Below are 114117 nucleotides of genomic sequence, written 5' to 3' on the forward strand. Positions count from 1 at the left end.
ACGGCGGGCCAGAATCCCCCGATGGCAGCCACCGCCACGGCCACGGCAAGATGCAGGAGCATGATGATGGCGAAGTTCCGGTATCCCGCCAGCGTCACCAGGACCTCCACGACGGGTGGCAAAAGCACCGCCAGGGCCATGCCGATGACGAAGCGGCTCCGTCCAATTCCCTGGAGCGCCGAGCGTGCGGTCCCGGGCCCGGCGGGGCCCGACCGGACGGTGGCTGCTTTTGCGGTGCCTGATCCAGCGGTGCCTGATCCAGCATCGCCTGGTCGGGCGGATCCAACTGCTGCCATGGCTCCATCTTGGCACGGGGAGTTCTCCTCCGTTTTTCGTTACCGGCACGTCCTGCCAGGCACTAGGCTGACTTCAGGATTTACGCGCCATGTTTTGCGGTGGGGGGTTTTGCCGTACAGCCTTGGCGCACGCGTGGCCGGTCACAGATTCAACATGGACAACCGAGGGGGACCCATGGACCCGCAGGACCCGATCCAGGATCCTTCGAAAGATCCGCAGAAGGATCCAAAGAAGGATCCGGACGACGCCCGTTCCCGGGAACAAGGCCAGGACAGCGGACCGGCGGGGCCCGCTGACCGCGGGGCGTCCAGGCCCGGCTGGATGACCGCGCCGGAGGACTTCACCCCGCAGCCGCACGATCCCGCGACGGGACAGGTGCCGCCTTGGCAGGTCCCGAAACCGGAGCTCCGGGACACCGGTGCAGGACCGGTTCCCACGCCCGGTCCCGGAACCGTGCCGGGCCCCATCATCGACCCCTTCGAACGTGAACGCGAGCGTGAGGCAGCGGCACGGAAGAAGCGCTCACAACGCCGTACCGTCGTCGTCGGCCTCGGTGTGACTGCCCTGCTGGCAGGGACCATCACTGCCATCGTGGCCAGCAATGAAGCGGAGGCCGATTACGCGCAGGTCTGCTTCAATGACGAAACCGGCGAGCGCGTCGAAGACACCCGGTGCGACAACAGCAGCAGCGCCGGGCGGAGCTCGGGAATCTACGCCTGGTACTTCTACTCCCGCGGTTCCAACGTCCCGGCCGTCGGGCAGAACCGCTCGCAGTACCCCAGCTTCACCAAGACCGTGCCGCAGGGAGCCAAGACGTCCACCGGCTACAGCACCAAGGGCGGCACGGTCAGCAGGGGCGGCTTCGGCAGCAGCTCCAAGGGCGGAAGCACGGGAGGCTAGGAGTGAAGAGACTGCAGGCGACCCCCAGGCCCGGCTGGAAGCAGAAGATCGAGGAACAGGGGCTGGTCTTTTCCACCACCACCATGCCGGACGGCAAAAAGATTGAGTACTGGAACGAATCCGCGTACTACGAATTCACCATGGACGAGGTGGAAGCCCTCGAAAAGACCGCAGAGGACATGCACCTGATGTGCCTCGAGGCAGCCGAATACTTGGCCACCGGTGCGATGGGCAGCATCGGAATCGGTCCGCAGGCGCTGGAACTTGCCGCGGAATCGCTGCAGGCCAGGGACATGGACATCTACGGACGCTTCGACTTCATTTATGACGGCCGGGGCGGCCCGGCCAAGATGCTCGAGTACAACGCGGACACGCCCACCGGACTGATCGAGGCGTCCGTGGCGCAGTGGTTCTGGCTGCAGGACGTGTTCCCGGAGAAGGACCAGTGGAACGGGATCCATGAAGCCCTGATCCGGCAGTGGAAGAAGCTTCAGTACCGCACCGGCATGAGCACCCTGCACATTGCCCATTCGGAAGCGGAGCAGTCCGGCGAGGACTGGATGACCGCCGCGTACATGCGGGACGTGGCAGGCCAGGGCGGCTGGACAACCATCGGGATCAACATGTCGGACATCGGCTGGGACCCCAACCTGCACCGCTTCGTGGACCTGGACAATTTCATGATCAGCACCATCTTCAAGCTGTATCCGTGGGAACTGATGATGAAGGAACCCTTCGGCCAGCGCCTGCTGCAGCGTGCCCACAATCCGCGCTGGGTGGAGCCGGCCTGGAAGATGCTGCTGTCCAACAAGGCACTTCTTGCGGCCCTGTGGCACCTTTACCCGGACCACCCGAACCTCCTGCCGGCGTACCTCAACGACCCCGGACCGCTGAAGGAATGGGTGGCCAAGCCCCTGCACGGCCGCGAAGGGGACAACATCAAGATCCACGCGGCCGGCATCAACATGGAGCAGCCGGGCGGCTACGGGCGCGAAGGCTGGTGCTATCAGCAGTTCCATCTGCTGCCCGACTTCGACGGGAACCACCCCGTCCTGGGCCTGTGGGTGGTGGACGGCGAGTCCGTGGGCTGCGGCATCCGCGAATCCGACGGCCCCATCACCGATTACTTCTGCCGGTTCGTCCCCAACACCATTGACGCTCCGGCACCTCTTTCAGCCCAGGCTTCGGCCTCCTCCAGCAAAGCAGGTATCGCACTATGAGCACAGGGACGTCGACGACGGGAGCGGAAGTTCCGTCGAAGGGACTGCGGGCCGGCATCCTGGACCTGGGCGACTCCGTCATGCTGGGGCTGGCTTCCACCGCACCCGTTTATTCGCTGGCGGCCACGCTTGGCCTGATAGTCGCAGTCAACGGCAATTACACGCCGCTGATCCTTCTCCTGGGTTTTGTGCCGGTGCTCTTCATCGCCTACGCCTTCCGGGAACTGAACAGCGTCATGCCGGACTGCGGCACCACCTTCATCTGGGCCCGCCGCACGTTTGGCCCGTGGGCAGGGTGGCTGGGCGGCTGGGGTGTTGCCCTGGCCGGCACCGTGGTGCTCGCCAACCTGGCGCAGGTGGCCGGGCAATACCTGTGGCTGCTGATCGGCGACGGTTCGCTGGCGGAAAACGACCTGGTGGTGACGGCCACCGGGGTGTTGTTCATCGTCTTCATGACCCTGGTGAACTACCGCGGCATCCGGCTGGGCGAACACGTCCAGCGGGTCCTGACCTACGTGCAGTATGTCTCGCTGGGCATTTTCGCGCTGGCGATCATATTCCGGATAGCGGGCGGGGCACCCGAGGGCCAGGCGTTCGATCTGGCGTGGTTCAACCCCGCAGGTGCCTTCGCCGATCCCGGGGCAGTGGTGCACGGGGCACTACTCGCTCTGTTCATTTACTGGGGCTGGGACACCTGCCTGGCCGTCAACGAGGAAACCGAGAACCCCGCCAAGACCCCGGGCCGCGGCGCCGTCATCTCCGCGTTCGTGCTCGTGGCCATCTACGTCTCGGTGGCCCTGCTGGTGATGATGTATGCCACCGTGGGCACGGACGGCATCGGCCTGGGCAACGAAGCCAACCAGGATGATGTGTTCCTGGCGATGAAGGACGTGGTGCTGGGTCCATGGGGGTGGCTGATCGTGGTGGCCGTGCTGGCGTCGGTGCTGTCCTCCACCCAGACCACGATCCTCCCCACCGCGCGCGGTACGCTGTCCATGGGTGTGCACGGCGCACTGCCCGCCAGGTTCGGCGAAGTCCACCCGCGTAATCAGACGCCCGGGTTCTCCACCCAGATCATGGGGGCCGCCTCCGTCGTGTATTACGTGGCCATGAGCTTCCTCAGCCAGAACCTGCTGTCCGACTCCATCAGCGCCATCAGCCTGTTCATTGCGTTCTACTATGCGCTGACCGGCTTCGCGTGCGTCTGGTTCTTCCGCGCCACCCTGCGTGAGTCCGCCCGCAACCTGTGGTTCCGCGGCCTCCTGCCGCTGCTCGGCGCGCTGATGCTGACGGCTGCGTTCTTCATCTCTGCGGTGCAGATGTGGGACCCGGCCTACGGGGACACCGAGATTTTCGGTGTGGGAGGTGCCTTTGTCAGCGGCGTGGTGCTGCTGGCGCTTGGTGTGGTGCTGGCCGTTGTGTGCCGTTTCGCCCCGGCGACGCGGGAGTACTTCCTGTCAGCCCGGGCGGTGCCGAGCAACCGGTAGGGGCAGCCCGTAGGATGCTCCAATGAGCAACGCTGCTGACATTCCCGCCGTGTCCGACCCCTCCGATGTCCTGGCCCTGGACGCCCTGCTGACTCCCGGGGAGCTGGCGGTCCGGGAGCGGATCCGCGACTTCACCGAGCAGCGGATCAAACCGGGCATTGCCCGCTGGTACGAGGACGCCACTTTTCCGTTGGACCTCGCCCCGGAGCTCGGCGAACTGGGTGTCCTCGGCATGCATCTGGACGGTTACCGCTGCCCGGGACGCTCCGCCGTGGAGTACGGCCTGGCCGCGATGGAGCTGGAGGCCGGTGACTCAGGGATCCGCACCTTCGTGTCCGTGCAGGGGTCCCTGGCCATGACCGCGATCCACAGGTGGGGTTCCGAAGACCAGAAGCAGGAGTGGCTGCCCCGGATGGCTGCCGGTGAGGTGATCGGCTGCTTCGCCCTGACCGAGCCCGACGCAGGGTCGGATCCGTCCGCCATGACCACGGTCGCCCGCCGGGATGGTTCCGGGGATGACGCAGGATGGGTGCTTGACGGCGCCAAGCGCTGGATCGGGCTCGCGTCCGTCGCCGGAGTAATGGTGGTGTGGGCAATGACGGACGACGGCGTGCGCGGCTTCCTGGTGCCGGCCGGAACTGCCGGGGTCACTGCGACGCCGATCACCCGGAAGCTCTCCATGCGCGCCTCGATCCAGTGCGACATCGCGTTCGACGGCGTACAGCTGGGACCCGAGGCCCTGCTGCCCGGCGCCCTGGGCCTCCGCGGTCCGTTCACCTGCCTCAACGAGGCGCGGTACGGGATCGCCTGGGGTGCCATGGGTGCCGCCCGCGATTCGTATGAGGCCGCCCTGAAGTATTCCCAGGACCGGCTCCAGTTCGGCAGGCCGCTGGCCGGGTACCAGCTCACGCAGGAGAAGCTGGTGAACATGCTGCTGGAGATCCAGAAAGGCACTATGCTGGCGCTCCACCTGGGCCGACTCAAGGACGCAGGCACCCTGCGGCCGGAGCAGATCTCCTTCGGCAAGCTGAACAACGTCCGCGAAGCGCTGGCCATTGCCCGCGAGGCCCGGTCCATCCTGGGCGGCAACGGGATCACGCTGGACTACTCCCCGCTGCGGCACGCCGCGAACCTCGAATCGGTGCGCACCTACGAGGGCACCGACGAGGTCCACACCCTCATCCTCGGCCAGCACATCACCGGGATCGGCGCCTTCCGCTGACCCCGGCACGCCTGCGTCAAGGGAACTACGCCGAGAAGCCGCCATCGGCCTTGATCAGCTGCCCGGAGACCCAGCGGCCCTCCGGCGATAGCAGGAAAGCCACGGTTCCCGCCACATCCGCCGGGGTTCCAAGCCGGCCGCCGGGCTGGCGGCGGGTGAGGTCCTCGCGCAGCTGCTCGTCCATCCACCCCGTGTCCACCGGCCCGGGGTTCAACACATTGGCCGTGATTCCGGCCGGTCCCAGCTCCCTCGCCGCGGCAATGACTGTCCGGTCCAGCGCCCCCTTGGACGCACCGTAGGGCAGGTTGAACGCAGTGTGGTCACTGGTCAGCGCGACGATCGCGCCGCCGCCGGGCCCTGCCTGCCGCGCAAAGGCCGCGATCAGCTGCCAGCTCGCCCGGGTGTTCACTGCAAAGTGGCGTTCCCAGCTCGCCAGCGTGGTGTCCAGGACGCCGGAGTCCACGGATTCCGCGTGGCTGAGCACCAGCCCCTGCAACGTCCCGGCCCGCTCCGCCGCGTCGGCCATGAGCCGGTCCACGGCCAGCGGATCCTCCAGGTCCGCCGGCAGGGCGATGACGCGTGCGCCGGTCGCCGCCAGCTCGGCCGCCAGGCGCCCGACGTCGTCCGGCTGGACTCCCCAGGGCATCCGCGAATCGTATTCCTGCCAGTACGTCAGCACGAGGTCCCAGCCGTCCGCGGCCAGGCGCCGGGCGATGCCGGCACCGATGCCGGCGAGGCGGCCCGCCCCGGTGACCAATGCTGTCCGGCTCATGCGGGAGCCTCAGCCAGCGAGCCCCGGCGGAGCACCACCAGCCAGCACGCCAGGACGGCTACGGCGCAGAACACACCCGCGCTGGAGGCCATCAGCCAGGGCTCCGGCACCTGAAAGTCCAGGTTCTCCGCTCCCAACGCCTTGCCGATGGTTTTCGGGGAAAAGAAGAACACCATGATCGATGCTCCCAGCACCCCGCCCAGGAGCCAGCGGGTGGCACGGTGGCGGTGCGGCGTTTCGCGAAGCGTCCAGGCGAAGGCCGGCAGGACCGCCGCCATCCAGACCCAGTGGTGGGACCAGGAAACTGGGCTGATGAGCAGCATGGTGAGGGCCGTCGCCGAAATGGCCACCACGCGGGCGCCCTGGTCGCTGGCGGCTTTGATGACCGCGGCGCCCATGCAAACCACCAGCAGGCTCAGCAGGAGCCACGGGACGGTGACGGCGGCTTCAGGAACGCCGAAGTGCAGCAGGGCGCCTTTGATGGAGAGGTTGTCCACATAGCCCGCCCCGCCGATCCTTGACGTGTCCGGCAGGATCTCCAGCCAGAACCGGAGCGTTTCCGCGGGCCGGACCAGCCAGCCCAGCAGCACGGTGAAAGCGAACCCCGCGGACATGTTGGCGAGTCCGCGCCAGTCCTTGCGCACCAGGAAGTACAGCCCGAAGACCAGAGGCGTGAGCTTGATGCCGGCGGCCACGCCCACCAGGAATCCGCGCCCGGGAAGGCCCCGGGTCCAGCGGTGGTTCCTGGCCAGGAGGTCGGCTGCCATGAGCCCCATCAGCAGGATGTTGATCTGGCCGAACGCCAGCGTCTCGCGCCACGGGCCCAGGTTGATGACGGCCAGCAGCAGGATCACTGCGCCCCAGCGGTTCCGCATCGCTTTGAACCCGGCGCCTCCGAAGACGCCGCGCCAGTCTTGCTTACCGCTCCAGTACCGCACTCCGCGCACGGCGACCCAGGCCGCAACCGCGGCACCTGCAGCATTGAAGAGCATCAGGGCCGACTCCTCCGGCAACCTGGCCAGCAGGCTGAACAGCATCGCGGCGAACGGCGGGTACGTGAACGGCAACTCCGGACCTCCTGCCCAGCCCACCGTCTTGCTGTAAAGGTTCGACGGCGCTGCACCGGCTTCGTTGAGGATCTTGCCGCCGTGCCAATAGACGCTGAAGTCCAGGCCCTGCTCACCCCAGGCGTCGAGCCGGGAGGACATAAAGACGGCGGCGGCGAGCAACGCGAACAACGTCACCAGCTCGCCGGGAATAGCCAGCGCCAGCCGGCTCCGGTACCAGGGCGCAGCGGACCCCGCGGATGGCCGTGCCGCCTTGCCGGTGCCAGCCCGGTTTTCGGCGTCGAGTTTCTTTTCGGCGTCGAGCAGTGCCATCCCGTTTCCCCAAACTTTTTTCGTGCAGAGCGGCGCCACTGCAGGCGCGGTGCGCGCTATCGCGATGTTGTGCCGGCGGCCCGCGCCGGATCGGGCGCGTCGTTCTCACATCCTACTGACCCCGACGCCGTGTCCCGTGCTGCGGGGCTCCGGCGTGGCATCGCGGCTCCGACGTGGCATCACCGGCTCGGGCGTGGCAGGCGGGCGGGGAACCAGCCCGGCCGTGCACTCAGCCTTCCGCGGCCTTGGCCTCCACCAGTACGGGTTCGCGCGCGCCGGCGTCCTTGCGGATGGTGGCGCTGATCACGGCGGCAATGGTGCACATGGCGGCTGCCCCGAACCAGGCATAGGTGTACTGGCCGGTGGCGTCACGGATGGCCCCGGCGGTCAGGGCTGCGGCGGCTGCACCGAGCTGGTGGGCGGCGAACACCCAGCCGAACACCACGCTGCCGTCGGCACCGAACACCTGGCGGCAGATGGCGGCGGTAGGCGGAACGGTGGCCACCCAGTCCAGTCCGTAGATCACCACGAACACGATCATGCTGGGCTGGACCGTGGCGCTCAGCAGGAGCGGCAGCACCAGGAGCCCGATGCCGCGGAACTGGTAGTACACCGCCAGGAGGATCCGCGGGTTGAAGCGGTCCGTGAGCCAGCCGGACGCGATGGTGCCTACGATGTCGAAGATCCCGACGACGGCGAGCAGGCCCGCCGCGGTGGTTTCGGGCATTCCGTGGTCGTGCGCGGACGGGATGAAGTGGGTGCCGATGAGTCCGTTGGTGGTGGCACCGCAGATCGCGAAGCCCGCCACCAGCGCCCAGAAAGTCCGGACTTTGCTGGCCCGCTTGAGCACCTGGAGGGCCCGGACGGCGGCGTTCCCGCCTAGCGCTGCTGACGGGGCCGTCGACGGCGCAGCTGACGGAGAAGGTGAAGGGGCGGTCCCGGGGGCCGGTTCGGCCGGGGCATCGGCGCCGTAGGCCAGCACGCCGGCGTCGGCGGGCGAGTTCTTGAGGAATTTGAGCACCATCGGCACCACGGCCAGCGCGCCGGCGGCGATAAGGAGGGATGCTTGCCGCCAGCCGGGATCCTGGGCAAGCATGGCGATGAAGGGCAGGAAGACCAGCTGTCCGGCGGCACTCCCGGCCGTCAGGATGCCGATCACCAGGCCGCGGCTCTTGGTGAACCAGGTGTTGGCGATGGTGGCGGCGAACACCAGTGCCATGGATCCTGTGCCCAGTCCGATCAGTAAACCCCAGGTCAGCAGGATCTGCCACGACTGGTTCACCAGGACGGTCAGGGCACTGCCGGCGCCGATCAGGACCAGCGCCACGGACGTCACGGCGCGGATGCCGAACCGTTCCATCAGGGCTGCAGCGAACGGTGCGGTGAGGCCGAAGAGCACCAGGTTGATGCTGACGGCCGCGGACAGCACGGTGGTGGACCAGCCGAATTCGTCCTGCAGCGGCACCATCAGCACGCCCGGCGCCGCTCGGAAACCGGCGGCTCCCACCAGGGCCAGGAACGCGACGGCGGCGACGATCCATGCCGGATGGATCCGTTTCCTGCGTACGGGAGGCAGGGTGGTCTGGGGAACGCTCATGCTGCGGGTCCGTTCTGTGAAGCGGAGTTCTGGGATGCGGAGTTATGCGGGGCGGCAGTGGCCAGCCGGACGGGCTCCGGCGTGCGAGTAAGGCTGTGCCAGCTGGTGTTGTCCGCGGTGAGCCGCTCACCGCAGGCCGTGCAGGAGTCCGCGGACGACGTCCGCTGCCCGCAGGTGGAGTGGATCACGAACATGTGCGCCTGTTCGGACGGGGCGGGGAGGTGCTTTTCGGCCCAGATCACGACGGCGTTGAGCACCGGCAGCGCATCCTCGCCTTTGCCGGTGAGCACGTACTCCTGGCGGGTGCGTCCGCCGTCGTCGTACGGTTTCCGCTCCAGAAGCCCGGCATCCACGAGGCCTGCCAGGCGTTTGGTGAGCACGGAGTCGGCAACCATCAGGCGATTCTTCATGGCATCGAAGCGGCCGTTGCCGAAGAACACCTCACGGAGCACCAGCATGCTCCAGGGGTCGCCGAGGATGTCCAGGCCGCGGGCCATGGCGCAGGTGCGTTGGGACCAGTCGGAGCGGAGTGCCATGCAGGAAACCGTAGCTGACTTTCTTGAAGAAAGCCACACTCCCGGGAAAGCTGCCGGCCGCGTTTAGCGGAGGGTGGCCCTCGAGGGGCGGTATGCCAAAGCCCAGTACACCAGCATCGCGATCCCGCAGACAACGCCCAGGCTGGACACTGTGAGTTGCCACTGGGTCTGCGGGTCCTTGCCCCATTCGTTGGCGCCGGCCATCATCGCCAGGTACTTCGGCGTGAGGTAGAACGCCACCACCGAGGCGGCCACAATGACCCAGCCGGCCAGCCGCATCTTCCCGTCCCGCGAGGGAACCCGGTGCAGCGCAAAGGCCATGGACGGCAGGGCCACGGCCATCCACACCCAGTGGTGGGACCAGGAGACCGGGCTGATCAGCAGCATCAGCACGGCGGTGGCGGACACTGCCACGAAGTTTTCGTCCGCGTCCACGGCCCATTTGATGACCAGCGCGGCCACGGCCGCCACGGCCAGCGAGAGGACCAGCCACAAAATGCTGGTGAGTCCGGAATCGGGCAGCCCCGCATGGAGCAGCAGGCCCTTGACGGACAGGTTGTCCACGTAGCCGGGACCGCCGATCCTGCTGGTGTCCGGAAGGATTTTGGTCCAGAACGTTTGCGAGGCGTGCGGCAGCAGGGCCCAGGACAGTGCAATGGAGCCGAAGAAGCCGGCCGCCATCCAGCCGAGCGCTTTGAAGTCCCGGCGCACCAGGAAGTACAGGCCAAACGCCAGCGGGGTGAGCTTGATCCCCGCCGCCAGGCCGATCAGCAGGCCCGCAGGCCACCGGAGCTCCCCCGCCCGCGACTTCCCGTAAAGGGCGAAGTCCGCAAGGATCAGGCCCATCAGGATGATGTTGATCTGGCCGAAGTCGAACGTGTCGCGCCAGGGACCCAGCAGCAGGATCGCCGCCGTTCCTGCAAGCGCCACGGCCCGGAACCGCCAGTCGGCGAAGGCATCCTTCCAGCGGCGCAGCCCGAAGTAGTGCCGCGCCAGCCACGCCGACACGACGGCGGCGCCCGCCAGCGCCGTCGTGATGAAGATGAGGCTGCTCGCGCCGATGCTGAGGGTCGCCAGCAGGGCAAACAGCAGCGCGGCGAACGGCGGGTACGTGAACGGCAGGCCGTCCCGCGGCGCATACAGCTCGTTGACGCCGGTCTCGCCGGTCTGGAGGACGCGGGTGCCGCCGTAGTAATACACCTCGAAGTCGTTCATCAGCGGGATGTACGACGAGTAGAGGACCACAAGGGCGACGACGACGGCGGCAGCACCGGCCGCCGTCGCGAACCGGCCCCGCGTGCTGGGCGAGATGTCCTGAAGCGAGATGGCCACCGGCTGCTAGCTGCCCGTCCCGATGAAGGTGAAGGCATGCTCGAGGTCGGCGATCAGGTCCTCAACGTCCTCGATGCCGCAGGAGAGCCGGATGAGGTTGACGGGAACGGCCAGCTCGGTTCCCTTGACGGAGGCGTGCGTCATCTCCGACGGGTAGTTCATCAGCGATTCGATGCCGCCGAGGGATTCGGCCAGGGTGAACACCGAGGTGTTTTCCGCGACGGTGCGGGCAGCGGCTTCGCCGCCCTTGAACTGCACCGAGATCATGCCGCCGAACTTCTTCATCTGCTTTTTCGCAAGGTCGTGGCCCGGGTGCGACGGAAGGCCCGGGTAGAGCACGGCTTCCACCTCGGGGCGTTCCAGCAGCCATTCGGCCACCGCCTGGGCGTTGTCGCTGTGCCGGTCCATCCGGACGCCGAGGGTCTTGAGGCCGCGGGTGGTGAGGAAGGCGTCCATCGGGCCGGACACGGCGCCGACGGCGAACTGGACGAAGCCGATCTTCTCCGCGAGCTCCGGGTCATTGACCACAAGCGCACCGCCGACGACGTCGGAGTGGCCGCCGATGTACTTGGTGGTTGAATGCACCACAATGTCGGCGCCAAGGGCCAGCGGCGTCTGCAGGTAAGGCGACGCGAAAGTGTTGTCGACGACCAGGAGGGCGCCGGCGTCGTGCGCCACCTTCGCGAGGGCCTCGATGTCGGTGATCTTCATCAGCGGGTTGGACGGAGTTTCCACCCAGACGAGGCGGGTCCTGCCGCCCTCGGGTCCGCCTGCGGCCACCGCCGCCGTGACGGCGTCCAGGTCCGCCATGTCCACGGGGGTGTTGCCGATGCCCCAGTCCCCCAGGACCCGGCTGATCAGCCGGTACGTGCCGCCGTAGGCGTCGTTGCCCAGCACGATGTGGTCCCCCGGCCGCGTGAGCGCGCGGATGAGGGAATCCTCCGCGGCCAGGCCGGAGCTGAAGGAGTAGGCGTGGGAGCCGCCTTCGAGCGCAGCCAGCTGTTCCTGCAGGGCGTCGCGGGTGGGGTTTCCGCCGCGACCGTATTCATAGCCGTCGCGCAGCCCGCCGATCCCGTCCTGCGCATAGGTGGAGCTGAAGTGTAGCGGCGGCACCACGGCACCGGTGCGCGGCTCGAAGGCCTGGCCGGAGTGGACGGCGCGGGTGTTGAAACCTTGGTTTTCAGAGACAGACATGAAGTTCCTTTCGGCTGCCGGTCGGGCTGGCAAACAGGACTAGTGGCTGAGGTAGGCGAGGAGATCGTGGCGGGTGAGGATGCCCACCGGGGCGCCGACGAAGGTGACCATGACCGTGTCCACGTCGGAGAGCAGTTCGCGGGCCGCGGAGATCGTCTCCAGCGAACCGATCACGGGAAGCCGCTCCCCCATGTGTTCGGAAATCTTGTCCGTCAGCTTCGCCTCGCCGCGGAACAGCTTCGAGGTGAGGCTCCGTTCGTCCACCGCGCCCAGCACCTCGCCCATGACCACCGGCGGCTCCTGGGACAGCACCGGGATGTGGGAGACGCCGAATTCGTTCATGATGTTGATGACGTCGCGGACGGTTTCGTTCGGGTGGATGTGCACCAGCTCCGGAAGTTCACCGGTCTTCGACTTCAGCACCTCGCCGACCGAGGACTCTTCGCCGCCGGACAGGAAGCCGTAGGACCGCATCCACTGGTCGTTGAAGATCTTGGCGAGGTAGCCGCGGCCTGAATCGGGCAGGATCACCACCACCACGGCCTCTTCAGGGAGGTCCCTGGCAACCTGCAGGGCAGCCACCACGGCCATGCCGGAGGATCCGCCCACCAGGAGGCCCTCCTCGCGGGCGAGCCTGCGCGTCATCTCGAACGATTCGGCATCGCTGACGGCGATGACCTCGTCCGGGACGGCTTTGTCGTAGTTCGCGGGCCACATGTCCTCGCCGACGCCCTCGACGAAGTAGGGCCGGCCGGTGCCGCCTGAGTACACGGAGCCTTCCGGGTCGGCGCCGATGATCCGGACGCGGCCGCCGTCGGCCTCGGGACGGCCGGCGGACACTTCCTTCAGGTAGCGGCCGGTTCCCGTGATGGTGCCGCCGGTGCCGGCACCAATAACGCAGTGCGTGACCCGGCGGTCCGTGTCGTTCCAGATCTCGGGACCGGTGGACTCATAGTGGCTGCCTGGAGCCGCCGGGTTGGAGAACTGGTCAGGCTTGAAGGCGCCGGGGATTTCGGTGACCAGGCGGTCCGAAACGCCGTAGTAGCTTTGCGGGCTGTCCGGGGCGACGGACGTGGGGGTCACCACCACTTCGGCGCCGTATGCCTGCAGGACGGCACGCTTGTCCTCGCCCACCTTGTCCGGCACCACAAAAATGCACCGGTAGCCCTTCTGCTGGGCCACGAGGGCCAGTCCGACGCCGGTGTTCCCCGAGGTGGGTTCAACGATGGTTCCGCCGGGGAGCAGCTTGCCGTCCCGCTCCGCTTCCTCGATCATCTTCGCCGCGATGCGGTCCTTGATGGACCCGCCCGGGTTCAGGTATTCCACCTTGGCCAGGACCGTGGCTTTGATGCCGTCGGTTACGTGGTTGAGTTTGACGAGGGGCGTGTTGCCGATGAGGTCCAGGACGGACTGGGCGTACTTCATAGGTACAAAGTTACCGTCTCGGGCCTGCCCGCCCCGCTTCGGCACTGCTTCTTAGGCGCCGATTTCTTAGGCGCCGATGTCGTTGGCCGCCGTACCGGCACCCGTCTGAGCGCCGCCTTCCGGTGCCGCGTTCTGCCACAGGCCCAGGACGTTGCCCTCGGTGTCCCTGAAATAGGCGTAGTAGCCCATGCCCGGAATGGCGTCCTTGGGCTTCACCACTGATCCGCCCAGTGATTCGATCTGCGCGAGCGCGGCGTCGATGTCCTCGACGTCCACGGTGATGATGGGTGTCTTCAAGTCCCCTTCCCTGGCGAACATCCCGCCGTTGATGGCGCCGGGGGTTTTTGGCATGCCCGTCTTTTCGTCGGTCGGCGTTGTTGTCACCACGTTGTAGTCCATATCGGGCATTGCATTGATGGTCCAGTCGAAGGCCGACTGGTAGAACGTGGTGGCCCGGCCCTGATCGTCCGCCGGGATTTCGAAATGCACTATTCCAGCCATTGACTGCTCCTGACATCGTGGGGTTGATGGCGCGGAGTCCCCCGCCATACCGCGGATTTTAGTCCCGGGCACGCCTGCTTGGGCAGTGCCGTTGGCCCCTTTGCGGCCAGCCGTTTCAGGCCGTGTCAGCCCGGCGTGGGACGATGGATTAGTGACCATCGCCGACGTCCCCGCCGGCCTGGCTGCCGCGGCGGACGCGTCCCTGCGGTGGCATCCGGGCGGGCCCTACAACCTCCTGCAGACTGTCGGCACGCTCATGCGCGGCGCCGGGGATCCGACGTTTGCCGCCGCTCCGGGCGGCGTGTGGATGTCCTTTACGACGGCGGCCGGCCCCGCCACGCTGTGCCTCACCCTTTCCGAGGACCCGCGCGAACCGGCTGTCGACGTCCAGGCCTGGGGGCCGGGAGCCGAGGCCGCCGTCGCTGCCGCGCCGCGGCTGCTGGGCAGCGACGACGACTGGTCGGCGTTTGACTGCCCGGAATTCCATGCGACCCTCCCCCGGATTGTGGTGGAAGCCCGACGCCGGAACCTCGCCTTACGGCTCCCGGCCACCGGCCGGATGGTTGATTCGCTCGTGCCCACCGTGCTTGAACAGAAGGTCACCGTGATCGAAGCGCGGCGCGGCTACCGCTACCTGATGTACCGCTTCGGCACGCCGGCCCCCGCCGCCGGAACGGCCGCACCGGCCGGGCTGCTGGTCCAGCCCACCCCTGAGCAGTGGCTGCGCATCCCGTCCTGGGAGTGGCACAAGGCGGGCGTCGGGCCGCAGCGATCGGCGACGGTAATGCGCGCGCTGCGTTCCGCCGTCGCGCTTGAACGGCTGGCGGGTGTGACGGCCGCGGAAGCATCTGCGAAGATGCAGACCATTCCCGGCATCGGCATCTGGACCACCGCCGAAGTCGTCCAGCGCACGCACGGCTGCCCGGACTCCATCGCCGTGGGTGACTACCACCTTGCGGCGTACGTGGGGGCGGCCCTCACCGGCCGGCGGACGGATGACGCCGGGATGCTGCGGCTGCTTGCCCCGTGGCCCGGCCACCGGCAGCGGGTGGTGCGGATGATCGGCCTCAGCGGCTTCCGCAAACCCACCTTCGGCCCGCGCATGACCATCCAGGACCACCGCCGGCACTAGGTCCATAACTGGAGTGACTCGAGCGCGAACGGACAGTTTGGGGCCCTCGTGGCTAGAGGCCCAGGCGCGCCACCGCTTCCTCGCGCATCTCCACCTTGCGGACTTTCCCGGAGACGGTCATCGGGAAGCTTTCGCGGACCTCCACGTACCGCGGAATTTTGTAGTGCGCCAGCTTTTCCCGGCAGAAATCGGCGACGGCGGCCTGGTCCAGCGGCTCAGCGCCGGGTTTGAGGATGATGCAGGCCATCAGCTCCTCGCCGTACCTGGCATCCGGAACGCCGATCACCTGCACGTCCTGGATGGACGGGTGGGTGTACAGGAATTCCTCAATCTCGCGGGGATAGATATTTTCGCCGCCACGGATCACCATGTCCTTGATCCGGCCTTCGATCACCACGTAGCCGTCGTCGTCCATCAGGGCCAGGTCGCCGGTGTGCATCCAGCCCTCCGCGTCGATCGCCTCGGCAATCTTGTCCGGCTGGCCCCAGTACCCCTTCATCACGGCATAGCCGCGGGTGCACAGCTCGCCGATTTCCCCGCGCTCCAAAACCGTCCCGGTGACCGGATCCACCACCTGGCTCTCCAGCTGCGGCATGGTCCGGCCCACGGTCTCGGTGCGCTGTTTGATGGTGTCGCCGGTGCGGGTCATGGTGGACACCGGGGAGGTCTCCGTCATGCCGTAGCAGATGGCCACGTCCTTCATGTTCATCTCCGAAATGACCCGGTTCATCACCTCGATGGGACACAGTGAGCCGGCCATCACGCCTGTGCGCAGCGTGGAAATGTCATACGAGGCGAAGTCCGGCAGCGCCAGCTCGGCGATGAACATCGTGGGCACCCCGTACAGCGACGTGCCGCCGAAATCCTGCACCGCTTCCAAGGCCGCCGCGGGCGTGAATGACCGGCCGGGGATGATGGTGGCGGCGCCGTGGCTGAGCGCGTTCAGGTTCCCGATGACCATCCCGAAGCAGTGGTAGAACGGCACCGGAATCACCACCCGGTCGTGCTCCGTGTAGCGAAGCAGCTCCCCGATGGAGTAGCCGTTGTTAAGGATGTTGCGGTGCGTGAGCGTGGCGCCTTTGGGGAAACCCGTGGTGCCCGAGGTGTACTGCAGGTTGATGGGATCGTTCGGGTCCAGCCCCGCGAGGCGGGCTTTCAGGGCGGAATGCCCGACGTCGTCGGCGCGCTTCAGCAGCTCGGCGTACGTGAGCTCCGCGTCGGATTCAGGGACGCCGGCTTCCAGGAGCGGTTGCCCGCCGTCGGGCAGGAAGACCAGCTCCTGCAGTTCGGGACATTCGGCGAGCGCCTGCCGGGCCATCCCGGTGTAGTCGCTGCTCCGGTCCGAGGGTGCGGTGACCAGCATGCGCATACCGTTTTGCCTGACGACAAACTCCAGTTCGTGGCTCCGGTAGGCCGGGTTCACGTTCACCAGGATGGCGCCGATCTTGGCGGTGGCGTACTGCAGGATGGTCCACTCCGCGCAGTTGGGGCTCCAGATGCCCACCCTCTCCCCCGCCGCGACGCCGAGGGCGAGCAGCGCGCGGGCCAGCCTGTCGACGTCGTCGTTCAGTTTTGTGTAGCTCCAGCGGCGGGCGTCCGCGCCGGGAACCGGGGCCGCCTCGATGAGGGCGTCGTGAAAGGGAAAGCTGGCCACCATCCGCTCGAAGTTCTGTCCGATGGTCTCTTCAAGCAGCGGAACGTCAGTGTCCCCGGCTGTGTAAGCGCGCATGCTGGCACGCTACCAACAGAGCCCGCCTTAAAGAAGCGCAAAACTTGGAAGCCCTATACATATGCGGGCCGCCCATCCCGGGCCGGTATTGTGAAACGCATGATTGCACCCATTGACCTGAAGGCCACGTTCATCCCCAACGACGGCGAGTTCTTTCGCGTGAAGCTCGCCCTCGAGATTGCGATCGACGAGGTGGTCAACGAACCCGGCTGCATCCGCTACGAACTGACGGAGGCCAGCGAGGAGAAGCTGGTGCTGACCGAGCGCTGGGCTTCCGAAGCGGATCTCGACAAGCACTCCAAGGGCACGGCCGTCCAGGACCTCAACGAATCTCTGAGCGCCCTGCTGGCCGAACCTGTCCAGCTCGAACGGCTGTAGTCCCGCCTCGTTTCCGGATAAAACAACGCGGGCCCCTTCCCCGGCGAACCAGGTTCGCTGGGGAAGGGGCCCTTCCGCTTAAGGCGTTGGACGGCCGGCGGACCTTTAGGCTTCCGGAATCTGGGTGCCATCCTGCTTGCCGGCTGCTGAAGCCGCTTCGGCCTTTGAACGGGCCACGTGGGCGTGCACTTCCTCCATGTCCAGTGCCTTGACGGCGTCAACCACCTGCTCCAGCTGCTGGGCGTTCAGCGCACCGGGCTGGGAAAAGACCAGCACCTTCTCACGGAAGGCCATCAGCGTGGGGATGGACGTGATGCCGGCTTCGGCGGCCAGCTGCTGTTCGGCTTCAGTGTCGACCTTGGTGAAGACGACGTCCGGGTGCTTTTCCGAAACAGCGGAGTACGTGGGTCCAAACTGCTTGCAGGGACCACACCATTCGGCCCAGAAATCAACGAGGACGATGTCGTTGTTCTCGACGGTTGATGCGAACTGTTCACCTGTAATGTCTACGGTTGCCATCCTTCAACGGTACGCGAGCGGCTCCGTGATGTCCCGGCGTTTCGCTGTTGGCTCAGAATCAACTGATCTTGATCATCGAGGCGACGCTGGGCACGCCATTGCCGTCAACGGCGAACAGCAGGTAGCTGCCCGGCACCAGCACTCCTCGATCCGCTGGCAACGTCAGTGACGCCGTGCTGCCCGACGTCGCGGTTGGCGTCAGCGGGATTCGCCGCTGATCCATGTTGACAGTGTGGGTGACTGTGGACATCCGCATCAGGGAGAACTTCGTGACCGGCGCTCCGGTGGTCACCGCAATGGTGCTGCCGGCCGTGGCGGTGGCCGGTGCGGTCACAATCGTTGGGCGGGTTCGCTCACTGCCGTCGGCATTGAGCAGGTACGGCGGAGTGAAGATCTCGCCGTCGAGATGGTTCGTCGTGCATGTGCCGCAGAGCCCCCCGCCGCCGACGAAGACCCTTCCATCGGGGAGCAGCAGGGCGACGCTGTGATATGTCCGGGGAACGGCCATCGGGGCCAGTGCTGTCCATTCTCCCGTTGCCGGGTTCCAGATTTCCGGCGACATCCTGGCGTTGGTATCGGTGAACGGAACGGGCGTGGCCTGACCGCCGACGACGAGCACCTGGCCGTCAGGCAGCGCGACTCCGGTGGCGAATGCCCGGGAGAAGGCCATGTCGGCAGTACGGGCCACGTCGACCCCGTCGTTAATGTCGATGGTGTACGCTCCCGGCGTGGCTGGGGTTTTCTCGTAGGCGGTCGAACCGCCTACGGTAAGAATCTTTCCGACGTCGTACATCACGGCGTCGCCGTTCATCGCGTCCGGGCTATCTGACCTGGGTCCGGCCGGGGTGATGCTGCCCGCTCCAGCCGTGGAGATCCAGTTCATCTGGCGGCTCGGCCCGGCGTGGAACACCATGCCACCGGGGGCAGCAAACAACCACGCGTGATTGTCGGAACGGTACTCACCCGCGGGATCGTCGGTCAAGATGTTATTGACCAGCACATTGGGCAGCGTCCGCCAGCCGGCGGCCGCGGACCACACCTCGCCGTTCTTGCCGCCGATACCGCCCGACCACGACCCACCGAGGGTAAACACCTCACCGGTGGAGGTGGTCACGTTGGTCTGGTAGCCGCGCGGAATCTTCATATCCGGACCGGGGGTCCAAGCATTCGTCTCAGGGTTGTAGAGCGTGGTTTTCGAGCTGTTGCTGCCGCCGCTGATCAGGATCTTCCCGTCCGCCAGCAGCGAGGTTCCGGGGCAGAACATGTCATGACCGGTATTCGCCACTTGGGCCTGACTCACCACGCCTGTGGAGAGATCCAGGATGGACGTCTGCGTGTAGCCGGTGCCGCCGGCGAAAGCTGTGGGGGCATAAGCGGACCAGGTCAACAGCCGGTTGCCAGGCAATAGCGCCGCCGCGGCCGGAACTATCGGAAAGTTGATTGTCGGACCCCAGGACCCCAGTTTCCCGTCCGCCGGCACCTGCGTCCCACCCGTTGCCAGGCCGAGCAAATTGATCTCCGCGGCGCTGCTCCAGTCCCCGCGATTGCCCGCCTCGGTGGTTGCGGTCAGCCGGACGTACCGGGCGCTAATCCCGGTGAAGGTCACTGTCTTCTCGGCGATGGTGTCCGGCCAGGTGCCGCTTGTGACAACGCTCCAGGTGGTTCCGTTGGAGCTGGCTTCGACCGAGTAGGCGCCGACCCGCCCGTTCACGTGGTCCCAACGCGGGAGATAGCGGAACCCCGAGATGCTTTGAATGGCCTTGGTGTCGATAGTGATGGTATGCGGCAGCGGAACGGCGGGCGCGGTCCACTTGCTGTGCCAGATGGTGCCCGGGTTCCCGTCGAGCACATTGCTGGCCCGGCCATTCCCGCCGGAGGTCTCCTCATCGCTGGCCGAAGCCGTCCAGCCGGCACGGGTCAGCACTTGGATGGTAAGCGGTGGAGGCGTGGTTTGCTCGGCGAGAAGATTGATCTCGGCAGCGCTACTCCAAGGCCCGCGATTGCCCGCCTCGGTGGCTGCGGTCAGCCGAACGTACCGGGCACTAACCCCGGTGAAGTTCACCGTCTTCTCCGCACTGGTGTCCGGCCAGATGCCGCTGGCGACCACGCTCCAGGTCGTGCCGTTGGAGCTGACTTCGATAGAGTAGGCGCCGACCCGCCCGTTCACGTGGTCCGAACGCGGGAGATAGCGGAACCCCGAGATGCTTTGACTCGCTTTGGTGTCGATGGTGATCGTGTGCGGCAGCGGAACGGCAGGTGCGGTCCACTTGCTGTGCCAGATAGTGCCCGCGTTCCCATCGAGCACATTGCTGGCCCGGCCGTTCCCGCCGGAGGTCTCCTCATCGCTGGCCGAAGCCGTCCAGCCGATCCGTGGCAGCACTTGGGTCGTAGTCGATGGGGGCGTGGTTTGCTCGGCGAGAAGGTTGATTTCAGCGGCGCTGCTCCAAGGCCCGCGATTGCCCGCCTCGGTGAGTGCGGTCAGCCGGACATAGCGCGCCGGCACCGCCGCGAACGTCACACTTTTCTCGTCACCGCTGTCCGCCCAGGTGCCGCGGGCCACCGGGTTGCCCCAGGTGGTGCCGTCAGTGCTCACCAGAATCTCGAAGCTCCCGACCCGCCCATTCACATGGTCCGAACGCGGGAGATAGCGGAACCCCGAGATACTTTGAGTCGCCTTGGTATCGATGGTGATCGTGTGCGGCAGCGGAACGGCGGGCGCGGTCCACTTGCTGTGCCAGATAGTGCCCGCGTTTCCGTCGAGCACATTGCTGACCCGGCCGTTCCCGCCGGAAGTCTCCTCATCGCTGGCCGAAGCCGTCCAGCCGAGTCGTGGCAATGGAGCCGGCGCCGCCGCCATCGCGGCAGCCGGCAGTACCGAGATGTGCCGGTGCTGTCCGTGCGCGCTTGAGGGGTGGTGCCGCGTCACTGTCACGTACCCCGTGATGAGAAGTAATCCGACCAAAACTACGGACATGTGGCGAATCTTTTGCGGTTTCGATTGGGACATCAGACACCTAACGTCGTCAATGACGCAATCAGCCATGAAGTAGTTGTTTGCCCTAGGACGAGCCTATGAATCGGCAGTATCTGCCACACGAGTAGGCCCTACGCGAATCTGCTGGCAACCCAGTTGCGTACCTTGGAGCTTTACTCGATAAGTCAGTTGTTCAGGGCCGGGGACTACTTGCCTAGGTCGGCAAGACACGTCGTTGACAAGCCGCTGTAGCTGGCAGGGCGGTGGCCTCAGTGCCAGACGTGCGGCGCGGGCCGGCGGGCTCCAGGCAGGGCGGTGGTCTCGCGCCACTCGTGGATCCATTCCGCCAGCTCCAGCTCAGCTGGCGGCTGGCCGAATTCAGCGAAGATCTCCTCCTGGCTGACCGGTTTCCCCTTGCTGACCAGACGCGTGGCGATGTGCGCGCGGGCGTAAATTTCGCCCTTCACGACCATGCGCTGCTCGAAGTAAATGGCCTTCGTATCCAGCCCGACGATCCGGGTTTCGATGGTGTATTGCTGCCAAAGCAGCAGGGACTTCCGAAACGCGATGGTCTCCCCGGAGGCCACCGGCGACCATCCCAGCCTGCGCATCCTTCTCCAGGTTCCGCTCCGCGCCATAAGGTCGAATCGGCCCAGGTCCATCAGGGAGAAGTACATTCCGTTGTTGACGTGCATGGCAATGTCGATGTCCGTGGGCAGCACTCGCAGCGGCAGGGAGGACGTGTCCCAGATACTCAGGGGCGGCTTGCGGGATGAAGTGAACAGGAGCAGAAGGGTTCGCAGAAGCAGATGCACAGTTGCCATGTTACCCGTCGGTAACATGGAGTGCCAGGAGGCTGCGCCCTCAGGATTTCCGCATGACGCAGCAACGCTACAGGGACATCGCCGAGTGGCCACTGATGGGGACGGCGCTCGTGTTCCTGGCAGCCTACGCCTGGCAGGTGATTGGCAATATCGAAGGGCGCCATGCCGGGCTCCTCGAAGGCGTCATGTGGGTTACTTGGGCCGTCTTCGCACCCGACTACGCCGCCAACCTGTGCCTCGCGGCCAACAGGAGGCGCTGGTTCGTCCTAAACCTGCACGAGCTCCTGATCGTCGCCCTCCCGTTTTTCCGGCCACTGCGGTTGCTCCGGCTTGTCACGCTGCTCTCCGTGCTGCAGCGTACCGTGGGCGAGACACTACGCGGGCGGGTAGTCACCTATGTCGGCGGCTCCGCGGTGCTGCTGGTCTTCGTCGGAGCACTGGCTGTCCTCGCCGTCGAACAAAATGCTCCCGACGCCAAAATCTCTACTTTCGGCGATGCAGCATGGTGGGCCATCACCACAATCGCTACGGTGGGCTACGGCGACCTTTTTCCCGTCACCCCGATAGGCCGTCTCGTTGCCGCGGCCCTCATGATGAGCGGCATCGCAGTGCTGGGTGTCGTCACAGCTTCCATCGCCTCCTGGCTGGTGCAGGGAGTGGAAGAAAACACGGAAGCGGCCGTCGACGCAGCTGAAGTCCCAGTCCGGGCGGAAATCCGAGAATTATTGGCGGAAGTCGCTGCACTGCGGCACGAGCTGGCGGAACTGCGTCGCCAGCGCGAGCCCTAGAACTTCCGGCAGCCGGCCGGATTCAATAGGCCAGTCATCCGGAATTAGCCTGGGGATGGCCGTCTTCCCGTTCATGAATGAATGAACATTTTCGTTGGTTTATTTGAAGAGCGTTTTAAGCGGCCAAATAATTATTCAGGATTACGAACTGCACGTGACCTGGCGGCAATCGCCCCCTGCAGACAAGGCGCCCAAGACTGTACACGCGCCTGACTGGGTAGCCTCCTGCGAAAAATGGAGTGTTCCCGCCGCGAAACAAATACTCCATTAGGTACGCGCCCCTAATGCTTGGGTGTTGCGCTTGCCGATTCGAGTATTACCCACTCGTGCGGTGGATATCCCCCATTCATAGACTCGATATTCCTAGGGCAAGCAGTATTCCGGAATTTTCACATTGCCACCGTCGTGGCCATGGGTCTTCTACCGTTCGGGCTTCCGCAACTCCTGATTTCGGCAGCTCTCTTCCTGCGCCCGGGCTACGGGCCGCACTCAAATGCGGTTCCGAGCCGGCGCACCACCGCCCTGGGGCTGCTCCCGTTTCACTCAAGGGCATTGACTCTCGGGGGGAACCGATGGATCAAAATGAGCTTAAAGACGGCGACAGCACTCCTGTCCCAACAACTACAAAAGTCCGCGGCACAAACGCCAGGCTGAGGACCATGCTGGCCGCCGGAGCCGTGGTGACGGCAGTTGCCGTGACAGCGGTGGCATTCACAGCCGCAGCCCAGACGTCACCAACCAGTGAGGCGCAGGCCGTCACGGCGCCGGCTGAAGCTGAGCAGCAACCCTCAGATCCGCCTGCGACAGGGCCGGCAACCGCTGGTGGCAGCACACCGGAGGCTGCAGTTGCCGCGGCTGCGGAGCCCGCTCCACCGGCGGCGCCGGCTGCCGAGCCGGCGCCTGCTGCGCATGCTCCTGCCCCCGAGCCCGCTCCTACTCCTGCGTCGGCTCCGTCCAATGAATACACGGTGGTGGCCGGGGATACAGTGGGCTCCATCGCTGCCCGCTTCGGCGTCGACGTGAACGTCATGCTGGCGGCCAACGGGCTGGGCGCGTACTCACCGATCGTACCGGGGCAGGTCTTGAAACTGACTGGCCCTGCCGTCGCAGCCCCGGTCGCGGTCCCCGCCGCCCCCGCCCCCGCACCGGCCGAGGCCCCGGCACCGGCACCTGCGCCCGCAGTACGGACCATCTACGTCGCTGGCGCCGGCGGCCAGGCAATGGTGGACGCCTGCATCGGCCCCATCCATTTCACCCCCACTGATGCTTATGCCGTGTTCATCACCGAGCACGACTTCTGCGGCGGGTGGGCAAGGTTCTCGGGAATCGGCGTCGGCGAAACTGTCAGCATTCCCGGCTATGGTACCTACACCGTAAGCGGACGGGGGCAGGTGCCAAACCCTGGCACCACCAACAATGTCTCGGCGGTTTTTGGCGGCTTCCCACGGATTATTCTGCAGACCTGCATCCCGGGAACCAACCAGATGCTGGTCATTGGCCTCAACTAACCCTTACGGAGCTTGTCCGCGGTTTCCAACCAGGAAGGTTGGAGCCGCGGACAAGGCCAGACGGGTGTGCGAGCACCGAAGTTACCGGGCTACACCTATACCCGGTTTCGCTCGGAAATGTGCTCCACCAGTTCGCCCACACGCTCCTCGGAGTAGTTGCGTGCAATGTCACCCTGGCTGATGATGCCCACCAACTTGTGGTCGGCGATGACCGGGAGCCGCCGGATCTGGTACCTCTCCATCATTTCGATGGCAGCATCAACATTCGCATCGGCGTCAATCCAGTGCGGCCGGCCCATTGCGAGTTCGCGGGCCATCATCTCTCGTGGATCACGGCCGGCTGCCACGCACTTGAGCACGATGTCACGGTCGGTGATCATGCCCTTCAACTTGCCGTCGTCCCCGCAGATCGGCAACGATCCGCAGTCCAGATCCAGCATCATCCGGGCAGCATCGGCAAGGGACTCGTTCTCGCGAATACACCGTGCATCCGTTGTCATGAATTCACGTACAGCACTCATTAGTCCTCCTTCATCGACTGGTTCATCGACGCAGGCATCGGGGCACATACGCCGATGCTGTCAGCCTACGCGCAGCCCGCACCGGCCTCAAGACGCAAAAAAGTCTCCGGAACCTGTTGGTTCCGGAGACTTTTCCTTGGGTGGCAGATGAGGGATTCGAACCCCCGTAGGCGTTGCCAGCTGATTTACAGTCAGCCCCCTTTGGCCGCTCGGGTAATCTGCCGAACTTCAAAAGAAGATCACTCGCGGCTTCTGTAGTCGGAACGGCTGTTTCCAGTTCGTTTCGCTTCCAGCAACCGCGGGCAAGACAACTTTACAGAACTTCTGCCGAAGAATCGAATCGAGGCGTGCAAGGCCCCAAATACCCCGGAAATCCGGGAGAAATCAGGCTTCACCAAGAATGCGTCCGGCCAGTTTCGCCTCGAACTTCGCGGCCTGCTCCTCGGTGATCTGGTTCAGCTGCACCGCCCGCATCAGGTCCGAGTGAACTCCGTCCAGACGGGAAGAAGCGTCAGCCACCGGGCTGAGGATGACCGAGGCGGCGACTGCGGCGGCGGCCACTGAGGTTGCCGCAGTGGCGAACGTGGCGGCTGCGGCTGCAGTCGAGCGGGTGACGTAGCGGACGGCTTTCTGGTGCATGTGCTTTCCTTCCGGGGCAACTCTTCCAACAGGTCCAACTCTGGAGGCCAACACTTCGTTCCCGCCATGTTTCCGCTTGGAGGGAACTGTGAATCCCACCGATGCTGCCGGGACGGGAGCCTTCACTTGCACGCCATCCGTACTAGGCTGGAATGCAGACAGACCGCCCTTCGCAGGGGTATCCAGGCAATCAGCAGGAGGAAAGTTATGGCAGGCGAATCCACATTCGACGTCGTCAGCAAGGTAGACAAGCAGGAAGTTGCCAACGCGCTGAACCAGGCGCAGAAGGAACTGACCCAGCGCTATGACTTCAAGGGCGTTGGCGCGGAAGTCGATTTCAGCGGCGAGAAGATCCTGATGAAGGCGAACTCGGAAGAGCGCGTGCTGGCCGTCCTGGACGTGCTGCAGTCCAAGCTCATCCGCCGGGGGATCTCGCTGAAGTCGCTGGACACCGGCGAGCCCTACGCCTCCGGCAAGGAATTCCGTCTGGAGGCCACCATCAAGGAGGGCATCGCCCAGGACCTTGCCAAGAAGATCAACAAGCTGATCCGCGACGAGGCGCCCAAGTCCGTCAAATCCCAGATCCAGGGCGATGAACTCCGCGTCACCTCCAAGTCCCGCGACGACCTTCAGGCCACCATGGCCCTCTTGAAGGACTTCGACGAAGCAGACCTGCAGTTCGTCAACTTCCGCAGCTAGCCTGCCCCGCAGCCCCATAGGACAGCGCAATGGGCTGAGGACAGCGAAACGGGCTGAGGACACCGGAATTCCGGCGTCCTCAGCCCGTTTCTGTGTCCTCACCTCAAAACGGGTACGACGGCGGCGCTCAGCTGGGCGGGCCGCCCGCCATGAGTTCCAGGCGGGCGATGCGGTCCTGCATGGGCGGGTGCGTGGAGAACATCTTGCTGAGCCCGCCGCCGCGGAACGGGTTGGCGATCATCAGGTGCGAGGCATTGACGAGCTTCTGGTCCTGCGGGAGCGGCACCATCTGCACGCCCTGATGGATCTTGCGCAGGGCTGAGGCGAGCGCCAGCGGATCGCCGGTGAGCTCGGAACCGTCCTCGTCGGCGTCGTACTCCCTGGTCCTGGAGATGGCGGACTGAATCACCATCGCGGCCATAGGGGCCAGCAACGCCATGGCGATCATCGCCAGCGGGTTGGAATTCCGCCGGTCCCCGCCGCCGAAGAACAGCAGCATCTGCCCCACCGAGGTGATCACACCGGCCACCGCCGCCGCCACGGACGACGTCAGGATGTCCCGGTTATAGACGTGCATGAGCTCATGGCCCAGCACGCCGCGCAGTTCGCGGACCGACAGGAGCTGCAGGATGCCTTCGGTGCAGCAGACGGCGGCGTTCTGCGGGTTCCTGCCGGTCGCAAACGCATTTGGCGCGGGCGTCGGCGAGACGTAGATCCGCGGCATGGGCTGGTTGGCACGGACCGAGAGCTCCCGGACGATCTGATAGAGCTGGGGAGCCTGCTGCTCAGTGACGGGGTAGGCCTGCATGGACCGGAGCGCCAGTTTGTCGCTGTTCCAGTACCCGTACGCCGTGGTGCCCACGCCCACCAGGGCCATCATCCAGATGGGTGTGGCACTCCGCGTGCTGCTGCCGATCACTGCGCCCAGGCCCAGCAGCACCGCCCAAAGTACCCCGAACAGGGCCGCGGTCTTCAGTCCGTTGTGGTGATTGTGCACTGTTCCTCCTCGCGAAGTTACTGCTCCGGTTCCGCTGCTACGGAACGGGATTCCGCGCGTCGTACTTAAGGAACCCCGACTGCCAGCGTGCCGCCGCCCAGGCCACGGCGATGCACAACAGGCCACCCAGCAGCAAAACCCAACCTTCACTCAAAAGTTTAGTGCCGCCGCCGGCGAGCACGTCGCCTATCCGCGGACCGCCCGCAACCACCACAATGAACACACCCTGGAGCCGGCCGCGAAGGTGGTCCGGGGTGGCGGCCTGAAGGATGGTGGTGCGGAACACCGCACTTACCGAGTCGGAAATACCGGCCAGGGCACAGCAGAGCGCCGCCGGGAGCAGCCACAGCGTCACACCGTCCGCCCCCGAGCGCCCGGCCAGCACCACTACCAGTCCAAATCCTGCGAAGGACGCCCCCCAGCCCATGACGGACCACACCACGGCGACTCCCTGCCGGCGGATCCCGCCCAGCGGCCCGGAGAACAGCCCGGCCAGGAACGCCCCTACTGCGACCGATGCCAGGAGAATGCCCACGGTGGCTTCGCCGCCGCCGATCATCACCGCACCGATCGCAGGCATCAGGGCCCGGGGCTGCGCGAAAATCATCGCCACCAAATCGATGATGAACGTCATGCGCAGGTTCGGACGCGTCCCCAAGAAGCGGAAGCCCCCCACCACCGACCGCAGCCCCGCGCGGTGCGCTTCCTTTCCGGGCGGCATGGGCGGCAGCTTCAGCAGGGCCCAGAACGCGAAGACAAAGCTCACGACGTCGAGCGTGTAGGTCCAGCCGAAGCCCACCCACGCAACCAGGACTCCGGCAAGGAGCGGACCGGCGGTCATGGACAGCCCGAAGCTGATCATGCTGAGGGCATTCGCGGCCGGGAGCAGTTCCGTGCGGACCAGCATGGGAATGATGGCGCTGCGGGCTGGCTGGTTGATGGCCTGAGCCCCGGACTGCACGGCCACCAGAATGTAAAGCAGCCAGACATTTCCGACTCCGAGCCACGCCTGCAGCGCCAGAACCGCCGTGGTCAGCCACAGCACACTGGTCGCCAGGAGCGCCACCTTGCGGCGGCCATGGGCGTCGGCAATGGAACCGCCCAGCAGGCCTCCCAGCACCAGGGGCACCAGCGCGAAAATGCTGAGCAGCCCCACGTACAGGCTGTCCTGCGTCAGCCGGTACACCTCCAGGCTGACGGCCACCAGTGTCAGCTGGCCGCCCAGGTTGGAGACGGCCGACCCCAGCCAAAGGCGGCGGAAGGCAGGGCTTTCGCGCAGCGGAGTGATGTCGGCCAGAAGTTTTCCCACCGGGCAACTCTAGCCGCGGGGGCCGAGGGAACCTGGCCATTTGCCCGCCGGCCCGCTGAGGCAGGCCTTTACCTTGATAGTCTCGGCGGGGAACACGACCGGGGGAAGGGGTTCGCATGCAGTTGTCCAGACGGCTGCTTTTCGGCTCGTCAGTATGGGAAGTCAGCCGGCCCCGCACTCCGCTGACGTCCGGCCACCTGCTGATCCGCCTCAGCGATCCGGCAACCGCACTCGACCACCGTTCGGCTGCGGCTTGGCTGCTGTGTCACAACGCCGCCCGCACGGCGCTGGCGGACGTCCTGGGAGCGGCCACCTGCACCCTGCTGTTTGCGCACCGCTGGCATGCGCTCGGTGCCGCGATCGGCGAACCCGCAGCGGAATCCTCCACCCCCACCTTCCACCTGTTCGGCCGCTGGGACGGGGAACCGGTCACCCCGTCGGAGCAGCTTTCCCTGCCGGCGCAGCGCCGTAAGCCGGTGCCGGACCAGGACCTGGACAAGTACGACGCCGGGCTGCGCACCGCGCTGCTGAAGGCCGCCACTGCCGCTGCGGGCAGTACGGCGGCAGGAAGCGGCAGCGGGGCGCCGCTTCCCGCCATCCGGTCGTGGACGCCGCCGGACGCTGCGGGTCCGCACCATACGGTCCTGGCACCGGAGCGGACCATCAGCTCAGTGGCGGACGTTACCCCGCCGGAGCTCCTTGCCCTGGCCGCGGCGCTGGAAGCTTTGGCGTTGCAACAGGCCGTGACCGGCTTCAGCTGCGTTGTTCCCGACACTGCACTGATGGGCCGGTTTGAACTGCACGCTCTGGGGCGCTCCGCAGGCGAAGCAGTCAACCCGCTCGAAAAGATCCTGCGGTCTCCGGAAATTAGCCAACCCTTATTGTGATTTAGTCATAATAAGTGCTTCAATGGGGCTATGACAGTTCACGAGGCCGGCCAGGATGCATGGGCAGCTGCCCTGCGCGCCCACGGCCGGCGGGTGACAAAGCAGCGGCTGGCGGTTCTCACCGCCGTCGAACGCCACCCGCATTCGCCGGCGGAAAGCATCCTTGCTGCCGCCCGCGAGGAACTCCCCGAACTGACCGCCCAGTCCGTCTACGTAGTCCTCGGCGACCTTACCGACCTGCACATGCTGCGCCGGTTCGAGCCGCCCCACTCCCCCGCCCTGTACGAGACGCGCGTGGGCGACAACCACCACCACGCCATCTGCATCAGCTGCGGGCGGGTGGAGGATGTGGACTGCGCCGTTGGCCATGCCCCCTGCCTCACCCCGCACTGGAACGACGACGCCAAGCCGATGACCATCCAGATCGCCGACGTCATGTACCAGGGCATCTGCCAGGACTGCCAGCGGACCCAAAAGCTACCCGAACGAAACTAAGCAAGAAACCCCACTAAAAGGAGAAAGATGACCCTGAACATCTCTGCGCCCGCTGTGTCTACCACGCAGTCCGGTGCTCCCGTCACTTCCGATGCACACTCGAAGGCTGTCGGCGCTGACGGCGCCATCATCCTGACCGACCACTACCTGGTCGAAAAGCTGGCCCAGTTCAACCGCGAGCGGGTGCCGGAGCGCGTGGTGCACGCCAAGGGCGGCGGCGCGTTCGGTACCTTCACCACCACCGAGGACATCTCCAAGTACACCAAGGCAGCGTTCCTGCAGCCCGGTGTGGAGACCGAGATGCTGATCCGCTTCTCCTCGGTCGCCGGCGAAAACGGCTCCCCGGACACCTGGCGGGACCCGCGCGGTTTCGCCGTGAAGTTCTACACCTCCGAGGGCAACTACGACCTCGTGGGCAACAACACCCCGGTGTTCTTCATCCGCGACGGCATCAAGTTCCCGGACTTCATCCACTCCCAGAAGCGCCTCCCCGGAACGCACCTGCGCGACGCGGACATGCAGTGGGACTTCTGGACGCTGTCCCCCGAGTCCGCCCACCAGGTCACCTGGCTCATGGGTGACCGCGGCCTGCCGGCCTCCTGGCGTGAAATGCAGGGCTACGGCTCGCACACCTACCAGTGGATCAACGCCGAAGGCGAACGGTTCTGGGTCAAGTACCACTTCAAGTCCAACCAGGGCGTCAAGACCATCACCGGCGACGAAGCCGAAGCACTGGCCGGTGCGGACGCGGACTTCTACATCCGCGACCTGTCCGAGAACATCGCCGCCGGCAACTTCCCGTCCTGGGACCTGCACGTCCAGGTCATGCCCTACGAGGACGCCAAGACCTACCGGTTCAACCCGTTCGACCTGACCAAGGTCTGGCCGCACGCGGACTATCCGCTGATCAAGGTCGGCACCATGGAACTGAACAAGAACCCGGAGAACTACTTCGCGCAGATCGAACAGGCCACCTTCGCGCCGTCGAACTTCGTGCCGGGCATCGCCGCGTCCCCGGACAAGATGCTCCAGGCCCGCATCTTCTCCTACGCCGACGCACACCGCTACCGCGTTGGCACCAACCACGCCCAGATCCCGGTGAACCAGCCCAAGAACCTGGTCAACAACTACAGCCAGGACGGCGCCGGACGCTACCTGTACAACGCACCCTCCGTTCCGGTCTACGCACCCAACTCCGTCGGCGGCCCGGCTGCAGTCGAGCCGCAGAACCCGGCCGGCGGCTGGGAGAACGACGGCGAACTGACCCTCGCCGCGCACTCCCTCCACTCCGAGGACAGCGACTTCGGCCAGGCCGGCACCCTGTACCGCGAGGTCTACGACGAGGCCGCCAAGGCACGCCTGCTCGAAACCATCACCGGTGCAGTGGGCGGTGTGAAGAGCCCGGGCATCAAGGAACGCGCCATCCAGTACTGGACCAACGTCGACGCCGGACTCGGCGCCAAGCTCCGCGCGAACCTCGGCGCAGGCCAGGGCGAGTCCGCTGCTGAAGCAGCAAACAAGCTCTAAAGCCCTCCCAAACGGAGAGGCGCCCCGGCGCCACTGGCTGTCTCCACGAAACACCCCGCTGCGGACCATCCGCGGCGGGGTGTTTCTGTTTCCACATACGGGGAGCCGACCACTGGCCGTGCTGCAGGGGCGGCCTTAGGCTCCGTACATGGATACATTCGTGGGCATCCCCGCCGCTGCCTTCGGCTTCTACGCCGAGCTTGAGCAGAACAACAACCGCGAGTGGTGGCTGGAACATAAGCCCCGCTATGAGACGCTCGTCCGGGAACCGCTGACGGCCCTGCTGGCCCGGCTTGAGCCGCGGTTTGGCCCGGCGAAGATTTTCCGGCCCAACCGGGACGTCCGCTTCTCGGAGGACAAGTCCCCCTACAAAACGGCCCAGGGGGCAGTGGCGTCCTTCCAGGAGGGCGTGGGGTACTACGTGCAGCTGAGCGCAGAAGGCCTGCTGGTGGGTGCCGGCTGCCATTCCATCTCGCCCGCCCAGCTTGCCCGGTACCGGAACTCGGTTGATGCAGCCGGCACCGGCGAGTCCCTGGAACAGATCATCCGAAGAGTCGCGGACGCCGGCTTCACGGTGGAAGGGGAACGGCTCAAGACCGTTCCGCGGGGCTTTCCGCGCGAGCACCCCAGGGCGGAGCTGCTCAAATACAAGTCCCTGTCAGCGGGCCGGGAGCTGGGTGAACCCGAGTGGCTGTCGACGCCTGCTGCCGCTGATGAGGTTGGCAGGCTGTGGGAACAGCTGCGTCCGCTCGTCGAATGGGTGGGCCGCCATGCCGCACCCTGAAGGGCGCGCTGCGAGGCACCGCCCACTAAGGGGCCCCGCCCCCTGAGGGGTCAGACGTGCTGGCCCTCGGTGGCCAGGCGGTGCTCCAGGTTGGAAAAGAACACGGCCACCATCAGTTCGAAGGCCCGGGTGGCTTCCTCGGGCTGGTTCATCACCACAAAATCGAACTGGAGCCCGTAAAAGGTGGAGGTGAACAGCCGCGCGTCTGTTTCGGCGAACTCCGGCCGGATGCCCTGCACCACCAGCCAGTCCCGGGCCTTTTCGTGGAGCATGCGGAAGTTGTCCTGGGCTGTACCGCGCGGCGAGGCGGCCACGACGTCCTGCGCCGTCGCCTCGAACTCGAGCCGGGCCAGGTGCCGGTTCCGCTGGGCCATGGTCCATTGCCACGACTCCATCAGGAAGGACCGCCAGGCGTCCCGGTCGATGTCGCGCACATCCGTGGTGCGCATGCTGTCCAGCCGCGACTCGATGGAAGCGATGATTTCGTTGACCAGTTGTTCCCGGTTGCCGAAGTTGTAGACCAGCACGTAGGAGCTGATGCCCAGGCCGTCCGCCAGGCTCCGGAACGTTAGCTCAGCCAGGGTCTTGTCCATCAGGTAGTCCTGGATGGCGGACAACAATTCGAGCTTTCGCTCCGGTTTAACTGCTCTGGCCATGACTCCATCTTATGGAGTCATGGCCAGAGAGCAGTTTCAGGAGGAGGGGCCCGCCGGACCCGCACGCGCGTCAGCTGCGGCTGAGCGCGTCCTCGTCCTCGTCCTCAGGAGCGGCATCCGCCCCGGCATCCGCCCCGGCATTCGTGGCCCCGTTGACGGCGGCCTTTGCCTGGGCGAACTTCTCATTCAGCCGCGAGTGGCGCTGGCCGTAGGAGAAGTAGATGGCCACGCCGATGACCAGCCAGATGGCGAAGAAGATCCAGGTCTCCACAGCAAGGTTGGTCATCAGGTACAGGCACAGCAGGGCCGATACCACCGGGAGCACCTTGCCGAACGGCACCCGGAAGGCCGGCCTCAGGTCGGGGCGCTTCTTCCGCAGGACCAGGATGCCCAGGCTCACCATCACAAAGGCGGACAGCGTGCCGATGTTGATCATTTCCTCCAGCAGGTCCACGTTGGTCAGGCCGGCCACGAGGGCCACTGCCGCACCGCAGATCACCTGCAGCCGGACCGGCGTTCCGCGGGTGCTGGTCTTGGACAGTGCACGCGGCAGCAGGCCGTCGCGGCTCATGGCCAGAACCACCCGGGACAGGCCCATAAGCAGCACCATGATCACCGTCGTGAGGCCCACCAGTGAGCCGAAGGCAATGACCTTGGCGGCGTCGGTGTTGCCCACGGCTTCGAAAGCGGTGGTGAGGGTGGGGTTCTTCGCCTCGGCCAGCTGCGTGTAGGAGACCATGCCGGTCAGGGCGAGGGACACCAGGATGTAGAGCACGGTGACGATTGCCAGGCCGCCGAAGATGCCGCGCGGCAAGGTCTTCTGGGGGTTCTTGACCTCTTCAGCGGAGGTGGCAACGACGTCGAAACCGATAAAGGCGAAGAAGACGAGTGCCGCCCCGGCAAAGATGCCCAGCGTGCCGTACTGCGCCGGAACGGCTCCGGTCAGGAAGCCGAAGAAGGACTGCTTGAGAACGTCGGCGCCGCCGGCGGAGGCAGTCGGCTCGGAGGCGGGCACGAAGGGGGCGTAGTTTTCGAACTTCACGTAGGTGAAGCCGACCACGATGACGAACAGGACCACGCCGATCTTGATGAGCGTGAAGATGTTGCCGACCCGCGCGGACAGCTTTGTCCCCAGCACCAGGAGCACGGTGAACACGGCCACGATCAGGAAGGCGCCCCAGTAGAGGTCGATCCCGCCGAGGGAGAGGGCGGGCGGAATGTCCACGCCCATCAGTGCGAAGACCTTGCTGAGGTAGATGCCCCAGTACTTGGCGATTACGGCGGCGGCGGTGAACAGCTCAAGGATGAGGTTCCAGCCGATGATCCAGGCCAGCAGCTCACCCATGGTGGCGTAGGTGAAGACGTAGGCGGAACCTGCCACCGGGATGGCCGTGGCAAATTCGGCGTAACACATGATGGCCAGGGCGCACGTTACTGCGGCGATGGCGAAGGAAACCGTCACGGCGGGGCCGGCGAAGTTCGCGGCGGCCTTGGCTCCGACGGAGAAGATGCCGGCGCCGACAGCAACGGCGACACCCATGATCATCAGGTCCCACGTGCTCAGGGAACGCTTCAGCTTGCGTCCGGGTTCATCGGCGTCAGCGATGGACTGCTCAATGGATTTCGTCCGGAAAAGGTTCATTGGAAAGTCCACAATCTCGATAACTTGTTGGAAACAGACTTATCAAGCGTAGTGTCCATCCAGTGGACGGCCATATTTATCCCGAATAGTGAGACGAAGAAGCGCGAACGTACAGTTGGGGCCGCTCGCATGAGGGCCCCAACTGTTCGTTCGCGCTCGTAGTGCGGAGCCGCTCAGGCCGGCCAGTCCATCAGCGTGGACCGGATGAGGAACCGCTTGCCTTCCGGCGCCTCAACCGAGAATCCGCTCCCGCGCCCCTGGACCACGTCCACCGTCAGGTGGGTGTGGCTCCAGTAATTGAACTGCTCCCGGGACATCCAGAACTCGAGCGGCTGGCCGGCGTCGCCAGCGTCACCGGGCGCGCCGCCGTCGTCGTCGATAGACAGATCGAACCGCCCCAGGAGGACGTCCGCCTCCGCGGTGACGAAGTCCCCCGCGGGGTAGCACATCGGCGACGAACCGTCGCAGCAGCCGCCGGACTGGTGGAACATCAGGGGCCCGTGCTGGCCCCAGAGCTTCCGCAGCAGCGAAACCGCTTCGGCGGTGAGCGCCACCCGGGAGAAGTCCTCCCCGGGCAGCGTCACGGCGGCATCCAGCCTGGCGTCGGGCATCAGAACCTCAGCACCACACGGCCGTCGATCTTGGCGTGCTTCATCTCGTCGAAGACCGCGTTCACCTCGGAAAGCTCCCGGGTGGACACCGTGGGGTGGATCTTGCCCTGGGCGTAGAAGTCGAGGGCTTCCTCCAGGTCCTGCCGGGTTCCCACAATTGAGCCGCGGACGGTCAGACCCTTGAGCACAATCTCGAAGATCGGTGCCGGGAAGTCGCCGGGCGGCAGGCCGTTGAACACAATCGTGCCGCCCCGGCGGGCCATTCCGATCGCCTGACCGAAAGCTGACGGGTGCACTGCCGTGACCAGGACTCCATGGCAACCTCCTGTTTCGCGCTGGATGACTTCCGCCGGGTCCTCATGGAGGGCGTTGACGGTGAGTTCCGCGCCGTGTTTCTTGGCAAGGGCGAGCTTGTCGTCCGCGATGTCAACGGCCGCGACCCGCAGGCCCATGGCCACGGCGTACTGGACGGCGATGTGCCCCAGGCCGCCGATGCCGGAGATTGTGACCCACTGGCCGGGCTGGGCCTCGGTCATCTTCAGTCCCTTGTAGACGGTGACGCCGGCGCAGAGCACCGGGGCAACCTCCACGGGGTCCGAGCCGGCCGGGATCCTCGCAGCGAAGCGGCTGTCGACGAGCATGTACTGCCCGAAGGAGCCGTCCACGCTGTAGCCGGCATTTTTCTGGGCCTCGCAGAGCGTTTCCCAGCCGGTGCGGCAGAACTGGCAGTCGCCGCAGGCGGACCAGAGCCAGGCGTTTCCTACCAGGTCGCCGACAGCGAGGTCCGTGACCCCCTCGCCAAGGGCCACCACTTCGCCCACGCCTTCGTGGCCAGGGACGAAGGGCGGCGAGGGCTTCACCGGCCAGTCCCCTTCCGCGGCGTGAAGGTCGGTATGGCAGACCCCGGTGGTGATGACCTTGACCAGCGCTTGTCCGCGCTCCGGGGTGGGAACGGGGATGTCCTGGATCTGAACTTCTTTTCCGAATTCGGTTACTACGGCTGCTTGCATTGTCGTCGTCATTGGCGAAATCCTTGCGTCGTTAGGCGGGTGTTGAGTGGAGCGGTGAGGTTTTGCTGTCTTCCTGAGGGGTGGCCAGGCGTGGTGCGGGCGGGAACGGATGCGTGCAATCCGTCCCCGCCCGGGTTCAGAGCGGCTTAGAAGAAGCCGAGCTTGTTTTCGTTGTAGCTGACCAGGAGGTTTTTGGTCTGCTGGTAGTGGTCCAGCATCATGGCGTGGTTTTCACGTCCGATGCCAGAGGACTTGTAGCCGCCGAACGCGGCACCCGCCGGGTAGGCGTGGTAGTTGTTGACCCACACGCGGCCGGCCTGGATCTCGCGGCCTGCCCGGTAGGCAACGTTGCCGTTGCGGGACCAGACTCCGGCGCCGAGGCCGTACAGGGTGTCGTTGGCGATCCCCATGGCGTCGTTGTAGTCGCTGAACTTTGCCACCGAAACCACGGGGCCGAAGATCTCTTCCTGGAAGATGCGCATCTTGTTGTGGCCCTCGAACACGGTGGGCTGGACGTAATAGCCGCCGGCCAGCTCGCCTTCGAGCTGCGCGCGGCCGCCGCCGGTGAGGACCTTGGCGCCTTCCTGCTTTCCGATGTCGATGTAGGAAAGGATCTTTTCGAGCTGGTCGTTGGAGGCCTGCGCACCGATCTGGGTGTCGGTGTCCAGCGGGTTGCCCTGGATGATCTTCTCCACCCGGGCCACGGCGTCCGCCATAAAGGATTCGTAGATCTCTTCCTGGACCAGGGCCCGGGACGGGCACGTGCAGACTTCGCCCTGGTTGAAGGCGAAGAGCGTGAAGCCCTCCTGCGCCTTGTCGTAGAACGCGTCGTTGGCCGCGGCGACGTCATTGAAGAAGATGTTGGGGCTCTTGCCGCCCAGTTCCAGGGTGACCGGGATCAGGTTCTGGCTGGCGTACTGGCTGATCAGGCGGCCGGTGGTGGTTTCACCGGTGAACGCGATCTTGCGGATGCGCGGGCTGGAGGCCAGCGGCTTTCCGGCTTCGACGCCGAAACCGTTGACCACGTTGACCACACCGGCGGGCAGGATATCGCTGATGAGCTCCATCAGGACCAGGATGGACGACGGCGTCTGCTCGGCCGGCTTGAGCACCACGGCGTTGCCGGCGGCCAGGGCCGGGGCGAGCTTCCACACGGCCATCAGGATCGGGAAGTTCCACGGAATGATCTGGCCCACGACGCCGAGGGGCTCGTGGTAGTGGTAGGCGGTGGTGTCGTCGTCGAGCTGCGAAAGCCGGCCCTCCTGGGCGCGGACGGCGGAGGCGAAGTAGCGGAAGTGGTCGGCGGCCAGCGGGATGTCAGCGTTGAGGGTTTCGCGGACCGGCTTGCCGTTGTCCCAGGACTCGGCAACGGCGAGCATTTCGACGTTCTCGTCGATGCGGTCGGCGATCTTGTTCAGGATGGCGGCGCGCTCGGCAACGGAGGTCTTGCCCCAGGAGGGGGCGACCTTGTGGGCGGCGTCCAGTGCCAGTTCGATGTCCTCGGCCGTGCCGCGGGCCACCTCGCAGAACGCCTTGCCCGTGACCGGGGTGATGTTCTCGAAGTACTGGCCCTTCACGGGGGCCACCCATTCGCCGCCGATCCAGTTCTCGTAGCGGTCCTGGAATGTAACCTTCGAACCCTCGGTACCGGGCTGTGCGTAGACAGTCATTGCTAGCTCCTTTGCTGTGCAAGATGGCTGGCCGCCTGTGCTGGCGGCCGCCGTTGCATTCAGCGTAGGAGCGGGGAGGTTGCAGCCAGGTTGCAACAGCGTGACACCGGTCACGATTGGTCACGGGCGTGTCAGGCGCTAGCGCCGTTCGGGCTTAGGCGCTGAGCTCCGTTTCCAGCCGCTCCAGATCGGCAACGACGGCGGCCCGCTTGGGCGAGCGCGGCGGCAGGAGCTTCAGCGCGGCAGTGCGGACGCCGACGTCGTTCTTTGCTTCCGGCAGTTCCGCGTACTTCAGCAGCGCTTCCGCGCTGCCGTCGGTAAGCAGTGCTTCGCGCAGCAGCGAGGAGACGCGGTCCCTGAGGTCCACGATGCCCGGCGCTTCCGAGCGGGGCAGCACGGCGCCGCGGTAGATTTCCAGGGCGATGCGGTGCGCGCCACGCTGCAGGCAGTTGAGCACCTGACTGGAATCGGGCATGAGGTCCATGGGCAGCCGGTAGGGGCGCGAGCCGGGGACGGCGTCGGGGCTGAGCTGCTGCAGGACCTTGCGCAGGCGCACCATCTCCGGGCGGAGCGTCATGGAGGTGCCGTCGCCCGGGTACAGCAGGGTGCAGAGCTCCTCGGCGCTGAGCCCGTCCGGGTGGATGCTGAGCAGGGCCAGGATTTCACTGTGCCGGGCCGAGAGCGCCACGGTGCGGCCCTCGATGCTGAGCAGGGCCTGGTCCCGGCCCAGCAGCTGAAGGCTGTTGCGGTACAGGCTGCCTTCCGCAGCGGAACCGGCGCCGTCAGCTCTGCGGGCAGCCAAAGCCGGGGTCCGCCGTCGTGCGGGTGCTGCCTGCCGGACGGCCGCCAGCTGGAGCCGCTCAACCCGCAACTGGGCCTGGGCCGCGGCAACCGTCGCCTCCACGAGCGAGAGCGTGTGGGGTGCGACGGCGGACTCGGTGCCGGTAATGTCCACAACGCCGAGCAGGGCGCCGGAATCCGGATCGTGGAACGGGACGGCCGTGCAGCTCCACGGGTGGACCGAGCGCTTGTAGTGTTCCGCGCCGGAAATCTGGATGCTGCGGCCCACGGCGAGCGCCGTGCCGGGCGCGCTGGTGCCGACGCTGGCCTCGGACCAGTCGGCGCCGGCAACGAACATCATCCCTTCGGCCCGGCGTTGCATCACGGCGTCGCCCTCCACCCACAGGAGCCGGCCCACCTCGTCGCCAACGGCAACCAGCAGGCCGCTATCGTGGCTGGGCAGGACCAGGAGCTTGTGGATCACCGGCATGATGGTGGCCAGCGGGTGCTGCCGGCGGTATTCCTCCAGCTCTTCCCGGTCCAGGGCAAGGGGCGCCTCGGGGTTGTCAGGGTTGGCGCGGAGCTGGGCCGAACGCTGCCAGGATTCCTCGACGAGGCTCCGCAGTCCGGGCACGTGCCCGGTGTTCGAGCCAAGCAGCTCGTGGCCGGCAAGGGCCTGCCGCTGCAGCAGTTTTGCGGCGTCGCTGCTGTCAGCCCTGCCCGGGACAGCCGGATGCATCGTATTGCTCATTGAACTCCCCTGCCGGCACAGCATTGTGCGGGCGCGACGGCGTGCGGTGGCGTGGTCCGGCCAGTCTAGTGGCCACCCTCCCCCGCCCGCCAGAGGAGTTTTTGTCCACCTAATGGCCTTTCGAGGGCGCATAAGTCGCGATAAGTGGACAAAAACTCGAATCGGCGGGAGGTGTGTCCGGGTTGAGTGTTCGGCGTTAGTAAGCGGTTGCGGTTGCGTGTCCGGGGTTAGTCGCCGGCGTTGCGGGAGATAAGGATCATTTCCTCGCGCGGCACAACCTTGACGCGTTCACGCACGACGCCGGTGTCCGCCCGAGCTTCGGTCCACGCCTTTCCAAGGGCTGCTTCGTGCGTGTCCAGCCTGTTCCAGCCCTCCCAAGTGGTGTACTCGACGCCGCGCTCTTCCAGCAGGGCGATGATGGCATGCGGGTCCGGGTTCTGCGCCGGCGGCAGCGTCAGGCGGTCCTCGAGCAGGCAGCCAATGGTCTCCAGGGCGTCGCCCTTCGTGTGCCCGATGAGACCCACGGGGCCGCGTTTGATCCAGCCGGTGGCGTAGATCCCGGGAACCGGCTTGCCCTCCGCATCCAGGACCCGGCCGCCCTCGTTGGGGATCACTCCGGCCCTGGCGTCGTATTCGAGCTCATCCAGCGGCGAGCCGTGGTACCCGATGGCCCGGTAGACGGCCTGGACGGGGTAGTCGATGTACTCGCCGGTGCCTTTAACGTGACCGGTGCCGTCCAGCTGCATCCGCTCAAACTTGATGCCCGCCACCTTGCCGGTGCCCGCATTGTTGCCGGCGCCGTCGTAAATCTCCACGGGGCTGTGCAGGAAATGCAGGTGGAGCCGGCGGGAGGACGGCTCTTCGGCTTCGGCGTGCTCTTCCACCAGCCAGTTGGTCATGGTGTTCACCATGGTCTTGGTCTGGTTGTTGCTCCGGATGGCTTCATCGGAGGCTTCGTCGAACTCAAAATCCTCCGGGTAGAGCACGATGTCCACGTCCCTGGCGTGGCTCAGCTCGCGCAGCTCCAGCGGAGTGAACTTCACCTGGGCCGGGCCGCGGCGACCGAAGACGTGCACGTCGGTGACCGGGGACTTTTTCAGCCCCTGGTAGACGTTCCCCGGGATTTCCGTGGACAGCAGCTCGTCCGCGTGCTTCACCAGCATGCGGGCCACATCCAGTGCCACGTTGCCGTTGCCGATCACCGCGATTTCCTTGGCATCCAGCGGCCATTCACGCGGCACGTCAGGGTGGCCGTCGTACCAGGACACAAAGTCGGCACCGCCGAACGATCCTTCGAGTTCAACGCCGGGGATGTTGAGGTCCGCATCCTTGACGGCGCCGGTGGAAAAGATCACGGCGTCATAGAACGCACGGAAATCGTGGAGTTTCAGGTCGCGGCCGTACGTGACATTCCCAAGGAAGCGGATGTCGCCGCGGTCCAGGACCTTGTGGAGGGCATTCACGATGCCCTTGATGCGGGGGTGGTCCGGTGCCACGCCGTAGCGGATCAGGCCGTACGGGGCAGGGTAGGCCTCGAACAGGTCAATGCTGACTTCGAAGTCGCCGCCTTTGACCTCATTGGATTTGGTCAGGATGTCCGCGGCATAGACGCCGGCCGGTCCGGCGCCGACAATCGCGACACGGAGGGGACGCTTGGGGGTGGTTTCGGCCGAGTTGGACACGGGAGCCCTTCTGAAACTGAGAGACTGCGCCAGGCAGTTAGCGCACAATGCCTCATTCTAAATGGTCAGACTGCTTTGCCCCTGGAGCCGTTCATGGAAACGAGGTCGCCTTCCCGGTACAGGAGCGCGCGCAGTTCCGACTCGGCCGAGTCCGTCCTCCGCGGGTCGATGGTCTCCCCCGCGGCAAAGTGGTCCAGCAGCCGCGGGTCCACATAGCTTTTCCGGGCGATCGACGGCGTGTTCCCCAGCGCCGCCGCGGCGTCCTGCATGGCCAGGCTGATCGCCCTCTTTCTGGCTGCAGCGGTCTTCTGCGGTCCCGTCAGGGCAAGGCTGACGGCGGCGGCAACGGTTCCCCGCAGGGTGCGGAAGTCCTTGGCGGTGAAGTCACCCCCGGTACGTTCCTTCACATACTCGTTGATCTCGGCGCTGGTCACCGGATGCCAGCTGCGCCCGTTCCTGTAGGCAAGGAGCCGGGCGTTGGGGCCGCGGCGCTTGAGGGTGCGGACCAGAGCGGCGAGCTCGGGGTTTTTGATCTCAGATTCCCAGGTCTTCCCGCTCTTGGCCGGAAAACTCAGCAGCAGGCGATCCTGCTTCACTTTCACGTGGGCGCAGAGCAGGGTGGCCAGGCCGTGGCTGCCGTTCTCGTTCGTGTATCGCTCGGACCCAACCCGCAGCGAACCGCTGTCCAGCATCCTGAACGCGCCGGCGAGGACGCGTTCGCGGGTTATCCCGTCGCTGCGGAGGTCCCGCGTGACCAGTCTTCGGGCAGTCGGCAGGGATTCGGCGAGCTGGAGGGCGCGGTCAAACTTGAGCCGGTCCTTCTTTTCGCGCCAGGCCGGGTGGTAGATGTACTGCCGGCGGCCCACGGCGTCGAGTCCTGTTGCCTGGATGTGCCCGTTTTCGTAGGGGGCGATCCACACATCTGTCCAGGCGGGCGGAACGCCGATGCTTTCCAGCCTTTCCCGGACCGGACCCCGGGGCAGCGTGGATCCGTCCAGGTCCCGGTACGTAAAGCCGGCGCCCGCCGCCAGACGCCGGTAGCCCCTCCCCGAGGCGTTGCTGTGGCGGAGCCTCATGGCCCGGCCGACTTAGGTTGCACGTTCATATAGTAAGCCTACTGACTAATGCAAGGCCCTGTCCGGTGACGGCCCGCAACTGGGTACCGTTGCTGGCGGAATACGCCCGGCGGGGGTGGTGTTATTGATCTTGTGCCTACACCCGACGGAACCGCCCCCGCTGCCCTGACCACTCCGGGCAGCACCCCTGCAACTACCGGACATTCAGGTGCTCAGCCGCCCCGCCCCGGCGTCGTACTTAAGGCAGTGGACAAGGACACGACGGCGGGCGTCATCTTCGGAATCGGTGCCTACGGCCTGTGGGGGCTGCTGCCCCTGTACTTCTTCGCCCTGCAGCCCGCCGGTGCGGTCGAAATCGTGGCCAACCGGGTGGTGTGGTCGCTCATTTTCTGCACGCTGCTGATCACGGTCACCCGCTCCTGGCGCGTCCTTGCGGCAGCATTCCGGGACCGGACCGTCCTCGGCACCCTCTCCATCGCAGCGGCGCTGATCGCCGTGAACTGGCTGACGTACACCTACGGAGTGACCACCGGCCAGGCCGTCGAGGCGTCCCTGGGCTACTTCATCAACCCGCTCGTCTCGGTGCTGCTGGGCGTATTCGTGCTGAAGGAGACGCTGCGGCCGCTGCAGTGGGCCGCCGTCGGAATTGGATTCGTCGCGGTGGTGGTGCTGACGATCTCCTACGGAAAGCTGCCGTGGATCGCGCTGACACTCGCGGTGAGCTTCGGGCTGTACGGCTTTGTGAAGAAGCGGATCGGTCCCAAGGCCGACGCCATCACCAGCCTCACGATGGAAACCGTGGTGCTGGCTCCCCTTGCCGCCGCCACTATGATCTTCCTCGCTGTCAGCGGGGCAGCCACCCTGGGGACCGAGGGCTCTGGGCACTTCTGGCTCTTGGTCGCGTCTGGTGTGATCACGGCCGTGCCCCTGCTGTTCTTCGGCGCATCGGCCCGGCGCCTGCCCATGACGACGATCGGCCTGCTGCAGTACTTCGCCCCGGTGCTCCAGTTCATCGTGGCCCTAGTGGTGTTCCGGGAAACCATGACCCTGGACCGCTGGATCGGCTTCGGCGTGGTCTGGCTGGCACTGCTGGTGCTGACCGTGGACATGGTGGCGGCCGCGCGCCGGAGTGCAGTGGCCAGGAAGCGCCTCGCCGCCCACCCCCTAAGCGCGGCCAAGCAAGCGCGAACGGACACTTAAGCCCCGCCGCCCCGCGCCCCGCGCCCGCGCGCCGAGCGCTCTGTACCGGCAGTCCCACCGCCGCGGAAGGCTTAGGGGCTGTCCGTGCGCTCGTAGTCGCGCGGGATGACCACCATCGGAACGGGCAGCGCGCGGAGCACTTTGTTGGCTGTGGTGCCGATGAACAGCTTGTTCTTCTCAGCCAGGCGCGAGGATCCCACGATCAGGATCTCGCTGTCGTCCCATTCGAGGTCGTCAATGCACTCCTCGATCGTGCGGCCGTGAGCCACCTCCACGGACGCGTTGTGGCCGTCGGGAAGCCGGTGCGACGCTTCGGTGAGCACGGTGTTTGCATGGATGTGCGCGGCGTTGACCACTTCCCCGCTGTCCCCTTCGGCGTCGAGCTCCACAAGGGAGACCATGCGGAGCGGCACGTCGCGGCGCTCGGCAGCGCCGATGGCGACGTCGATCGCGGCGTTTGCGCCCGCACGCTGACCGACCGCGAGGGTCAGCCGGGTGATGGCCTCGGTCCCCCGGTAACCGCGGGGAGCCAGCGCCACCGGGGCCGGCGAGGCGTGCAGAAGCGCGTTGGCAACGCTGCCGATCGTGTGCCGCTTGAATAATCCGCTGCTGGCCGCGCCCACCACGATGAGTCCGGCCTCGTATTCGACGGCGGCATCGATCAGACCCGCCGCCAACGAATCGGCATGGCGCACGTGGAACTCGACGGGGACGTCCTCCGGGACCAGGCCCAGCCCCTCGCGCTGCGCGTTCACCACCGCCCGCTCCGCGGCGATGTCATGGCCGGTGGCCACCTCCTGCGCAGCGTGCAGCCCCTTGTCCACCACAAAGACGAGGTCCAGCCGGGCGCCCTGTGCACGTGCCAAGGCGGACGCTAGCGCAACGGCATCCGCGCCGCGTTCGTTTGGTGTGTAGCCGACTACGTATCGCATGGGTAAACCCCTTGGGTCTGGGGCAGAATCCAGCCTGGCTCGGGGTTCCCGGGCGACGTCGGCCGGTCTGCGTTCCTGCAGTGGTACTGCAGACTCTACCGGAGCGAACGACGGCGGGCCGGGCACCTTAAGGTACCCGGACCGCCGTCGATCTCCACCCCCGCGCGAACGGGCAGATAATGCCCCGACGCGCGGCGTTTGGGGGCCTTATCTGCCCGTTCGCGCTCGAGGGTTCGCGTTCTGGTGCCGCCTGGAGCTACGCGTGGGCCTTGATGGCCGCGGCGAGGACCTCGAGGCCGTCCAGCAGCAGCTCATCGCCGATAACCAGCGGCGGCAGCAGGCGGATGACGTTGCCGTAAGTGCCGCAGGTGAGGATGATGACACCCTCCTTGAGGCAGGCGGCGGCCACGGCCTTGGTCAGCTCCGGGTTCGGTTCCTTGAACCCCGCCTGCACCAGTTCGATGGCCAGCATGGCGCCGCGGCCGCGGATATCGCCGATCACGGAAACGTCAGCTGCGAGCTCGCGGAGCCGGCCTGTGGCCAGTTCCTCGATGTGCTTGGCGCGGGCGTTGAGGTCGTACTCCTCCATGGAGCCGATCGACGCGAGAGCGGCCGCGCACGCCACCGGGTTGCCGCCGTACGTTCCGCCCAGGCCGCCCGGGTGGACGGCGTCGAGCAGGTCGGCGCGGCCGGTGATCGCCGAGAGCGGCATGCCGCCGGCGATTCCCTTGGCCATGGTGATGATGTCCGGGACAACGCCCTCGTGGTTCACGGCGAACCATTCGCCCGTGCGGCAGAAGCCGGACTGGACCTCGTCGGCGATGAAGACGATGCCCTTGTCCTTCGCCCAGGCGGCGAGTGCCGGCAGGAAGCCGTCGGCCGGGACGATGAAGCCGCCCTCGCCCTGAATCGGCTCGATGATGATCGCGGCCACGGACTCGCCGCCGATCTGCTTTTCGATCATGGTGATGGCGCGCTTGGCGGCCTCGGCACCGGTGATCGAGGGGTTCTCCTCGCGGTACGGGTAGCTCATGGGCATGCGGTAGACCTCGGGCGCGAAGGGGCCGAAGTTGGTTTTGTACGGCATGGCCTTGGCGGTCAGCGCCATGGTCAGGTTGGTGCGGCCGTGGTACGCGTGGTCAAAGGCGACGACGGCGTCACGGCCGGTGGCCAGGCGGGCCACCTTCACGGCGTTTTCCACAGCTTCGGCGCCGGAGTTGAACAGCACCGTGCGCTTTTCGTGGTCGCCAGGGGTGAGGCGGTTCAGCTGCTCGGCGACGGCCACATAGCCCTCGTACGGGGTGACCATAAAGCAGGTGTGGGTGAAGTGCTCCACCGCTTCCTTCACGGCGCCGACGACGGCGGGATCGGACGCGCCGACGCTGGTCACCGCGATGCCCGAGCCGAGGTCGATGAAGGAGTTGCCGTCGACGTCGTGGATGATGCCGCCGTCAGCGTCGGCAACATAAACGGGGACGCCCGAGGCGACGCCTGCGGCCACAACGGCCTTGCGGCGTTCGGCCAGTGCCAGGGACTTGGGGCCCGGGAAGTCCGCCTGGATGTTGCGCTTCTGCTCAAGGCGGTAGGTGATGTCATGGGCGGTTGCTGTCATGGGAATGCCTTTCGGAAAGCCGGGGAAGAGTTGGGGTTTGCAGCTGAGTCATGCATCCAGCGCGCTCATCACGTGCTTGATCCGCGTGTAGTCCTCAACGCCGTACATGGAGAGGTCCTTGCCGTAGCCGGACTGCTTGAAGCCGCCGTGCGGCATTTCGGCGGTGAGCAGGATGTGGGTGTTGATCCACACTGCGCCAAAGTCCAGGTCGCGGCTGACCCGCATGGCCGTGCCGTGGTCGCTGGTCCAGATGCTGGAGGCAAGGGCGTATTCGACGTCGTTCGCGAGGTCGACCGCTTCGGCTTCGGTGCTGAACTTCTGGACGGTGATGACCGGCCCGAAGGTTTCCTGCTGCACCACGTCATCCGTCTGCTTGGCGCCGGTGATGATGGTGGGTTCGAAGAAGAAGCCCTTCTCCCCCGCGCGGTGGCCGCCGGTGACAATCCTGCAGTTCTCCGGCAGGTGCTCCACCACGGACGTCACCGCTTTGAAGTGGTTGGCGTTGTTGAGCGGGCCGAAGTAGTTGTCTTCGTCGTTCTGCGATCCGGTGTGCAGGGTCTTGGTGTGCTCCACCATGGCTGCCACGACGTCGTCGTGAACGGAGTCCTCCACCAGCACCCGGGTGATGGCCGTGCAGTCCTGGCCTGCGTTGAAGAAGGCGAACTCGGCGATGGCCGCGGCGCTCTTCTTGATGTCGGCGTCCTTGAACACGATAGCCGGGGCCTTGCCGCCGAGCTCCAGGTGGGCGCGCTTGAGGCCCTTGGCGGCGCCGGAGGCGACAGCGATGCCGGCCCGGACGGACCCGGTGATGGAGACGAGGCCGGGGACCTTGTGGTCCACCATCATGGCACCGGTTTCGCCGGTGCCGAGGACGACGTTGAGGACGCCGGCCGGGAAGATGTCCTTGGCCAGTTTGGCCAGTACCAGGGTGGATTCCGGGGTGGTGTCCGAAGGCTTGAGCACCACGGTGTTGCCTGCCGCGAGCGCCGGGCCGATCTTCCAGATGGCCATCAGGAACGGGTAGTTCCACGGGGCGACCTGGGCCACGACGCCGATGGGTTCGCGGCGCACGTAGGAAGTGTGGCCTTCGAAGTACTCGCCGGCGGACTTGCCTTCGAGGATGCGGGCGGCGCCGGCGAAGAAGCGGAGCTGGTCGGCGCCGGCGGCGACTTCCTCGGAGGCAATGAGGCTGCGGACCTGGCCGGTGTTGCGGTGCTGGGCTTCCACGAGCTCGTCGCTGTTGGCTTCGACGGCGTCGGCAAGCTTGAGGAGCATGAGCTGGCGCTGGCCCGGGGTGACGTGCTTCCAGGTCCGGAACGCCTCGCTGGCGGCGGTCATGGCGGCGTCGACGTCGGCCTGCACGGAGATGGGGGACTTCGCCACCACCTCACCGTTGGTGGGGTTCACGATGTCCAGCAGTCCGGTCCCGGCTGGCGTGACGAATTCGCCGTTGATGAAGTTCTGCAAGGTTTGGACCACGGTGTACAACCTCTTTCATGCTGGGTTCTTCAGCCGGTTCTGCAACGGGCTGTGTCTTGCGATTGCTCACGAGCCTATGCCAGGGCCGATACGGAGGGAATAGCCACCTGCACACCATCTCCGGAACCCTTTAGTGCGGTTGACCAGCGCCCGGTTATCCTGAGTTCATGGCAATCTCCCTCGCCGCCCTGCTGGGCGTCCATTCGCTCAAGCTCGTCAAATCCGGCCTGGCGGAGACCACCTGGCACCAGGACATCCAGTGGGTTGCCGTCACGGAGCAGGAGGACCCGCAGCGCTTCCTTAACGGCGGTGAACTGGTGCTCACCACTGGCATGCGGCTGAAGTCCGCGGCGGACCAGCGCCGCTTCGTGCGTCAGGTCCAGCGGGCGGGCGCGGTGGGGATCGGTTTCGGGATCGGATTGACGCACGACGCCGTTCCGCCGGCGCTGATTGCCGAGGCCAACCGCTGGGGCCTGCCTGTGGTGGAGGTCCCCTATGAAACTCCGTTCATCGCGATCACCAAGCTCGTCGCGGATGCCCAGTCGGCGGACCACTATTCCAAGCTGGAACGGCTCATCGCCGGCCACCAGATCCTGGCCCGCGCCCTCCTGACCGGCGGCGGCCTCGCCGAGCTCCTCAAGAACCTGGGTTCCATGCTGCGGACGGACATCGTCCTGACCCAGTTCACCGCCCAGCTGTACAACAGCGTGCCCGGCAATCCGGCACCGACGGCGGACACCTGGGCGTCCTACCCAATCCCCACCGGACGCAGGGATGCGTGCACGCTCTGGGTCCGGCAGCCCTTCGAGGATTCCGGCATCGTGGGCTACGCCCAGAACCTGATCAGCGTGGAACTGAACAACATGGTGAAGCAGCGGCAGGCGCAGCGGGCGCTGTCCGGCCAGGTCCTGGAGGACGTGATCCACGGGACCCTCGACGCCAGCGAGGCATCCCGCCGCCTCGCCGGCATCGGCGTCAACAGCACCCGCAAAAGCGTGGTCCTCCTCGCCGAGTCCGCGGCGCACCCCAAACAGTTGGCTAGTTCATCGGTGCCGCGGCCGCTGGAGCACGGAGTGACCGCCGTCGTCGGCAAGGACCTGATCATCGTTGTCCAGGACGACGGCAGCGGTGCCAGCGTGCTCGCAAAGAGCCTCAGCGACCATCTGGCCGAGGCCGGCATCCACGCCACGATCGGCATCGGCGGCGCGTACACGAAACCAAATGGGCTGCGGTGGAGCTACTTCGAGGCCCGGGATGCCGCAAGCCACGGCCTGCCGGTCAACGAGCCCGAGCGCCTCAGCCTGACGTCGCTCCTTTTGGCGAGTGAGGACGTCCCGCTCGCGGACATGGCGAATGAGTCCCTCAACCCGCTCCGGAACTTCGACGCCCTGCACGGGGCCGAGCTGATGACCACGCTGGAAAGCTACCTGAACAACAACGGGTCGGTCGCCGCCGTCGCCGAAGCCCTGACGCTGCACCGCAACACGGTGCGTTACCGGCTGGCCCAGATCACCGAGCTGACCGGCTACGACCCCTCCCAGACCCAGGACCGGGTCCAGCTTTGGCTGGCGCTTGCCGTGCAGCGGCTCTCCCAGCGGCAGCAGGGCTAGCAGCGGCACAGAGATGTTGCCCACATCTTTACAAACATCAAACGTCTAACGTCTAATGTTTAAGCATGGCAACCACGACGACGGCACTTCCCGGAACTGACACCTCACCTACCGCACGGGTCAGCGCTGCCCGGCCGCGCGCCGTCGTCGTCCTCGGAATCCTTGCCGTTGTGCTGATCGGCCTCAACCTTCGCGCCGGCATCACGGGGGCGTCCGCCCTCCTGCATGACCTCCAGGAAGTGCTGGGCTACGGGCCGTTCATCGCCGCCGTGATCCCTTCCATTCCCACCCTGTGTTTTGCTGTCGCCGGCGCGGCTACTTCCTGGCTGACCCGGCGGGTGGGCGTGGAGAAGGCCATCCTGCTGGCCCTGGCAATGCTGGCCTTCGGACTCCTGCTGCGCGGCATCCCGTCCACCGGCATGCTGCTGGCAGGAACCGTCGTGGGCATGTCCGGGCTGGCCGTCTGCAACGTGGCCATGCCGTCCTTCATCCGTGAGCACTATGCCCACCGCACCTCCCTGATGACCGCCCTGTACACGGTGACCATGACCACCGGCGCCACGGTCACTGCGGTGATCATCGTGCCCGTCGCCCAGGCCCTGGGTTCGGAGTCGGCGGGGATGGGCTCCATCGGCCTGTTGTCCGTGGCCGCTTTCCTGGGGTTCCTGCCGGTAGCGCTGCATGCGCACCGGAATGCCTCCCCCGGCAGAGGCACGCACATCTCCCCGTGGCCGCTGCTGCGGACCCGCCAGGGCCTGCTGCTCACCGCCATCTTCACCCTCCAGGCACTCCTCGCGTACGCCGTGCTGAGCTGGTTCCCGTACATGCTCACCACCAACGGCCTTACCCCGGCGGACAGCGGCCTGATGTATGGGCTGATGCAGCTGGTCTCCGTTCCTGCCGGCATGGTGCTGATCGCCATCGGATCCCGCCCCAGGATGCTCCGCCCGGCGTTCTACCTGGCCAGCGTCACCATGGTCCTGGGCGTGGCCGCGCTGATGCTGCTGCCCGCAGCGCTCGCTTCCGTCCCGGCGGTGCTGCTGGGATTCGGCCTGGGCATCTTCCCGCTGGTGATGGTGATGATCAGCCGCAGCGGACGCACGACGGCGGAAACCACCGCCATGTCCACGCTCGCACAGTCGGTGGGTTACCTGCTCGCCACCGCGGGACCCTTTGGCATGGGGCTGCTGCACAGCGCCACGGGGGGCTGGACGGTACCGTTGATCCTGCTGCTGGCCATCGCCCTGGCCCAGATTGTGGTGGCCCACCTCCTCACCGGCAAGAAGCTGGCTGCCGCCGCCAGCACTGAACCATCCACGAAGACCTCGGCAAGGACCCGGCCATGACCCTCACTGCTTCGCACCGGCCGGTTCTGGCCGACGAGATCACCGGCAAGCTCCGCGGGATGATCCACTCCGGCGAATGGCAGCTGCAGGAAAAGATCCCCGCCGAGCCCGAGCTGATGGCCCGGCTGGGCGTCTCCCGGGGCACCCTGCGGGAGGCCATCAAGGCACTGGCCCACAGCGGCATGCTGGAGGTCCGCCGCGGCGACGGCACCTACGTGCGGGCCACGAGCGAGATCTCGGGCGCGGCGCAGCGCATGTACAAGGACCACACCCAGGAGCACATCCTCGAGGTCCGCGTCGCCCTGGACACGCAGGCGGCCCGGCTGGCCGCCCGGAACGCCACGGCAGAGCAGGTGGCCGCCATGAGGGAGCTGCTGGTGCTGCGCGACGACGGCTGGAACTCCGAGGACTACGCCGCCTGGGCACGCGCCGACTGGGAATTCCACGTTCTGGTGGCGCTGGCAACGGGCAATCCCCTGCTGCACGAGCTGTACGTCAGCTTTGGCGGCGTTTTCCACGCCGACCTGCTCCGGCAGCACCGCCGAAGCGGCTTCAACGGACTCCCGGACGAAGGCCACGGCCAGCTGGTGGATGCCATCGAGTCGCACGACGAAGCCGCGGCCGTGGAGAGCGTCAACCGAAACCTGAACTCCTGCGCGGAGTGGCTCGGGGTTTAGCCGCCCCCGGCCCCCCGGCCTGAACCCCCGCCCCCGCCGCTGCGAGTTTTTGTCCATATCGAGGGACTTAAACGTCGTTTAAGTCCCTCGATATGGACAAAAACTCCAAGGGGCCGGCGAAAACTCAACGGCGCGGAGGGATCTGCCGCGTTCATGGGGTTTCGCCAGGCCACAATCCATCAGTAGGCTTACTATCTGACTGAGGTAGTTATGCCTGCAGCGTGCACCGGTGCGCAGACACCCGCCGACGATGAGGAGTTCCCATGGCGCGATCAACACGCTTGACCGAACAGGAGTTGGACACCGGGCCAGTCCGGCGGGCAACAGTGGAGGAAACGCCCCGGGAAGGGCACACTCCGGGGACCGTAAAGCAACCAAAGGAACCCAGGCCGCCAAGCGCACTATGGGCCGACAAACTGGGCAGAGTGGGCATCCGCGCTGCCCAGATCCTGCTGATCCTCACGGTGGCCGTAGTGTCCGTATACGCCCTGATGCAGATCAAGCTCCTGGTCATTCCGATCTTGATAGCCCTGATCCTTGCCGCGGCCATCGGCCCCTTCGTCAACATGCTCCGGCGGCGCGGCCTCCCGGGCGGAGTCGCTACCGGGCTGGCGTTTGCGGCACTGATGCTGTTGCTGGCCGGCGTTTCCACCGTGATCTACTTCTCGGTCCGCAACCAGTGGGGCGAGCTGGTCCAGCAGGCCTCTTCCGGATTGGATGAGCTGGAGAAGTTCCTGCTGACCGGCCCCATCCCCCTTGAGCAGGAACAGCTCGACCAGGCGCGGGAGGGAATCGTCCAGTTCGCCACCAGCAGCCAGGTCCGCTCGGGCGCCATCACCGGGCTCTCGGTGGTCACGGAGTTCATCGCGGGAGCCAGCCTCATGGTGGTCATCCTGTTTTTCTTCCTCAAGGACGGCGCCAAGATCTGGAACTTCTTCCTCCGTCCCTTCACGGGCCAGCGCGAGGCGAAGCTCCGCCGGGTGGGCCGGCGCACCCTTGCGGTGCTGGGCGGCTACGTCCGGGGCACCGCCATCGTTGCCCTGGTCGACACTGTGGCCATCGGAGCGGCACTGCTGATCATGCAGGTTCCGCTGGCCTTCCCGCTGGCCATCATCGTCTTTATCACCGCCTTCATCCCGCTGGTGGGCGCCACCGTGGCCGGCATCCTGGCCGCCCTGGTCGCCCTCGTGGCCAATGGACCGGTGGTTGCTTTGATCGTGGTGGCAGTGGTCATCGCCGTCAACCAGCTGGAGGGCGACCTCCTGCAGCCGATTGTCATGGGCAAGTCGCTGCAGCTCCATGCCCTCGTGATCCTGATGGCACTGACCGCCGGCACCATCCTTGCCGGCATCATCGGCGCAGTGCTGTCCGTTCCGCTGGCCGCCGTGGCGTGGGCCATCATCCAGGTGTGGACGGCGGAGGATCCCAACCTGGAGGACATGAACCCCGACCTGCCGCTGCCCAACACCGAGCCCGTCTGACCACCCTCCGACGTCCCCGCCGCTCCCCTTCCCCGTCGCACCCTTGGAGTTTTTGTCCACTTATGGCGACCTTAGGGGCGTTTTGGTCCCTTTATCTGGACAGAAACTCCGTGGGAGGGAGTTGGCGTAACGCACGACGACGGCCGGCACCCGGGTGCCGGCCGTCGTCGTGCGTTTCCTGCTTTAACAGCCGCCGGGGCGCCTGCCCTTGGGTACTAGGAGCTGCGGAGACCCGCGAAGACGTTCTTGGGCCGCTGCATCTCGCCGTGCTTGGCTCCAAGGATGATCACAGCCGCGGCAAACGCCGGGATGGCCCACTGCAGCATCTTGAGCTGCTGCTGCGCCGCCTTCAGCTCGTCGGAGGCCTCCGGCCGCGGCTCGGTGGCGCCTTCGGCACCCTCGCCGGCAAGCTTTTCAACCTTCTTGCCGAGGATGCCGGAGTACAGGGTCACGGCCGCACCCAGCACGGTCACCGCCGTCTTGACCACCGTGTCCCGCGCAACGCCGTCCTGCTTGGCGATGCGGCCCTTGTTTTCCCATGCAATCGCGAGGTCCGCCACCAGGTGTGAAGCAAACGCTGCGGTCTGGAACGGCGCCCATTTCATCCAGCCGGCACTGGAGAGCCGGGTCCTTTCGGAGGGGTCCTTGGCTTCCGCTGCTGCACCGTTCAGGCCGATGGCACCCATCAGGGATCCACCAAACCACGCCGCTGCCGTCAGGTCGTGGACTGACCGGGCAATAAGATTTCCTGCCATGATGTGCATTCCTAACGTTGAAGTGGTCGAGATGCCGCTCCCGCGGATTTGCCGGGCGCTGGGTCACTGTCCGGCAATATCGCGGTCCGCCCATGGTAAGCACACTTACTAATGTTACGAAAGCCCGTCTTGCAAGCGGTGACCGCGTAATATCGTCGGCATGGGAACCACAGGGACTTTGTTTGGCTGGGCCTTCGGTGACCCCGCCCGCGCCCATGAAAGCAGTTATCTCGACGGCCTTGAGCGGGCGGCCCTTGGAAATGCCCGCGACACGGCGGAAGCGAAGGGGGTGGCCGTGGTGCCAGGTTCTGAAGTCTTCACGGTCCTGAGCGCCGACGAGACCCTCGTGGAGCTGGACAACGCACCCGGAAAACTCGTGGTCCGATGCACCGTGCACGTCGAAGGACCGCACGCGGAAAGACTGCGTGCCGAAGGACCAATGAACGGCTAGCCGATGTCGGACGGAGGATCCACCATCAGCGACGCCGCGGACGCCGTCGAGGAGGCGTCCAATGCCAAGGCCCTGGACGTCCTGGCACGGTCGGGCTTTGCCGTCATGGCCCTGCTCCACATTGTTGTCGGGGCCATCTCAATCGCCGTTGCCTTTGGCCAGCCCGGGCAGGCGGAAGCCACCGGCGCGATTGAACAACTCGCCGCAAACCCGTGGGGCCCCGCCGTGATGTGGGCCTGCGTGGCGGCATGCACCGGACTGGCATTGTGGCAGGCAAGCGAGGCCACCCTGCGCGCCCGCCACCTTCCGCGCAAGGAGCGGGTGGGCAAGCTCATCTCGTCCGGTTTCCTGGCGATCGCCTACGGCAGCGTGGGGCTCAGCTTTGCCGGCTTCGGCGTGGGGCTGCGCGGGGATTCGGGCGACAGCACGCGGGACTTCAGCAGTTCGCTGATGGCCTCCCCGGCAGGCCTGTGGGTGCTGGTGGTCCTGGGCCTGACCATCATGGGCATCGGCGTCTACTTCGTGGCCAAGGGAATCCGGCGGGGCTTCAAGGAGGAACTCTTCCACTTCGACGGCACCCGGCGCGGCAGGCTCATCGATACCCTGGGCGTCACCGGCCATACCGCCAAGGGCGTCGCCCTGAACCTCGCCGGACTGCTCTTCGTCATCGCCGCCGCCAAGCACCGCCCCGAGGAATCCACCGGACTGGACGGCAGCCTCAAAGCACTCCGCGACCACCCGTTCGGCCCGTACCTGCTCGTCGCCATCGGGGCCGGGTTCATCGCCTACGGGAGCTTTGCCCTGATCCGCGCCCGGTTCGGACGGATGTAGTTCCACCTGTTGACAGAATAGGAAGGAAGCCATGACGGACCACGAACCAAGGAACGCCGCCGCCGAAGCCGCGGTGGCCGTTGAAACCGCAGGCATCACCGAAACGGCAGGCCGAGCGTTTGCGGCGATGTTCCGGGCCCTCAAACTGGCGCGGCCTGACCGCCCGATCCATCCGGAAGGCGTAGGCCTTGAAGGTGAACTCACCAGGACCGGGGAGCACGGCCGGCCCAGCGGGATTGACTGGCTCGACGCTCCCGGCGTCGACCCGGTTAAGGCCAGGTTCTCCCGCTCCGTGGGACTGCCGCAGACGCTTCCGGACATCCTGGGGCTCGCCCTCCGCATCACAACGTCCGACGGCGGCACGGCCGGCGCCGCGTCCGGCGAGGGCACGTCCGACGGCGGCACAGCGGACGTGCTGTTTGCCTCCACCGGCTGGAAGGTTCCGGGCAGATTCCTGCTGATGCCCAAGCTCGACGTCGCCGGCGCTGCGCTGACAACCCTCATGCCCTACCGCGGCCGCAAGGGTCCCGTGCTGCTGGGGCTGCGGACCGTGAGCCTGCCGTCGGGGTCGCTGGGTTCGGGGGAATGGGTCCTCGGACTTTATTGGGCCAGTCCGGCGGGACCTTGGCGGCAATGCGGGGAGCTGCGCCTGAGCGCCGCGCCGGAACCCTCGGACATTCGCATGCGTTTCAATCCGCTGGAAAATCAGCCTCCCGGCGCCCGGACCTACGCGTGGACCCGGCGCCTCCGGGAGCGCTCCTACCGGGCGGCGCAGCGGCCGGCTCCCGCCGCCGTCGTACGCTCAACCGCAGCCAACCAAGCCCGCTCAGCCACCACAGGAAGGGATTCCATGTCCACCGTTTCCAAGACTTTCCTCACCCCGCCCGCCGACGTCTGGAAGGTGATTGCGGACGGCTGGCTCTACTCCGGCTGGGTCGTGGGCGCGTCCAGAATCAGGGACGTGGATGCGCTGTGGCCCGCTACCGACGCCGTGCTTCACCACTCGGTGGGAGCGTGGCCGCTGCTGATCAACGACAAGACCCTGGTGACGGCGTCGGACCCGGGGAAGTCCATCGAGCTGATCGCCCGGGGCTGGCCGCTGGGAGAGGCCAAAGTGGTGATCACCCTGGAGCCCGACGGGGCCGGCTGCAAGGTGACCATCGCCGAGGACGCCATCAAAGGCCCGGGCGTGATGATCCCCAAGTTCATCCGGGACCCGCTGATCTCCGTCCGGAACAAGGAAACCCTGAACCGCCTGGAGCTGATGGCCTCGGGCGGCGCGGGCCAGTGACGCCGCCGGCTTAGCGAACCAACAAACGGGCCAACCAACAAACGCGCGAACCGGCAGGTAATGACGTCAAACCCGAAGTTTGAGGTCATTAGCTGCCGGTTCGCGCGCCAGGAAAGCGCCAGGAAACGAAGACGCTAGACGCTGGCGGCCACGCCGTCACGGGAGATGGACACCATGTCCTCGCGCGGCACAACCTTGACCCGCTCACGGGTAACCTGAACGCCGTGCGAGCCGGTCTCGGTGGCCTTCTCGCCGAGGCCGCGCTCGTGTGCGTCCAGTGCCAGCCAGCCTTCCCAGCTGGTGTACTGCACGCCGCGGTTCTCCAGGAGTTCGACGACGGCATCCGGCGCCGGCGACGCGGCCAGCGGCAGGTTTTCGCGGTCTTCGAGCAGGTAGGTCACGGTTTCGAGGGCGTCGCCCTTGGTGTGGCCGATGAGGCCCACCGGGCCACGCTTGATCCAGCCGGTGGCGTAGATGCCCGGCACATGGGTGCCGGAGGCGTCCAGGACGCGGCCGCCGTCGTTCGGTACAACACCCTTCTTGTGGTCGAACTCGACCTCGGGCAGGGCGGAGCCGAAGTAGCCGATGGCGCGGTAGACGGCCTGGACAGGGTAGTCCACGAACTCGCCGGTGCCGCGGGCGTTGCCCGTGCCGTCCAGCTCGGTGCGCTCGAACTTGATGCCGGCAACGCGGCCGGGGGTCTCGGCGTCGTCGTACACCTCGACCGGGCTGTGCAGGAAGTGCAGGTGCAGGCGGCGGGAGGCCTTGAGCTCGGAGACGTCCTCCGGCTGCTCGGCGATCCAGTTGGTGAGCGTGCCAACCATGGTCTTAGTCTGGTTGTTGGTCTGGACCTGGCGGTCGGATTCCTCGTCGAACTCGAAGTCCTCGGGGTAGAGGATGATGTCGACGTCCTTGGAGTGGCTCAGCTCGCGCAGTTCCAGCGGGGTGAACTTCACCTGGGCCGGGCCGCGGCGGCCGAAGACGTGCACGTCGGTGACCGGCGATGTCTTGAGGCCGGCGTAGACGTTGTCCGGGATTTCGGAGACGAGGAGGTCGTCGGCGTGCTTGGAAAGCATGCGGGCCACGTCGAGGGCCACGTTGCCGTTGCCGATGACGGCGATTTCCTTGGCGTCCAGCGGCCATTCGCGGGGCACGTCGGGGTGGCCGTCGTACCAGGACACGAAGTCGGCGCCGCCGTAGGAGCCTTCGAGTTCGATGCCCGGGATGTTCAGGTCCGCGTCCTTGATGGCGCCGGTGGCGAAGATGACGGCGTCGTAGTGGGTGCGGAGGTCCTCGATGGAGAGGTCCGTTCCGTAGTCGACGTTGCCGAAGAATCGAATATCTCCCCGGTCCAGGACCTTGTGCAGGGCGTTCACGATGCCCTTGATCCGCGGGTGGTCCGGAGCCACGCCGTAGCGGATCAGGCCGTAGGGCGCCGGGTAGCGGTCAAAGAGGTCGATGCTCACGGTCAGTTCGCCGCTCTTGACGGCTTCGCTCTTGGTGAGGATGTCGGCGGCGTAGACGCCTGCGGGGCCGGAACCCACGACGGCGACCCGGAGCGGGCGGGCGGCAGAACCTACGGTGGTGCTAGTTGACACGGCTGTGTTCCTTTTTTCTGTCACTGGTGGGGGCTACGGGCTACTGTGGGGCTACGGGGTGAGGACGCGGGTGGTTCTCGGGGCGGCGCTGGAACTGCGGGGGCGGTTCGGGGCGGTGGTGCTGTAGTCGGCGGTCTTGAAGTGCGACGGCGCGAACGGGCTGACGCGGACAACGTCACCGATCACGATCACCGCGGGATTTGCGACGCCGGTGGCCTCCGCCTGGTCAGCGATGGAACCGAGAGTGCCGATGGTTACGCGCTGGTTGGGCAGATAACCATTCTCAACGATGCCAACTGGAGTGTCCTGAGGCAAACCGGCACCGGCCAGGGCGGCGGCGGATTCGCGGAGCTGGCCCACTCCCATGAGCAGCACGATGGTGTGGTCCGCACGGGCCGGGACCTCGGACAGCTCTTCGTGACCGGTGACCACGCTGAAGCCCTTGGCCAAGCCGCGGTGCGTCACGGGGATGCCTGCTGCTGCAGGAACGGAGATGGCCGATGTCACACCGGAGACCACTTCAACCTCGACGCCGTGCTGGCGGCAGAATTCGGCTTCCTCGCCGCCGCGGCCCAGGACGTAGGGGTCGCCACCTTTGAGCCGGACCACACGGTGGCCGTTGAGGGCCTCCTCGACGAGGATGCGGTTGATCTCGGCCTGCGGCACGGGGTGGTGGCCGGGGGTCTTGCCCACTTCGATGACGCGGACGTCGGGGGCGAGTTCGTTGAGCAGTTCGCGCGGGCCGAGGCGGTCGGCAACCACGACGTCGGCCTGGCCCAGCAGCCGGCGGCCGCGGACGGTGATGAGGCCGGTGTCGCCGGGCCCGCCGCCGACGAGTGCCACGGTGCCCGCGGAGGCACGGCGGCGGCGCAGCGGAAGGTCGCCGGTTTCCAGTGCGGTGGCGACGGCATCGCGCAGTGCCATGGCGCGGCGCGGGTCTCCCCCGGCGTTCACCGCGATCTGCACATCGTCCACCACGGCCACGGCGGGGGTCCAGGCGGCGGATGCTTCGTGGTCGGAGGCGTTGACGCACCAGACGCGCTGCGCTTCGGCGTCGGCCGATACCTGTGCGTCCACGGCGGAATCGCCGGTGGCGGTCTGGACGAACCAGACGCCGTCGACGTCGGAAGTGCGGTAGGGGCGCTGCTCCCAGGTGAGGAGTCCGCCGTCGGCGAGTTCCTCAAGTCCCGAAGTGGCAGCGGGGGCAACCACGGTTACCCGGGCACCGGCGTCGAGCAGGCCCTTGGCGCGGCGCGTGGCCACCGGCCCGCCGCCCACCACCAGTACGGGGCGGCCCAGCAGGCGCAGTGCCGTGGGGTAGATATCCTGAATTGCCATAAATCGACGATAGGGCCGCGTCATATACCGGAACAACGGCGCGGAAACACCAGTTCACGTAAGGTAACGCTGCGTCACAATGCTTGTGGGCACAGTCGCCGCCGTCGTCCTCCGCCCGCCACCGTCACCGGCGCGTCGTGGGCCGCCGTCCTGGGCGGCGCCGCCGTCGTGGGGCACATTGCCGGCCATTCGCCCCGAAACCGGCCCAATCCCCCGGCGTGTCCGTGTCGAAGTGCCCCACTTCGGCGTCGAGGGAAAGAGCTGAGGAACAAAGCAGCAGAGCCCGACGGCGGGACTCGCCGTCGGGCTCTGCTGTTGAGTCGGTGTGAGGTGCCTAGCGGGTGCTGCCGGCGAGGAGGCCGCGGCGGCGCAGGAGGCGCTTTTCGATGGGCGCGAAGACCAGCAGTTCGATCAGGATGCCGACCGCGAGGATGAGCAGGATCGCGGACATCACGACTGTCATGTCGGCGAGGTCGCGGCCCTGGTTGAGCATGGAGCCCAGGCCGAACCCGATGGTGCCGCCCACGGCGATGATTTCCGCGGCCATGAGGGAGCGCCAGGAGAACGCCCAGCCCTGCTTCAACCCGCTCAGGTAGCCGGGCAGGGCAGCGGGAAGGATGATCTGCACGGCCATCTGCAGCCGGGACGCGCCCAGGACGGTGCCGACGCTGCGGTACTGCGGCGGGATCTGGTCCACGCCGGAGATCAGGCCGTTGATGATGGACGGGATGGCGCCCATGAACACCACAAAGTACACGGTGGCGTCCGTGAGGCCGAACCAAATGATCGCCGCTGGCACCCAGGCCACGGAAGGCAGCACCTGCAGCCCGGAGATCAGCGGACCGAAAGCGCGGCGCAACGGAGCCACCTGTGCGAGCAGCAGTCCGATCGGGGTGGCGATGGCAACACTAATGAGGAAGCCCACCAGCCCGCGCTGCAGCGACGTCCAGACGGCTTCCTGCAGCGACCCCTCGGCCCACAGCGTGCCGAACTGGCCCAGCACATCGAGCGGCCCGGGCACCAGGTCCCGCCGCTTGAGGCCCAGCGACACGTAGAACTGCCATGCCAGGATCAGGACCACGAGCGCCGCGACCGGGAGCAGGATGCGGCTCCAGTCGATGCGCACCGCCCGGGCTGCGTCGGACTGCAGGGAATCAAGGCCGGATTCGAGCTCGCGAAGGTCTTCGTTGCCGGTGGAGGAACGCGTCAGGGCGGCGTGGACCTTCTCAGCGGACGAAGCGTCGGACGAAGCGCCGGATGCTTCCCCGGGAGCGGGGGCTTCGGCAAGGGGGGTGGTGTTACTTGGCATGGCGGCGGATCTCCTCTCGCAGCCGGGCAGTGATGACCCCGGTCAGCTGTCCGGCAAGTCCGGCGTCGGTTCGGTGTTCCTCGGTGACGTTCCATTCCTGGACCACGCGGCCGGGGCGGGAGGACAGCAGGAGCACCCGCTGGCCCAGCCGGACGGCTTCGCGGACGTTGTGCGTCACAAAAACGATGGTGCGTCCGGTTTCCTTCCAGATGCGTTCCAGTTCGTCGTGGAGGAGGTCGCGGGTGATGGCGTCAAGGGCGGCAAACGGCTCGTCCATCAGGAGCAGCTGCCGGTCCTGGGCCAGGGAACGCGCCAGGGAGACGCGCTGGCGCATGCCGCCGGAAAGTTCATGGGGGCGCTTGTCGCCGGCTCCGCCCAGGTGGACGAGGTCCAGGAGTTCGTTGGCCTTGGTCCGGCGGTCCGCCTTGCCCACGCCGCGCAGCTTCAGGGCGAGCTCGATGTTCTCCCTCGCCGTCAGCCACGGGAAGAGGGCGGCGTCCTGGAACATAAAGGCCGCGCCGTCGCTGGGAACCTCAAGGGCGCCCGACGTCGGGAGTTCCAGTCCCGCCATGATGTTCAGCAGGGTGGACTTGCCGCAGCCGGAGGCGCCAAGGAGGGCAACGAACTCGCCTTGGGCGATGTTGGCGTTGACGTCGTCCAGCACCGGGGCGCCGTCGCCGAAGCGTTTACCCAGGTTTTCCAGTACGACTGGCATGGTCCTGTCCTTACGTTGATGGGGCTGGAAGTTGTGCTGCGGATGGTCGTGGGGATTAGTCCCTGCCCAGGCCGGCCGCGGAGGCCGGGTCGCCGCCGGTTTCGCCGGTGATGCTGTTCAGTGCGGTGAGGTCGAAGATGCCGTTGATGTCCGCCTGCTTGGTGGTGCCGGCCTCCACGCCGTCCTGCAGCAGCTTCTTGTAGGTTCCGGCCAGCGGGTCCACGGTGAAGACGATGTTCTGCAGCGACCGGTCGATGACGTCGGCCGGCAGTGCGGCGCCGCCGTTTTCCTTCAGCGCGGCGTTCAGCACGCTGGCCTTTTCCGCGGCGGGGGTGTCGTTGAGCCATTTCACTGATTCAGCGTGGCCCTTGAGGAGTGCCTTGACCGTGTCCGGGTGCTCGGCGGCGAACTTCTTGTTCACGATCAGGATGGTGGTGGGGAACTCGCCCGGCTTGCCGGTCAGGGATCCGTCCCACAGGTCCTTCTCGTCCACCAGGACCTTCGCGCCGGCCTGCAAAACCAGCCGGGACGCCCACGGCTCGGGCAGCCACGCGCCGTCGAGCTTGCCGTCCTGGAACAGCTTCAGGGTCTGCGCATTCTCAGTCGGGTTGATGGCCACGTCGCCGCTGCCGTCAGTGCTGGTCTTGTAGCCCTGCCCCGCGAGCCAGGCCCGGAGCGCCACGTCCTGCGTGCCGCCCAGCTGCGGCGAGGCCAGGGTCTTGCCCTTCAAATCCGCCGCCGAAGCAATCCCGGGCTTCACCACCAGCTGCGCCCCGCCGGCCGCAGCGCCGGCGATGATGCTCACGGACTCGCCCTGGCTCTTGACGAACGAGTTGATGGCCGGGTTCGGACCGATGTATGTCGCGTCGATCGCGCCGGCATTCAGCGCCTCGATCGCTGCGGGCCCGGCGTTGAACACCTGCGTGCTGAGCTTGGTTTCGCCCAAGTTCTTTGCGATGAAGCCCTGCTTGACTCCCACGAGGGCCGGGGCGTGCGTGACATTGCCGAAATAGCCCAGCTTCAACTCTGCGGCAGGGGTTGGTGCCGCTGCCTGGGCTTCGCTGTTGCGGGAAAGTGTTGACGCCACCACGGCACCGGCGGCAATGAGCAGCACCAGGCCGAGGGCAACCAGAACCTCGACGGCGCGCCTGCGCTTCGGCTTGTTGCTCTCTCCTGCCACGATGCGGATCATTCGGGGCTGGGGACTTGTCATTGTTTCACCATAGGGAGTGTCACAAACGAGGTTCAACGACTCGGAAACCCGGGGTCACGCGCGTTCATGCAGCGTCATATTCGCGACACACAGGGCAAGGCCATTCCCGGCGAGGCAAGAGAGCGGGCCCATTGCTGCGCTGGCGGCAGACTGCCATTCTTGCTGGATCGGCACCATCGGCACTATCGAGACGAAGGAACGTCCGACACCAAGGAAAGGACCAGACGATGCCGCTCTACCTGTCGAAGTTCAGCTACACACCTGAGACCTGGGCGAAACTGATCAACAACCCCGAGGACCGCAGGAAAGCCGCCCAGACCTACATCGAATCCGTCGGCGGCAAACTCCACGGCTTCTGGTACGCCTTCGGCTCGCATGACGGCTTTAATCTCTGGGAAGCACCCGACAACGTGTCCATGGCCGCTGTGGCCCTGGCCATCAGCGGAGGCGGCGCGCTGAGCTCCTTCGACACCACGGTGCTCCTGACCGTCGACGAAACAATGGAGGCCCTGCGCAAGGCCGAGCAGATCAAGTACCGGCGTCCGGGCACCTGACTTTCCAGACTCCCCCCGACTGCAGGCGGCCCGTCAGTCCTGCATGCGTTCCAGCCGGTACACCAGCTTCGACTCGCGTTTGGGGTCGTCCCCCAAGGACTTAGTGCGGGAGATGTAGCCGGTGCCCCAGGTCTTCAGCAGGAAGTCGTCGGCAATCCGCACGTGGCCCGCGGGGAACTTGTAGTCCATTTTCTTGGCCACGGCGGACCAGTCGGCGGCGCCGAAAAGCTCCTCGGCGTCGGCCACGGTCCGCACGCCGTTGGCGGCCAGCAGGTCCCCCAGCCAGCCGTACTGCCGGGCCTGGCTGCGGGGGTGATCCGAGAGCAGCCGGGCCAGCATGTCCTGAAGGATGTCGCCGGTGAGCTCCGTGGCGGGGCTTGGCGCGAACTCGGCGGTGCTTTCGGCCTGGCGGCGTTTGACGATGTCGTTGATCGCCGAGAACTGGGCGTCGGCGAGTTCAATCAGCGTCGAGGCCATGGTGAACGCGCGGTCCACTTCCGCATTGGCCTCGGCGCCGCCCTTGTAGCGGATGTCGTGTTCGAAGGCGGCCCACGCATGCTGCAGCACGGTCCGGATCTGGACCTCGAACCGCTCCCCGATGAAGGTCTGGCAGCCCACGGGAACATTTTCGGCAGGGACTTGGAGGATGAGGTGCCGGCCGGCGTAGCCGATCTGGCCGCTGCGCCGCTGGGAGCTGGTCTTGTCGTCGTCCTCGCGGCAGTGGAATTGCCCCTTCAGGGCCGTTGCCACGTCCGCGATGTCCGGTTCCAGGAACATGATGACGCGGACGCCGATGAGGTCGTCGAGCTGCTCGAGGCCGCGTTCATACTTGAACCTGCCGTCGGCCGTGAGCCGGTCCAGTTTTCCCTTCACGGAGCCGGGGTCCTTGACCCGGGCCTGGACGGTGTGGTGGTTCAGGCCGTCGTCCCGGAGCCTGGCGCGGATGGCGTGTCCGATGGCCACGGACGCCTGGTTCAGCCGGGGCAGCATCGCCGCGTAATGCTCCAGCGAGCTGGCAACAACTGCCTCATGATCTTGCACCGTTCCCCCTCAGACCACTGCAGGCCGTGTACCCAGCAGAGTATCCAAGCCTACGGGTTTCAGCCACTGCAACGCCTCACTGCAAGGCAGAAGGCCCTCGTCCCTCGGCCCTGCAGTGCCATGCTCAATCCCCCTTGACGTTGATCAGCTGCCGAAGGGTGTGACGGATCCTCACCAGGTCCTGCGCGTCGCGCATCACGACGTCAATGGGCTTGTACGCCGCTGGAATCTCGTCAATAAAGGCCTCGGTAGCGCGGAATTCGATTCCGTCCATTGCCCTTTTCAGCTCGGCCAGGGAGAACGCCTTGCGCGCCGCTGTCCGCGAGTACTCGCGGCCCGCACCGTGCGGCGAGGAATTGAGTGACGCCGGGTTGCCCAGTCCCTCCACCACGTACGACGCCGTCCCCATGGAACCTGGAATGAGTCCGGGATCGCCGTGCTCGGCTTTGATCGCCCCCTTCCGGGACACCCAGACCGACTTGCCGTAATGCGTCTCCTGCCGGGTGAAGTTGTGATGGCAGTTGATCCGCTCACGTTCCCGCACCGGCGCGCCCGCCCACTTGCCGAACTGGGTGCTGACACGCTCCATCATTTCTTCCCGGTTCAGGAGGGCGAAGTGCTGGGCCCAGCGCAGCTCCGCGATGTACCGGTCGAATTCGGGCGTGCCTTCCTCCAAGTGTGCAAGGTCCGGGTCGGGCAGCCGGATCTTCTTCTTTGCCGCCACATGCTGGGCGACGCCGATGTGATGCTGGGCGATCTTGTTGCCGACGCCGCGTGAGCCGGAATGCAGGAACAGCCAGACGGCATCGGTTTCGTCGGCACAGACCTCGATGAAGTGGTTGCCCGATCCCAGCGAGCCCAGCTGGAGTTCCCACTTCGCCACGTACTGCGCCGGGTTGAAGCCGGCTTTGGCTGCCAGCTGTCGCAGCTCCGCGATCCGCGGCTCGGCTGAGGCCGTGACGTTCCTGTTGTTGTGGCCCGCCGAGAGGGGAACGGCCCGTTCGATGGCCTCGCGCAGCCGTTTGCGGTCCTTCGGCAGGTCCTTCAGCGAATACTGCGTCCGTACCGCGATCATCCCGCAGCCGATGTCCACGCCCACGGCGGCAGGAATGACCGCGTGCAGGGTGGGAATCACGGAGCCCACGGTTGCGCCTTTGCCCAGGTGGGCGTCCGGCATCAGCGCCAGATGCGGATGTATGAAGGGCAGCCGTGACGTTCTCAGGGCCTGCTCGCGAGTCTTGTCGTCCAGGATCGAGGCCCAGTTGAGCAGCTTGCTGTTGATGGTCTCCACGTTTCGCCTCCCACCGTTAAGAATACGAAACGACAAAACCGCGGCTTGTTCGCGAGCCCTGACCGTAAGGGTCCGGATCTGCGAACAAGCCGCGGTTTCTCGGGAACTAGATGCTGTAGCGCTCGTCCTCGTGGTCGCCGGGGTGGTCGTTGACCAGGCCGGCAGCCAGCGTGTTGCCGTCCAGCGGGTCGATCACCAGGAACCCGCCCGTGCGGCGGTGGTGCAGGTAGTTCTCGAGCGGCAGCGGGGCGGCGAGCCGGAGCTGCGCGTGGCCGATGTCGTTGAGCTCCAGGTTGGAGGCGCCCTCGAGCTTGAACGTGGCCAGGTCCAGCTTGCCGCTGACGCTGCGGACCAGGGCCTGCACGGTGCGGGTGCCGTGCTTGACCAGTACCTTGGCACCCTCGCGGAGCGGCTTCGGGGACAGCCAGCATAGTGCCGCATACAGGTCTGCGGAGGCTTCGCGGACGGTGCCGGCGGCGGCGATGGTGTCACCGCGGGCGACGTCGAACTCGTCGGCAAGGCGCAGGGCCACGGACTGCGGCGCGACGGCTTCCTCCAGCTCAGCACCGGCGAAGTCGATGCCCGTCACCGTGGTGGTGCGCGGGTCCTGGCCGGGGGTCAGCACGCTGACCTTGTCGCCCACCTTGACCGAACCTTCGGTGATTTGCCCGGCGTACGCGCGGTAGTCACGGTACTTTTCGACGTCGAGCCCGCCGGCGATAGCGTCCGGTGCCAGCGCGCCCTGCGGCCGGATGACCAGCTGCACGGGGAAGCGGAAGCTCTCCAGGTGGCTTTCGAGTTCGTCCGCAGCGGGCAGCGTCTCCAGCACCTCGAGCAGGGCGGGGCCGGTGTACCAGGGGGTGCGCTCCGAGCGCTCCACCACATTGTCGCCGTCGAGCGCGGAAACCGGAACCACCAGCAGGTCCGCGATGCCATCGGAGCCGAGGCCGAGCTCACGCCCAACCTTCTGCACGTCCGCTTCGATCTCGCGGAACACGCTCTCGCTGAAGTCCACCAGGTCGATCTTGTTCACGGCCACGATCACGTGCGCCACGCGCAGCAGCTGCAGCACGGACAGGTGCCGGCGGGTCTGCTCCAGGACACCCTTGCGGGCGTCAATGAGTACGACGACGGCGTCCGCGGTGGATGCGCCGGTCACGGTGTTCTTGGTGTACTGCACGTGCCCGGGGCAGTCGGCCAGGATGAAGCTGCGGCGGTCCGTGGCGAAGTAGCGGTAGGCGACGTCGATGGTGATGCCCTGCTCACGCTCGGCGCGCAGGCCGTCGGTCAGGAGGGCCAGGTCGATCGCTTGTACACCGGCTGCGCCGGGTCCTCCGAAACCGCGGTCCGCAGAGGTGCGGGCAACAGCGTCAAGCTGGTCGGCGAGGATGGCCTTGGAGTCGTGCAGGAGGCGGCCCACCAACGTGGACTTGCCGTCGTCGACCGATCCGGCGGTCGCGAAGCGGAACAAGGAGGCGGACGCTAGCGGGGCCTCGTCAAGAAGGGCAGCCGCGCGGGCTGTATCGATTTCGGTGCTCATTAGAAATAGCCATCCTTCTTGCGGTCTTCCATGGCGGCCTCGGAAATGCGGTCATCCGCACGGGTTGCGCCACGTTCGGTGATGGTGGAGGCGGCAACTTCGATGACGACGTCGCGCACCGTGGCGGCGGCCGATTCGACGGCGCCGGTGCAGGACATGTCACCGACAGTCCGGTAGCGGACGGTCTTGGTGATGACTTTCTCGTGCGGCAGCGGCTGGGACACTTCGCCCACTGCGCGCCACATGCCGTCGCGGGCAAAGACCTCGCGGTCGTGGGCGTAGTACAGGCCCGGCAGCTCGATGTTTTCGCGCTCGATGTAGCGCCAGACGTCCAGCTCGGTCCAGTTGCTGATGGGGAACGCACGGACGTGCTGGCCCACGGTGTGGCGGCCGTTGTACAGGTTCCACAGCTCGGGGCGCTGGTTGCGCGGGTCCCACTGGCCGAACTCGTCACGGAGGCTCAGGATGCGCTCCTTGGCGCGGGCCTTGTCCTCGTCGCGGCGGCCGCCGCCGAAGACGGCGTCGAACTTGTTGCGCTGGATCGCGTCCAGCAGCGGGACGGTCTGCAGCGGGTTGCGGGTGCCGTCGGCACGCTCGGCCAGTTCGCCGCTGTCGATGAACTCCTGCACGGAGCCCACCACCAGCTTCAGGCCGAGGCGCTCAACGGTGCGGTCGCGGAAGTCGATGACCTCGGGGAAGTTGTGGCCGGTGTCCACGTGCAGCACGGGGAAGGGTACCTTGCCCGGCCAGAAGGCCTTGGTGGCCAGGTGCAGCATCACCACGGAATCCTTGCCGCCGGAGAACAGCAGCGCGGGCTTCTCGAACTCGGCCACCACCTCGCGGATGATGTGGATTGCCTCGGATTCGAGCGTGTCCAGGCTGGAGAGGCGCGTGGAAACAGCAGCGTCGGTCACCTGGGTGGGCTCCTCAGTTAGGAAAGTGCTCATACGTGTAGTCCGCATTCTGTCTTGTCGGATCCTGCCCAGCGGCCGGCGCGGGGGTCATCGCCGGGCGCTACCTTGCGGGTGCAGGGCTGGCAGCCAATGGACGGGTAGCCCTGTGAAAGCAGCGGGTTGACGGGAAGTAGGTTGTCGTCGGAGTACTGCACCAGCTGGTCGAAACTCCAGGCCGCCACCGGGTTGACCTTGACCAGGCCGTTGGCTTCGTCCCAGGTGATCAGCGGGGTGTTGGTGCGGGTGGGGGCTTCGTCGCGGCGCACGCCGGTGAACCACAGTTCGTAGCCGGCCAGGGTGCGGCGCAGCGGGGCCACCTTGCGGAGGGCGCAGCACTGGGCGGCGTCGCGGGCAAAGAGGTCCTTGCCGAGCAGCCGGTCCTGCTGTTCCACGGTGTTCTCGGGGAGGACGTCCACCACGTTGACGCGGAGGTTTGCGGCCACCTCGTCGCGCGTGGCGTAGGTCTCCGGGAAGTGGTAGCCGGTCTCCAGGAAGAGCACGTCGACGCCGGGGAGCTGGTCCGCGACGAGCGCCGGCAGGACGGCGTCGGCCATGGAGCAGGCCACGGCCACGGCGGGCAGTTCGAAGTTGCGGACCACCCAGGCGATGACGTCGCGGGCAGGGGCGTCCCAGCCGAGCTCGGCGGCGCCGGCTTCGGCCAGTGCCTTGAGCTCCTCGTGGGAGCGGAGTTTTGCTTCAACATCGGTCACTGCAGTGCCTCCTCATCGGCTGCGTGGGCCCACTCGGCGAAGGTCTGGCCTTCGGCTCGGTCGGCCACGAACTTCCGGACTACGCGCTCCACGTAATCGGGCAGGTCCTCGACGTACACCTTGAGCCCGCGGACGGTGCGTCCGAGGCCGGCCTCTTCGCGGTCGTTGGAAGCCAGCCCGCCGCCCAGGTGGACCTGGAAACCCGGGGTGGGGTCGCCGTCGGGCGTTGGCAGCATCATGCCCTTCAGTCCGATGTCCGCGGTCTGGATGCGGGCGCAGGAGTTGGGGCAGCCGTTGATGTGCAGGGACAGGGCCTGGGGCAGCTGGCCGCTGGCGGTGAGGTCGGCCAGGCGGCGTTCCAGCTCGGCCACTGCGGTTGCGGCGGTGACCTTGGTTTCGACAATGGCGAGCTTGCAGTACTCGATGCCGGTGCAGGCGATGGTGCCGCGGCGGAACACGGACGGACGGGCGGAGAGGCCCAGGGCGTCCAGCTCGGCGACCAGCGGCTCGACTTCTTCCTTGGCAACGTCCAGCACCACGAGCTTCTGGTGCGGGGTGGTGCGCAGCCGGTAGGAGCCGCGGGCCTCGAGGGTGTCCGCGAGCTTGACCAGCGCCGCGCCGGACAGGCGGCCGGCGATGGGGGTGGCGCCGATGAAGAACTTGCCGTCCTTCTGCTCGTGCACGCCCACGTGGTCGCCCGGGGTGGACGGCTTGGGTGCGGCGGGGCCGTCGGCCAGCTTGTAGCCGAGGTATTCGTCCTCGAGGATCTGGCGGAACTTCTCGGGGCCCCAGTCGGCCATGAGGAACTTCAGGCGCGCCTTGGTGCGCATGCGGCGGTAACCGTAGTCGCGGAAGATGCTGGTGACGCCGAGCCACACTTCGGCGGCCTCTTCAGGGCGGACGAAGGCGCCGAGGCGCTTGCCCAGCATGGGGTTGGTGGACAGCGCGCCGCCGGCCCAGAGGTCGTAGCCGACGCCCAGTTCAGGGTGCTTGACGCCCACCAGGGCGAAGTCGTTGATCTCGTGCACCACGTCCTGGCTGGGGTGGCCGGTGATGGCGGTCTTGTACTTGCGCGGCAGGTTGGACAGCAGCGGGTTGCCGATAAACCGCTCCCCCAGTTCCGCAATCAGCGGGGTGGGGTCGATGATTTCGTCCTTGGCGATGCCGGCCACGGGCGAACCCAGGATGACGCGGGGAACGTCGCCGCAGGCCTCGGTGGTGGACAGGCCGACACCTTCGAGACGGCGCCAGATCTCGGGGATGTCCTCCACACGGATCCAGTGCAGCTGGATGTTCTGGCGGTCGGTGAGGTCGGCGGAGTCCCGGCCGAAGTCCACGGAGATCTGGCCGATGACGCGCAGCTGCTCGGTGGTGAGCGCGCCGCCGTCGATCCTCACGCGGAGCATGAAGTACTTGTCCTCGAGCTCATGCGGTTCGAGTGTGGCGGTCTTGCCGCCGTCGATCCCGGGCTTGCGCTGGGTGTAGAGGCCCCACCAGCGGAAGCGGCCGTGCAGGTCCTGGCTCGGGATGGCGTCGAAGCCCTCTTTGGAGTAGATGGACTCGATACGCTCGCGGACGTTGAGGCCGTCGTCTTCCTGCTTCCAGGTTTCGTTGGCATTGAGCGGCGTGGTGCCGTCCACTTTCCACTGGCCATGCGGCTTCGCTGCCGGACGGTTGGCGCGTGCAGGTCGCTTGGCGGCAGCGGAGTCCGCGGACGCTCCGGCTAGAGCTGTATCAGTCATGCATCGACTGTAGGTCCCACCCGAAAGCCGTCACAAAGGGTCGGAAACGCGAGGTCACCTAGGGAAATATTTCGTCATGAATCGCCGGAGGGCCTTGCGGATTCCCGGTTTGCGGCAACGGCGGCGTCATACCGGTCCAGGGCGATCTCGGCCATGAGTTTCGAGGGCAGCAGCGGCTCGGTCACCACGTCGGCCTGCGCCTTGGCCAGCTGGTCGTGGAAGAAGCCGTGGGCCAGCAGGTAGGAGGCAATGATGACGCGTCCCTGCCCCTCCCCGCCGGGGTATTCGGCGCGCAGCAAGGCGACGGCGTCGGGCACGGACGGTTTGGCGGCCGCACCGTAGGCGGGCACGATCCTGTTGCCGCGCAGTGCCCTGAGGTGTTCGGCGAGCTCTTCAACGCTGACCGAGGCCTTGGGGTTGGTGGATCCTGCCGCAGCCAGCACCACGGCGTCGTGCTCGGTGGCCCCGGCCTCGCGCAGCCGCTGGTCCAGGATCTCCGCCAGCCGGGGGTCCGGCCCCAGCGGCTCGGACGCGAAGCTGCCTTCCCTGCCGCGCGCAGCCTTCGCAATATCCACCTTGGTGTGGAAGCCGACACTGAGGAGCAGCGGCACAATGACGGCCGGCTCCCCTTCCGGCAGCCCGGCCATGACGTCCACCAGGTCCGGATCCTGCACGTCAACGTAGGCTTCCCGGACATCCAGGCCGGGGCGCAACCCGCTGATGTCGGCGCGGAGGCCGTTGACCTCGGAGGCACCCAGCGGGCTGGACGTTCCGTGGGCACAGGCGATCATGATCGGGCTATTCATAGGGGCTAGCGTAACGTTGGAGCCACCCTATCCGCCCCTTTGGAACTGACCGGGACGCCCATTGACCATCTCATTCGACTCCGTCCTGGTATGGCTGGATCTGGCCGGTGTCTTCTTCTTCGCGGTCTCCGGGTCCCTGCTGGCGGCGCGGAAACAGTTCGACATCCTCGGGTCCCTGCTGCTCGCGTCCCTGGTTTCCCTGGGCGGCGGCGTGATCCGCGACATCATTCTCAACAGCGGCCCTCCGGCGGCGTTCACCAATCCGGCGTATCTGGCTCCCCCGCTGCTGGCCACCGTGCTGGTGTACTTCCTGTTCTCCAGTGTCCAGCGCTACACCTCGCTGCTGTTCCTGTTCGACGCCGGCGGACTGGCCCTGTTCTGCATCACGGGCACGCTCAAGGCGCTGACGCTGGGGATGAACCCGGTGGCGGCGGTCCTGCTGGGGGTCACGACGGCGGTGGGCGGCGGCCTCCTGCGCGACATCACTGCCAATGAAGTGCCCCAGCTCTTCGACCCCAAGGACCTCTACGCCCTCCCCGCCTTCACCGGGGCCGCCCTGACTTCCGTCCTGTGGGTTTCCGGGTTGTTCAACGCAGTCACTGCCGGCGCCATCGCCGCCGTCGTTTTCGCCTTCCGGGTGACGGCCTGGCGCAAATCCTGGCACGTTCCGCTAGCCGTCCGGGGGTGGCACCGGCTGGGGCTTGGACCGGCCGAAAGCGGTGCCCGGGATTAGCTAGGATATGAACCATGACTGACATGTTCCTCGAGAAGTTCCGCGCGCTTGTTCCGAAGTATCTCGAGGACGAATGGCAGGAGGAGGACGGGCTCTCCCCCGAGGAGCTCGATGAAGCCGTTTCCGAGCACCAGTTCCAGATCCCTCTGGTCCTGCGCGAGTTCTACCAGGCAGTGGGTGGCTGCGAGGACCTCATGGAGGCCTACCACTACTTCTGGGATCCCGAGGAACTCGAAGTGGACGACGAAGGCTTCCTGATGTTCCTGGAGGACGAGGAAGAACAGTTCACCTGGGGCTTCCGCGTGGGCGACCTCGGCGTCCCGGACCCCATTGTGTACCGCCGCAACAACGCCCGCGGCCAGTGGAAGAGCGAAGAAGGCACGTTCTCGGAGTTCGTGTTCGACATGTTCGAGTGGGCTTTCAACGACGAGGACTAAGTTGTTGGGGCTTCGCCGCCGCCGTCGTGGCTCTCGCGCCAAAACGGGGCACTTCGACACGGACACGCCGTCTGCTAAGCCCGGTTCCGCGGTTCTGTGGCTCAAAGTGCCCCACGACGGCGGCAGTCACCTCGCGTCGAAAGCTCCCCGCCGGCAAAGCTCCAGTACCGCCAGCACTTCGGCCACCATCCGCTCAGGGTGATGAACGACGTCGTCATAGCCATACCTGAGCCCGAGACGTCCGCCTATGACCGTGGCATTGTTCCGTTTCCGGTCCTTCTTCACTTGTCGGGGTTCCGCGTGGGAGCGGCCGTCGGTTTCCACCACGAGGAACTCTTCGATGAGGAAGTCCACCTCGCCCACGCCCGGAAGCTCCACATGCCTACGAACATGGAGGCCTGCCCGCCGGAAATGATAATTGGCCAGCACCTCAAGGAGTGAGTCGGCCCGCGGGATCACGCTGTCCAGGATGGCCCGGACGCGGGCATTGCGATTTCCGGGGAGCTTGCGACGCAGGAACTCCACGGTGATGTCTCCGCGTTGGGCAGCGCATTGGACCATGACAAGGGATTCCAGCGCAGGCAGGCATCGCAGCGCGTGAATGAGGACGTCGGCCGGGCCGGCAACCGGCAGCCAGGGATGGGGCGCATGGAGGCACCGGCCATGGGTCAGCGCTCCGGAAGGTGTTGCCTTGTGGCCCGGACTCAGGTGGACCGCGCCAGCGTCATTTAGCGTCCAGAGCCTGTAAATGGGCGCGGCCGATAAACAGGTAAGCAGGGCGTTGTGCCGTAGCGCGATCCCGAACACACCTGCCTCCCGGGGCAGGCTGTAGACGCCCCGCCGGATACGTACAACGCGCCCACCGGCCACGGCTTTGGTGAGGGAAGCACGAGTGAATCCCGCCCCGCAGAGTGCCGACGCCCGGGCCGCCCCGGCCCGGCTGCGGAGAAAGCCCTCAATATCCATGACTCCACGGTGCCTGCGGACTGATGCCGGGGCGAGACGCCAGCTGGGACATGTGGACAACTCGGCCGTCGTGGGGCACTTCGACACGAACACGCCGAACTCCACCCTTGGAATGCCCCATGACGGCCGCAATCTGCCCCACGACGGCGGGAGGCCCAGCTGCCACCCACGTGACATGGGCATTAACAAGACAGTTGGCATTTGTGACAAAACTGTCATAGACTTATTCACGGATCCACTAAATGCCTCCGGTGGATCTGATGCGAACGGAGAAATGGCCCCGGTTCGATGCAGCGAATGACTCGTGTTGCTGCAAAGAACCGGGGCCGTTCCGTTTAAGCCCCGGGTTAAGCCCTGGGCCCTCGGGGAACAGAAAACTCAGCTGGCGCGGTCAACCACCGCGCGGGCGAAGCTTGTCAGGGACTCCTTGACCACGCCGTCGGGCAGCGGCGCCAGGGCGGCAATGGCCTCATCGGCCCAGGCACGCGCCACAACCCACGATTCCGCCGTGACACGGTGATCGCGCAAGCCTGCCACGGCGGCGGCCAGGGCGTCGTCCGAGGAGAGGTCGCCGTCGATCAGTTTCAGGAGTTCGACGGCGGACGCGTCACCTTCGGCGGCGGCGTTGCGGAGCAGCAGGACCGGCAGGGTGGGCACGCCTTCGCGCAAATCCGTTCCGGGGGATTTGCCGGACTTGACCTTGATGCCGGTGACGTCGATGACGTCGTCGGCCAGCTGGAAGGCCACGCCGATCTTCTCGCCGTACTCCACCAGCAGCGGCTCGTAGGCCTCATCCGCACCGGAGAAAATGGCGCCCAGCTGGCCCGAGGCAGCCACCAGGGAGCCGGTCTTGTCCGCAATGACGGAGAGGTAGTGCGCCACGGGGTCTTCGTCCGGGCGCGGCCCCACGGTTTCGTGCAGCTGGCCCAGGCACAGGCGTTCGAACGTGCGGGCCTGGATGCCCAGCGCGCGGGAGCCAAGCTCCGACACCAGGATGGAGGCGCGGGCGAAAATCAGGTCGCCGGTGAGGACGGCCACCGAGTTGCCCCAGACCTCATGGGCGGTGGGCGCACCGCGGCGGAACGGGGCCGAGTCCATCACGTCGTCGTGGTAGAGGGTGGCCAGGTGGGTGAGCTCAACGACCACGGCAGCCTGGACCACAGCCGGGCGCGAGGCGTCGCCGAGATGGGCGCAGAGCAGGGCCAGCAGCGGACGGATGCGCTTGCCGCCGGCTTCCACCAGGTGACGCGACGTTGCATCAGCCAGGGGGTCGGAGTTGGCAATGGCCTCGCGGAGCTTCTTTTCCACGCGGGCAAGGTTGGTGGTGATGGCCGGGCCCAGCTCCGGGTCTTCCGCGATGGCGGCGAAACCGGCCGGCAGCTGGAGGCCTGTGGCGATGGCGGTGGTGTTGGGCTCGGGCTCCCTGGGGCCCGGCAGGCCGTGTCCGGCGTGGGTCCAGCTGTGCTTGGCAGAGTTCGTCACGGGTTAACCCTAACTTTTTGGTGCGGAAACCGCGGATGTGTAGCTGGACGGGGACAGGGAGGTGTTGGACGTGGCAGGCACCAGGGCCTCCAGGAGCCTGATCACCCTGTCCTCGAACCCCTTGGCTGATTCATCCGTGACGTTGGCCATCAGCCGGACTACGAACTTCATAAGTGCCGGCAGCGGCATGCCGGTGCGCAGGGCAAGCTTCATGACCGAGGGCTTGCCGATCACCGAGGCGAACGCCCGGCCCAGGGTGAAGTGGCTCCCCCACTGGCCGCGCACATAGTCCGCGTACCCCTTGAAGTGGAGGTCGGCGTCGTCGTGCGTCCACTTGGCGTAGCGGCTTTGCCAGTCGGCGCCGTCGATGATGTATTCGGCCGCAAAGCGGGCGGACTCCATGGCGTAGGAGATGCCTTCGCCGTTGAACGGGGAGACCATGCCGCCGGCATCGCCCAGGAGCAGCAGGCCCGGGTAGTAGTGCGGGGTCCGGTTGAAGCCCATGGGCAACGCGGCGCCGCGGACCTCGCCCACCTGGTTTTCGGGCGTGAAGCCCCATTCGGCGGGCATCCCGGCGGTCCACTCGCGCAGGACCTGCTTGTAGTCGAGCTTGCCGAATTCGGCCGAGGAGTTCAGGATGCCGAGGCCCACGTTGGAGGTGCCGTCGCCCACGCCGAACACCCAGCCGTAGCCGGGCAGCAGTCCGCCGTCGCGGCCGGGAAGTTCCAGCCAGCCTTCCATCCAGTCGTCGTCGTGCCGGGGGCTCCGGAAATACGTGCGCACGGCAACGCCCAGCGGGCGGTCGTCGCGCTTCTGGATGCCCAGGGACACGGCAGTCCGGGATGAGTTTCCGTCGGCGGCCAGTACGACGTCGGCAAAAAAGTCGCGCGTCTCCCCCGTCTTGCGTCCGGATTCGTCAAGCAGGGCCGCGCGGGCACCGATGACGCGGCCGTCCTCAGCACGCAGGGCTTCGGTGACGCTGTGGCCCTCCAGGATGCGCGCGCCGGCGGACTCTGCGTGCCGGGCCAGCTCCTCGTCGAAGCCCAGCCGGGTGCGGATCAGGCCGTACGTGGGGAAATCTGAGACTTCCGGCCAGGGCAACTCGATGGTGCGTCCGCGGGCGATCAGGCGCAGGCCCTTGTTGCGCCGCCAGCCGGCCTCTTCCGGGTGGGGCAGGCCCAGCTTCTGGATCTCGCGGACGGCGCGCGGCGTGAGGCCGTCGCCGCAGACCTTTTCCCGCGGGAACCTGGTTTTTTCCAGCACCGTGACGTGGATGCCGGCCTTGGCGAGGTAGTAGGCGGCAGTGGACCCTGCGGGGCCGGCGCCGACGATCAGTACGTTCACGGCAGCTGTCGGCTAGCTCGCCGGCCGGGTGATGTTGCGGCGGAGCTTCGCCACGGGGCCGGTTTGGTTGGCGATGGCCGCGGCGTTCCCGGAGACGGGCTTGTGCGCGCGGTGGACGGCGACGATGCCGCCGCTGAGGTTGCGGTAGGTGACCTTCTCCCAGCCGGATTCCTGCAGCCAGCTGGCCAGGTGGTCCTGGTCCGGCCAGGCGCGGATGGACTCGGCGAGGTAGACGTAGGCGTCCGGGTTGGACGAGACCTTCACGGCGATGGCCGGGAGGGCGCGCATGAGGTATTCGGTGTACATGGTGCGCCACAGCGGGACCACGGGCTGGGAGAACTCGGCGATCACCAGCTTGCCGCCGGGCTTGGTCACGCGGAGCATTTCGGCCAGGGCCTTCTTCGGCTCGTTGACGTTGCGCAGGCCGAAGGAAATGGTGGTGGCATCGAAGGTGTTGTCCGCGAACGGCAGGCGGGTGGCGTCACCGGCGATGAAGTCGATGTCCGGGCGGCGGCGCTTGCCGACCTTCAACATCCCGAGGGAGAAATCGCAGGCGATGACGTTAATCCCCGCGTCGGCATAGGGCTCGCTGGAGGTGCCCGTTCCGGCGGCGAGGTCGAGCACGCGCTGGCCGGCCCTCACATCCATTGCTTCGACGACTACCCGGCGCCAGCGGCGCGTCTGTCCCATGGACAGGACATCGTTCACGACGTCGTATTTGGGGGCGACGTCGTCAAACATCGTGGCTACTTCGTCCGGACGCTTATCCAAGGATGCTCGGTTCACCATGACATTGTCTCAAATGTTGGGCGGACCCACGAACCACCGCCGCAGCCCCGCGCGGCGCGGTGGCGGCCACGGCCCCGGCCGCGGTCCCGGCCACAGCCCCGGCCGCACTCGGGAGTACTGTTGTTCCATCATGACGAGTACGTTCCGCGCCGGCATCATCAAGACCCTGACAGTCCCCCTGGATGGAAGATCATTCTCCGGGGGGCTGCCGTCATTTCTGGTCCGGGACGATGTCCTCTGCTGGACCCGCCGCGAAGCCGGCCTCGTGGGCTTCGGCGAAATTGCCCGGTTCAGCGCCACCGGCCCCGAGCGTTTCCTCGAGGCCGACATCTGGTGGCGGCACCTGGTCCTCGAGGCGGACATCACCGACTCAGTGGACTGCCCCGGCACCGGCCCGGTGGCCTTCGGCTCCTTCGCCTTCTCGAAGATGTCCACGCACCGCTCGCGGCTGATCGTGCCCGAGATTGTTGTGGGGGTCAGGGACGGCCGCGCCTGGCTCACCCAGTTAACGTTCGACGACGGCGAGCTCACCGAGGCCGGCGCCCTCGCCGCCCTGGGTCGCTGGCTGGACGCCGACCCGCTGGTGACCGCGGCCTCCAGCGCCGAACTGGAGGCGGAACCGCCGGTGACAGGGGCCGGTCCGCAGGCGGGCAGTGCCGGCGTCGGGCTGCACGTAGGCAACCGTCCCGGCGGCGGCGTGGCCGCAGAGCCGGCTGCCGACGTCGTGCCTAAACTCGAAACCGGATCGCTCAGCGAGCATGACTGGATGGCGGCGGTGGCTGCCGGCGTCGCCGAAATCCGCACCGGCAAGCTCGAGAAACTCGTCCTGGCCCGGGACATCGTGGCCACGATTCCGGAGGGCGTGAACGCCGCCGAAATCCTGCGCCAGCTGGCCATCCGGTACCGCGAATGCTGGACCTACGGCGTGGACGGGCTGGTGGGTTCCACTCCGGAAATGCTGATCCAGGTGGAGGGCCGCACGGCCCAGGCCCGCGTTTTGGCCGGGACCCTGGACCGGCGCGACGCCGAGGGGATGGACGGCTCGCCGCTGGAATTCGCCGAGCGTGTGCTGGCCGGGTCCGAGAAGCAGCGGCACGAGCACGAGATCGCGATCCAGTCGCTGACCACCCAGCTGGCGCCGTTCTCCGAGGCCATGAATGCGCACAGCGAACCGTTCATCCTGGAGCTGCCCAATGTGTGGCACCTTGCGTCGGACGTGAAGGCGGAACTGACCGAGGTTGAAGGGCACGTGCCCACGTGCCTCGCGCTCATCAACGCCCTCCACCCGACCGCCGCCGTCTGCGGAACCCCCACCACGGTGGCCGGGGCGCTGATCCGCAAGCTGGAACACATGGACCGTGGACCGTATGCGGGGCCGGTGGGCTGGCTGGACGCGGCAGGGAACGGCGAGTGGGGCATCGCGCTGCGCGGCGCGGTGATCGAGGCGCCGGACTCGGTGCGGCTCTATGCCGGCTGCGGGATCGTGGAGGGCTCGCATCCCGAGGCGGAACTCGCCGAGACCTGGGCCAAGTTCCGGCCGATGCTCGAGTCGCTGGGGCTGAAGAGCTAGTTTTCTGGGCCTCCTTGGTGAAGAGTCCGGGATCTCAGACAATGCCGCGACCCTGGGGCTTGCGCTAGCCTCGATAATAGTTATCCAATAGTGAAACTAAGTTTTCTGTGATGCACATCTCAAATTCGGCGTTACACTATAAGCCGTCTTAGTCACGCATGCCCCTGCAACAAAAGGTAAGAAACTATGCAGCCCAAGTCCTCCGCCACGGCCAAGCTGGCCGCCAAGGCAGCCGCAATCCTCGCCGTCGGGGCCCTCTCCCTGACGGCCTGCGGCGGTAGCTCCACACCTGCAGCGACCTCCGAAGGCGGCGTCCAGCTCATCAATGCCGGCAAACTGACCGTTTGCTCCGACGTTCCCTACGAGCCGTTCGAATTCCAGAAGGACGGCAAGATTGTCGGCTTCGACATGGATATCGCCGGCGAGCTGGCCAAGGACATGAAGGCCGAACTGAACGTTGTGGACAGCTCCTTCGAGGCAATCGAGACCGGAACTGCCCTGACCGGTTGCGACGTCTCCATCTCCTCCGTCTCCATCACGGACACCCGCAAGGCCGTCATGGACTTCTCCGACCCGTACCTGAACGACGACCTGACCCTGGTCGCCACCGAGGCTTCCGGCATCACCAACCTCGACGGCGCCAAGGGCAAGAAGGTGGGCGTCCAGCAGGCCACCACGGGCGCGCAGTACGCCAAGGACAAGGGCATCGAGGCGCAGCAGTTTGAGGACACGGGGCTACTGGTCCAGGCACTCAAGGCCGGCACCATCGACGCTGCCCTGGGCAACCAGTCGGTCCTCGGCTACGCCATCAAGGACGATGACAAGTACAAGCGCGTGGAGAACTACGCCACCGGCGAGAAGCTGGGAATCGCGGTCAAGAAGGGCAACACCGCCATGCTTGACCAGGTCAACAGCACGCTGAAGCGCCTGACCGACGACGGCTCCTTGAAGAAGTACGAGACCACCTGGTTCGGCGAAGCCGCCAAGTAACCGGCGCGCCTGACACCTACGCTTCCGGGGCCCCGTTCGGGATCTGTACAACAGTCCGTACGGGGCCTCATCTGCGCAAAACGAATGTGAGAACACCATGGCAATGACCGCCCGACAGCGAGCCCAAGTCAGCCTGTACGTCCAGGCCGGAATCTTCGTTGTGGCTGTGGCCGCACTGATTCTGGCCACCGACTGGAAAACCATCGGCACCAGCGTCTTCAACTTCGCCAAGATCGGCCCGATGTTCCCGGACATCTTCGTGGCCGGCCTCAAGAACACCCTGATCTACACGTCCCTGGGCTTCATCGTGGGCCTGTCCGGCGGGCTGCTGCTGGCCCTCATGAAGCTTTCCAGCTTCCCGCTCTACCGCTGGATCGCCACCGGCTACATCGAGTTCTTCCGCGGCATTCCCGCGCTGCTCGTGTTCATCGCGTTCGGCTACGGTGTTCCGCTCGCGTTCGGCGTGCAGTGGAACGTGACCATCGTGGTGATGATTTCGCTGGGCATGGTGGCCGCGGCCTACATCGCCGAAACACTCCGAGCCGGCCTGCAGGCCGTGCCCAAGGGACAGCTCGAAGCCGCCCGTTCGCTGGGCATGCCCCAGTGGCGGGCCATGGTGTCCATCGTGATCCCGCAGGCCTTCCGCATCGTCCTCCCGCCGCTGACCAACGAGGTGATCCTTCTGACCAAGGACTCCTCGCTGATCTACGTGCTGGGCCTGACCGCTTCGCAGTACGAGCTCACCAAGTTCGGCCGCGACGGCATATCCAGCCTGGGCGCAGGGCTTACCCCGCTCCTCGTGGCAGGCGCCTTCTACCTGGTGATCACCATCCCGCTGAGCCTTTTGGCCAGGAAGTTCGAAAGCCGCTCCGCGCGGACGAAGCGATAGGCAGGACAGTCATGAACGACGTCGTACATTCCTCCGGCACCAGCGCCCCCGTGCGCGCCGCCGGAGTTTCCCTCAAGGACCTGCGCAAGTCCTACGGCTCCAACGAAGTCCTCAAGGGCATCAGCCTGGACGTTGCCCCCGGCGAGGTCGTCTGCCTGATCGGCCCGTCCGGCTCCGGCAAGTCCACCCTGCTGCGCTGCGTCAACCTGCTCGAGCAGCCCAACGAGGGAACCATCCACGTGGGCGGCTTCGAGGCCACCGACCCCGATGTGGACATTGACCGGATGCGCCGCAAGGTGGGCATGGTGTTCCAGCAGTTCAACCTGTTTCCGCACCTGAACGCCCTGCAGAACTGCACCATCGCGCAGACCAAGGTGCTCAAGCGCCCGCAGTCCCAGGCGGACAACGTGGCACGCGCCAACCTGGAACGCGTGGGCCTGGGCCACCTGGCCGACCGATTCCCGGACCAGCTCTCCGGCGGCCAGCAGCAGCGTGTGGCCATCGCCCGGGCGCTGAGCATGGACCCCGAGCTCATGCTGTTCGACGAGCCCACCTCGGCCCTGGACCCGGAGACCGTGGGGGACGTCCTGTCGGTCATGCGGAACCTGGCCAAGGAGGGCATGACCATGCTGGTGGTGACCCACGAGATGGGCTTCGCCCGGGAAGTGGCCGACCGCGTGGTGTTCATGGACGGCGGCGTTGTGGTGGAGGAAGGCACGGCCGAACAGGTCGTCGGAGCGCCCACGCAGTCCCGCACCAAGGAGTTCCTCAAGCGCGTGCTGGACCCGACGCACATCGAGATCGCGAGCTAGGGCGGGGATCCGGCCTTAGGACGCAGAATCGGTCCGGGGACACTCAAATTTGGGTGTCCCCGGGCCGATTCTGCGTCCTGGGACCAATGCCGCGTCCGGGAGATGACCAACGACGGCGGGGCACGCCTGCCGTCCTCAGCTTGCCTTCCAGTTCGCCGCCCTTCCGCAGATCACTCCACACCCACCGGACCACGTTCAGCCCCGTTGCCCGGATCCGGTCCTCCCGCAGCTTCTCGTCCACCACGACCTGCCCGGGCGTCCTGCCTTTGAGGAATTCCGGCTTGAGGTACTTCTCAACGCCGTCGAACTCGCCGACCGTCCGGCTCTCTTTCCAATAGAAGTCGGTGAAGGCCACGAAGCCGGTGGTGCTCCGGACCTCGTGCTGCAGGGTTGGTGCCTCGAAACCAGCCGCGTGAATCAACCCCCGGCTGTACGACTCGCCCGGAGAGCCGGACCGGGCGTCGGCAAACTCGACGGCAGCCCGGACGCGCCGCATAGCAGCAGCGGAGTATCGTCCCGCCGCAGCCGCCAGCAGCTCCTCCTTGGTCAGCGCCGGGAGTGCCCGGACATTGTCGGCCTTAAGCACGTGATCCAACGGAACCAATGCCTCGGCAAACGGGACGGTTGCCGCCAGGTCGAGGACCGTCACCACCCGTGAGGTGACGCGCAAGCCGTCCACGGTGTCGGCGTCGAGCATTGCGGGCTCCACCAGATGTTTCCGCACGCCGCCGCGGGACCGGCCGCCGCCCCGGAAAGTGGTCAACGCGTGAACCGGCTGGCCCCGCTGGATTGTGGGGACACCCCAGAGCGCGGCGCCGGAATGATGCGAGAAGACCGGCGGGAGCTGGGAAGTCTCTGCAACTGCCTCGATCCTCAGCCGGTAGCGCTGCCAGGCGGCGAGCCCGGCCCAGGCCGAAGCCTCCACGTACACGCCCTGCCGGACACGCACCAGGAAGCCGGATCTCACTGCAGCGGGCAGCGGACGGGTGCTCGCACCGGTCTCGGCAAGATGGCGGGTCAGGATCAGGCGGGGCAGCTCACTCACACCGGAACCATCGCAGGGCACCAGGCGTTCCGGCAGATGCCAACCCGGTTATGTGGACAAACCACAACGGACGGCGGGACGCAGAATCGGTCCGGGGACCCCGGTTAATCCTTGTCCTGGGGCCGAATCGGCGTCCTTAGGCTACGCCCTCAAAGTCCCAGCCACCGCTGCTCCCACTGCCGCCTTGATCCGGCCGTGCAGTTCCCTGAGCCCATGCCGGTCGGTGCGGACCTCAATGATGCTTCGGCCCGACCTCGGCACGGTAAGCGCCTCGGCGAGTGCCGCCGTCGTACTTACCGAGCAATGCTCGACGCCGTACGCTGCGGCGAGTGCCGCGATGTCCACTGTGTGCGGGGTGCCGAAGAGGCGTTCGACGGCGTTCCCGTACGTTCCGGCTTCGTGCACGGCGCCGTGCTCGAGGAGGTTGAAGATGGCGCCGCCGGAGTCGTTCAGGACCACTATGCGCAGCAGCGGATCGGTCTCGGCGAAGCCCAGGAGGAGCCCGCCGGCGTCGTGCAGGAAGGTCACGTCACCGAGCAGCAGCGTAGTTTCCTGCCGGCCGCCCCACGCGATTCCCGTGGCGGTGGAAATGGTGCCGTCGATGCCGGCGAGGCCGCGGTTGGCGAATACGGTGGCGGACGGTTCGGGCATGGGCTGGCCGGCGAGATCCACGTCGCGGATGCCGTTGGAGGATCCGAGCATCAACTGTCCGCGGGTGTGCTTCCAGACCAGTGCGCCGACCGACGGCCCGGTTGCCGCTGGTTCCTGGGCGAGCACCTGGTCGAGCGCGTGCTGGGCGGCGGCACCGGCCAGCAGCCACGCGTCCAGCCACGCCGCGGGTCCGCGCCCGGAGAAGTCGGCAAGGTCGCTGAGGTTGTCCAGCGGGAGCTCGGTCCGGCGGCCCGGTTCGAACCAGGCAACGGGAACCGGCTGGTAGAGGGCCGAAGCCACGTCGGCGCGGACCAGCAGCGCACTGACCGGCCGCGAAAGGGTTGGCCGGCCGAAGAGCACCACCCGCTCGATCGGCTGCGCGGAATCGGGGCCGAAGTGCTCCAGCAGCAGCCGGTACGGACCCACCGCGTTCGGGCCGAAACGCGAGTTGGAGGACGGCTCGGCCAGCAGCGGCAGGCTGTGGGCGCGGGCAAAGGCTTCGGCGACCGGTCCGGCGTCGTGCCCTGCCAGCACCACGGTGCGCCGTTCCTCCAGGGAGTCCAGTGCGGGCGCAAACGTCAGGGGCTCGGGGCCGCGTCCCATCTTGAAGACCCGTCGGTCCGCCGCCGCCGGCAAATGGTCGCCTGCGGCAGGAACCAGCGGATCACGGAAGGCCAAATTCAGCTGCACGGGTCCGCGCGGCGTGTCCTCAAAGGCTCCGGTGGCCGCGCTCAGGGCGGTCTCCACTGCACGCTGCGGGTCCGTTCCGGCGGGAACGTCGACGGCGAATCGCACGTGTTCGCCGAAGAGGTCCAATTGGATGGTGGTCTGGTTGGCGCCGGTCCCCCGCAGCTCATCGGGCCGGTCAGCGGACAGCACCACCAGCGGAAGCGCGGCGTGGTTGGCCTCCATCACGGCCGGCATCAGGTTCCCGACGGCGGTGCCGGACGTGGTGAGCACGGCAACCGGCGCTCCGGTGGACAACGCGAGTCCCAGCGCCGTGAACCCGGCCGATCGCTCGTCGATCCGGACCAGGAGTTCCACGCGGCCAGCGGCGTCGGCCTCCGCGAGGGCGTAGGCCAGGGGTGCCGACCGTGAACCCGGCGACACCACGACGTACCGCACGCCGCCGTCGAGCAGGGCGGACACGGCAATCCGGGCGGATTCGATGGCGGTGAGGGTGGCGCTTGCCGCTTCTCCGCGGGTGCCGGGGGTCGGGGCTGAGTCCTCGTCCTCGTGCAGAGCTGTTGGGGCGCTGGTCCCGTCCGGAGTAGCGGCGCCGGCCGCACTTGTGACTGCCGAGGCGGCCGGGGCGCCCGTGGGGTCGCCTTCGGAAAGCGGGGCGTCATCGGCGGCGGAATAGGCATCGAGCGGTTCCAGAGGGTTCTCAGAAGTCACCAACCCAGTCTCCCACCAACCCCAACGCTCTCTCACTTCCTGCCGCCCAAACCCAAACGCTCTCTCACTACCTAATGAGAGAGCGTCCCGGAAAAACCCTCCAGACGTGAGAGAGCGTCCCCGAAAAACCCGCCGGAAGTGAGAGAGCGTCCGGGAAAAACCCGCCGGAAATGAGAGAGCGTCCGATAGCTCACACGAGTTAGGTAAACTGCAGCAAAGCAGTGATTAACCCAGAGGATCAGCCCATGAACCGCAAGGCCACCGCACTGGACGTCGCTAAGCTGGCCGGCGTCTCGCGCAGCGCTGTGTCGCTCGTGCTCAACGGGCGGGGCGACGGCAACGTGGCCCTCGAGAGCCAGCAGCGCATACGGGAAGCAGCCGCCGCGCTCAACTACTCGCCCAACAAGATCGCCCTGAGCCTGCGGAACCAGCAGTCGCGGGTCATCGGGATCGTCTCGGACCAGGTGGTGACCAGTCCGTTCGACGGCAACATCATCGCGGGCGCCGATGCTGTGGCACGCTCGCACGGCTTTGTCACTGTCGTGATGGACACGGAGCTGGACGAGTCCCGGGACGAGGGTGCGGTGGACACCTTGCTGGACCGGCAGGTCGACGGATTGATGTACGTCACCGTGGGCCTGCGTCCGCTCCACGTGCCGCCGAACATGGCGCGTGTCCCGTCCATCCTGGCCAACTGTTTCGACGACCGCCCGGACGCCGGCCTTCCCGCGGTCATACCCGATGAGGTCCGCGGCGGCCGGGAAGCCGCTGAGCACGTCATGGCCCTCGGACACCGGGACATAGCCTTCCTCGCGGGCGACTCCCTGACGCCCGCTGCACCCCGCCGGATCGAGGGCTACCGCGAGGCCTTCAGCGGCGCCGGCCTTGAGGTCAACGAGGACCGTGTGCTGCAGGTCGGTTGGGATATCGACGCCGGATTCCACGGCGCCATGAAGCTCCTCGACGGCGTGGAACCAGCCCGGCGGCCCACCGCCATCCTGTGCGCCAACGACCGGTTGGCCGTCGGCGTCGTGCTCGCCTGCTACCGTCTTGGCCTGACCATCCCGCAGGACGTGTCGGTCATGGGCTACGACGACGAATTCCGCATCGCCAAAGCCATGGTTCCCGCCCTCAGCACCATGGCACTCCCGCTCCGGGAAATGGGCGCCGCCGCCATGACCGCGCTGCTCGCCGAGGTTGGGGCCACTCCGGCCGGAAAGAACGACGACGGCGGCCCGGCTGCCGGCGCCGCTACTCCTGCCGGTGCTGCTGCCGGCGCCGGCGCCGAGACGATGGTTCCCTGCCGCCTGGTGGTCCGTGATTCCACCGGCCCCGCCCCCGCCGGGCGTTAGCCCCGGCGGGAGGTGGTCCGCCGTCGTTAGTTCCCGACTGTGGGCTGCCTCAGCTGCCAGACGTCGGCGGTGGCATCAGCCGGAAGGTGCAGCTGCCACTCTTCACCGGCGGCCGGGTAGGCGCGGAGGGTCGTGGCCACGGAACCGGCCCGATACACTTCCACCAGCGAGGCATCCACGAAGATCCGCAGCTCCTCCCCCGGCTGCAGGTTTCCGCTGAACACGGTCTGGCGGCTGCCGCCTCCCACCAGCAGGAGTTCGACGGCGGCGCCCCCACCCGTGCCGGTCCCGCCAACAGCAGCACCACTGACCGAAGGCGCAGTCACCACGGTTTCAGCGAACGGGGGAAGCACAACGACTCCTCCGGCCTGGCGGGCCGTCTGCCTTCCCCGGTAGGCCTCGACTTCGGGAGCAGGGCTGACGGCAAGCGCGCCGTCGACCACCGAGAGTTCACGAGGGAAGGTCAGGACTCCGGCCCAGCCGGCAGCGTCGATTTCGTCCTGGTTGCGGCCGCGGCGACCGTCGCGACCGGCCCCCTCATTGGCCCAGCCCCACAGCAGTGCCCGGTCCTCCAGCGCCACGATCTGCGGCGCATAGAAGTCGCGCCCGAGGTCGGACTTCCCGCCGCCGCGGGGTGTGAACACCGGCAGCCCGGTTCCGGGGTCCTCGGCCAGCGAACCGACCAGGTGCCCCACACCGTTGGCGTGCTCGTGCTGGTCGCCGGAGAGCCAGAGCGAGAACATCATCAGCCAGGTCCCGGAATCGCCGGATTCCCCGGCCGAATCGGGCACCCGCACCAGCTGCGGGCATTCCCAGATCTCGGCGGGCGTGAATTCGGCGGCCACCGGGTTCTCCGAGGTGAGCCAGATGCCCTGGTATTTCCAGTCGGACATGTCCTCCACTGTGTACAGAAGCAGCGCGGCGTGCCCGTTGGCGAGACCGGCGCCCTGCATGGCGTACCGCTTGCCGTTGAACCGGAAGATGAAGGGATCCCGCACTGCCGTGACCTGCCCGTCATCGGGCATTGTCGCCGCCACCTGGCCGGTCTGCTCCCAGAAGACCAGGTCCTCCGAACCGCGGGCGACGACCACCTCGGAGTGGCCCCTGTCACCCCGGACGCCGGAGTACGCAGCGGTGGGAACACCGCCGTCGTCCGTCACCACACCGGTCCAGCAGCCATACTCATCCGGCCCGCCGTGCTGCGGGCGCAGCGCCACCGGGTGCTCCGCCCAGCGCACCAGGTCCGCGGAGCTCACGTGGCCCCAGGTGATCCGGTGGTGGCGGGCCGAGTCCGGGTTGTACTGGAAGAACACGTGGTACCGGCCGTTGAGGTAGCTGATGCCGTTGGGATCGTTGATCCAGCCCTGCGCGGGACGGGGGTGGAACCGCGGGAAGGCGGGGTCGGGGTGGGCGGCGGCGACGTCGTCGAAGTGGACGGCGGCGAGGTCCGGGGAGGACATGGCGGGGCCTTTCGGTCTTGAGGGAGAGGTTATTTTCCGGTGCCGGCCGTGAGGCCGTCCTGGAGGGCGCGTTGGCCGAACATAAAGACCACCAGCGCCGGAATCATGGACAGGACCACGCCGGCCAGCACCACCGAGATGCTCCCGGTGCCAAGGTTGCCCTGGAGCGAGACGAGGCCCAGCGGAAGGGTGAAGTTTTGCTCGGAGATGGTCAGGATGAGTGGACGGAAGAACTCGTTCCAGTGGAAGTTGAACGCGAGGATTCCCACGATCGCCATGCCGGGCATCGCCAGAGGTGCGTAGATGGAACGGAAGGTCCGCCAGGGCGAGGCACCGTCGATCGCGGCGGCCTCCGCGAGCTCAACGGGGAGTCCCATGAAGTACTGGCGCATCAGGAAGGTGCCGAACGCCGTCGGGATGGCCGGAAGGATCAGTGCCAGCAGCGTGTCCGAGAGGCCCATGCCGCGGATCAGCATAAAGACGGGCACGATCGTGACCTGCACCGGCACCATCATGGTGGCCAGCACGATCGAGAACAGTGCCCCGCGGCCCCGGAACTTCAGGTGCGCAAACGCGTAGCCGGCCATCGCGGCGGAGACCATCTGGCCCACGGCGATCAGCCCGGTCACCAGGGCGCTGTTGAGGACAAGGAGGAAGATATTCAGCTGCTGGAATACTTCCCCGTAGGACGTGAAGTCCGGGTTCCAGGGGATGAACGACGGCGGCAGCTTGAACGACTCCGACGGCGACCGCAGCGAGGTGGAGAGGGTCCACAGGACCGGGCCAAGGGTCAGGGCGGCCGCGATCAGCAGCAGGAGGACGCGGACCGTGAAGTTCCAGCTGAACCTGCGCCGGCTGGGCGTTTCCGGGAGGCCCTGGGACAGCTTCGGGGAATGCCCGGGCGCCAGGCCGTGCTCTGTTGTGGTGGTCATGGCTGGCCTTACTGGTAGAAGACGAATCGTTTGCTGAGCCGGAACTGCGCTGCCGTGATGGCCATGATGATCAGGGTGAGGAGCACGCCGATGGCGGAGGCCTGACCGAATTCGAGGCGCTGGAAGGCCGATTCGAAGATCACCATGACGGCGGTGCGCGTGGAGTCGCCCGGGCCGCCGCGGGTCAGTACATAGGGCTGGTCGAACACCTGCAGCGCGCTGATGATGGCCATCACCGAGGCCACCAGCGTGGTGGGGCTTAGCAGGGGCAGGGTCACGTGCAGGTGTTTGCGCCAGCCGGTGGCGCCGTCGATGGATGCAGCTTCATATGTCTCGACGGGAATGGAGGCCAGCCCGCCGATGAACAGCAGGAAGGAGAACCCGAAGTTCTGCCACACGTAAACCAGGATCACGACGGCGGCGGACCCGCCCGGCGTGGTCAGCCACGGCACCGCGGGGATGCCGACGAGGGACAGGAACCAGTTGACCACGCCGAACTGTTCGTTGAAGAGGTACCGCATGAAGATGGACACCGAGGCCGCGGACAGGATCAGCGGGAAGAAGAACGCAGACCGAAAGAACACCCGCAGCCAGGCCGGCATTTTCTCCTGCACCATGATCGCCAATGCGAGGGCGAGCCCCAGCTGCAGGGCCACAGCCACCACCACGAACAGGATGGTGTTCACGAAGGAAACCCGGACCGTGGGGTCCTGGACCACTTCGGAGAAATTGTCGAAGCCTACGAACGTGGGCGCCGAAATGATGTCCCAGCGGAAGAAGGCAAGGACCACGGACGCCACGATCGGGATCAGCGTGAACAAGCCCATGCCCAGGATGGTGGGGGCCAGGAAGACCCAGGCCAGCCAGCGCTGGCTGTGCCTGCCGTTGTGGCGGGGGTGGGCGGCACCGGCCTTCTGCGACTTGGCCCCGGCAACGCGGGCCGCCATCGGGGTCGCCGTTTTATCGGTCCGCTTCGGCCGCTCCCGCCGAGGGGTGGTGGTGCTCATGACTGCCTCCTCAGGGCCAGTTCAAGGTCGCGCTGCATGGATGCGAGGGCCTGCTTGAGCTGCCGCTCGTCGCCGCTGACGGCCAGCGATACGTTCTTCATCAGGGCCGTTTCGACGGCGGCCTGCTGCGGTGGTGCCGGAATGGGGCCGGTGGTGGGGAACCGGTCCAGGGTGTCGTAGAAGACCTTCCAGTGGGCGGGTCCCTTGCCGGCGTAGAGCCGTTCGTTGACCATGGAGCGGCGCGCCGGGGTGGTGACTGGGTTGGGGAAGATCAGCTCCATCGCCTCGCGGCTGGAGCTGAACTTGATCCATTCCCAGGCGGCGTCCTTGTCCTTGGCGGTCTTCATGATCGCGTAACCGGCGGTGCCGAACTGGTGACGCTGCGTCTTCCAGCGCGGGAAAAACTGGACGTCGAAGTCACTTGCGCCCATCCCGGCCTCGTGCAGGCCCTGCACCCAGTAGCCGCCGGCCGGTGTGGTCCCGATGCGGTTGGAAGCGAACAGCCCGACGAGGGAACTGCCGCCACCCTCCTCCGGACGGACACCGAGCCCGTCCTTGACCAGCCCGCGGAGGTAGTCGAAGGACTCGAACACGCGGTCGTCGTCGGCGTTCGGCTCGAGCCACTGGTATCCGCCGGACCGGAGGCTGCGGGAGGGATCGTTGGCGTAGAAACCGTCCCAAAGCCAGTCCCCGCCTGCGGACCGGGTTTCCTTCAGGAAGCTGGTGTCGTTCGCGTAGAGCCATGGCACGACGCCTCCGAACAGCCGGTTGGTCCAGTAGTACGGCGTGAAGTCCGAGGTGCGGGCCTTGCGCATGGCGGCGAGGCTGTTGCGGAAGTCCACATGGGTCCAGTCGTCGGCCGGGCGCTCCAGGCCGGCCTGCGCGAATGCGGTGGTGTTGTAATACATGTTGGCGGCATTCCAGTCCATGGGGAGCTGGTACAGGCTGCCCTTGTACATGAAAGCCTCCACCAGGCTGGGGTGGACGTCCGCGAAGAACTCGGCCATGTCCGCGGCGTCGCGGCGCACATATTCGTCGAGCGGATGGGCGAGCTTTTCGGCGAAAAGCTGGGCGCCCTCGGTGGCCACGTAGACCACATCCGGGGGCGTGCCTGCGGCCACCATGGTGAGGATCTTGGTGAAGAAGTCTTTCCAGTCGACGGCCTGGATGGCCTGGACCTTGACCTTGATCTCCGGGTGGAGTCGAGTGAAGGCATCGATGGCGCGCTGGCGGGCGGCGGCGTCCGCGGCGGTGCCCATGATGGCGATGCTGAGGCTGTTGTCTCCGCGGCCTGGAATGTCGGTCCCCGAGAGCCGGGGCCACGACGCCACGGTTGCTCCGATAATTCCCGCGCCGAGGGCACCGAGGGCGGTGCGGCGGGTGATCTCCCGCAGGTGCCCGTGTGTGGCTCCGGTCATGTCTCTTTCCTTCCTAACACGTGTTAGGTACTTTAGATGCCTCACCTAACACGTGTCAAGCATCACAATCCCTTGCCCCTCTCTCACTACCTACCGCTTCCCGCGCGACGCTCTCTCACGTCCTGCTGCTTAAGCCCGCACGCTCTCTCACCCTTCCGGAGCAACGGCGAGAGAGCGTTTGAGAAAAACGAGCGAAAGGTGAGAGAGCGTTTGAGGAAAACCCGCAGGATATGAGAGAACGTTGCAGGGGAAGATCCGGTGCCGGCCCGAAAAGGACCAGCCCAGGTTACGCCAAGCAGTGCCGCTACATGTTCTCCGGGGTCTCGATGCCCAGCAGGCCCAGACCTTCTGACAGCCTGTGGAGGACGAGTGCACAGAGGGCGAGCCGTGACTCCCGTACGGACTCATCCGCCTTCAGCACGGGGCATTGATCGTAGAACGAGGTAAACAGCTGCGAGAGTTCGAACAGGTACCCGCACAGCCGGTGCGGCTCCAGCAGGTCGCCCACCCGCCGGAGCGTTGCGCCGTACTCAAGGAGGTGCAGCGCCAGGGCACGCTCGGCCGGTTCGACGACGGCGATCCTCGCTCCCGCAGTCCGCTCCCCCGCCGCAGCTCCCGCAGAGCCCGCCTCCCCCGCCGCAGCTCCCCCAGAGCCCGCCTCCCCCGCCTTCCGCAGGATGGAGCGGATCCGGGCCGCCGCGTACTGGACGTAAGGCCCGGTGTTGCCGCTGAGTGCCAGCATCCGGTCAAAATCGAATACATACTCGGTATCATGCCCCACCGAGAGGTCGGCGTACTTGACGGCGCCGATGCCCACTTGGCGGGCAGTCGCCGCGCGCTCCAGCTCCGACAGGTCCGGCCGGCTCGAGTCCACAACGGCCCGGGCCCGGTCGACGGCTTCGGCCAGGAGTGCCATGAGCTTCACCGGAGTCCCGGAACGCGACTTCAGGATCTTTCCGTCTGCCCCGAGCACGTTGCCGATCTGCACATGCGTGGCCTCAACCGTATCCGGCAGCCACCCGGCCTCACTCGCCGTTTCCATGACCATCCGGAGGTGGACGTTCTGCGGTGCTCCCACGACATAGAGGATGCGGTCCGCGTGGAGTTCCCGGACGCGGTACCGGATGGTGGCCAGGTCCGTGGTGGCATAGCCGTAGCCGCCGTCGGATTTCCGGATGATGAGCGGCAGCGGTTCGCCCTCCCTGCCGGTGAACCCGGCCGGGAAAGTGCACAGCGCCCCTTCGCTCACGCGGGCCAGTCCGCGCTCCTCCAGTTCCTGGCACAGCTGTGCTAGATGGGGATCGTACGAGCTTTCGCCCGCGATGTGGTCGTCCGCGAGGCTGACCCCCAGGGTGGCGTAGATGGCGTTGAAGTAGACCTTCGAGTGGTCCACAAGCCGTTGCCAGACTTCCAGCGTCTCTTCGTGGGCCGACTGCAGTGACACCACGCGAAGGCGCGCCCGCATGGCGAAGTCAGGGTCGCCGTCGAACTTTGCCCGCGCTGCCTGGTAGAAGGCACTGGGGTCCTCCACCAGCAGGGCGGCCTCCGGTGAATCCTCGCCGATCTCCAGCCAGTGCTCAATGAGCATCCCGAAGGGCGTGCCCCAGTCGCCGATATGGTTCTGCCGGATCACCGTGCGGCCCAGCGCCTCGAGGACGCGGACCAGGCTGTCACCCACCACGGTGGTGCGGAGGTGCCCCACGTGCATTTCCTTGGCAACGTTTGGGGAGGAATAGTCGACGACGACGCGCTGGGCTTGCGTCTCCGGCCCACCCTGCGGCTGGGATGCCATCGTCGTGCGGGCCTGGGCGTTGAGGAGTTCCTCGATCCAGGTGCCGTCGAACGTGAGGTTGATGAAGCCGGGGCCGGAGATTTCGACGCCGGTGCAGAGTCCGTCGAGTTCCAAGGCCTCGACGATCCTTGCAGCGGCATCGCGCGGCTGCAGGCCGACCTTCTTGGCGAGGGCCATGGCGGCGTTGATCTGGATGTCGGCGAACTGCGACGGCCGGACCACCGGATCGGTGTTCCGGAACTCTTCGCCGAACGCTTGGGCAATGGCTGCCTGGACTCTGGGGACGACCATCTCGGCCGGATTATTCACAAGCTCAAATTATCAGCCCCGGCCCCTGTCAACGCTCTCTCACTGGGCGTTTAAATCCGGGACGCCCTCTCACCTCCTGGCCGGGCGGCGAAAGAGATGAGAGGGCGTCGCCCAAAAGCCCACCGGAAGTGAGAGAGCGTCGGAACAGGGACTAGGCGTCCGTGCGGAAGACCTGGATCACGGACGGACGGGGCGCACGCACCTGGCCACGCGCCGGCGTCGTGCCTGCCGCAACGTAGTCCGGGAAGAACGAGAACTGAGCGTCGAACGATCCGTCCTCCCCAGGGTGCTGCACGGAGACGAAGACGGTGCGTTCGTCGTCGTGGATGATGGGGCCGCAGGTCTCGGCGTCGCGCGGGACGGCGAGGAACTGCTCCACCTTGCCGCGCTCTGCGCCCTCGACCGTGACCTTGTACAGGCCGTCCGCCTTTTTGATGCCTGAGGGGGCACCATCGGTGGAAATCCACAGGTTGCCCACGGTATCGAACGCCAGGTTGTCCGGGCAGGAGATGGGCGAGACCTTGTCCACCGGGAAGCCGGAGAAGTAAGTGACATCGCCCTGCGCCGGGTCACCACAGACCATGAGCAGGTTCCAGCTGAACGTGGTGGACGTCTGGTCGCCAGTTTCGATGATCTCGACGATGTGGCCGTCGCGGTTCTCGTTGCGCGGGTTGACCTCCGTGGCGCCTTCGTTGGTGCCGGTGCCGCGGTTGCTGTTGTTGGTGCAGGCCACGTAAACCTTGCCGGTGAGCAGGCTGGGCTGCACGTCCTCGCAGCGGTCCATCTTGGTGGGGCCAACCTTGTCGGCGGCCAGACGGGTGTACACCAGGACCTCCTCCAGGGACATGCCCGGAACGGCGGACTTGCCGTCCACCACCAGCGGCAGCCATTCACCGGTGCCGTCGAAGGCGCCGTCAGCAGGGACAACGCCGGTTCCGGTGATTTCCGCAGCGGGCGAGCTGCTGGTGAACTTTGCAACGTAAAGGTTGCCGGCGGACAGGAGCGTCATGTTGTGCGCCCGGTCGGCAGCCGCAGTACCTGGACGGTATTTTTCCGCGGAGACGAACTTGTAGAGGTAGTCGAAGCGCTCGTCGTCGCCCATGTAGGCAACCACATGTCCGGACTCGGCCACGATCACGTTGGCGCCCTCGTGCTTAAAACGGCCCAGCGAGGAGTGCTTCTTCGGGGTGGAGGTGGAGTCGAACGGGTCAACTTCCACGATCCAGCCGAAGCGGTTGGCCTCGTTCTCGTAGCCGGCGTTGCGGGTGTCCCACCGCGGGTCGTCCAGCTCCCACTGGCGGGCGGTCGCCTTGGAGGTCAGGCCGTAGCGCTTGTCCCCGGCGGAGGTTCCGGGCGCGACGAAGTAGCCATTGAAGTTTTCCTCGCCGGACAGGATGGTGCCCCAAGGGGTGGTGCCGCCGGCGCAGTTGCCCAGGGTTCCCTTGATGGCGCGGCCCGTGGGATCCGCCACCGTCTTGACCAGCGACGAGCCGGCGGCCGGACCGGTCAGTTCGTAGACGGTGCTGTTCAGGTAGCGGCGGTTCAGCCCCGCACCCTTGACGTAGGTCCACGGCTTGGTGGTGTTCTTGCGCTCGAGCTCCACCACGGACAGGCCGTGTGCGGCGGCGCCCACTGCGCGCACCTGGTCGGCCGGCATGGTGGCCGGAAACATGATGCTCTCGTTGGTGTACTCGTGGTTGGCGAACAGCACCGCACGGCGGCCCTTGCTGCCCGGGATCTCCAGGATGTCCGTGTAGTCGTTGTTGTAGCCGAACTGCTGTTCCTGCGCGGCCGCCGTCTGGTTGTTGAGGTCGAACTCGGGCGCACCGTTGAAAATCGGGTCGCCCCAGCGGATGACCGGCTCCCAGGTGAAGCCTTCCGGGACGGTGACGGCGTCGACGGCGGCATCCACCGGGGCGATGGGCGCAAACTGCAGCTTGGACTTGCCGAAGCCGTCCTTTGCGGCGGCGGCGAGGCCGGTGCCGCCGTCGGCCACTGCGGTTCCGGCGGACGTCACCGCATTGCCGAGCACGACGGCGAGCGCGCCGGCGGCGCCGAAGCCGAGGGCGGCGCGGCGGGACATGGTGGTGGAGGCGATGTCGCGGAAGTAGCTGTTGGAACTCGTGTTGCAGACGTCGCCCGAGCAGGCGTTGTCACACTTCAGTGCGCAGGTGACGGCGCTGCGCTTGCCTTTGGTGTGGCCAAGCATGGGGAGCAGGGCAAACTTGCGTCCGGTCGTTTCAGACATGGGGGCCTTCCAGGGAATTCGATGCGGTCCCGCTCACCCTGCCAGCCGATCCCAACCGTCAGTCGTCAGACAGGTGAAGATCGGATGAACGGCGGGCCGGTACCGAGTGAGAGAGCGTCGCAGGAAAGGCGGCAGGAAGTGAGAGAGCGTCGCCAGGGAGGGCGGCGGGGTTAGGCGGGGTTCGCCAGCAGGGCGTGGACGCGGCGGAGGCGGTCCAGCCACCAGTCGCGGCGGTCGGGCGACGCGGCGTATTCGGAAAGCAGCCCGGCGTCGGCGGCGACGTCGCGGAGGCGGATGGCGCCGTCGTCGGCCACGAGGGGGTCCCGGGTGACGTCGGCCGCGAGCAGGGAGACCGTGCCCAGCCCGCACGCATACGGCAACTCCGGGAGCGCCGCCGCCAGCGCCAGCCCGGCCCGGATCCCCACCGAGGTGTCCAGCGCGGAACTCACGACGGCAGGCAGCCCGGCCTGTGCCACGATCTCCAGCGCGCGCCGCACTCCCCCGAGCGGTGCCACCTTGACCACGATGAGGTCGGCTGCGCCCGCCCGTGCGACGCGCACGGGGTCGTCTTCCTTGCGCACGCTCTCGTCCGCTGCGACCAGGACCGGCACTCCGGCGTCCTGCAGCCGGCGGCGCACCTTCGCCAGTCCGTCGATGTCCGGCACCGGCTGCTCGGCGTATTCGAGCCCGACGTCGGACAGCCGGGTGAGTGCCTTCACTGCGGTGTCTACGTCCCAGCCGCCGTTGGCGTCCACGCGGATGGCGGCGTCAGGGAGGGCGCTGCGGACAGCGGCGACGCGGGCGGCGTCGTCGTCGAGCGTCTGGCCGGGTTCAGCCACCTTGACTTTGACGGCGTCCACCCGGCCGAAGCGGGCCAGGACCTCCGGAACCCGGTCCGCGGTGACGGCGGGAACAGTCGCGTTAACGGGAATTACCGACCGCAGCGAGGGAGGGAATCCTTGCCAGCTTGCTTCAACGGCGGAGGCGAGCCAGCGGGATGCTTCGGCGTCGCCATATTCCGGGAAGGGACAGAATTCGCCCCAGCCGAGCGGGCCGTCCAGCAGCAGGGCCTCGCGCTGGGTGATCCCGCGGAACTTCACCCGCATGGGCAGGCTCACCACGTGGGCGGACGCGAGAAGCTGCTCCAGGGAAGGAAGGTCCTGGAGCCTGTTCTGGGGTTGGCTCAGTGCTTCAGCGGGCATGGATTCACTCTACCGGCGGCCACCGACAGCAAAGCGGCCGGCAAGCGGCCGGCCAGCGCATGAGATACCAACGCCTTGGTAGGGCCGACGGCGACTGGGGGCGAGCTTCACGTTTTATGAGTCTCGTCGCCGCCGGCCCAGCTCAAGGAGCCCCGGGCGAACATTCCCTGCGGCTGACCGCAGGACCTGCTCGGGGCGGCCGGTCCAAATCCCGGCCGTTGATAAGAGCTTAGGCACAGCAGTCCGGGGCCGCATGAGTGGTCGCTACTCGTTTTTGCCCATGCACTGTACCTAAGCAAAAACGGCCATCACGCGCCGCAAAAGGAGCGCGTGATGGCCGGCAGGTAGAGCGGTGGGAACCGGAGTTTTACCGGTGGTTGCGGCCGTCATCCTTGGCGCGGTCCAGCATCTTGCAGATGTCCTTCGCGTCCCGGATGCTGTTGTGCGTTATCTCGCCGGAGACTTCTTCCATCTGGTCGGCCGAGGCATAGACAACATTGCCTGCGAGCCGTCCGTGTTCGAAGTAGAACGCCTTCGGGAGGCCCTCGTCCTCGAAGATTTTCTCGCTAGCGGCACCAATCGCGAAAATCAGGCTGGGGCCCCGTGAGGAGAGGTGGGCACTCAGGCCGTCCGCGGCGAGCCTCTGGGTGAACGGGCCGGAGACGTCCAGCTCATCGATGGTGGCTCCGTCGGAAGCGCGGGTGAGGTCAATGGTGGCGTCGCCCCGGAACTTGATCACCAGGGTCCCGTCGTCCTTCTTTTCTCCCTTGTATTTCACGTCGCGCTCGTCGCCGGCTTCCACTTTGATGGTGGTGTCACAGGCCGCGAACTCGTACGGCTGGTAGTACGCATCGGGAACGGAGACGTACTTCCCGTCGGTGTCCTGCGGGGGCCACGGGCCTGCGGCGCCTCCCCCGTCGTCGGACCCTGCAAACGCCGGAGCGGAAACTCCGGTCAACAATGCCAGCGCCAGGGTGGCGGGCAGACTCAGATACCTCATTGTTCGCTTCATGGCAGCACTCCTGAGTGTGGCAGGAGAGACGCATGCGGGCCTGACCTGCCGATGTATTAACACCAAATGCCCGGAGGGGCGACGAGACCAGTTGTGATGCGCGATATTGCTGGGTATTGCGGCCGCTGGGTTCAGGCCGACAATACGTTCAAGCTAGCGCTGCCCGCGCCGGGGTGTCAACGGGAAATTGGTGACGCGCGCGGACGCGGTATTGCGGATGCCAATGCCCTGCGTGTCACCGTCGCCCGGGGCATTGACATCCGCTACGGTCGCCGGCTTAGTGCTGATCGGCTGACGGCCGTTACCCCTAGCGTAGGAACACGGGAGCCTGCTGGCACGAGTGTTTGCTACTTAACTTGGCGCGCAATTACAGCCGGTGGCGGGCGGGTGTACGGTGCCGCCCGGGCCCGTCCGCAGGCTGCTCCCAGCATTCTGTGGGACGCTGATGGTGATGAGTTCTCACCTGAAAAATTCCCGACGACGGCCTCCCGCCGGGCAGGTGCGCGCCACAGCGGCGCTGGCCGCGTTGTGCCTCCTTGCGACGCTGGCGTGTGTGGCGGGCCTGGCCGCAACGTACTACTTCTTCGTTCGGACCACCACGGGGCAGTACATCGACGAATCGGCCCTGGTGGAGGCCGTGGCCATTCACGGACCCGCCGGTAAGGCCGCCACCAGGTTCCTGGACTGGCTGCCCACCATCTCGCTGGTGATGGCCGCCGTCGTCGTCCTGTTTGTCACGGTGATCCGGAAACGCTGGCGGGCCGCGGGGATCGCGGTTGGTGCTTGTGTCGCGGCGAACATCGCGACGCAGGTCCTGAAAGCGCTGCTGCCGGCCCGGCCGTTTCGCGGCGTGGAAACCCTTGACCTGAACTCGCTGCCGTCCGGGCACACCACGCTGGCTGCGTCGGCCGCGGCCGCGGTGTTCCTGATGGCCTCGCCGCACTGGCGGCCGTTCGCAGGATTTGTGGGCGGCAGCTTCGCCATCGTGTCCGGGATCTCGACAGTGGTGAACCAATGGCACCGCCCGGCCGACGTCATCGCGGCCTTCCTTCTGGTGGGCGCGTTCGCCATCCCCGCCGGCTGGCTGATCATCCGCACCGGCAACAGCTGGAATGTCTGGGACGGGTACGGCGGGCACTGGGCGTCGTCGCGCTGGTGGATCCGGCTGCAGGGCCTGATCTGCCTGGCGTTTGCGGCCGCCGCCTTCTTCCTGCTCACCCGGTACGTTCCCGGCCAGGAGGGCAGCATCACGAACTACTTTTACGGCGGAATCTCACTGATCGTCGTTGCCGGGTACCTTGCCGCCGTGGCCACCACCGCCCTGTTCGCGTTTGCCGCACGACGGCGCGTGGCCGGCCGCCGCTGACGGCTGCGGCCTGGCGCGGGCTACTTCAGGGCCGGGCTACCTCAGGGGCCGGGCTACCTCAGGGACCGGGCTACTTCAGGAACGAGGCGTTGAAGGAGTTCAGGTCCACCGGCACACCGTTGAGGACGTGCTCGAACTTCTGCTGGACCCCGATGCGCATGGTGGCGGCGGTATTCCAGCCGCCGTACTGGACCGGGGCCGGCGCCAGGTGGTCCGCGGACCAGCCCGCGTAGTCGACGTTGCCCGCGTTGGTGTCCCAGAGCGGAACGTCGGCGAAGGACGTGTTGTTGCCCATGAGCGCCGGCCAGATGTGGCTGCCGCTGTAAATTACCGGCCGAACACCCATGCTCTTGACGCCGTCCACCATCGCACGGGTCACCGGGGAGCTGCCCGGCTCAACATCCAGGGCGAAGAACTGCAGCTGCGGAGCGTACGGTCCGGCCGCGTTGATGCCGCTCTGCCAGCAGGAGGCGTCGCGCGTGTAGACGGCAATTTTCAGCCCCGCGTCCAAGGCCATCTTGAGCTGTGCCTGGGTCCGGTGCCACGGGTCGCAAGTAGCCCACGCGGTGGAGTGCATCACGTAAAGCCGGATGCCGGCGTCGTACGCCTGTTTGAACCAGGCAGGGTCCGTGATCTCCGCGGTGGTGTCCACAACCTTCACGGACGGGCTTGCTGCGGACGGGGTGGCGGCCATGGGCTCCAACGTCGCCTCCTTGTCGATAGCGGGCGGGGCTACTGCGGCTGCGGCTGCGGCTGCGGGCGAAGATCCAAGGCCCAACAGCAGGGGCACGGCGGCAAGGGCAGCAACAAGGTTGATCTGAAGCATTCGATACTCCTGGGTATGGCCGGCCGTCGGTCCTGCAATGCGCAGTTGAATCGGGCCCAGATCCCGGTCAACGGTGGACACCACAAGTAATGCAGGTCGCTCCCTGATTTTACGGCCACTGCATCGAAAAGCGCCTCTCATTTGCAAGGCACTTCCCATTTACATTGCCGTCGACGAGGACCAGAATAAGTCGCACATCAGCCTCCACTGGCTCAGCAGCGAGCTGACTTCCACGCTGCTTAAAAGGGAGTTGCACTGATGGCTGAGATCTACACTTCCAGGCTCACAACCCGAGTGGATTTCCCAGCACGCGCCAGGGCTGTTGCTTCGATTCCTTCACTGCTGAGGGTCCAAGGATTCCTGAGCGCGCACGCCGGCCGCCAAGGCAGACCCGGCATATGCGATTTCACGCTCGGCAATCCGCATCAAATGCCGCAGGAGGCATACGTCGCGGCGCTACGGGAGCAGCTGGAACCCCGGAACGAGGGCTGGTTCGCGTACAAAACCAACGGCGTCGAAGCCCAGACAGCCGCGGCCGAGTCGCTCCAGCGTCTACTGGAGATGCGCTTCGAGCCGCAGGACATCCACCTCACCACGGGCGGTTTCACGGCCATCGCCATGGCTCTGAAGTCCGTGGCCAATCCCGGCGACGAGGTGATCTACAGCCTGCCGCCGTGGTTCCTGTACGAGGCCATGATCATTGAAGCCGGGCTGGTCCCGGTCAAGGTGCGGATCGATGCTGAATCGTTCGACCTGGACCTCACGGCCATCGCCGCCGCCATCACGCCCCGGACCAGGGTGGTCATCGTCAACTCGCCGAACAACCCCACGGGCCGGATCTACCCGCCCACGCTGTTGGTAAAGCTCGCGGCGCTGCTGGAACTCGCGTCGGAGCGCAACGGCCGCCGGATCTATCTGCTGTCGGACGAGGCGTACAACCGGATTGTGTATGACGGCGCCCGCTTCCACAGCCCGGCTGAGTACTATCCGCACACGCTGCTGGCCTACTCCTACGGTAAAACGCATCTCGCACCCGGCCAGCGTGTGGGCTATCTGGCCTTGCCGCCCACCATTCCGGACCGGGATGCACTGCGGGAAATCCTGAGTGCGCTGCAGGTTGCCATGGGCTGGATCTACCCCAATGCGCTGCTCCAGTACGCACTGCCTGCGCTGGAAAAGTTCTCCATCGACGTCGGGCAGCTGCAGCGCAAGCGTGACCGCCTATACGACGAGCTGACGGGGATGGGCTACCAGCTCCACCGGCCCGAGGGCTCGTTCTACCTCTTCGTGCACTCGCCGATGGCCGACGACGAAGCGTTCACGGAGTCCCTGGCAACCCGCGACGTCTATGTCCTGCCGGGCGCCCTGTTTGAAACCCCAGGGTTCTTCCGCATCTCCCTGACCGCCAACGAGGAGATGGTGGAGCGCAGCCTGCCGGCGTTCGCGGAGGCGATCCGCCTCGCGGAGGGCGGCTGAACACGCCGGGCTTTGTGTTGACTCCCCGCGGGCCGCGGAGGAATATCGCACATGTCCGCACCGGCGCTGCCAGGGCTCTCGCCGCCGTGCAGCGCGGGTGGCCCAGCCGGAAGAAGGATCCCCCATGTCCATATTCGCCACCACTCCCGAAAGCCAGGCGTTCGGCCTGAAGGCGAAAATTTACGACGACGATTTCCGCTCCCACGGTTATGTCGCCAAGCACACCAAGGACCTGGCGCTGAATCCGGAGGCGTATGTGGCGTTCGAAGCGCTCATCAGCGCCATCACCCAGAACATGGATCTGCGTCGGTACGAGCTGGTGACCCTGGCGGCCGCGCAGGCACTCGGCTCGGCCCACTGCCGGCTCGCCCACGGGCTCAAAGCCCTGCGGGCCATCGACGAGGAGGAGCTGGTGCAGATCGCCCGGGACTACCATAACGCCGGACTCTCACCGGCGGAGGTGGCGATGATGGAGTACGCCGAACGCCTCAGCAACGACGCAGTAAGCATGACGGATTCGGACACCCTGGACCTGCGGGACCATGGCTTCACCGACCGGGAAATCCTGGACATCACGCTAGCTGCTGGGGCCCGGAATTACATGAGCCGCGTACTGCAGGCCATCGCAGCCGAAGTGGACGTTCCCACCAAGCTCTCCCCGCAGCTTCGCAGCGCCCTGCTGGCACCCCTGGCGCAGTACGGAGCGGCCGCGAAGCCCCGCCACCGCGGCGCCTAGCCTCCCCGACGCTCTCTCACATCCTGCCGGTTTCATAGCAACGCTCTCTCACTTCCTGCCGAGAAACCCCCGGCGGGTTCAGGGGGCGTCCGTGGGCATGAAGCGCATCAGGTTGTGGCCCTGCCAGCTGCCAGTGAAGGGCGCCAAACACTCAACAATCGTCATACCCGCAGTCTGGCCGGTTTGAGGCCCTGCCGCCAGAGGCCGGCCGGGAAAGGTGAGAGAGCGCTCCTAAAAAGCCGACAAAAGGTGAGAGAGCGTCCGGAAAAAACCCGCAGGAAGTGAGAGAGCGTCCCCACGCTCGGCGCAAGGCGTGGCCAGCCCGGACCGTTGGTTCGGCCATTGGCTGCGGTTGCCGCCCTGTGCAAGACTGTCCGCCATGGGGACAGAACGCGGCGCAGAGGGTCGGGCGGACCTCCCCTACGATCCGAAGCAGCTCTCATCCCGCCAGCGTGCGCTCCTCTTCTTCAACACGACACGTCGCAAATTCTGGGCGGGTTTCGTCCTTGTGGCGGTGTGGTTTCTACTGCTGGTTCTGCTTGAGGACAAGCCGTACCTTGAGCAGATACCGATCCTCTTCCTGTATGCAGGCATCGGACTGCTGTGGGGTCTCTTTTCCCACGGTTCCGGCAGGTACAAGCCCGTAGCCATGCCTGCACCGGTGATGCAGCCGGACGCCAGGCGACGCTTCATGAACGAGGAGAGCTGGGAATCACCGCTGCCGCCGGCCAACGCCATGGACGCCTTGACGGGACTGTTCGGACAGCCCGAGGTGGAGGCCGAGGTGATGGATCACAGCATCTGGGTGCAATTGGGCAAGAACTGGCAGGCCGCTGAATGGTGGCACGGGGCAGCTGCACCGCACATCAAACGCAGGCCGGCACTCCAGTTCTTTGTCTACCCGTCAGCTGGGGGTTCCACCATCACTGCTTACAGTTCGGACCGCACGCTCGGAGGCGTGTATGACGTGCTGAAACTGTCGGACGAAATGTCCGCCACCGCCGTCGAACTAGCCCGGAAGGCAACCGAGAAACCTTCCCCCGTGTAGCAACCGGGCCGAAATGGGAACCGCCTACACGTACCCGTCCACGATCGCCGCCGCGATCTCCTTGTACGCGCGCCGCGTCTCGGGGCGGAGCACGTCCAGCGTGACCAGGTCGCCGTCGGCCACGCCGCGGTCGTGCGGGACGGCGATCAGCTGGCGGCAGATGCCGGAGAGGTGATCCTCGATGGCGTCCTTGTCCACGCGGGAGGAGACCTCGTCCTTGTCCGTGATCACCACGATCGCGTTGCGGGCCAGGTCCTCGTAGCCGTGGTGGGCCAGCCACTGCAGGGTGCTGCGGGCACGCTTGGCGCCGCTCACCGCGTACCCGGCCGCGATCACAAGGTTGTCCGCGGACTGCAGGATGCCGCTCATGGCGTTGTGCGTGACGCCGGTGCCGCAGTCGGTCAGCGCCACGGAGTAGTAGCCGGAAATGAGCTTGCGGATGCGCAGGTATTCCTCCGCCGTGAGCGAGTCCGACACCTCCGGGTCCTGCTCCCCCGCGATCAGGTGCAGCCGCCCGGCGTGGTGCATGTAGCGGGCCAGGGCCGTCAGGGAATCGACGGATTCGATGTTCTTGAGCAGGTCAGTGATGGTACGCGGGCTGGCCTGCTGGTAAATGCCTTCGCCCAGGGCGCGCTCCACGAGGTCGCCGGAGTCGGGATTGGCGTCGATGGCGCACGGGGCGTCTCCGCGGTATTCCGCGAGGGTCAGGCCGACGCCCACCGTGGTGGAGGTCTTGCCGATGCCGCCCTTGAGGCTGAGTACCGCGGTGTTGTAGCTGCCCTGCAGCTGCCGCGAGATGCGCCGGCCCAGTTCGTCCTCTTCGCGCTGCCGGGGACCTGGGCCCAGGTTGATGGCGCCGCCGGTCAGTGCGTACAGGGCGCCGCGGAAGCCGCCGCGGGGGCGCGGCTTCTGCTGGCGGACAAAGGACCCGGGCGAGGTGATGAAGTCGGAGATGGGCGCGTCCGTTGCGGCCAGTTTGGCGGCCTGGCGTTTGGCTCCGCGCATTGGCGGAACGCCAGCAGAACCGGCGTCGCCGCTGCCCTCCTGAACGCTGCCCTCTTGAACGGTGACGTTCGACGGCGGCGTGCTGGGTTCGGCGGGGACGGCCCGGCGGCTGCCGGCCGGCTGCGCGGCGGGCTGGGCCGGAACCGAGGCGGGAGCCGATGCGGGGACCGAGGCCGGCACCGGGGACGGCACAGCGTCCGGACTGGCGTCAGCTTCGGCCTGCGCGTCGGCAACGGCTGCTGCCTCCGCCCAGGAATTCCGCCGGGCGGGGCCGGTGCGGCTGTTGTTCGGGGTGGCTGCGGCTGGCATGTTTCCTGTCCGGGCATCCGGAGATGCACCTGCCGGGCGACGAAGGTCACGGCGGCGGCGCGTCTGGGACTGCCCTGCATTTTGTGCAGTGGCGCGTGGCTTCTTATCGGCCGGTTCGGGCATTGTCGTCCCCCCAGGACTGTCGGCAAGCGGGCAGCGTGTCTTTACGACTTCGATCAAACAGTAATTCTAGGTGCTGCGGCAGTGAAGTCCGCCCATAAACAGCAGGAAGTGGTTACGCGCACAGTTGCCCGGACGGGGTGTCCGCCTTAGATTGAGGCATGGCCAACTCTCACGATCACGAACGCGTCGTGGAACTTCAGGACCACATTATCGGCACCGCGAACGTCGCCGAGTTCCTGGAGCGCCTGTCCGTCATGGCGGCCGCGGCGCTGAGCCGTGACACGTCGAGCCCCATAGAATGCGGCGTGACCCTGAAGCGCCGGCGCCGCACCTTCACCGTGGCCGGGAGCAGCCCCCGGGCTGTCCACCTCGACATGATTGAACAAAAAATCGGGGAAGGCCCCTGCATTGAAGCGCTCCGCATCAAGGCGCCGGTGCTGCTGGCCGACGTCGACACGGAGCCGCGCTGGCCGTCGTACCGGGAAGCATTGGCCGCGGAGGGGTGCCTCAGCACGCTGGGCGTGCCGCTGGAACTCGGGGAGGATTCGGCCGCTGCGCTGAACTTCTTCGCGGCCGAACCCGGGCTGTTCACCCCTAAGGTGGTCCAGGAGGCCGTGGAGTTTGCCGACATAGCCGGCGGGGCCGTCCGGCTGGCGGTCCGGCTGGGCACCGCGCAGTCGCTGGCAGACGATCTTGCCGCCGCCTTGGAGAACCGCACCTCCATCGATCTGGCCTGCGGTGTGATCATGGGGCAGAACCGCTGCAGCCAGGCCGAGGCAATGGCCATCCTCACCAAGGTGTCCAGCAACCGCAACCAAAAGCTGCGTGTCGTGGCCGAGGAACTGCTGGCCAACCTGACCGGCGCCGACATCCGAACGCATTTTGACGCCTAGTCCCTCCAGAAATTCATAAAGCACGACGGCGGGATCCCCCACGCGCGTGCACCCTCACCACACGGACAACCCCCGCTTACCGCGCCAGAGCCCTCATGCCTCTTTTCGAAAGCGATGAGCGCTGCCCGCAGTTTGAACACGTCACGAAGTACGTGCGGGACATGGTGAAGACCGGGATGAAGAAGAGCGTGAATTTGGAGGCCCGTTCTTCGAGGTACTGCTCCGCGTACACGCCACAGTAACGGCACGTTGAAAGCCGGCCGGGCAACGCCCGCTGGACCGTCTTGATTCCGAAGAGTAGAAGCATCTCTTCCTTTCTGGGGTTCTCGACCCGTGTCACGGGGACAACTCGAATTCTTAAGTGTTCGTGTTCCAATAGTAATCATGCTTAGTATTGTTGTGACGCTTCACCCGCAGACCCACCACCACGTCCTGAGCGCGGCATCCCGGAAAGCAGGCAACAAGCACATGGCTACATCCAGGCAGGAACGACCCGCAGGATGGTCCACGCACCGCTTATTGTCGACGGCGGCCCGTTTGGACGAACGCAGGATCAACCGGTGCCTGTTGGGCCTCGGTCTCACCAAGTCGTCCTTCGATGCACTGGACTGCGTGGAGGAACTGGGCCCCGCCACGCAGAACTACCTGGCTGATGAGCTCGGAATCACTGCCCAGAGCCTGGGCAAGATCCTTGACCGGCTGAAGGACCTGGGCCTCCTCATCAAGGAACGCGGCACGGCCGACGGCAGGGTCAGGAGCGTAAGGCTGACCGCCCGCGGCCGGTCGGTGCTGCGGACGGCCGAGGAACTGGTCCGCGGGCTCCCCCGGCCGGAGCGCCAGGCCGAGGTGGACCTGCGGCATCATCTGGAACGGCACATCGCATACATGACGGAGACCGAGAAACGCCAGTCCCGGCAGTCCCGGGAACAGCACCGGGCATAGCTGGCAAAGCCCCAAGAACGCGTCACAGGAGTTACAAAAGCAACCTTGAGTTAACCTTGAGCGCTCCTTGGCCACCACTTGAGTGTGCTCCCCCAGACTTTTTCTATCGGAGCCGGACAGGCTCGAAGGTCTGCGGATACGCCGCACAAGTTCAAGGGGAACTTCAAATGAGCAAAGTAGCTGGACGTAAAAAGCGCATCATCGCCACCACTGCTGCCATGGTTGCCATCGGTGGCGGCGCCGCCTTCGCGTACTGGACCGCCACGGGCACCGGAAACACCACCACCTCCGCCGGCACGTCCTCCAACTTCACCATCAGCAGCTCGGTCGCAGGCGGGGCGCTCTCCCCCGGAGGCCCCACCCAGACGGTCACCTTCACGGTCACCAACCCCGGCACCGGCGTGCAGAAGCTCTCCACCGTTGCCGCTACCGTCGCCGCCACGGACGGCACTGCCTGGACCGCCGTCGGCAACTGCTCCAAGGATGACTTCGCTGTCGGGACGCCTTCGTTCACCGTCACCGAAATCCCTGCCAACGGCGGCACCGTCACCGGAACCGTCACGCTTCAGATGATCGACCGCCCGGGCGTGAACCAGGACGGCTGCAAGGGCGCCACCGTACCCGTGCACTTCGTCGCTGGCTGAAGAGGCAACGCCCTCACGTTCCTCGTGCACACGGCCACGCTCCTTCCCCAATGGTGAGCGTTGCCCCAAAAACACCCGCTAAGCAAACGTCGAGAAGGTGCGTATGTCCGGCAGGCGCAACACCAGCTCCCCCGAAGCCCCCCGAAGCTTCCGGCGGGGGCTGGTGCTGTTTCAGCGTGTGTTTGGCCGCGGCGTCACAGCCGCTGTGATGCTGATCGTTGCCACGCTTTTCGGCTCCACGGCGGCTTCCGCTTACTGGGCGGCATCAGGAACGGGAAGCACGACGGCGGCAGTCGCCACCCTGGCACCGCCCACCAGCGTGACCGTCCCCGCGACCAGCGCTTCAGACGTTTCCGTCAGCTGGACCGCATCAGCGGGCACTCCGGCTCCCACCGGCTACTACGTCACCCGCATCACGGGCACCGCGTCCATGCTGGCCTGCGGCAGCAGCCCGGCCGCCCCGATCACCGGCACCGGATGCACGGACTCTTCGGTCCCGGAGGGAACGCACCGCTACGTTGTCACGGCCATCTACCGTTCCTGGACTGCCGAGAGTGCGGCCAGCGGAAACGTCACAGTCAATAACATCAGCACCATCAACTTCACGGTTCAGCCGGCGGCCAGCGTCACGGCCGGTTCAGTGCAGAGCGTCACTGTGGAGCTGCGGACTGCACTTGGGCTCAAGCTGATGATGGCCGGAGTCCCTGTGACCATCGGAATCGGCAACAACCCCGGCGGCGGCACGGTCACCGGCCCGGCACTGACTGCAAACACCAATCTCCTCGGGGAGGCCACTTTCTCCGGCCTGACCATCACGAAGGCAGGCACCGGCTACACCCTGCTGGCCACCAGCCCGGGATACTCCGGTGCAGTGAGCAGTGCCTTCACGGTCACGGCAGCAGCCGCCGTCCGGCTTGTGGCCACCGGCCCTGCCTCGGGCACCGCCTCCGCAACGGCAACCGTCGGCCCGTTCACTCTGGAGCGGCAGGACACCTACGGGAACCCCGTGACCTCCGGCAGCACCGATGTGACCCTGGCATCGACGTCCACCGGCACCAAAGTGTTCGCTGCAACGGCAGGCGGCGCAAGTGTCACGAAGGTGACCATTCCGGCAGGGGCCGCATCGGCGTCGTTCTTTTACGGCGACACGAAAGCCGGATCGTACAGCGTCACGGGCACCGCCAGCGGGCTTATCCAGGCGGCAGCGCCCGTCATTGTTTCCGCTTCGGCGGCCACAACGATCGAATTCGTCCAGGGTCCGGCCGGAGGAGCCAGCGGGCAGACGCTGTCACCGGTGACAGTGCAGGTCCTGGATGAATTCCGGAATCCGCTCCTCACGAGCGCCAATCCCGTGACACTCACCAAGTTGGAGCAGTCGGGCGGCAGCCTCAGGGGGACAACATCGCAGAACATCGCCGGCGGCCTTGCAACCTTCAGCGGGCTCTCCATCACGGGCAAAGCCGGGACCTACCACCTGGTGGCGAGCTACGGAACACTAACGGTCACCAGCGCGGCCTTCACCATCACCTGATCGTCAGACCGAAAAGCCGGCGCCGATGAAACCTGGGCGCCCAAAGAAGCCGTTAGACCCGGAACAGCGCGGCTGCCACCACGGCAGCGGTCAGGACCAGGAGAACACCGAGCAGTACATACCCCCGCCATTTGGGGCCGGAGCGGTGCGGGTTGATATCTACATAGGGCATTACTGTCGGACCTTCACGGGAACGGGCTTCGCTGCGGAGCCGCGCTTGAGGCGGAGCACCAGGTACAGAGCGGTAAACGGAATGAACAGGGTTCCCATCAATGCGCAGAGCGCAAGGGCGTAATCACTCAGAGCCACGGCCTACCTCCAGAATGCGTCGTTGCTGTCGTGGCAGGACGTGAACTGAAGGCTCTTCAGAGAAACGGCCGGCAACGAACGGTGGGATCCCTTATGTCGGATCAAGCAACACCGTGGCACAAACGGTTCTAATTTGTCAAAACGCCGTATAGGCACTCGACAAATCTTGTCAATTGGATGCTGGTTTCCCTGGGAGTTCGGCACTTACCGCGCCAGTGCCATCACCACCACGGCAGCGGTGGCAACGGCCAGCGCGGCCAGCCCTGCATAGGCCGTAACCCGAAGGCGCCGCCTCCGCAGCTCGCGTCGTGAATCCCGGGCGGTCATTCGACGCTTGTAGTTCCCCATGCCGCGATGGTATCCGCACAATGTTTCGGGAAAACCAAGTCAAGCAGTTTATGGCGGCCGGGCTCGTGCAGCGAGAGTCGCAGGTCAGGTCCACGCTTGCACTCGAGCTACGCCGCGGTAACTCCTACAGATAACGTGGAGCTACCGCCTAAATAGAGCAGCACTCGTTTACAGGGGGAATTGACTACTTGCTTTTCAGCGCAGATGGGCAATAGCGTTAATGGCCATTTTCCGAATTAGCCGGACCCTAATTTGCCCGAATTAAACATTTCGCGCCACGTCTAGCGCAGCTTTCAGGGGAAGGAGCATACTGATACCGCCGCCCAAATCGATGGATGATTATCCACCCGGGCGGCGCATTTCACCGGCAGTGCCCATCGGGCCGGCCCGGCATCCTGGCGAAGGTGGGGCATCCCACCCATGCTTCGCATCCCTTACCGAAAAATGGGTTCTCGGGTCTCAGAGGGTTGGAAGAAAATGTTGCATCGCACCAAAAGAGGGTTAATTTCCATGGCCGCCGCGGCTGTCCTGGCCTTCGGGCTCGCCCCCGGCGCCGCCGTCGCACACGACGGGCACGATGGCTCCGGCAGGGGCGGCTCGGACAAGAGTGACGACTGGAAGAAGAATTCCGAGCAGCGCAGGCTGGTGAAGACGTTGCGCCATGTCACCGAGGATTACCGCTGGCTGCAGAACGCGATTGACGACGGCTATGAGAAAGCGAGTGAATGCGTCGAGAAGGCGGACGGCAGCGGGGCAATGGGGTTCCATTACCTGAAGAAGGACCTCTTGGACGACAAGACGCAGGCCCGAAAGCCGGAAGTGCTTGTTTACATGCCCAATGAGGAGGGACGGTTCCGGCTGGTGGCCGTCGAGTTCATGTCCACGGCCATGGAGCCGCCGGAAATAGCGGGCCTGGACTTCGAAGTCGGACCGTTCCCGGGCACGTGGGCCCGGCACGCATGGGTCTGGAAGGACAACCCGGATGGCATGTTCGCCGCATACAACCCGGACCACAAGTGCCCGAAATAACAGCCCGGCCCTAGCGCCGATCTGTCACAGCTGAAGGTCATATCTCATGGTGGGCGGCACCGGCCGGACCGCGGTGCCGTCCATCCTTCAAAACCGCCCACCCATTACAAACGCGCGTCAGGACTTCGCGGTGATGAGCGCCTTCTGCAGGAGCGGAACCAGCTTGCTGTTCCGGCCCCAGACGGGGTCGAAGATCTGCAGTTCCCAGCACTCGGCCAGGGTCTTGGCGAGCGTCTCGTTGGTCCAGTCAGTGTAGGTTTCGTGGGCGTAGGAGGGCCCGCCGGAGCTGCCCAGCCAGGTGAACTCGCGGGTTCCGTCCAAGCCCACGCAGATCTGGCCGCTGCCGGATTCGCCCGGGGGAAACACCAGTACCACCAGGTCGGTTTCCACCAGCACTGCCGAGATGATGGCCGCCGACTGCTCGGTGCAGCGCCCGGTCACAAAGGCGCGCTGCCCTTGGCCCCCGGACATCTCGGCTCCGGGCTGTGAGTCGTCGGTCAGGAAGCCAAGCCGGTTGATCAGAGCCAGTGCTTCGCTCATCGGGCCGTTCTCGCCGGCGTACTGGGGTGCGGTGTAGCCGGGCACGTAGCTGAGGGAACCCTCGAGCCAGCGTGCAGTCAGTTCACAAGCGCCTTCGAGCGTGGTGCAGTTGCGCCACGCCTCCTCGTCGGGGACACCTTCAAACATGGGCTGTCTCCTTACATTCCCCAATGGTCACTTGCCGAAATGTATCACTGCTCACATCCGAACCATTCAGTAACTTCCGTAACAATGCTGTTCGAGGAGCAGGCTTAAAGACCGCTTCAGGGCCTCGACGCATAGCGGTACATAAAGGCCGCCATCTGGTCCCGCAGGATGGAGGCGGACGGCCGGAACGTGCGCGTCCCGTCGCTTTCCGGCCAGCCCTGGGAGATGTCCATCTTCCACAGCCAGGAGATCTCCTTGTAGAAGGGATGTCCCACGGAAATATCGGCGAAGGGTGACTGCGCCAGCGGGACAAAATCCGGGGATCCGGCGTGGCGGTACAGGAAGGCTGCCATCTGGTCGCGGTTGACGGTCTGTGCGGGGCGGAACGTGCGGGTGCCGTCCGGTTCCACCCAGCCGTTGCTGATGCCTGCCACGGACAGCCAGGCGATTTCCTTGTAGAAGCCGTGCTGGGTGGAGACGTCGGTAAAGGGTGATGTGGCGGGCGATTCGAAGTCCGGGCTGCCCGCCAGCCGGTACAGGAACGCCGCCATCTGGTCACGGTTGACGGGCTGGGCGGGACGGTAGGTACGTGTCCCGTCTGCCTCGGTCCAGCCGTTGCTGATTCCGGCAGAGGCCATCCAGTTGATCTCGTCGACGAAGGGAGTGCCCGGGCCCACGTCGGCGAACGCCGGGCCGGGCACCACGGAAACCGCGGCAGATTCGGCGGTGGCCGTTCCGTAGCCGGACTTGGTTCCGGTCACCTTCACGGTGATGGCGGCTTCCAGGTCGGCGTCGACCAGTTTGTAGTTCGTTGCTGTGGCACCCGTGATGGCTGTCCCGGAGCGGTACCACTGGTAGGCAAAGGAGTCCGGGGCCGGTGTCCAGGTGCCGGGAAGTGCGGTCAGGGTGGAGCCCACCGCGGGAGCTCCGGAGATGGACGGAACTGCGGCGATGAGGGAGCCTTTGAATGTCAGGCTCCACTGGGTCTCTGCGCCGGCAGCGAGGATGTAGTCCGGCTTCGCCCGGGCCGTCACGGTGACCGTGCCGGAGCCGGGGTATGTGCCCGCTTTGATCACCGTGCTGCCCGCGAGGTACTCCACGCCTTCCGTCACCGGGACCGTGTAGCTGTCCCCGGCGGTGCCGTCCTTGTCCGTGAAGACCACCGGCGACGGCGTGACAACGGTGGGGGTCTTCACGCCCACCGCTTTGGCGGCGTCCACCAGGCCGGCCCCGCAGCCTCCGGTGCAGGTTCCGGGGAGGGGCCGTGCGGTGTCCTTGAGCTGCTGCTCCGCGCTTGCGGGGGTCATGCCGCTGCCGCCTGCGGACATCATCAGTGCTGCCACCCCGGACACGTGCGGGGCAGCCATGGAGGTTCCCTGCGAATAGGCGTAGTTTTCCGCTACCGGCCCGTAGCTGCCGCTGTTCAGGGTGGAAGCGATCCCGTTCTGCGCGCTCTGGGACATGTCGCCGCCGGGGGCGGTGACGTCGACGGCGTCGCCGTAGTTGGAGTACGGCGCCCGGCTGCCGTTACGACTGCTGGCGGCCACCGTGATGACGTTCCTGCAGTTGGCCGGGCTGGAGTCGGCTGCCGGCCGGTCTGAGTTCCCGGCGGCGACCACCACGGCAGCGCCTGCTTTGTAGGCGAAATCGATGGCGTTCTGGTAGGTGGCCGAGCAGGGAACAATACCGCCCAGGCTCAGGTTGATGACCCGGGCGCGGTTGCGGTTGGCGGGAACACCGGAGACGCTGCCGCCCGCGGCCCAGATGATGGAGTCCGCAATGTCCGAGGTGTAGCCACCGCAGGCGCCCATGGCCCGGACGGGCAGGAGCTTGGCTTCCGGGGCCACGCCGGTGACGCCCTTGCCGTTGTTCGCGACGGCGGCCACGGTTCCGGCCACATGTGTGCCGTGCCAGGACGAGGGGTCTCCCGTGGTGCCGGCCCCGCACTGGCCGTCGGAAGTCCAGTCGCCTTCGTCGCGGGGGTTGGCGTCGCGCCCGTCGGAGTCGCGCGCCGCGGAGGCGACTGAAATCATGTCGTAGCCGGGCAGCACGTTGGGGTTGAGGTCGCTGTGGTCGGTAATGCCGGTATCAACGACGGCGACGACGGTGCCCGCACCTTTGCTGACGGGCCAGGCGGCGGGCAGGCGGATCCCGGCGGTCTCCTCCCACAGGTGCCACTGCAGGGGATAGTAGGGATCGTTCGGATCGGCCAGGGGGAACATCCGGGCATCCGGCTCGGCGAACTCGATGTCGGCGTCGGACTGGAGGGTTTCCACCGCCCGGTCAACTTCGGCGGATGTCAGGGCACGGTCCGCCCGGAGGACGCGGGAGCCGCCGGCCGTGCCGCGGACCTCCTTTACGCCGACGCCGAGTTTCTTCGACACCCGGCCGTAGGATGCATTCCGCTCGGCCGCACTGGCGTTGGCCTTTTCCTTGAATCCCACAATGAACTGATCGGTGGGCATGTCCCGAGCTGCGGAGGGAGCTGAATGCGGCGCCGCCGGCAGCGGACGTTCATCGGCTGCCGCGGCAGGAGGAACGATGGCTGCCGCACCCACCAAGGCGGCCACAGCGGCAAGGACTAGCCGGGAGGACGCATGCATCCTCAGCGCACTAAACATTTCATGCATCCTATGGTCCGTGCTTTGCCCCCACTGGACGCGGGATCGGAGCGTCACCGCGTCCATCCCAATTCTAACAACTACCTACTCGCTGCTCATAGGACTCAACAGGAAACAGCTGTAACGGGTAAAGCAGCTTTTCCCCGCCTATGGGAGCGGGAGGCGATTCCCTTAGGGCAGGTGGCGGTAACGGTACATGAAGGCAGCCATCTGGTCCCGCAGGATGGAGGACCCGGCCCGGAAGGTCTTGGTCCCGTCCGATTCCGTCCAGCCTTTGCTGATGCCGTTTTTGGCCAGCCAGGAGATCTGTTTGTAGAAGTTGTGTGTGGTGGGGATGTCCGCGAACGGGGACACGGCTTCCGGGACGTAGTCGGGCGATCCGGCGTGGCGGTAGATGAAGGCTGCCATCTGGTCGCGGTTGACCGTGGCCGCCGGGCGGAACGTCCAGGTGTCGTCGGCCTCCTTCCAGCCCTCGCTGATCTTCTCGCTCGACAGCCAGGAGATCTGCTTGTAGAAGTTGTGCGTGGTGGGCACGTCAGAGAACGGCGACTGGGCCGGCGGGACGAACTCCGGGCTGCCGGCCAGCCGGTACAGGAAGGCCGCCATCTGGTCGCGGTTCACCTGCTGGGCCGGCTTGAACAGGCGCTGTCCGTTTTCGGTCCAGCCCTCGGTGATCCCGTTCAGGGCCAGCCAGTTAATCTCCGTGGAGAAGGCGGAGGCCGACGTGATGTCGTTGAAGATGATGGGGTCGAACAGGTGGCCCCACGCGGAAACGTGCCCCTCCACAAGAGCGTAGCCCCCGGTAGCCCGGGCCATCACTCCGACGTTGCCGGTGCCAGGGTAGGTTCCTGCAGGGACGACGTTTCCGGCCACCAGGTACTCCACCCCTACGGCCGCGGGGACTGTGTAGGTGTCATTGGGGGTTCCGATTTTGTCGGTGAACTGAACGGGCACCGGCATTGCCCCCGTGGCCACGACGGCCGTTTCTTCACTGGTGCGCTCCGCCGAGACCCACTCGGCCTTGGTGCCCGTAACGCGGAGTCTGAGGGTCTTCCCCTTGTCGTCGGCGGTCACCGTGTAGGTGGCGGCAGTGGCCCCGGGAATCGCGTTGCCGGCCCTGAGCCATTGGTAGGAAAGGGTGACCCCTTCCGGTTGCCACGTCCCTGTGTATGCGGACAGTTGGCTTCCAACAATGGCTTGGCCGTAGATCATCGGGTCGTATGGGGCGGTTACCAAGGCCACCACCGGCGCCGTCGGCGCCGACGTGAAAGTCACGCTGCTCCCGAAAAACCGGCTCGCGGTGACGGTCGCAGTCAGGGTTGTCCCGACGTCGGCCGGTTGTACCTGATAGCTCGCCGTCTGGGCCCCCTGGATGGGGGTGCCGTTCCGGCGCCACTGGTAGGAAAGATCGATATCACTGGGGGTCCAGCTGCGGGCGTCGGCGTAAAGGGTGTAGTTGACGGCGGCCTGTCCATTAATGGTCGGCGTGCTTCCGACAATTTCGCGGTCGGTCTTGAAGTTGAGTGCCGCGGTTGCGTCCAGCACGCCGCTTCCGCACGTTTTGGTGACGCACGCCCAGGCGTACTTCCTGGAGGTCGTTTTCAGGCGCGCTTCCACGTTTGCCGGAGTGGCCAGGTCTCCCAGCCGTGCCATGAGCAAGGCGGCGAGTCCGGAGGCGTGCGGGGCGGCCAGGGAGGTCCCTTCGGAGAAGGCGTAGGTTTCCGCCGCGGGCGTCTGCGTGCCGGTGTTGAAGGCCACCACAATGCCGTCTTCCGTTGCCTGGCTCATGTCCCCGCCTGGTGCCGCGAAGTCAACGTTGGACCCGTAGTTGGAGTACGGCGCTAACTGCCCGGAGCGGGCAATGGCGGCCACCGAGATCACGTTCTGGCAGTTGGCAGGGCTTGATTCCTCAGCCGGCACGTTCTCGTTGCCGGCGGCCACCACCACTGCTGCTCCGGTGTTGTAGGCGAAGTCGATGGCATTCTGGAAGGTTGGCGAGCAGGGCTGGGTGCCGCCGAGGCTCAGGTTGATCACCCGGGCAGGGGTGGGGTTTGAGGGCAGGCCGGCGATGCTTCCGCCGGCGGCCCAGATGACGCCGTCGGTGATGTCGGACAGATAGCCGCCACACGGGCCCAGGGCACGGACGGGCAGGATCTTCGCGGCGGGTGCAACTCCGGAGATGCCTTTGCTGTTGTTCGCGGCGGCAGCGATGGTGCCGGCAACCTGGGTGCCGTGCCAGGAGGATGGACTGGCGGGCGCGCCGTCGCCGCACATGCCGGCCGGTGTCCAGTCTCCTTCGTCTCGGGGGTTGGCATCGCGGCCGTTGGAGTCCCGGGAGTAGGCGGGGTCGAACATCATGTCGAAGCCGGGGAGCACGTTCGCGTCGAGGTCCGAGTGGCCGGTGATCCCGGTGTCGATCACGGCCACCACCGCGCCGGCACCTTTGGTGGCGTTCCAGGCA

The 114117-nt window shown here is 66.3% G+C and carries 101 protein-coding genes and 1 tRNA gene (2 of these 102 only partly in view); 38 read left to right on the forward strand and 64 right to left on the reverse strand.

The window, feature by feature from the left end; genetic code table 11:
• Positions 1–296: the start of a DUF4118 domain-containing protein gene (locus tag J7I92_RS04580; protein WP_214837855.1), read on the reverse strand. It extends 1348 nt beyond the left edge of the window; the window shows 296 of its 1644 coding nt (coding positions 1–296); it begins with the start codon at positions 294–296; the stop codon falls past the left edge of the window.
• 175 nt (positions 297–471) lie between these two features.
• Between J7I92_RS04580 and J7I92_RS04585 the strand changes: the two genes are divergently transcribed.
• From J7I92_RS04585 to J7I92_RS04600, 4 genes are read left to right on the forward strand one after another with little or no spacing between them, the layout of a single operon-like run.
• Positions 472–1197, forward strand: coding sequence for a Tat pathway signal protein (locus J7I92_RS04585; protein WP_214837859.1), 726 nt, complete (start codon positions 472–474; stop codon positions 1195–1197).
• Between the two features lie 2 nt (positions 1198–1199).
• Positions 1200–2417, forward strand: coding sequence for a glutathionylspermidine synthase family protein (locus tag J7I92_RS04590; protein WP_214837862.1), 1218 nt, complete (start codon positions 1200–1202; stop codon positions 2415–2417).
• Positions 2414–3904 (forward strand): APC family permease, encoded by a 1491-nt coding sequence (locus tag J7I92_RS04595; protein ID WP_214837866.1) that lies wholly within the window; start codon positions 2414–2416, stop codon positions 3902–3904. Before J7I92_RS04590 ends, J7I92_RS04595 begins: the two co-directional genes overlap by 4 nt.
• A gap of 22 nt (positions 3905–3926) precedes the next feature.
• The gene (locus J7I92_RS04600; protein WP_214837869.1) at positions 3927–5126 is read left to right on the forward strand and encodes an acyl-CoA dehydrogenase family protein; all 1200 of its coding nucleotides are present in this window, start codon (positions 3927–3929) and stop codon (positions 5124–5126) included.
• 25 nt (positions 5127–5151) lie between these two features.
• On the opposite strand, the gene J7I92_RS04605 is transcribed toward J7I92_RS04600, so the two are convergent.
• The 8 genes from J7I92_RS04605 to J7I92_RS04640 form a co-directional block, all read right to left on the reverse strand.
• Positions 5152–5898, reverse strand: coding sequence for an SDR family oxidoreductase (locus J7I92_RS04605; protein ID WP_214837872.1), 747 nt, complete (start codon positions 5896–5898; stop codon positions 5152–5154).
• Positions 5895–7277, reverse strand: a complete 1383-nt coding sequence (locus J7I92_RS04610) for a glycosyltransferase 87 family protein (protein ID WP_251039418.1) — start codon at positions 7275–7277, stop codon at positions 5895–5897. The genes J7I92_RS04605 and J7I92_RS04610 overlap by 4 nt, the downstream gene beginning before the upstream one ends.
• 229 nt (positions 7278–7506) lie before the next feature.
• A complete protein-coding gene (locus J7I92_RS04615) occupies positions 7507–8874 on the reverse strand; it encodes an MFS transporter (protein WP_214837875.1) in 1368 nt (455 codons plus the stop codon).
• Positions 8871–9410: a helix-turn-helix domain-containing protein gene (locus tag J7I92_RS04620; RefSeq protein WP_214837877.1), complete on the reverse strand. Its 540-nt coding sequence runs from the start codon at positions 9408–9410 to the stop codon at positions 8871–8873. The genes J7I92_RS04615 and J7I92_RS04620 overlap by 4 nt, the downstream gene beginning before the upstream one ends.
• A gap of 63 nt (positions 9411–9473) precedes the next feature.
• Complete coding sequence (locus tag J7I92_RS04625; protein ID WP_214837881.1) at positions 9474–10742, reverse strand: glycosyltransferase 87 family protein; 1269 nt, start codon at positions 10740–10742, stop codon at positions 9474–9476.
• Between the two features lie 6 nt (positions 10743–10748).
• Positions 10749–11936 (reverse strand): cystathionine gamma-synthase, encoded by a 1188-nt coding sequence (locus J7I92_RS04630; RefSeq protein WP_214837884.1) that lies wholly within the window; start codon positions 11934–11936, stop codon positions 10749–10751.
• Between the two features lie 39 nt (positions 11937–11975).
• Entirely contained in the window at positions 11976–13361 is a 1386-nt protein-coding gene (locus tag J7I92_RS04635; RefSeq protein ID WP_214837887.1) for a cystathionine beta-synthase, read from the reverse strand.
• 66 nt (positions 13362–13427) lie between these two features.
• Positions 13428–13862, reverse strand: coding sequence for a VOC family protein (locus J7I92_RS04640; protein ID WP_214837890.1), 435 nt, complete (start codon positions 13860–13862; stop codon positions 13428–13430).
• A gap of 151 nt (positions 13863–14013) precedes the next feature.
• Here J7I92_RS04640 and J7I92_RS04645 point away from each other — a divergent pair, with 151 nt between their 5' ends.
• Positions 14014–14994 carry a DNA-3-methyladenine glycosylase gene (locus J7I92_RS04645; RefSeq protein WP_214837892.1) on the forward strand — a complete coding sequence of 327 codons (981 nt, stop codon included), beginning with the start codon at positions 14014–14016 and terminating at the stop codon, positions 14992–14994.
• Between the two features lie 52 nt (positions 14995–15046).
• Here the strand turns inward: J7I92_RS04645 and J7I92_RS04650 are convergent, their stop codons facing one another.
• Positions 15047–16723 (reverse strand): AMP-binding protein, encoded by a 1677-nt coding sequence (locus J7I92_RS04650; protein WP_214837894.1) that lies wholly within the window; start codon positions 16721–16723, stop codon positions 15047–15049.
• 99 nt (positions 16724–16822) lie between these two features.
• On the opposite strand from J7I92_RS04650, the gene J7I92_RS04655 reads away from it, so the two are divergent.
• Positions 16823–17101 carry a putative quinol monooxygenase gene (locus J7I92_RS04655; RefSeq protein ID WP_214837897.1) on the forward strand — a complete coding sequence of 93 codons (279 nt, stop codon included), beginning with the start codon at positions 16823–16825 and terminating at the stop codon, positions 17099–17101.
• A gap of 105 nt (positions 17102–17206) precedes the next feature.
• Here the strand turns inward: J7I92_RS04655 and trxA are convergent, their stop codons facing one another.
• From trxA to J7I92_RS04670, 3 genes are all read right to left on the reverse strand, one after another.
• Positions 17207–17620 (reverse strand): thioredoxin, encoded by a 414-nt coding sequence (gene trxA / locus J7I92_RS04660; RefSeq protein WP_214837898.1) that lies wholly within the window; start codon positions 17618–17620, stop codon positions 17207–17209.
• 58 nt (positions 17621–17678) lie between these two features.
• Positions 17679–20594 (reverse strand): discoidin domain-containing protein, encoded by a 2916-nt coding sequence (locus J7I92_RS04665; RefSeq protein ID WP_214837900.1) that lies wholly within the window; start codon positions 20592–20594, stop codon positions 17679–17681.
• Between the two features lie 269 nt (positions 20595–20863).
• Entirely contained in the window at positions 20864–21409 is a 546-nt protein-coding gene (locus J7I92_RS04670) for a thioesterase family protein (protein ID WP_214837903.1), read from the reverse strand.
• 62 nt (positions 21410–21471) lie between these two features.
• Between J7I92_RS04670 and J7I92_RS04675 the strand changes: the two genes are divergently transcribed.
• Both J7I92_RS04675 and J7I92_RS04680 read left to right on the forward strand, forming a co-directional pair.
• Complete coding sequence (locus tag J7I92_RS04675; RefSeq protein WP_214837906.1) at positions 21472–22206, forward strand: potassium channel family protein; 735 nt, start codon at positions 21472–21474, stop codon at positions 22204–22206.
• Between the two features lie 572 nt (positions 22207–22778).
• A complete protein-coding gene (locus J7I92_RS04680; protein WP_214837909.1) occupies positions 22779–23714 on the forward strand; it encodes a LysM domain-containing protein in 936 nt (311 codons plus the stop codon).
• Between the two features lie 95 nt (positions 23715–23809).
• Here the strand turns inward: J7I92_RS04680 and J7I92_RS04685 are convergent, their stop codons facing one another.
• The 3 genes from J7I92_RS04685 to J7I92_RS04695 all read right to left on the reverse strand — a co-directional run bounded on the left by J7I92_RS04685 (position 23810) and on the right by J7I92_RS04695 (position 24874).
• Entirely contained in the window at positions 23810–24235 is a 426-nt protein-coding gene (locus J7I92_RS04685) for a CBS domain-containing protein (protein WP_214837912.1), read from the reverse strand.
• A 141-nt stretch (positions 24236–24376) separates the two neighbouring features.
• Positions 24377–24458, reverse strand: a tRNA-Tyr gene (locus J7I92_RS04690).
• Positions 24459–24619: 161 nt separating this feature from the next.
• Complete coding sequence (locus tag J7I92_RS04695; RefSeq protein ID WP_214837915.1) at positions 24620–24874, reverse strand: hypothetical protein; 255 nt, start codon at positions 24872–24874, stop codon at positions 24620–24622.
• A 207-nt stretch (positions 24875–25081) separates the two neighbouring features.
• Between J7I92_RS04695 and J7I92_RS04700 the strand changes: the two genes are divergently transcribed.
• Positions 25082–25573 (forward strand): YajQ family cyclic di-GMP-binding protein, encoded by a 492-nt coding sequence (locus tag J7I92_RS04700; RefSeq protein WP_214837918.1) that lies wholly within the window; start codon positions 25082–25084, stop codon positions 25571–25573.
• A gap of 127 nt (positions 25574–25700) precedes the next feature.
• On the opposite strand, the gene htpX is transcribed toward J7I92_RS04700, so the two are convergent.
• Together htpX and J7I92_RS04710 are read right to left on the reverse strand one after the other, a co-directional pair.
• Positions 25701–26570 carry a zinc metalloprotease HtpX gene (htpX, locus tag J7I92_RS04705; RefSeq protein WP_214837920.1) on the reverse strand — a complete coding sequence of 290 codons (870 nt, stop codon included), beginning with the start codon at positions 26568–26570 and terminating at the stop codon, positions 25701–25703.
• A gap of 37 nt (positions 26571–26607) precedes the next feature.
• The gene (locus tag J7I92_RS04710; RefSeq protein ID WP_214837923.1) at positions 26608–27879 is read right to left on the reverse strand and encodes an MFS transporter; all 1272 of its coding nucleotides are present in this window, start codon (positions 27877–27879) and stop codon (positions 26608–26610) included.
• A 116-nt stretch (positions 27880–27995) separates the two neighbouring features.
• On the opposite strand from J7I92_RS04710, the gene J7I92_RS04715 reads away from it, so the two are divergent.
• From J7I92_RS04715 to J7I92_RS04730, 4 genes are all read left to right on the forward strand, one after another.
• Positions 27996–28766, forward strand: coding sequence for a hypothetical protein (locus J7I92_RS04715; RefSeq protein ID WP_214837926.1), 771 nt, complete (start codon positions 27996–27998; stop codon positions 28764–28766).
• Between the two features lie 30 nt (positions 28767–28796).
• A complete protein-coding gene (locus J7I92_RS04720) occupies positions 28797–29261 on the forward strand; it encodes a Fur family transcriptional regulator (protein WP_214837929.1) in 465 nt (154 codons plus the stop codon).
• A gap of 27 nt (positions 29262–29288) precedes the next feature.
• Complete coding sequence (locus J7I92_RS04725; RefSeq protein ID WP_214837932.1) at positions 29289–30788, forward strand: catalase; 1500 nt, start codon at positions 29289–29291, stop codon at positions 30786–30788.
• A gap of 148 nt (positions 30789–30936) precedes the next feature.
• Positions 30937–31572 carry a DUF2461 domain-containing protein gene (locus J7I92_RS04730; RefSeq protein ID WP_214837936.1) on the forward strand — a complete coding sequence of 212 codons (636 nt, stop codon included), beginning with the start codon at positions 30937–30939 and terminating at the stop codon, positions 31570–31572.
• A gap of 50 nt (positions 31573–31622) precedes the next feature.
• Here J7I92_RS04730 and J7I92_RS04735 read toward each other — a convergent pair whose 3' ends face one another.
• The 8 genes from J7I92_RS04735 to J7I92_RS04770 all read right to left on the reverse strand — a co-directional run bounded on the left by J7I92_RS04735 (position 31623) and on the right by J7I92_RS04770 (position 41450).
• The gene (locus tag J7I92_RS04735) at positions 31623–32228 is read right to left on the reverse strand and encodes a TetR/AcrR family transcriptional regulator (protein ID WP_214837939.1); all 606 of its coding nucleotides are present in this window, start codon (positions 32226–32228) and stop codon (positions 31623–31625) included.
• A gap of 70 nt (positions 32229–32298) precedes the next feature.
• Positions 32299–33870 (reverse strand): amino acid permease, encoded by a 1572-nt coding sequence (locus J7I92_RS04740; RefSeq protein ID WP_214837942.1) that lies wholly within the window; start codon positions 33868–33870, stop codon positions 32299–32301.
• A gap of 173 nt (positions 33871–34043) precedes the next feature.
• Positions 34044–34481 carry a DUF779 domain-containing protein gene (locus J7I92_RS04745; RefSeq protein WP_214837945.1) on the reverse strand — a complete coding sequence of 146 codons (438 nt, stop codon included), beginning with the start codon at positions 34479–34481 and terminating at the stop codon, positions 34044–34046.
• Positions 34481–35503, reverse strand: a complete 1023-nt coding sequence (adhP, locus tag J7I92_RS04750; protein ID WP_214837948.1) for an alcohol dehydrogenase AdhP — start codon at positions 35501–35503, stop codon at positions 34481–34483. The genes J7I92_RS04745 and adhP overlap by 1 nt, the downstream gene beginning before the upstream one ends.
• A gap of 134 nt (positions 35504–35637) precedes the next feature.
• Complete coding sequence (locus tag J7I92_RS04755) at positions 35638–37161, reverse strand: aldehyde dehydrogenase family protein (protein ID WP_214837951.1); 1524 nt, start codon at positions 37159–37161, stop codon at positions 35638–35640.
• A gap of 154 nt (positions 37162–37315) precedes the next feature.
• A complete protein-coding gene (locus tag J7I92_RS04760) occupies positions 37316–38692 on the reverse strand; it encodes a GAF domain-containing protein (RefSeq protein ID WP_214837954.1) in 1377 nt (458 codons plus the stop codon).
• 227 nt (positions 38693–38919) lie between these two features.
• Positions 38920–40374 (reverse strand): FAD-dependent oxidoreductase, encoded by a 1455-nt coding sequence (locus J7I92_RS04765; protein WP_214837957.1) that lies wholly within the window; start codon positions 40372–40374, stop codon positions 38920–38922.
• A gap of 65 nt (positions 40375–40439) precedes the next feature.
• Positions 40440–41450, reverse strand: a complete 1011-nt coding sequence (locus tag J7I92_RS04770; RefSeq protein WP_214837960.1) for a DNA topoisomerase IB — start codon at positions 41448–41450, stop codon at positions 40440–40442.
• A 123-nt stretch (positions 41451–41573) separates the two neighbouring features.
• Between J7I92_RS04770 and rarD the strand changes: the two genes are divergently transcribed.
• On the forward strand, positions 41574–42650 hold the full coding sequence (gene rarD / locus J7I92_RS04775; protein WP_214838213.1) for an EamA family transporter RarD: 1077 nt from the start codon (positions 41574–41576) through the stop codon (positions 42648–42650).
• Positions 42651–42721: 71 nt separating this feature from the next.
• On the opposite strand, the gene J7I92_RS04780 is transcribed toward rarD, so the two are convergent.
• The 3 genes from J7I92_RS04780 to J7I92_RS04790 all read right to left on the reverse strand — a co-directional run bounded on the left by J7I92_RS04780 (position 42722) and on the right by J7I92_RS04790 (position 46673).
• Positions 42722–43582 (reverse strand): universal stress protein, encoded by an 861-nt coding sequence (locus J7I92_RS04780; protein WP_214837962.1) that lies wholly within the window; start codon positions 43580–43582, stop codon positions 42722–42724.
• Positions 43583–43838: 256 nt separating this feature from the next.
• A complete protein-coding gene (gene gabT, locus J7I92_RS04785) occupies positions 43839–45194 on the reverse strand; it encodes a 4-aminobutyrate--2-oxoglutarate transaminase (protein WP_214837964.1) in 1356 nt (451 codons plus the stop codon).
• A gap of 48 nt (positions 45195–45242) precedes the next feature.
• Positions 45243–46673, reverse strand: coding sequence for a gamma-aminobutyraldehyde dehydrogenase (locus J7I92_RS04790; protein WP_214837966.1), 1431 nt, complete (start codon positions 46671–46673; stop codon positions 45243–45245).
• 167 nt (positions 46674–46840) lie between these two features.
• On the opposite strand from J7I92_RS04790, the gene J7I92_RS04795 reads away from it, so the two are divergent.
• The 4 genes from J7I92_RS04795 (at position 46841) to J7I92_RS04810 (ending at position 51787) form a co-directional block, all read left to right on the forward strand.
• Entirely contained in the window at positions 46841–48283 is a 1443-nt protein-coding gene (locus tag J7I92_RS04795; RefSeq protein ID WP_214837967.1) for a PucR family transcriptional regulator, read from the forward strand.
• Between the two features lie 65 nt (positions 48284–48348).
• Entirely contained in the window at positions 48349–49629 is a 1281-nt protein-coding gene (locus J7I92_RS04800) for an MFS transporter (protein WP_214837969.1), read from the forward strand.
• Positions 49626–50306: a FadR/GntR family transcriptional regulator gene (locus J7I92_RS04805; protein ID WP_214837973.1), complete on the forward strand. Its 681-nt coding sequence runs from the start codon at positions 49626–49628 to the stop codon at positions 50304–50306. Before J7I92_RS04800 ends, J7I92_RS04805 begins: the two co-directional genes overlap by 4 nt.
• A gap of 263 nt (positions 50307–50569) precedes the next feature.
• Positions 50570–51787 carry an AI-2E family transporter gene (locus tag J7I92_RS04810; protein WP_214837976.1) on the forward strand — a complete coding sequence of 406 codons (1218 nt, stop codon included), beginning with the start codon at positions 50570–50572 and terminating at the stop codon, positions 51785–51787.
• A gap of 215 nt (positions 51788–52002) precedes the next feature.
• Here the strand turns inward: J7I92_RS04810 and J7I92_RS04815 are convergent, their stop codons facing one another.
• Positions 52003–52542, reverse strand: a complete 540-nt coding sequence (locus tag J7I92_RS04815) for a hypothetical protein (RefSeq protein ID WP_214837979.1) — start codon at positions 52540–52542, stop codon at positions 52003–52005.
• 160 nt (positions 52543–52702) lie between these two features.
• Between J7I92_RS04815 and J7I92_RS04820 the strand changes: the two genes are divergently transcribed.
• Genes J7I92_RS04820 through J7I92_RS23715 form a run of 3 tightly spaced genes read left to right on the forward strand, consistent with a single transcriptional unit; the run spans position 52703 to position 55115 of the window.
• Positions 52703–52993, forward strand: coding sequence for a hypothetical protein (locus J7I92_RS04820; RefSeq protein WP_214837981.1), 291 nt, complete (start codon positions 52703–52705; stop codon positions 52991–52993).
• Between the two features lie 3 nt (positions 52994–52996).
• Entirely contained in the window at positions 52997–53824 is an 828-nt protein-coding gene (locus tag J7I92_RS04825; RefSeq protein ID WP_214837983.1) for a DUF1206 domain-containing protein, read from the forward strand.
• 31 nt (positions 53825–53855) lie between these two features.
• Positions 53856–55115, forward strand: a complete 1260-nt coding sequence (locus J7I92_RS23715; protein WP_251039421.1) for an SRPBCC family protein — start codon at positions 53856–53858, stop codon at positions 55113–55115.
• A gap of 134 nt (positions 55116–55249) precedes the next feature.
• Here the strand turns inward: J7I92_RS23715 and J7I92_RS04835 are convergent, their stop codons facing one another.
• The 5 genes from J7I92_RS04835 to J7I92_RS04855 form a co-directional block, all read right to left on the reverse strand.
• Positions 55250–56713 carry an FAD-dependent oxidoreductase gene (locus J7I92_RS04835; protein ID WP_214837985.1) on the reverse strand — a complete coding sequence of 488 codons (1464 nt, stop codon included), beginning with the start codon at positions 56711–56713 and terminating at the stop codon, positions 55250–55252.
• Between the two features lie 51 nt (positions 56714–56764).
• Entirely contained in the window at positions 56765–58051 is a 1287-nt protein-coding gene (cobA, locus tag J7I92_RS04840; RefSeq protein WP_214837987.1) for a uroporphyrinogen-III C-methyltransferase, read from the reverse strand.
• Positions 58052–58385: 334 nt separating this feature from the next.
• Positions 58386–59360: an ABC transporter permease gene (locus tag J7I92_RS04845; protein WP_214837989.1), complete on the reverse strand. Its 975-nt coding sequence runs from the start codon at positions 59358–59360 to the stop codon at positions 58386–58388.
• Entirely contained in the window at positions 59350–60075 is a 726-nt protein-coding gene (locus J7I92_RS04850) for an ABC transporter ATP-binding protein (RefSeq protein ID WP_214837991.1), read from the reverse strand. The genes J7I92_RS04845 and J7I92_RS04850 overlap by 11 nt, the downstream gene beginning before the upstream one ends.
• 55 nt (positions 60076–60130) lie before the next feature.
• A complete protein-coding gene (locus J7I92_RS04855; protein ID WP_214838217.1) occupies positions 60131–61267 on the reverse strand; it encodes an ABC transporter substrate-binding protein in 1137 nt (378 codons plus the stop codon).
• Between the two features lie 248 nt (positions 61268–61515).
• Here J7I92_RS04855 and J7I92_RS04860 point away from each other — a divergent pair, with 248 nt between their 5' ends.
• Positions 61516–61842: a GYD domain-containing protein gene (locus J7I92_RS04860; protein WP_214837994.1), complete on the forward strand. Its 327-nt coding sequence runs from the start codon at positions 61516–61518 to the stop codon at positions 61840–61842.
• Between the two features lie 33 nt (positions 61843–61875).
• Here the strand turns inward: J7I92_RS04860 and J7I92_RS04865 are convergent, their stop codons facing one another.
• The 7 genes from J7I92_RS04865 to J7I92_RS04895 all read right to left on the reverse strand — a co-directional run bounded on the left by J7I92_RS04865 (position 61876) and on the right by J7I92_RS04895 (position 69925).
• Positions 61876–62883 carry a GTP pyrophosphokinase family protein gene (locus tag J7I92_RS04865; RefSeq protein ID WP_214837997.1) on the reverse strand — a complete coding sequence of 336 codons (1008 nt, stop codon included), beginning with the start codon at positions 62881–62883 and terminating at the stop codon, positions 61876–61878.
• A gap of 124 nt (positions 62884–63007) precedes the next feature.
• Entirely contained in the window at positions 63008–64174 is a 1167-nt protein-coding gene (locus J7I92_RS04870; protein WP_214837999.1) for an RtcB family protein, read from the reverse strand.
• Positions 64175–64280: 106 nt separating this feature from the next.
• Entirely contained in the window at positions 64281–65714 is a 1434-nt protein-coding gene (locus J7I92_RS04875; RefSeq protein ID WP_251039423.1) for a sulfate adenylyltransferase subunit 1, read from the reverse strand.
• On the reverse strand, positions 65714–66661 hold the full coding sequence (cysD, locus tag J7I92_RS04880; RefSeq protein ID WP_214838002.1) for a sulfate adenylyltransferase subunit CysD: 948 nt from the start codon (positions 66659–66661) through the stop codon (positions 65714–65716). Before cysD ends, J7I92_RS04875 begins: the two co-directional genes overlap by 1 nt.
• Positions 66658–67377, reverse strand: a complete 720-nt coding sequence (locus J7I92_RS04885) for a phosphoadenylyl-sulfate reductase (RefSeq protein ID WP_214838005.1) — start codon at positions 67375–67377, stop codon at positions 66658–66660. The genes cysD and J7I92_RS04885 overlap by 4 nt, the downstream gene beginning before the upstream one ends.
• The gene (locus J7I92_RS04890; protein WP_214838007.1) at positions 67374–69119 is read right to left on the reverse strand and encodes a nitrite/sulfite reductase; all 1746 of its coding nucleotides are present in this window, start codon (positions 69117–69119) and stop codon (positions 67374–67376) included. Before J7I92_RS04890 ends, J7I92_RS04885 begins: the two co-directional genes overlap by 4 nt.
• Positions 69120–69193: 74 nt before the next feature.
• Positions 69194–69925 carry a sirohydrochlorin chelatase gene (locus J7I92_RS04895; protein WP_214838009.1) on the reverse strand — a complete coding sequence of 244 codons (732 nt, stop codon included), beginning with the start codon at positions 69923–69925 and terminating at the stop codon, positions 69194–69196.
• Between the two features lie 61 nt (positions 69926–69986).
• Between J7I92_RS04895 and J7I92_RS04900 the strand changes: the two genes are divergently transcribed.
• Positions 69987–70658, forward strand: a complete 672-nt coding sequence (locus tag J7I92_RS04900) for a trimeric intracellular cation channel family protein (protein ID WP_214838011.1) — start codon at positions 69987–69989, stop codon at positions 70656–70658.
• Positions 70659–70672: 14 nt separating this feature from the next.
• A complete protein-coding gene (locus J7I92_RS04905; protein WP_214838012.1) occupies positions 70673–71095 on the forward strand; it encodes a hypothetical protein in 423 nt (140 codons plus the stop codon).
• Between the two features lie 126 nt (positions 71096–71221).
• Here the strand turns inward: J7I92_RS04905 and J7I92_RS04910 are convergent, their stop codons facing one another.
• From J7I92_RS04910 to J7I92_RS04925, 4 genes are all read right to left on the reverse strand, one after another.
• On the reverse strand, positions 71222–72061 hold the full coding sequence (locus J7I92_RS04910; RefSeq protein ID WP_214838013.1) for an endonuclease domain-containing protein: 840 nt from the start codon (positions 72059–72061) through the stop codon (positions 71222–71224).
• Positions 72062–72439: 378 nt separating this feature from the next.
• Positions 72440–73543, reverse strand: a complete 1104-nt coding sequence (locus tag J7I92_RS04915; protein WP_214838014.1) for a polyprenyl synthetase family protein — start codon at positions 73541–73543, stop codon at positions 72440–72442.
• A gap of 9 nt (positions 73544–73552) precedes the next feature.
• Entirely contained in the window at positions 73553–74887 is a 1335-nt protein-coding gene (locus J7I92_RS04920) for a geranylgeranyl reductase family protein (RefSeq protein WP_214838016.1), read from the reverse strand.
• 12 nt (positions 74888–74899) lie between these two features.
• Positions 74900–75673 (reverse strand): demethylmenaquinone methyltransferase, encoded by a 774-nt coding sequence (locus J7I92_RS04925; protein WP_311380132.1) that lies wholly within the window; start codon positions 75671–75673, stop codon positions 74900–74902.
• A gap of 133 nt (positions 75674–75806) precedes the next feature.
• Here J7I92_RS04925 and J7I92_RS04930 point away from each other — a divergent pair, with 133 nt between their 5' ends.
• The 4 genes from J7I92_RS04930 (at position 75807) to J7I92_RS04945 (ending at position 79937) form a co-directional block, all read left to right on the forward strand.
• The gene (locus J7I92_RS04930; RefSeq protein ID WP_214838020.1) at positions 75807–77246 is read left to right on the forward strand and encodes an isochorismate synthase MenF; all 1440 of its coding nucleotides are present in this window, start codon (positions 75807–75809) and stop codon (positions 77244–77246) included.
• Between the two features lie 186 nt (positions 77247–77432).
• Positions 77433–78236: an ABC transporter substrate-binding protein gene (locus J7I92_RS04935; protein WP_214838022.1), complete on the forward strand. Its 804-nt coding sequence runs from the start codon at positions 77433–77435 to the stop codon at positions 78234–78236.
• A 97-nt stretch (positions 78237–78333) separates the two neighbouring features.
• Positions 78334–79125, forward strand: coding sequence for an amino acid ABC transporter permease (locus J7I92_RS04940; RefSeq protein ID WP_214838023.1), 792 nt, complete (start codon positions 78334–78336; stop codon positions 79123–79125).
• 11 nt (positions 79126–79136) lie between these two features.
• Positions 79137–79937: an amino acid ABC transporter ATP-binding protein gene (locus J7I92_RS04945; protein ID WP_214838025.1), complete on the forward strand. Its 801-nt coding sequence runs from the start codon at positions 79137–79139 to the stop codon at positions 79935–79937.
• A gap of 43 nt (positions 79938–79980) precedes the next feature.
• On the opposite strand, the gene J7I92_RS04950 is transcribed toward J7I92_RS04945, so the two are convergent.
• Together J7I92_RS04950 and menD are read right to left on the reverse strand one after the other, a co-directional pair.
• The gene (locus J7I92_RS04950) at positions 79981–80982 is read right to left on the reverse strand and encodes a hypothetical protein (protein WP_214838027.1); all 1002 of its coding nucleotides are present in this window, start codon (positions 80980–80982) and stop codon (positions 79981–79983) included.
• Between the two features lie 141 nt (positions 80983–81123).
• A complete protein-coding gene (gene menD / locus J7I92_RS04955; protein ID WP_396020348.1) occupies positions 81124–83031 on the reverse strand; it encodes a 2-succinyl-5-enolpyruvyl-6-hydroxy-3-cyclohexene-1-carboxylic-acid synthase in 1908 nt (635 codons plus the stop codon).
• A gap of 245 nt (positions 83032–83276) precedes the next feature.
• Between menD and J7I92_RS04960 the strand changes: the two genes are divergently transcribed.
• Positions 83277–84383 carry a LacI family DNA-binding transcriptional regulator gene (locus J7I92_RS04960; RefSeq protein ID WP_214838028.1) on the forward strand — a complete coding sequence of 369 codons (1107 nt, stop codon included), beginning with the start codon at positions 83277–83279 and terminating at the stop codon, positions 84381–84383.
• A gap of 26 nt (positions 84384–84409) precedes the next feature.
• On the opposite strand, the gene J7I92_RS04965 is transcribed toward J7I92_RS04960, so the two are convergent.
• The 8 genes from J7I92_RS04965 to J7I92_RS05000 form a co-directional block, all read right to left on the reverse strand.
• Positions 84410–85843 (reverse strand): glycoside hydrolase family 32 protein, encoded by a 1434-nt coding sequence (locus J7I92_RS04965; protein ID WP_214838029.1) that lies wholly within the window; start codon positions 85841–85843, stop codon positions 84410–84412.
• A gap of 29 nt (positions 85844–85872) precedes the next feature.
• Positions 85873–86775, reverse strand: a complete 903-nt coding sequence (locus J7I92_RS04970; RefSeq protein ID WP_251039424.1) for a carbohydrate ABC transporter permease — start codon at positions 86773–86775, stop codon at positions 85873–85875.
• Between the two features lie 8 nt (positions 86776–86783).
• Complete coding sequence (locus tag J7I92_RS04975; protein ID WP_214838030.1) at positions 86784–87782, reverse strand: carbohydrate ABC transporter permease; 999 nt, start codon at positions 87780–87782, stop codon at positions 86784–86786.
• Positions 87779–89200, reverse strand: a complete 1422-nt coding sequence (locus J7I92_RS04980) for an extracellular solute-binding protein (RefSeq protein ID WP_214838031.1) — start codon at positions 89198–89200, stop codon at positions 87779–87781. The genes J7I92_RS04975 and J7I92_RS04980 overlap by 4 nt, the downstream gene beginning before the upstream one ends.
• Positions 89201–89504: 304 nt before the next feature.
• Positions 89505–91283 carry an arginine--tRNA ligase gene (gene argS / locus J7I92_RS04985; RefSeq protein ID WP_214838032.1) on the reverse strand — a complete coding sequence of 593 codons (1779 nt, stop codon included), beginning with the start codon at positions 91281–91283 and terminating at the stop codon, positions 89505–89507.
• Positions 91284–91452: 169 nt separating this feature from the next.
• Positions 91453–93549: a PhoX family phosphatase gene (locus J7I92_RS04990; RefSeq protein ID WP_214838033.1), complete on the reverse strand. Its 2097-nt coding sequence runs from the start codon at positions 93547–93549 to the stop codon at positions 91453–91455.
• 170 nt (positions 93550–93719) lie between these two features.
• Positions 93720–94751: an o-succinylbenzoate synthase gene (locus J7I92_RS04995; protein ID WP_214838036.1), complete on the reverse strand. Its 1032-nt coding sequence runs from the start codon at positions 94749–94751 to the stop codon at positions 93720–93722.
• A gap of 367 nt (positions 94752–95118) precedes the next feature.
• Positions 95119–95763 carry a hypothetical protein gene (locus tag J7I92_RS05000; RefSeq protein WP_214838039.1) on the reverse strand — a complete coding sequence of 215 codons (645 nt, stop codon included), beginning with the start codon at positions 95761–95763 and terminating at the stop codon, positions 95119–95121.
• A 445-nt stretch (positions 95764–96208) separates the two neighbouring features.
• Between J7I92_RS05000 and J7I92_RS05005 the strand changes: the two genes are divergently transcribed.
• A complete protein-coding gene (locus tag J7I92_RS05005; RefSeq protein ID WP_214838043.1) occupies positions 96209–97129 on the forward strand; it encodes a phosphatase PAP2 family protein in 921 nt (306 codons plus the stop codon).
• Positions 97130–97199: 70 nt separating this feature from the next.
• On the opposite strand, the gene J7I92_RS05010 is transcribed toward J7I92_RS05005, so the two are convergent.
• A complete protein-coding gene (locus J7I92_RS05010; protein WP_214838046.1) occupies positions 97200–97955 on the reverse strand; it encodes a hypothetical protein in 756 nt (251 codons plus the stop codon).
• A 429-nt stretch (positions 97956–98384) separates the two neighbouring features.
• Between J7I92_RS05010 and J7I92_RS05015 the strand changes: the two genes are divergently transcribed.
• The 3 genes from J7I92_RS05015 to J7I92_RS05025 all read left to right on the forward strand — a co-directional run bounded on the left by J7I92_RS05015 (position 98385) and on the right by J7I92_RS05025 (position 101215).
• Positions 98385–99431 carry an aminotransferase class I/II-fold pyridoxal phosphate-dependent enzyme gene (locus J7I92_RS05015; protein WP_396020349.1) on the forward strand — a complete coding sequence of 349 codons (1047 nt, stop codon included), beginning with the start codon at positions 98385–98387 and terminating at the stop codon, positions 99429–99431.
• Between the two features lie 124 nt (positions 99432–99555).
• Positions 99556–100167: a carboxymuconolactone decarboxylase family protein gene (locus tag J7I92_RS05020; protein WP_214838052.1), complete on the forward strand. Its 612-nt coding sequence runs from the start codon at positions 99556–99558 to the stop codon at positions 100165–100167.
• A gap of 379 nt (positions 100168–100546) precedes the next feature.
• Positions 100547–101215, forward strand: coding sequence for a hypothetical protein (locus tag J7I92_RS05025; protein ID WP_214838055.1), 669 nt, complete (start codon positions 100547–100549; stop codon positions 101213–101215).
• A 24-nt stretch (positions 101216–101239) separates the two neighbouring features.
• Here J7I92_RS05025 and J7I92_RS05030 read toward each other — a convergent pair whose 3' ends face one another.
• Positions 101240–102529, reverse strand: a complete 1290-nt coding sequence (locus J7I92_RS05030; protein WP_396020350.1) for a MinD/ParA family protein — start codon at positions 102527–102529, stop codon at positions 101240–101242.
• A 281-nt stretch (positions 102530–102810) separates the two neighbouring features.
• Here J7I92_RS05030 and J7I92_RS05035 point away from each other — a divergent pair, with 281 nt between their 5' ends.
• The gene (locus J7I92_RS05035) at positions 102811–103545 is read left to right on the forward strand and encodes a GAF and ANTAR domain-containing protein (RefSeq protein WP_214838061.1); all 735 of its coding nucleotides are present in this window, start codon (positions 102811–102813) and stop codon (positions 103543–103545) included.
• A gap of 76 nt (positions 103546–103621) precedes the next feature.
• Here the strand turns inward: J7I92_RS05035 and J7I92_RS05040 are convergent, their stop codons facing one another.
• Positions 103622–103885 carry a zinc-ribbon domain-containing protein gene (locus tag J7I92_RS05040; RefSeq protein WP_311380126.1) on the reverse strand — a complete coding sequence of 88 codons (264 nt, stop codon included), beginning with the start codon at positions 103883–103885 and terminating at the stop codon, positions 103622–103624.
• A 44-nt stretch (positions 103886–103929) separates the two neighbouring features.
• On the opposite strand from J7I92_RS05040, the gene J7I92_RS05045 reads away from it, so the two are divergent.
• From J7I92_RS05045 to J7I92_RS05055, 3 genes are all read left to right on the forward strand, one after another.
• Positions 103930–104487 (forward strand): MarR family winged helix-turn-helix transcriptional regulator, encoded by a 558-nt coding sequence (locus J7I92_RS05045; RefSeq protein ID WP_214838063.1) that lies wholly within the window; start codon positions 103930–103932, stop codon positions 104485–104487.
• A 167-nt stretch (positions 104488–104654) separates the two neighbouring features.
• A complete protein-coding gene (locus J7I92_RS05050) occupies positions 104655–105131 on the forward strand; it encodes a hypothetical protein (RefSeq protein WP_214838065.1) in 477 nt (158 codons plus the stop codon).
• A 103-nt stretch (positions 105132–105234) separates the two neighbouring features.
• Entirely contained in the window at positions 105235–106662 is a 1428-nt protein-coding gene (locus J7I92_RS05055; RefSeq protein WP_251039425.1) for a hypothetical protein, read from the forward strand.
• Positions 106663–106833: 171 nt separating this feature from the next.
• Here J7I92_RS05055 and J7I92_RS05060 read toward each other — a convergent pair whose 3' ends face one another.
• Both J7I92_RS05060 and J7I92_RS05065 read right to left on the reverse strand, forming a co-directional pair.
• Positions 106834–106971, reverse strand: coding sequence for a hypothetical protein (locus tag J7I92_RS05060; protein ID WP_214838068.1), 138 nt, complete (start codon positions 106969–106971; stop codon positions 106834–106836).
• Positions 106972–107175: 204 nt separating this feature from the next.
• On the reverse strand, positions 107176–107319 hold the full coding sequence (locus J7I92_RS05065; protein ID WP_214838070.1) for a hypothetical protein: 144 nt from the start codon (positions 107317–107319) through the stop codon (positions 107176–107178).
• 510 nt (positions 107320–107829) lie between these two features.
• On the opposite strand from J7I92_RS05065, the gene J7I92_RS05070 reads away from it, so the two are divergent.
• The gene (locus J7I92_RS05070) at positions 107830–108348 is read left to right on the forward strand and encodes a hypothetical protein (protein ID WP_251039426.1); all 519 of its coding nucleotides are present in this window, start codon (positions 107830–107832) and stop codon (positions 108346–108348) included.
• A gap of 117 nt (positions 108349–108465) precedes the next feature.
• On the opposite strand, the gene J7I92_RS05075 is transcribed toward J7I92_RS05070, so the two are convergent.
• The 3 genes from J7I92_RS05075 to J7I92_RS05085 form a co-directional block, all read right to left on the reverse strand.
• Entirely contained in the window at positions 108466–109035 is a 570-nt protein-coding gene (locus J7I92_RS05075) for a DUF6919 domain-containing protein (protein ID WP_214838074.1), read from the reverse strand.
• A gap of 116 nt (positions 109036–109151) precedes the next feature.
• On the reverse strand, positions 109152–111656 hold the full coding sequence (locus J7I92_RS05080; protein ID WP_251039427.1) for a S8 family serine peptidase: 2505 nt from the start codon (positions 111654–111656) through the stop codon (positions 109152–109154).
• Between the two features lie 171 nt (positions 111657–111827).
• Positions 111828–114117, reverse strand: partial view of a S8 family serine peptidase gene (locus J7I92_RS05085; RefSeq protein WP_311380128.1) — the 3' portion only. 335 nt of this gene lie beyond the right edge of the window; the window shows 2290 of its 2625 coding nt (coding positions 336–2625); the start codon falls outside the window, past its right edge; its stop codon occupies positions 111828–111830.

The sequence above is a fragment of the Arthrobacter sp. ISL-72 genome (genome assembly GCF_018613755.1).
GTDB lineage: Bacteria > Actinomycetota > Actinomycetes > Actinomycetales > Micrococcaceae > Arthrobacter.

Coding starts and splice junctions, on each gene's coding strand:
- J7I92_RS04585 (WP_214837859.1), top strand. CDS start 472: ATGGACCCGCAGGACCCGATCCAGGATCCTTCGAAAGATCCGCAGAAG.
- J7I92_RS04595 (WP_214837866.1), top strand. CDS start 2,414: ATGAGCACAGGGACGTCGACGACGGGAGCGGAAGTTCCGTCGAAGGGA.
- J7I92_RS04600 (WP_214837869.1), top strand. CDS start 3,927: ATGAGCAACGCTGCTGACATTCCCGCCGTGTCCGACCCCTCCGATGTC.
- J7I92_RS04605 (WP_214837872.1), bottom strand. CDS start 5,898: ATGAGCCGGACAGCATTGGTCACCGGGGCGGGCCGCCTCGCCGGCATC.
- J7I92_RS04610 (WP_251039418.1), bottom strand. CDS start 7,277: ATGGCACTGCTCGACGCCGAAAAGAAACTCGACGCCGAAAACCGGGCT.
- J7I92_RS04615 (WP_214837875.1), bottom strand. CDS start 8,874: ATGAGCGTTCCCCAGACCACCCTGCCTCCCGTACGCAGGAAACGGATC.
- J7I92_RS04620 (WP_214837877.1), bottom strand. CDS start 9,410: ATGGCACTCCGCTCCGACTGGTCCCAACGCACCTGCGCCATGGCCCGC.
- J7I92_RS04630 (WP_214837884.1), bottom strand. CDS start 11,936: ATGTCTGTCTCTGAAAACCAAGGTTTCAACACCCGCGCCGTCCACTCC.
- J7I92_RS04635 (WP_214837887.1), bottom strand. CDS start 13,361: ATGAAGTACGCCCAGTCCGTCCTGGACCTCATCGGCAACACGCCCCTC.
- J7I92_RS04640 (WP_214837890.1), bottom strand. CDS start 13,862: ATGGCTGGAATAGTGCATTTCGAAATCCCGGCGGACGATCAGGGCCGG.
- J7I92_RS04650 (WP_214837894.1), bottom strand. CDS start 16,723: ATGCGCGCTTACACAGCCGGGGACACTGACGTTCCGCTGCTTGAAGAG.
- J7I92_RS04655 (WP_214837897.1), top strand. CDS start 16,823: ATGATTGCACCCATTGACCTGAAGGCCACGTTCATCCCCAACGACGGC.
- trxA (WP_214837898.1), bottom strand. CDS start 17,620: ATGGCAACCGTAGACATTACAGGTGAACAGTTCGCATCAACCGTCGAG.
- J7I92_RS04665 (WP_214837900.1), bottom strand. CDS start 20,594: ATGTCCGTAGTTTTGGTCGGATTACTTCTCATCACGGGGTACGTGACA.
- J7I92_RS04675 (WP_214837906.1), top strand. CDS start 21,472: ATGACGCAGCAACGCTACAGGGACATCGCCGAGTGGCCACTGATGGGG.
- J7I92_RS04680 (WP_214837909.1), top strand. CDS start 22,779: ATGGATCAAAATGAGCTTAAAGACGGCGACAGCACTCCTGTCCCAACA.
- J7I92_RS04685 (WP_214837912.1), bottom strand. CDS start 24,235: ATGAGTGCTGTACGTGAATTCATGACAACGGATGCACGGTGTATTCGC.
- J7I92_RS04695 (WP_214837915.1), bottom strand. CDS start 24,874: ATGCACCAGAAAGCCGTCCGCTACGTCACCCGCTCGACTGCAGCCGCA.
- J7I92_RS04700 (WP_214837918.1), top strand. CDS start 25,082: ATGGCAGGCGAATCCACATTCGACGTCGTCAGCAAGGTAGACAAGCAG.
- J7I92_RS04715 (WP_214837926.1), top strand. CDS start 27,996: ATGCAGTTGTCCAGACGGCTGCTTTTCGGCTCGTCAGTATGGGAAGTC.
- J7I92_RS04720 (WP_214837929.1), top strand. CDS start 28,797: ATGACAGTTCACGAGGCCGGCCAGGATGCATGGGCAGCTGCCCTGCGC.
- J7I92_RS04725 (WP_214837932.1), top strand. CDS start 29,289: ATGACCCTGAACATCTCTGCGCCCGCTGTGTCTACCACGCAGTCCGGT.
- J7I92_RS04730 (WP_214837936.1), top strand. CDS start 30,937: ATGGATACATTCGTGGGCATCCCCGCCGCTGCCTTCGGCTTCTACGCC.
- J7I92_RS04735 (WP_214837939.1), bottom strand. CDS start 32,228: ATGGCCAGAGCAGTTAAACCGGAGCGAAAGCTCGAATTGTTGTCCGCC.
- J7I92_RS04740 (WP_214837942.1), bottom strand. CDS start 33,870: ATGAACCTTTTCCGGACGAAATCCATTGAGCAGTCCATCGCTGACGCC.
- J7I92_RS04745 (WP_214837945.1), bottom strand. CDS start 34,481: ATGCCCGACGCCAGGCTGGATGCCGCCGTGACGCTGCCCGGGGAGGAC.
- adhP (WP_214837948.1), bottom strand. CDS start 35,503: ATGACGACGACAATGCAAGCAGCCGTAGTAACCGAATTCGGAAAAGAA.
- J7I92_RS04755 (WP_214837951.1), bottom strand. CDS start 37,161: ATGACTGTCTACGCACAGCCCGGTACCGAGGGTTCGAAGGTTACATTC.
- J7I92_RS04760 (WP_214837954.1), bottom strand. CDS start 38,692: ATGAGCAATACGATGCATCCGGCTGTCCCGGGCAGGGCTGACAGCAGC.
- J7I92_RS04770 (WP_214837960.1), bottom strand. CDS start 41,450: ATGAGGCTCCGCCACAGCAACGCCTCGGGGAGGGGCTACCGGCGTCTG.
- J7I92_RS04780 (WP_214837962.1), bottom strand. CDS start 43,582: ATGCGATACGTAGTCGGCTACACACCAAACGAACGCGGCGCGGATGCC.
- gabT (WP_214837964.1), bottom strand. CDS start 45,194: ATGACAGCAACCGCCCATGACATCACCTACCGCCTTGAGCAGAAGCGC.
- J7I92_RS04795 (WP_214837967.1), top strand. CDS start 46,841: ATGGCAATCTCCCTCGCCGCCCTGCTGGGCGTCCATTCGCTCAAGCTC.
- J7I92_RS04800 (WP_214837969.1), top strand. CDS start 48,349: ATGGCAACCACGACGACGGCACTTCCCGGAACTGACACCTCACCTACC.
- J7I92_RS04805 (WP_214837973.1), top strand. CDS start 49,626: ATGACCCTCACTGCTTCGCACCGGCCGGTTCTGGCCGACGAGATCACC.
- J7I92_RS04810 (WP_214837976.1), top strand. CDS start 50,570: ATGGCGCGATCAACACGCTTGACCGAACAGGAGTTGGACACCGGGCCA.
- J7I92_RS04815 (WP_214837979.1), bottom strand. CDS start 52,542: ATGGCAGGAAATCTTATTGCCCGGTCAGTCCACGACCTGACGGCAGCG.
- J7I92_RS04820 (WP_214837981.1), top strand. CDS start 52,703: ATGGGAACCACAGGGACTTTGTTTGGCTGGGCCTTCGGTGACCCCGCC.
- J7I92_RS04825 (WP_214837983.1), top strand. CDS start 52,997: ATGTCGGACGGAGGATCCACCATCAGCGACGCCGCGGACGCCGTCGAG.
- J7I92_RS23715 (WP_251039421.1), top strand. CDS start 53,856: ATGACGGACCACGAACCAAGGAACGCCGCCGCCGAAGCCGCGGTGGCC.
- cobA (WP_214837987.1), bottom strand. CDS start 58,051: ATGGCAATTCAGGATATCTACCCCACGGCACTGCGCCTGCTGGGCCGC.
- J7I92_RS04845 (WP_214837989.1), bottom strand. CDS start 59,360: ATGCCAAGTAACACCACCCCCCTTGCCGAAGCCCCCGCTCCCGGGGAA.
- J7I92_RS04850 (WP_214837991.1), bottom strand. CDS start 60,075: ATGCCAGTCGTACTGGAAAACCTGGGTAAACGCTTCGGCGACGGCGCC.
- J7I92_RS04855 (WP_214838217.1), bottom strand. CDS start 61,267: ATGATCCGCATCGTGGCAGGAGAGAGCAACAAGCCGAAGCGCAGGCGC.
- J7I92_RS04860 (WP_214837994.1), top strand. CDS start 61,516: ATGCCGCTCTACCTGTCGAAGTTCAGCTACACACCTGAGACCTGGGCG.
- J7I92_RS04875 (WP_251039423.1), bottom strand. CDS start 65,714: ATGAGCACCGAAATCGATACAGCCCGCGCGGCTGCCCTTCTTGACGAG.
- cysD (WP_214838002.1), bottom strand. CDS start 66,661: ATGAGCACTTTCCTAACTGAGGAGCCCACCCAGGTGACCGACGCTGCT.
- J7I92_RS04890 (WP_214838007.1), bottom strand. CDS start 69,119: ATGACTGATACAGCTCTAGCCGGAGCGTCCGCGGACTCCGCTGCCGCC.
- J7I92_RS04895 (WP_214838009.1), bottom strand. CDS start 69,925: ATGAATAGCCCGATCATGATCGCCTGTGCCCACGGAACGTCCAGCCCG.
- J7I92_RS04905 (WP_214838012.1), top strand. CDS start 70,673: ATGACTGACATGTTCCTCGAGAAGTTCCGCGCGCTTGTTCCGAAGTAT.
- J7I92_RS04910 (WP_214838013.1), bottom strand. CDS start 72,061: ATGGATATTGAGGGCTTTCTCCGCAGCCGGGCCGGGGCGGCCCGGGCG.
- J7I92_RS04930 (WP_214838020.1), top strand. CDS start 75,807: ATGACGAGTACGTTCCGCGCCGGCATCATCAAGACCCTGACAGTCCCC.
- J7I92_RS04935 (WP_214838022.1), top strand. CDS start 77,433: ATGCAGCCCAAGTCCTCCGCCACGGCCAAGCTGGCCGCCAAGGCAGCC.
- J7I92_RS04940 (WP_214838023.1), top strand. CDS start 78,334: ATGGCAATGACCGCCCGACAGCGAGCCCAAGTCAGCCTGTACGTCCAG.
- J7I92_RS04945 (WP_214838025.1), top strand. CDS start 79,137: ATGAACGACGTCGTACATTCCTCCGGCACCAGCGCCCCCGTGCGCGCC.
- J7I92_RS04960 (WP_214838028.1), top strand. CDS start 83,277: ATGAACCGCAAGGCCACCGCACTGGACGTCGCTAAGCTGGCCGGCGTC.
- J7I92_RS04965 (WP_214838029.1), bottom strand. CDS start 85,843: ATGTCCTCCCCGGACCTCGCCGCCGTCCACTTCGACGACGTCGCCGCC.
- J7I92_RS04970 (WP_251039424.1), bottom strand. CDS start 86,775: ATGACCACCACAACAGAGCACGGCCTGGCGCCCGGGCATTCCCCGAAG.
- J7I92_RS04975 (WP_214838030.1), bottom strand. CDS start 87,782: ATGAGCACCACCACCCCTCGGCGGGAGCGGCCGAAGCGGACCGATAAA.
- J7I92_RS04980 (WP_214838031.1), bottom strand. CDS start 89,200: ATGACCGGAGCCACACACGGGCACCTGCGGGAGATCACCCGCCGCACC.
- argS (WP_214838032.1), bottom strand. CDS start 91,283: ATGGTCGTCCCCAGAGTCCAGGCAGCCATTGCCCAAGCGTTCGGCGAA.
- J7I92_RS04990 (WP_214838033.1), bottom strand. CDS start 93,549: ATGTCTGAAACGACCGGACGCAAGTTTGCCCTGCTCCCCATGCTTGGC.
- J7I92_RS04995 (WP_214838036.1), bottom strand. CDS start 94,751: ATGCCCGCTGAAGCACTGAGCCAACCCCAGAACAGGCTCCAGGACCTT.
- J7I92_RS05000 (WP_214838039.1), bottom strand. CDS start 95,763: ATGAAGCGAACAATGAGGTATCTGAGTCTGCCCGCCACCCTGGCGCTG.
- J7I92_RS05005 (WP_214838043.1), top strand. CDS start 96,209: ATGGTGATGAGTTCTCACCTGAAAAATTCCCGACGACGGCCTCCCGCC.
- J7I92_RS05010 (WP_214838046.1), bottom strand. CDS start 97,955: ATGCTTCAGATCAACCTTGTTGCTGCCCTTGCCGCCGTGCCCCTGCTG.
- J7I92_RS05015 (WP_396020349.1), top strand. CDS start 98,385: ATGCCGCAGGAGGCATACGTCGCGGCGCTACGGGAGCAGCTGGAACCC.
- J7I92_RS05020 (WP_214838052.1), top strand. CDS start 99,556: ATGTCCATATTCGCCACCACTCCCGAAAGCCAGGCGTTCGGCCTGAAG.
- J7I92_RS05025 (WP_214838055.1), top strand. CDS start 100,547: ATGGGGACAGAACGCGGCGCAGAGGGTCGGGCGGACCTCCCCTACGAT.
- J7I92_RS05030 (WP_396020350.1), bottom strand. CDS start 102,529: ATGCCAGCCGCAGCCACCCCGAACAACAGCCGCACCGGCCCCGCCCGG.
- J7I92_RS05035 (WP_214838061.1), top strand. CDS start 102,811: ATGGCCAACTCTCACGATCACGAACGCGTCGTGGAACTTCAGGACCAC.
- J7I92_RS05045 (WP_214838063.1), top strand. CDS start 103,930: ATGCTTAGTATTGTTGTGACGCTTCACCCGCAGACCCACCACCACGTC.
- J7I92_RS05050 (WP_214838065.1), top strand. CDS start 104,655: ATGAGCAAAGTAGCTGGACGTAAAAAGCGCATCATCGCCACCACTGCT.
- J7I92_RS05055 (WP_251039425.1), top strand. CDS start 105,235: ATGTCCGGCAGGCGCAACACCAGCTCCCCCGAAGCCCCCCGAAGCTTC.
- J7I92_RS05065 (WP_214838070.1), bottom strand. CDS start 107,319: ATGGGGAACTACAAGCGTCGAATGACCGCCCGGGATTCACGACGCGAG.
- J7I92_RS05070 (WP_251039426.1), top strand. CDS start 107,830: ATGGCCGCCGCGGCTGTCCTGGCCTTCGGGCTCGCCCCCGGCGCCGCC.
- J7I92_RS05075 (WP_214838074.1), bottom strand. CDS start 109,035: ATGTTTGAAGGTGTCCCCGACGAGGAGGCGTGGCGCAACTGCACCACG.
- J7I92_RS05080 (WP_251039427.1), bottom strand. CDS start 111,656: ATGTTTAGTGCGCTGAGGATGCATGCGTCCTCCCGGCTAGTCCTTGCC.